This is a genomic window from Alkaliphilus sp. B6464 (assembly GCF_018141165.1).
Classification (GTDB): domain Bacteria; phylum Bacillota; class Clostridia; order Peptostreptococcales; family Natronincolaceae; genus Alkaliphilus_B.
Window position 1 is genome coordinate 173,014 of sequence record NZ_CP058557.1, and the last position, 115,343, is coordinate 288,356.

A 115,343-nucleotide genomic window follows, 5' to 3' on the forward strand; every position below is an offset into this window, starting at 1 on the left:
CTGCTATCAGAACCATCACCCACTACAATAGCATATAAATTTTCATATTGTAATGCAAGGTTATGGCAGCTAAAAATAAAATTTTCTGCAGCTATAGTTTTGTTCCATGCCAATCTACTACAATATGTTATAACGATCCCATCATCTGGAATATTTAGTCTCTTCCTTATAGTATTATCTTTTTTATCTTTCATTTGCTCCTGTATATTTATTCCATTAGGTATAACAATAACCTTATCCTTTACCCTCTTTCCTAGTTGACCACATATCATTTCCTTTACTGGTTCACTAACAGCAATTATAGAACTAGCATTAATACATGTACTATAGAGGATATCTTTAGGATAAAATAGTCCGTGCAATGTAACAATATAAGGGATATTACATTTCTTATATATTTGATTAGCAATTGACATGCTTCCGAATAAGTGACTGTGAATAAGATTAATATTTTCCCTATCAATAATTTGCTTTACTGTATTTAACAGTCCAAATAAATGTCTATTTGAGATGTAATCACCTTTAATTGGTACTTTTACAATCTTAATTCCACTATCCTCAAACATTCTAGTCAATGGCCCCCCACTAGTTCCAACAACAACATATATACCTTTATCAATTAAACTCTTAACTAAATTAAGTACATGGGTTTCAGTTCCACCTATATTTAATGAATCTATTAGCATAAGTATTCTTATATCACTTCCTTGATTTAAATTTATACTAACCTTATTTATTTTAGCATTTTGATATAATTTACTATACAGTATATAATTTTTAATATCACTATTTTCTATGGCTATTCTAGTATGTTCTTCATAGCCACGTTGATTAACAATATGATAAGCTTCATTATGTCTTCTGTATGAATAAAGTACTTTATTCACCTTTTCAACTCCACCTATTTTAATAAGTTCTAATAGTAGCTCTATTTGATCATCAAATTCTTGGTTGAGCTGACTTAATATAATCTTATCTAGAAGCTGTTTACGTATCATTAAGGTGGGAAATATTATCGGTATAAAATTTCCAATAATAGCATTTAAAATACTTTCTTTATCTATATTATGGTTTTGAATTTTGTCAATAAAAATACATTGATTTATATAGTCTGTATCGTATGTGAAACATTTTATAAGACAAGAAACCATACCAAGTTCTTTATGTGCTTGTAAATAGGCTACCTGCCTTTCAATTCTACTAGGCAAGCTTATATCATCTGGATCATGTCTGATTATAAATTCACCTTTTGCACGACTTAGTCCCTCTTTAAAGCTAGCATTTAATCCTTTATTTGATCCTAATTGTATTACTTTTATTCTATCATCTTTAATTTCCCTAACTATTTTTAGTGTATTGTCAGTGGAATTATTGTCCAGTACTATAATCTCAAAATTCTTATAGGTCTGCTTTAATATACTTTTAATACTTTCATCAATATATTTATCACAATTATACACAGGCATAATTATACTAACTAAAGGGTCCATATATATCCACCTCTATACTTCATAATGCAACACATCCTTAAGGTTTTGTACTCTGTATCCATTATTTATAATCCTATATATAAACTCGAAATCCTCATGCTTATCAATAGTTTTATTCATACCAGCTGTATGATCCACTACTACACTTCTTAACATAATAGTATTTATATTTACACATGGAGTATATTCCATTGTATAAGAATATTCAATATCATCATCGAATTTAATTACAGGAGCTTCCTCAGTTGTATTAGTTCCAATCAGGCTATACATAAAATTATCGTTTAAAAATTCTACCTGTTTACTAATCTTAGTATTGTCATTAATACTATTTACAGTATTAAAAACAATAAATTCTCCTTTAGATAAATAAGAGCCTACATTATAAACCCAGGGATACCCTATTTCTATAGGTAATCTAAAATAAATTATATCTTTAATATTAAAACTAGGATTTTCTTGTCTATACTGAGAATACCATTTTATTATTTCTTCTTCATAGCTATTTTCTAAGGCGTCATCTATAATGATTATTTCAATATCTGAATAAGTTTGGTCACTAATATCTTTTAGCGATCTTAAAATACTATCTCTATTATTTTCTATTGGCAATACTACAGATACCTTCCCAATAATTTTCTTTGATTCTTCTTTCATTTTTTTCATTGCTTCTTTGTACTCTTCCGTAGCTCGTTCTGGATGAGTACGTACGTAAAGAAGATCTTCCTTTAAGTTGCTGACAATATAATCTGCACGTATAATTTCATTAATAAAGAACACATCATTCGCTTTATTTACAAAGCGTTTGCATCCAATTATGTTTTCAAGTATATTAGCCCTAAACAGAATAGAGCCAAAGCATACACAATGTTTAAACTCATTTTTATAGTTACTTTCTATCTTTTCAGCATTATAACTTAACCAGTCTGGTATATACACAATATTATTTATATGTTTAGTAAATGCCTTAAATCCAGTTCCAACAACAGCACAATTGTAATTTTGATTTAAATATTCAACCTGTTTTTGTAATTTTTCCTTATGACTTATATCGTCGGAATCGTGTATAGCAATATACTCTCCTTTAGAAACACAAAATCCAATATTTAATGCCCATGTTTGTGAGCAATTTCGAGGTAACCTTACGTAGGTAAAATCCCTAAATATACCTTCATTTCTTTTAATCCAATTGTCTATAACTTGTTTTGTATTATCTGTAGAACAATCATCAATAATAATTATTTCTATATTTGAATATGTTTGATTTTTTAACCCATCTAAAGCTTCACATATATATTTTTCATAGTTATAAGTTGCCATTATTACGCTTACAAGACCACTCTCTCTATTCCAAAAACTTGCCATCTTTAATCCTCCTAATATATTATTCTGAGTCCCATGTAATATATTTAGTAATTAATGTTTAGTTAAGTTGTTAAACTGTCTGATATCCATGTATTGATTCCAGCATCAAAACTTAAAAGAAATTCCAATTCAAATAAATTACCATTATTAATCTTAAATTTAGGATAAGTTCAAGGCTTTAGCATCGATACTACTATGCCTTATTGTAATAATTCACATCTCTTCTTAATTGTTACAATATCATGTCTCATCATATATATGCCCTCTTCATACTTATCTATATGGGAAGTATTTATTATACCTTTTAAATTATTTAAAATATATTTAGGAAAATTTTCACCACATTCATAGGCTATTAAGTATCCTCCGCCAAATCTAGGATTAACTTCTGATATATAAAACTCTCCGTCTATTTCGAATACATCTATATCAACTGGACCTACAACTTTTAACTTTTTTATAAAATCTAAAATCATATTAAAAAGCTTGTCGTTTTTTACAGACACTGCTTTATCAGTTTCGCCACCGCGCATACTAATTTTCTTTTTAAGAAATATAGATATAACATCCTTTGATATTATGTCAACATAAATGTCTACACCATACTCTTGTCCTTGCATGTATTGTTGTACAATTAGGTCTGTATTATATTTCATTAAAATTTTCAATTCTTCTAGCGTAGAAACTTTATTGATACCTATACTAGCACTTCCTTCTCGAGGCTTTACAAACACTGGAAAATCTATTTTATTTTTATTTAATGCATTCATAAAATCATCTAAGTTTGAGTAGGTTTTAGGAGTATTAAATCCATTATTCTTTAAAAACTTAAACATACTATACTTATCAAAGCACATTTCAACAATATCATAATCCGATATTATAACCTGCACTCCTAGATTGTTAAATTCTTCTTTCTCTTTAGCTAACAAACTTAATTCAGGATCTATTGTGGCAATAATCCCTGTAATATCCTCCTTAGTGCAAATTTCTTTTATTTCATTTAAATAATTACTATTATCTATACTAGATACGATATATCCTTTATCAGCTATATATAAAGTGGGTGCTGTACTATTATAATCAGCTACTATTATCCTTCCTTCATTACCTAGCTCCTGTTTAAAATACTTGATTAACTGAGTTCTTCTACCACTACTGGTGAATAAAAGATTCACTTCCATCCCCACCTATCTCAATAAATTTTTCAGAATTGGCTAATAGTATTGGAATACCACCAGTGTGTATAAATAAAATATTCTTGCCTTTAATGTTAGTTCTTCTAATATAATCAATCATTCCATAGAAGGCTTTTCCTGTATATATTGGATCCAATAATATTCCTTCATTCTTTCCTACATACTTTATAGTTTGTAAAACTTCATAATAGCTATCTCCATATCCTTTTCCAACATAATCATCAATAAAATGAATTTTAGATTTTATGTTATTTACTTGAATATTAAACTTATGGCAATAATCAAGAATACTCTCTTCTATTACCTTGCTCCCTCTCTCTTGCTTCCGTGCAATGCTAATACCCAATATTTTAGTATTCGCTTTATAGTTTTCATTTCCAATTATTAGTCCAGCCTGTGTTGTTCCCGAACCAGAGGCATGAAATATATAATCAAAATTAACTTTCATTTGTGCTTCTTGTGCTTTTATTTCTTCATATGCTTTTACATAAGCATATGTACCTAAGTTACCATGACCCCCACCTTCAATAAAATATGGCTTATGGTCATTTTCTGTTAACTTTGTTAATATTCCATCTATGGTATCTTTAACTTGATATTCTTCACACCACATTATTTCTGCATCAAACAAATTATATAAAAAGTAATTACCTGTATATACAATTTGTTTTTGTGGTTTTGTTAGTATCAACAAGCACTTTAACCCTAATTTTGAACAGGCTGCAGCAGTTATTGCGCAGTGATTTGATTGATATGACCCATAGGTTACAATATAATCGCTTTCTTTAGAAATAGCATCATACATAAAATATTCTATTTTTCTTAGCTTATTTCCGCCTAAAACAAATCCAGCTAAATCCTCTCTTTTTATATAAATTTTATTAGATTTAATATTAATACTTTCTAACTTTATCATTGGAGTAACAGAATTAAATAGATTTATTTTATTTAGAGATTTCATTTTTTTTGGCCCAGTCTTTCTTTAATATAGAAGCAATATATCTATCAGCAACTTTCCCATGAGAATATATATCCTGTCTTAATAATCCTTCTAATTGCCATCCTATTTTTTGCATAATTTTTTGAGTACCCTGATTATATGTTAAATAATGAATATATATTTTATTTAATCCTAACTCTTCAAATCCATATTTCATCAGTACATCATATACTTCTGTTCCATATCCATTACCCCATGTATCTTTCTCTCCTATAGTTATATATAATTCAGCCTTTCCTACTGGATAGCTAATATCTATTAATCCACAAAATCCTATATATTGATTGTCTTCTATTAAAAAAACAGAAAAGTCCCGTCTATGTGAATCACTAATTACTTTGTCAAACCATTTTTCAGTTTTAGCTATAGAGGTTGGATAGTCATAATTTAAGGTTCTTTGAATATCAGTATCATTAAGCCAATCTACTCTCTTAGATAAATCTTCCCTTTCAACAAGCTTTAAATAAATACTTTTGCCTAATAAAACATTAATCATTTTATAGCCTCCTTAAAACCAATTTGGAGTTAATTCTGTAGATAGGGATAAAAAACTGCTTATTAATTTAATAAAATTCAGCACAGTACCTTGTTTTATAATCATATTATGAAAGATTAGATTACAAGTGCTATAAATATTAAAATTCAAAAAATAAAATAGGTAACTAATGGAATAGTATTTGCCATCAGTTACCTATCTGTATTTGAACAATACCTATTTTAAATTTGGAAAAGCCTTAGCAAATTCATAAAAATCTTCATAGCTTCCTTTATAATCTATATTATTATCCTCTTTAACTGTACCAATAATATGGTCCTCAATAAGATATGTCTTCATCCCAAGAGTTTTTGCTATCATATCTTCTTCTATATCATTTCCTACCATTATACAATTCAATGGCTGTTTTCTTATATTATCTAAAATCTCCTCGTAAAACTTTAGCTGAGGCTTACAATAGTGCATCTTCTCAAAGCTTGTAATAAACATAAAATCCTCTTTATTAAGGCCTGCCCACTCTATACGATGTAGGATAGCTTTTTCAGGAAAAAGTGGATTTGTTGCTACCACTAAATTATAACCCTTATCTTTAAGTAGCTTTACAGTCTCGATAATGTATTTATTTTGATTAGCTACATTTCTAATATTATTAAAATCCTTTTCATAAAAATCTTCAAAAATAGGGTTAAATATTTTTTCTTCATAATTTATCCTTCCATAAAAATCCTCAAAAAAAGCTTCTTCATTAGTTTTATTAGGATCTATATTGCCTATCATATACTTAGTTGAGGTCCAAATATTTTTTGCAACTTCTTCTGGTGTAAAATACTCTTTTAACTTAATTGCTAGTTCTGCAAAGTATCTTTTAGTAAATATTTCAGTATCCATTGGTAATAAAGTACCATCTAAATCAAATAATATTGTTGTAATCATGTTAATACACCTCTCCTTTGTATCCCTATTATACTAAAGTTTATTATACCAAAATAAATTGTGTTATTTCTACCATCTATTTTTATTTATACCTTCTATGAGTTTTTTAACTACATAATCTATCTCTTCTTCACTCAAATTATTATAGAAAGGTAATGCAATAGTAGATTCCCCTACCTTTTCAGTAATTGGGAAATCACCTTCCTTAAATCCAAACATATCCCTCATATATGGTTGAAGATGAATAGGAGTAAAATAAGGCTTGCAGGCAATATCATTTTCCGTTAAATAATCCATTACACCATTTCTATTTATATGCTTATCTAATCTTATAACATAGACAAACCAACTCATTTTTGTAACCTTTGAGTCTACATATGGTATAGTAACCCCTTTTATATCCTTTAATTTTTTATTATATAACTGTGCTACTCTATCCCTTTTAGCTATGATTTCTTCTAGTCTCCTCATTTGAGCAATACCTATAGCTGCATTAACTTCACTCATTCTATAGTTATAGCCTAATCTTTCATGATAAAGCCATAAGCCAGTAATAGCTCTTCCTTGACTTCTCATACTTCGACACAAATCAGCCACATTATCATCATTAGTTACAATCATACCACCTTCACCTGTGGTAATCTGCTTATTTGGATAGAAGGCAAATACCCCTACATCAGCCAATGTCCCAGATTTTATTCCTTCATATTCAGAACCTATTGCTTCACAAGAATCTTCAATTACCTTTAAATTATACTTTTTAGCCAATTTCATAATTTCTTCCATATTATTGGGGTGTCCAAATACATCTACAGGTATAATAGCTTTGGTTCTATTTGTAATTTTCTCTTCTATCTTATTTATATCTATATTTAGTGTTTTTTCATCTATATCAACAAATACAGGTTTTGCCTTCTCAAATAGAATGCAATTCGAAGATGCAACAAAGCTAAACGGTGTAGTAATTACTTCATCTCCTTCCTTAATATCTAATGCCTTAATTAACAGATGTAATGCACTTGTTCCACTGTTAACACCTATTGCATGTTTAACACTAAAATATTCTTTAAACTTTTTTTCAAATTCTTCTATTTTAGGCCCTATACTTAATAGTCCAGATTCCAATACCTCTTTAACTAAATTTATCTCTTCTAGCGTAATATCTGGTGCACCTAGATTAACCTTCATATTACTTCCTCCTAATATAATTTCTAATATCTATTAAGTAACTATAACTTTGTATATTTATAATATGTCTAATCTATAGTCCTTGCTCCTAAAGTAACTCCATTAAAAATATTGTTATTATCTATATAAAGTAGCAATACTTCTATTCCATTCATAATATAAACTAGCTGAAATGGATGTTACCTTCGTACTTATTAATTTAATTAAATAATAGTTGTATTCTCGTAGGAGGGAGCAAAATTGAATACTAAAAAAATAGTTCTTTTAGGTGGGGGCTCTCAAGCGAAAGTGGTTTCAGATATTATAACCAAAAGAAACGAATTAAAAAATGAACAACTTGAGGTTATAGGAATTTTAGATGATGATAGTTCTAATCTAGGTTTTTCAAATATGCCTGTACTAGGAAAAATAAATTTTATAGAAGAATTAGTTGGTCAATATGATGATATCTACTTCATAATTGCCATTGCTAATAATAAAACAAGACAAGAAATAGTAGAAGAATATAAAAAATTTAATCTTAAGTACTATACTGCAATTCATCCAAGTGCCACTATAGCAAGTAATGTTAATATAGGCGAAGGAACCGTTATAATGGCAGGTGCAGTAGTTGGTCCATTTACTGAAATAGGTAATCATGTAATTCTTAACACCTTATCCTCAGTTGATCATGATAATATTATTGAAGACTTTGTTCATATTTGTCCTGGAGCTAAGTGTGCTGGCTGTGTAACCGTAAAAAAATATAGCTTTATCTGCACAGGTTCATCTATTATTCCTGGAGTAATTATAGGTGAATCTACAATTGTTGGCGCTGGTTCAGTAGTAATTAAAGATACTAAAGGGTATTGTACTGTAGTTGGAGTTCCAGCAAAAGTTATAAAATTTCATGATTAAATACTAAGAAACAAGTAGGCTTCTACTTGTTTCTTAGTATTTATCTATTTCTCTATTATATCTCTAATAACATCCAGCTTTAATAATAGTTCTTTTATTTCATCTATATTTAACCGTCTTGTATTATAAGAATTATAATCTGTATAGTCAGATAATAGCATTTTCTCATTTTTTAATGAGACTTTGTAATTTAGATCCCTATTATCAGGTCTAATTACAAAGTTTTTTTCCATCTCCTTAGATCTTATTCGTTCCTCCTTAGTAACGAGTGTTTCATGAAGCTTTTCACCATGGCGAACTCCTATAACCTTAATATCCAAGTTAGAATTGAATATTTCTTTTATTGCTATAGCAAGATCTTTCACAGTAGATGCTGGAGATTTCTGTACAAAAATCTCTCCCTGGCTACCATCTTTAAAAGCAAGCATTACCAAATTTACTGCATCATCTAAGGTCATTAGAAATCTTGTCATATTAGGATCTGTTATTGTTAATGCGTTCCCTGTATTAATCTGCTCTATAAATAAGGGAATAACTGAACCCCTTGAAGCCATTACATTTCCATATCTTACGCAACATAGCACAGTCTTATCGTTCTCTATTGTTCTAGATTTAGCTATTACAAGTTTTTCCATCATAGCCTTGGAAATTCCCATTGCATTAATAGGATAAACTGCTTTATCGGTACTAAGTACTATTACTTTTTTTACCTTATTTTCCACCGCTGCATTTAGTACATTATCAGCTCCTAAAATATTGGTTTTAACCGCTTCTATTGGATAAAACTCACATGAAGGTACTTGTTTTAATGCAGCTGCATGGAATATATAGTCTACCCCCTTAGTAGCATAGTAGATACTTTTGTAACTTTTGACATCTCCTATAATAAACTTAATTTTTTCATTATTATAATGGAGACGCATATCTGTTTGCTTCTTTTCATCTCTACTAAAAATTCTGATTTCCTTAACATCTGACTTCAGAAATCTATTTAAAACAGCATTTCCAAAGGAACCGGTGCCTCCTGTAATTAATAAGGTCTTATTTGTAAACATTCGTTGTACCCCCTAAAGTTATATATTCAATTGGATATACTAATTATCTAAAATATCTGTTTTCCTTTATTTATGATATGTTTAGTATAATATCATTGCTACTAAGTTCTTGGACAAAAACAAATAGAGGTCGAAATTATATCACTATCAATGATATAATTTCGACCCTTAGTTAAACCCCACTAAACTAATATTATTTATATCTAATAATTAATTTCAAAATCAACTTCTCCTAATTCTTCCGTAATCTCTATTATTTCATTAATTGTATTTCCTATATGGTCTATAGTATCTAGTAATGGTTTTTCTGTAGTTATATCTACCCCTGCCATTTTAGCAAGCTCTACTGGTGTTTTAGTTCCTCCTGCCTTTAGGACAGCTCTCCAATCATCTATAGCAGGCTGGCCTTCTTTTAGTATTCTCTTGCTTACTTCTGTGGCTATAGTAAGCCCTGCACTATATGTATAAGGGTATAGTCCCATATAATAATGGGGCTGCCTCATCCAAGTGAGCTCTGCTCCCTCATTTATTTTAACTGTGTCTCCCCAAAATTTTTCAAGCACATCTTTTTTAATAGCGCTTAACTTTGAGGCCTGAACACTTCCACCTTCATCTATTATTTTATATACTTCTCTTTGATAAGCAGCTTCTAGTAGATGGGTTACAAAGTTATGATAATATGTACGGCTTATCATTGAGGATAAAACCCATCTTTTAAATCTAGGGTCATCATTAGTTTTAATAAGATAATTTGCCATTAGCATTTCATTCATAGTAGATGGAGCTTCTATAAAATATGTAGATGGTCTTGTATCGAATATATTTTGATTTTGCTGTGCTAAATAAAAATGTCCAGCATGCCCTAGTTCATGAGCTAATACAAATACCTCTCTCATCTTATCGGTCCAAGATATTAATATAAATGGATGACTTGCATAGGGACTAGAACAAAATGCTCCCGTTGATTTTCCTTTGTTCTGAACAAAATCGACCCATCTCTCATCGTAGCTTCTTTCAATCATTTGTAAATAATCTTCTCCTAGGACAGATAAGGCCCCTTTAATATATTTTTTTGATTCTTCTACAGATATATTCGGCTCATAATCCGGGTCCACAACTAGCTTTAGATCTGCAAAGGTCATTTCATCTAATTTATGGACTTTTTGAAGAAGTCTTGCGTATTTTCTCATATGTGGTGCTAGTTTTTCCATGATTATATCTATTTGTCTATTGTATAACTCCCTCTCTACCTTTTGAGGAAATAACAAGCTATCTATAATAGAGTCAAACCCTCTAAGACTTGATAAGGTTTTTTCTTTCTGAATCTGTGTTTGATAAGCTGCTGCTATGGTATGCTGATATTCCTTTAATTTTGAGGAGAAGGCTTCAAAAGCAGCTCTTCTAATTTCAGTATCATTTTCAAATTCCCATTCATTTTCAAAGAGTACAAAGCTAAGAGGGTACTCTTTATCTTCTACATTGAAATTTCCAAAATCCATATCAGCTAATTTTGCTCTATTATAAATAGCATAAGGAGAATTTAATGTTCCCGATAAAGCAGATAGTACCCTCTCCACCTCTGGATGGAGTGCATATTTTTTAAATTCTTTTATTTCTTTTAAGTAATTGGCATTTTCATTAGATCCTTTTATAGCCTCTTCTATAACTTCTTTATCAGCTTCTATAATTTCACTTCTTATGAAGCTTAACCTACTTTGAAGATTTGATAATATATTTGTAAGTTTAGCATTTCGTGCTTGGTTTTCAATATTTGTCTGATCAACAGCAACTGCAAGATAAGCGTATGTATTAGTTAGGTGCATTACTTCAGTTGCTTTTCTTAATTTATATAAACACTCATTAATAACATCTGCTGAATTTAGCCTACCTTTATACTTGCTCTCTATTTCCTCAGTATATCTCTCAGCTTCTTTTATAGCCAAATTATAATCCTCTTCTGTCTTGTATATTGCAGATAAGTCCCATGTTAGAGACTGATCTACATCCTTTCTTTCTCTTAATATTTTTCCCATATTAAGTCCCCTTTCTTATTTATTATATTTTAGACATAACCGAATATTAAAAATATTTATATTGTATATTTTCTATATTATATATCTGGATTCCTTTAATATATTAAATATATTTTGCATGTATTTTATTACCTCTATAAGTATAGCTGTAGCATTCTATTGATCTTTAGAATATATATGATTAATAGAGATAATTAGGAGGATAATTATGGAGTCAATGTTAAAAAACTCAATATTAAATAAACGTGCAAATATTGCTGTAATTGGTTTAGGGTATGTTGGTTTGCCTATAGCTATTAGATTAGCAAATGTAGACTTTAAAGTATTTGGTATAGATATTTCAGAAGAAAAAGTACACAGCTTAAATTCTGGAAAATCCTATATAGTAGATATCCATGATGAAGATATAGATGCTGTCATAAATAAAAATTTATATGTAGGAAGTGACTATTCAATTTTATCAGATATAGATGTAATTATCATTTGTGTTCCTACACCTTTAACAGAAGCAAAACAGCCAGACATTTCTTATATTAATAATGTTGTAGAAAATATAATAAAGTATTTAAACAGGGAGGTGTTAATTGTTTTAGAAAGCACTACCTATCCCGGTTCAACTGAAGAATTAATTACCGCTGCTATTGAAAAAAGAAAGGGATTGACAGTGGGAAAAGATTTCTTCGTATGTTATTCACCAGAACGAGTTGATCCAAGTAATAAAAAATATGAAGTAAAAAATACTCCAAAGGTAATTGGTGGGGCTACTGACAGGTGCTTAGAGATAGGAATTACCCTTTATAAATCTTTTGTTAACACAATAGTACCTGTTAGTTCTACTCAAGTTGCAGAACTAGCCAAACTATTTGAAAACACTTTTAGAAGTGTAAACATTGCCTTAGTTAATGAGCTGACCCAAATGGCAGATAGGATGGGTCTTAACATCTGGGAAGTAATAGATGCTGCTTCTACAAAACCCTTTGGTTTTATGCCCTTCTATCCAAGTGCTGGTGTTGGAGGACATTGTATTCCCATAGATCCAATTTATTTGTCATGGAAAGCAAAAGTATTTAACCATTACAACAGATTTATTGAATTAGCAACGGATATCAATATGAATATGCCACGATATGTTGTAAATCAAATTGCAGAAATCCTAAGCTCTGAAAATAAGTGCTTAAATCAGTCAAATATTTTAATTATTGGAATTGCATATAAAAAAGATATTGATGATTTAAGAGAATCTGCTGCACTGGAAATATTTCACTTATTGCAAGAAAAGGGTGCAGAGGTTACATACCATGATCCATATGTTTCTAATTTCAAATCTGGTGATAAAACTATTTTTTCTAAGAAACTCACTAAAACAAATTTAGTCCAAGTTGATCTTGTAGTAATTATAACAGATCACGGTAATATAGATTACCAACTTATCATAGACAATAGCAGTTTAATTTACGATACTAGAAATGTTACTAAAAATTACACCGGAAATAATATTGTGCTGTTGGGAGGATATAGAAAAGACAATAATAAAAAAGCATTTTATAAGGAGTAGTTACTTTATGAGCAAAAAATCAAAAAAAACGAGGGTGGATACAATTGTATTTGCTCCAACCAATGGCGTTGGATTAGGTCATTTAACTAGAACACTGGCAATTGCTAGAAGGGTAAAGAAGCTTGATCCAAGTAAAAAAATTGTTTTTTTTACTACTTGTCCTGCAATTCATCTTATAGAACGTGAAGGTTTTACTGCACATTATTTCCCTTCATTAGAGATATGTGACAAAAGTAAAAGAAGACAATGGGACTATACACTTAATCAAAAACTTAGCAGAGTCCTGCATATTTATAAACCTAGCATGTTTATTTTTGACGGTGCTCATCCTTATAATGGAATACTTATTTCAATTAGCCCATTTAAGAAAATAATGAAGTGTGTATGGATAAAAAAGAATCAATATACTAATATCTCACAGTTAAGAAAAACATTTATTAAAGAAAAGGAAAAGCACTTTCATTATATTATTACTCCTAATGAAGTGGGTCATTGTAATGAAATACATGAAAACAGTTACATGACTAACTTCCCCATTATTTATTTAGAACAATCAGAGGCACTAAGTAAAGATGCGGTGAGAAAACTATGGCAAGTTCCTGATAATTATAAAGTAGTTTATATTCAATTAGGTGCTGGTAAAATTAACGATATCCAGGCCATATTAAATAATATATTGTATGCCTTAAAAAAATTTGAAAATATTTTTATAGTACTTGGCGAATCAATCATTGGACAGAAATTAAATATTATAGATGAAAATATACTTATTTTACGAGATTATCCTAATTCAAGATTTTTTAATGCATTTGATCTGGCAATTTCAGCAGTCGGATATAACACCTATCATGAGTTACTCTATTTTGGAGTACCAACAATATTTATTCCCAATGAAAATACTAGCTTAGATAACCAAGTAGCAAGAGCTATGAATGCTAAAAAAGCAGGAGCTGCATTAGTTTTAAGAGATTCTAAAGAAGATGATATTATGGAATCTATTAAAATTGCTCTTGATAATGAGATAAATACACAAATGAGAAAGAGTGCTAAAAAACTTATTGAAAAAAATGGTGCTGATGAACTTGCACAATTAATATTTTATCTGCGTAATAAATAGCACTTCTTAATTTTTTTGATAGTAGCAATTATTAGCATATAAAAAAATAAAATATTAACCCCTAGCTACAGTGTTGAATATATTAATATATACGTTTTTAAAGCTATTCTATATAGAATTGGGGGTTAAAACATGATAAAAACTAAATGGATTATGATTATACTCTGCATTATGATACTTGGATTATTTTTTGTAGCGCCTAATAATACAATGAAGCAAGAAGGACATTTTGGGTGGGTATCGATAATACCTCCATTACTTGCAATCCTTCTTGCTTTCATGACAAAGCAAGTACTTCTATCCTTATTTTTTGGAGTATTTATTGGTGCCACAATCCTTAATGGTTGGAATCCTCTGATAGGTTTTTTTAGAACCATGGATCAATTTATAGTGGGTGCACTATCAGATAAATGGAACGCTGGCACTTTGATATTCACTTTCTGTATTGGAGGTATGATTGGCGTAGTTAATAAAATAGGTGGGACTAGAGCAATAGCAGAAAGCTTGGCTAAAAGAGCCACTACTGCAAGAAGTGCTCAAATTATTACATGGCTAATGGGTATGCTTATCTTCTTTGATGATTATTCAAATACATTGATAGTTGGCTCTACAATGCAGCCATTAACCGATCGTGTAAAGGTTTCTAGAGAAAAGCTTTCTTACATTGTGGACTCCACAGCTGCTCCTATAACAGGTATAGCATTATTATCAACTTGGATTGGATACGAATTAGGCCTGATTAAAAATGCTTATACATCTCTTGGGATGAATGTAAATTCCTATGAAATATTTATTCAAACAATTCCTTACAGGTTTTATTGTATATATGCATTGATCTTTGTTATTATAATAGCTGTCCTTAACAAAGACTACGGACCAATGTATAAAGCAGAGAAAAGAGCCCGATTAACCGGTAAAGTCTTTTCAGATGAAGCTAAAGTTGCGAAAAACAGTGAAATTTCTAAAATTGACCTTAATAAAAATGTAAAAGATAAAGCCTATAATGCAATTATACCAATATTAACCTTGATTGTAGTTAGTTTTTTTGCCATTTGGTATAGTGGATACAGCCTTTCTGAAGCAACCATTAGTCCCTTTAGCTGGGAGGGAATTAGAATTTCATTTGGCAATGCAGATGTGAGTATAGCACTAATGTGGTCATCCGTTGTTGCTAGTATAGTTGCTATATCAATGGGGATAAGTCAGAAGATTTTGAATCTAGCTGAATCCTTTGATGCGTGGATCGAAGGTTCAAAATCAATGCTAGCCTCCTGTATGGTGCTAGTTTTGGCCTGGTCCTTAGGCAGTATTACCTCATCTATAGGAACTGCCGATTTTCTCGTTGGAATCGTATCCGATAAACTTCCAACTGGACTAATTCCAATTATCATATTCACCATTTCATGTATAGTATCCTTTGCTACCGGTACATCTTGGGGAACTATGGCAATCCTTATACCAATGACGATTCCTATCGCTAACAGCTTTGTATCAAACGGAACAGCCAATCCTTCATTAATCTTAGTAACTCTGGGGTCAGTGTTAACAGGTTCAATCTTCGGCGATCATTGCTCTCCAATTTCAGATACTACAATTATGTCCTCATTGTCTTCAGGATCTGATCATATTGAACATGTAAAAACCCAGATGCCATATGCATTAACAGTAGCATTTGTGACCTTAATAAGCTATGTTTTAGTGGGAATATTAGGATTTAATCCAATCTTTACATTAATTATTGGAATTTGTCTACTAATTTGTATAGTGCAAGTACTCGGTAAGAATCCAGAAAAGGATGCATTAAAAATTACAAAATGAGGTGAATTTAAAATGTACATTGGGCCTGGATCCTCTATAAAATCAATAAAAAATAGTATACTTTTCATGCCTACAAATGGAGCTGGACTAGGGCACCTTACTAGAACGTTAGCTATTGCTAGAAGAATACGAAAAATAGACCCAAATAGAGAAATTATTTTTTTTACAACTAGTCCAGCAATTAATCTAATCTTACAGGAAGGTTTCTTAGCATATTATATTCCTTCAAAAATGTTCTTTCCAGATTATATTTGGAGTAACCAGTGGAATGAATTATTAGAGAAGCAACTTAAATTAATTTTACAATTACACCAACCTAAAACATTTGTATATGATGGTGCATTTGTATATTATGGCGTAATAGCTGCAACTGAAGGGATTATACCCTTAAAACGAATATGGATAAAAAGAAAGCAAAATAAACCAGGTAATGATGTTGAAACTAAAAATAAAGAAAACTTTTTTCATCATATAATTATACCTGGGGAATATAAAATCAATTTAGATTCTCAAGCTGAAATAAAATATCACTATTGTAATCCTGTTATATACTTAGATAAATCAGAATTGCTATCAAAGGACAAAGTGAAAGAAATATTTAAAATATCCAATGAATATAAATTAGTTTATATTCAATTGGGAGCAGGCAATATAAACGATATAGACTCTACCTTATCAATTTTGCTCTCTATTCTAGAAAAAAGGAAAGATCTATATTTTGTAGTTGGAGAATCCATTATTGGTGGTAAAAGACTTGAAATTTCTAGAGAAAGATTATTGATTTTAAAGGATTACCCTAATTCAAGATATTATAATGCTTTTGATCTCGCAATTTCAGCAGCAGGCTACAATACATTTTTTGAGTTAATGCATTTTGGAGTGCCATCAATTTTCATTCCAAATGAAAAAACTAAGTCCGACGATCAATTAATTAGATCTATGCTTGCAGAAAAAGCGAAGGCTGCTATAGTACTTAGAAGTCCTAATTATCAAGAACTTGAAAATGCAATAGATTATGCCATTAATATATCTAATAATATGATAATGCGTAATAATACACAAAAATTAAATATTCAAAATGGAGCTGAGGATATTGCAAAACTGATTTTAAAGCTTTAATCAACATTATATTGGAGGTACAAATATGAAAGTTGAATATAAGTGTAAAAAAGGAATACTCAAATTTTATTTTAGACTTCACGAAGATGATAGAATTACTTATCAAAATGCCACAATGACAAGGCGAACTTGTACGGTAAGACTACCGATTGATTGGACTATTGATTCTATTCATCCAGATGTATTAGCACTGGTAACTATACTCATCATTTATCCATTTACATGTTCTAAAATAATATTACCTATAGGAGTAAGTGAAGTCTTCCATGATAAATTTAAGGAATGTACCAATAAAGAAATTTTACCTGTAAATCATAGTTTACAGGCAAGAAGCATACCTCAAAATGGATTCCCCGCTCTATCCTATAGTGGCGGCGTAGACTCTATGGCCGCACTGGTACTACTTCCACCAGAAACTAAACTGTTTTATTTAGACAGAATCATACCAGCTGGTACTAGAACACTATATAAAAAAGAATCGGCACACTTTGCATGTAAGACATTAAGAGAAAGTGGGCGATCTGTTTATCAGATAGAGACTGATTTAGAGTATTTAAGATCACCTGTTGGATTTCCAGTAGATGTCGCGGCCGCAATACCTGCTCTTTTATTATCTGACTACATTGGCTTAGATAGCGTAGCTTTTGGTACTCCTATTGAAACAGCCTATAAAATATCTAATCCAGTGTTTGAAGATTATGCCCAAAGACTCCATTTTCTTAGATGGGGTAAATTGTTTGAAATTGTAGGACTTCCTTTTAATCAAGTAGTTGCAGGAATATCGGAGATTGCTACTTTGAAAATTGTAATCGACTCTCCTTATAATGATATAGCAGAGTCCTGCGTCCGGGGTGAAGTTGGAAAACCTTGTATGAATTGTTTTAAGTGTTTCAGAAAAAAACTAATAGAGCTAACGCTTAAAAATGAAAAGATAGATGACGATTCTCTATCTAAATTATTTAAAATCTATGCCGCTCAACTTTATTTATCTGAATTTCCAGCTTACTTCGAATGTTTATTTGCTTATATTACCTCAAAGTATGAAGGTGATCATAAACTAATGAACTTATTAAAAAAGAAAACTAGAGGGGATGTCCTTGATTTATCTTGGTTTGAAAAATGGTATAGTCCTTCTATAGAATTGATCCCGCCAAAATACCAAAGTTTTGTTAAAAACCAAATATCTAAGTATCTTGAGTCTATGACACCATTTGATGAAAATAACATGAAGAGTTTAAGTGCATATGATGTAATCAATTCTAAGGAATTAAAGGACTATTCAGATGAATTCGCCAAGGCTATTAAAGAATTTAATATGGTTTAAACATATAGATTTTCATAACTATACAAAATAAAACGAATAAATGATGAATTATTGCTATAGGCATCCAATATATTAAAGTAAAAGGAGGGATTGTTATGGAGATAAAAAAATATCCTTGGTTTATTAAGGAGGATATAGATGCATTTTTTGCTTTGTTTCAAAATAACTTAGCAAACTTTGTGGTAATAGCTATTACAATGATCAGTATTGGATATCCTGCTGATATAGTATATGGCAAAGTTATTCCTGGTGCAGCTATAAGTGTATTGTTTGGAAACTTTTATTATGCCCATATGGCATCGAAATTATCCGTAAAAGAAAATCGTCTAGATGTAACCGCCTTATCCTATGGTATAAGTACCCCTGTTATGTTTATTTATCTCTTTGGAGTTATGAAGCCTGCTCTTGACTTTACAGGTGATCCGCAAATTGCTTGGAAAATTGGAGTAGCTGCCTGTTTCCTAGGTGGTGTAGTAGAATCTTTAGGTAGTCTTGTTGGAACTTGGATTAAAAACAATCTTCCACGAGCTTCTATGTTAGGTGCCTTGGCAGGTGTGGCATTTTCAGTAATTGGTGGACAAATGTTTTTCCACACTTATGAAGCTCCTATAATAGGAATATTCGTACTCGCTATAATATTAGTAGGACTTGTAGCTAAAAAGCAGATGCCTTTTAAAATTCCAGCCTCACTATTTGCAATAATAATTGGTACGGTTTTAGCTTACACTTTTAGAGAGGCTAATATTGGTCAGGTTACTGAAGGACTTGCAAATGTAGGATTCTATCCGCCTTTACCTTCCCTTACCTTTATTGAAGGACTACAATATTTATTCGGTCCTATGATAGGCCTACTAGCAGTCTTATTGCCTATATCTATTTATAACTTTATAGAAACGATGAATAACGTAGAAGCTATGTCAGCTGCAGGAGATAATTATAATGTAGCTGAAGCACAACTATTTGATGGAGTTGGAACTATGATCGGAGCATTATTTGGTGGCGTATTCCCAACTACTGTTTATATTGCATCCGTTAGTGCCAAATGGACCAATGCAGGAAGAGGATATTCAATTATTAACGGTCTTGTATTTTTACTAGCATCAACCTTTGGAATTATAGCTGCTATGTCAAAGATTATACCTTTACCAGTCGTAGCCCCTATCTTGGTATTCGTAGGAATATCTATGGTATCTCAAGCTTTCTCATCGGTTGAAGAAAAGCATTATCCAGCAGTTGTATTAGCAATGATCCCATATTTAGCTAATTATCTTCAAAGTAAATTTGCCTCTTTAGCTCCCGAAGCCTTAGATAAGGTATCCCCAGCAATAATACCTCTAGGCCAAGGAGCTATGTTTACTGCCTTAATATGGGGAGCAATTTTAGTATTTATATTAGATAATGAATTTAAAAAGGCTTCTGTTGTTTCCTTTATAGGAGCTATACTTTCAGCTATAGGACTAATCCATGCACCTAAACTAAGTCTATTTTTTGACTATAAGTATGCCTTAGCCTATCTAATAATAGGCATTGCTTTTATAATACTAAATGTTACTCTAAAAGACTCTGAAGATGAATCTCAGCTACAAAAGAATTTGATGGTAGATTAGTATATATTTTACAATAAAACAGCTTTGCCACCGACTTAAAATAAGCGGTGGCAAAGCTTCATTGTATAAAGAAAAAATGCTAACAGTTAAAATGTTAGCATTTTTTATCTATATAAGAAACAGCGTTTAAAGCTGCTACCTGACCTTCACCCATTGCTTTCAAATACTGATAAGGTTTGCCAGTAGAGTCACCTGCCGCATAGCACCCTTTGAGATTAGTTTCCATATCTCTATTTACTTTAATATGTCCATCCTCTACAAGAAGTCCAGGTACTAGTTGATCAGGTGATATACTATCTCTTAAAATAAACACTCCATCGCTTTCTAACTCTGAATTTCTAAGAATTATCTTTTTCACCATACTATCACCTATTATTTCAACAGGCTTGTCATTAATTATTTCTATATTATTATTTAAACCATATTCACCTTTAAACATAGGTATAAAATAAACTTTTGAAGCCAACTCACTAACATAGTTTGCTTCTTCTATAGATTCATTATTATATCCTATAATAGTAACCACTTTATTTTTATATAAAGGTGCATCACAGGTAGCACAATACCCTACTCCTCGCCCTAGGAATTCACTTTCTCCTTTAAAAGGCTTTCCAAACTGAACCCCTGTGGCTAAGATTAAAGATGTAGCTTCATAGGTTTTATCACTAATCATTAGAGCATAATAGTCTCCCATGTCATAGATATTATCTACTCTTTCATAGGTAATATCTATATTCATTTCATCTAAGTGCTCTTTAAATTTCTTAGTCAACTCCTTACCGCTAATTCCATAAAATCCTACATAATTATCTATCTTCGGTGCTAGATATAGTTTATTACTTAAATTCTCATACCCAAAAACTATTATATTTTTGTTTCTAATCCTTGCATTGATTGCCGCTGTAATTCCTGCTGGTCCACTTCCGACGATAGCTATATCATATCTTTCACTCATTCAATCCTCACCTCTTAGGAGTAACACTTAATTAGATTAAATATTTCTATACTATTTAAACATGTTTTTCTAACTGTGCCATAATAGCATTTTTAGGCATAAAACCAATAAATTTATCTATAATTTTACCATTTTTAAATACTAAAACTGTTGGTATACTAGCAACATTATATTCTATTGCTATTGATTGATTTTCATCAACATTTAACTTAGTAACTTTCATTTTTCCTTCTAACTCATTTGCTACCTCTTCTATAACTGGGCCAAGCATTTTACAAGGTCCGCACCATGGTGCCCAAAAGTCTACTACTACAGGTATATCACTGTTTATTACTTCATTAAAATTTGTCTCGTTTATATTCATTACCATAATTCTTCCTCCTTTTATACCCCTATAGGGTATCATTATATATGATGATACTATTAAGTTTTTACTTCGTCAACACTAAATTATTTTTTCTATGATAACGAAGTTATATTTGTATATCGTAATAATATAATATACAGATTAATATAATTTGTCAAGTAGATTTCTCTATTTAAAACTTTTTTGAAGGTTATATTCTCAGTTTTAATATTAAATTCCTTAAGCAAACATTAACAAGCTTAGAGCCATAACAATCATTCCGGAGATAAGTCCATAAATAGCAATATGATGTTCTCCATATTTCTCAGCTGTTGGAAGTAACTCATCTAAAGAAATATAAACCATGATCCCTGCAACAGAAGCAAATATTACTCCAAACATTGCATCACTGAAAAATCTCATTAAAAGAAAATATCCCAATATTGCACCTACAGGTTCAGATAGACCTGAAAGAAAAGAATATAAAAATGCTTTTCTTCGATTTCCAGTGGCAAAATAAATTGGTACGGAAACTGCAATACCTTCCGGAATATTGTGAATTGCAATAGCAACTGCTATACTAATTCCTAGTGTTGGATCTTGCATTGCTCCAGTAAATGTTGCTAATCCTTCAGGGAAATTATGAATCGCTATGGCTAAAGCAGAAAATAATCCCATTCTTAGTAATTCAGGATCATTTGTATTTTCTAATTTCATATCCTTTACATCCCGTGCTTCATGTGGGTTTTCAGCACTTGGTACAAACTTATCAATTATTGCAATTAGTGCCATGCCCGCAAAAAAAGCAATTGTTGTAAACCAATATCCTTTTGTTGATCCATAAACAGCTTCCAAAGAGTCTCTTGCCTTTACAAATATTTCAATCATTGAAACATAAATCATTACACCTGCAGAGAAACCCAAGGCTGCAGATAAAAACTTTTTATTTGTCTGTTTTGTATAAAATGCCAATGCACTACCAATACCTGTAGATAATCCTGCAAATAGTGTTAGTCCAAAAGCAAATAATACGTTATTCGTAGTTATATCCATAATTACTCCTCCTCATGTTCCTATATATCATTTATTCTCATTAATTTTAGTTATTAAACTTATATTTTCTATATATATTATTCTTATATTTAAATATTAGAATAATATCAGAACTTCCTCTTTCATTTCTCATAAAAAGGTAGCACAGTGAAGTGCACTATTCTGACTACCAAATATTATTTTTTCCTTTTAACTCATACTCTTCACAATATAGGAAAATATACCATAAAAAAATTCATAGTGAATTCATATTAGCACATTACTATAAAGATAACCAAATACTCAAGTTTATATGGAGTTTTAATTTTATTCGAACATGAAGTCGTGTGGTTCCACGAACTATACAATTCTAAGACTCTATCTTACCGAAGATAGAGTCTTAGAATTGTTAGCTATCGAATACATCAAATATTGGAGGGATACAAATTGAGATCAAAGAAATCAAGTAAAAAGAAAACTATTATTATTAGTGTAGTTTGTATGCTTATAATCACCTTAATTACAACATTTGCACTAAGCCCAAGAGCAGAAAGCTATGATGAAGAGACTGCAAGAAGCCAAGACGTCACAACATACTATAATTTTAATGGTAATATTGAAGCAAAGGATAATCAAATTGTTATAGCAGATACTATGATGCAGATAAAAACAATTTATGTTGAAGAAGGCGATACTGTAAAAAAAGATGATATATTGTTTGAAACCACCCAAGGTCAAAAAATCAGAGCTAAGATAGATGGAGAAGTTGGCGAGACTTTAATTGAAGAAGGTGCTACCCTAATGACAGGAACAAAGATGACTACTCTTACAGATTACTCCAATTTGAAAATTACTGTAAAGGTTGATGAATATGACATCACTTCTATGGCACAAGATAAAGAAGTAACCGTGCTGGTAAATGCTCTTAATAAGGAGATTACGGGTAAGATTGCCAAGGTATCTAAGGAAGCAATAACAGTAAACGGCGTATCATACTTTACAGCTTCTATAGACTTAGAGAAGGACCCCGATTTATTAGTTGGTATGTCTACTGAAGTAACAATGATCAGTCAAAGTGCTCCGAATGTCACTACTATCTCTATGAAAGCACTGCAATTCGATAATAAAAATCAGCCTTTTGTATATTATAGGGATAACAGCGATAAAGTTGTCGCTAAAACAGTTACAGTAGGAATAAATGATGGCAATATCGTTCAAATAGAAGATGGAGTAAAATCAGGTGAAGTTGTACTTCTGCCAAAAGAAAAGATTAATAAAATAGCAACTCCCTTAGATGTTATGAGAGAGCAGTAGGAGGTACTAAATTATGAACAAAGAAATTCTTTCTATGAATAACATTGTTAAAACCTACCAATTGGGCGATGAAGAACAGATTATTCTAAAGGGTATTAATCTTAAGGTTGATAAAGGTGAATTTATTTCTATTTTAGGCCCATCTGGTTCAGGTAAATCTACTATGATGAATATAATTGGTTGTTTAGATACTCCTACAAGTGGAGAATACATTCTTTCTAATCGTAGAATTGCAGAACTTGATGAAGTTGAACTTGCCCATATTCGTAGTAAAGAGATTGGATTTATATTTCAGTCTTTTCAACTGCTACCAAGACTTACCGCAATTCAAAATGTAGAACTTTCTTTAATATATTCAGGAGTCAAACCATTAGAACGTAGAAAAAAAGCTCAAAAGATGCTTGAACGTGTTGGGCTTGAAGAAAAAATGTACCATTATCCAAACCAATTATCTGGTGGACAGCAACAACGTGTGGCGATTGCAAGAGCATTATCTACTGACCCAACCATTCTTCTTGCAGATGAACCAACAGGTGCACTCGACCAAAAAACAGGACATCAGGTAATGGAGCTATTTCGTGAACTACATGAAGAAGGTCGAACTATTATTATGATTACTCATGATATTAATATTGCAAAACACGCAAGCAGAATTGTAAATATTCTTGACGGAAACTTATACGAGGAGGTGGGATAAAATGATTAGAGAAAGTATAAAAATGTCATGGCAAAATATTACCCATAATAAAATGCGTTCATTTCTAACAACCCTCGGTATTGTCATAGGTGTAACATCTATTATAGCTTTGATTAGTATTGTACAAGGTGTTACAGGTGAGGTTACTAGTCAATTTTCCAGTTTAGGTGCTGGGAAAATTACTGTACAGGCATTCGGTACTCCCTTAAAACAAGGTCTAAGTGATAATGATATGAAGAAACTCTCAGAAATCGAAAATGTTTCAGGTGTATCCCCCACACTTTCTATGCAAAGCTATATAGTTAGAAATGCTTCTGTAGAAGAAAATGTGGCAATTGAAGGAAAAAACGAAGTCTATTTTCAGCATAATCCTGATTTAATTCTACGTGGGAGAGCACTCAATATTTTAGATATGGAAAGTAAAAACAAGGTGGCTATAATCAATCAATCTCTGGAAGAAATTCTGTTTTTTGGAGAAAATTCTATAGGACAAACTATGCAAATAGATGGGATTACTTACACTGTCGTAGGTGTATTTGATAGCAATGTTGCTACAGATATAAATTCTATGGCAGCCAACAGAATAGGTAAAGGCTCTGAAGGTAAAGCTATTATCCCTTATAAAACAGCAATGGGAATGGCCGGTATTAGTAATATTTCCTCCCTAGAGCTACTTATTTCCGATTCGAATAGAACAGATACAGTAATAGAATCTGCAGAATTAATATTAAACCAGGCTTTTAATTACAAGGAAAACAGCTACAACATTATTAATATGGAAGACTTACTCGACACAATGAACACCATGACTGGCATGATGACTACCATGATGGCAGGTATTGCATCCATTGCTCTGTTGGTCGGTGGCATTGGTATTATGAATATGATGTTAGTATCAGTAACAGAGCGTACAACTGAAATTGGACTGCGTAAAGCCCTTGGTGCAGAACCAAAACGTATTCAGCTACAGTTTTTAATTGAATCCATTTTTCTATCACTTCTTGGTGGTTTTATCGGGCTTTTATTAGGTGTAGGTATTTCATGGATAGTATCTATTGCAATAGGATTTACCTTTATTCCATCTAGTGGTGCTATAACACTTGGTGTCGGTTTTTCTGCCGCAGTTGGGATTATCTTTGGATGGGCACCTGCTAAAAAGGCTAGTGAATTAAGTCCAATAGATGCATTGAGAAGTGTTTAGTAGTATAATATTGGGTAGAGGTGAGCTATATGGTTAATATTCTAGTAGTTGAAGATGATAAAAACCTTAGTAAGTTGATGACCGCCGTATTAAAGCAAAATGGCTATAATGTTTTGAATGCTGCAGACGGTATGCAAGCTTTAGATATACTTGATACATCCCATGTAGACTTAATTATAAGCGATATTATGATGCCAAATATGGACGGATATGAGTTAACCGATCAACTAAGACAATCAAACTATAACTTACCAATTTTGATGGTAACTGCAAAGGAAAGTTTTGAAGATAAAAAGAAAGGATTTATTTTAGGAACAGATGATTATATGGTAAAACCTATTGATATTGATGAAATGATTTTACGAGTAGCAGCACTACTTAGGCGTTCCCGTATCATAAATGAGAATCGTCTGACAGTTGGAGAGGTTGTTCTTGATTATGATGCCTTAACTATAAACAGAGGTACAGATTCTATACAACTGCCTAAAAAAGAGTTTTATCTCTTGTTTAAACTACTCAGTTATCCAAAAAAAATATTTACAAGACAACAGCTAATGAATGAGATATGGGGCATGGATGCAGAAGCTGACGAACGTACAGTAGATGTTCATATCAAGCGCTTAAGAGAAAAACTTGCCGACTTTCCAGAATTTGATATTGTTACTGTTCGTGGGCTTGGATATAAGGCGGAAAGATTGATATGAAAAAGATTAGAGTAAAACTTGCCCTATTTTTAGTTTCTCTGATGTTTATTTCTTCCATTTTTTCATTCTTTGTATCTATTTTTTTTAATAATAGTAGTATTAGAAATGAATTAAAACTAGACGAGGAAGCAATTGCAATTTCTATATTAGAATTAGGTAATAAAACTGATTTAAGCATAGATGATATAGTTAATATTACCTCTAATTTTATGTACGATGTTAGAATAGTTGAAGATATTAATTCATTGGATATAACAACGAAAGAACTTAAGAAAATTCAAGATCATGAAATCGTTTTTTTATCTCGTGAAGCATTTCCTGTGGCAACCACAATGCTAATGTTAGATGATTCTTATGTTAAAATTAGTCTTCATCCAAATAATAATATTTTTAAAATTGTTTCTTCTCGTGTAAGTATTACTCTATTTTCTTATGTCATTATTGGAGCTTTTCTAATTGCTCTATTAGGACAAAGAGCTGTTAAACCCATATTAAAACTAACATCGGCTACTAAAGAAGTTGCAAAAGGTAATTTTGACATACAACTTGCAAGTACAAGTGATGACGAAATTGGACAACTTACAAAGAACTTTAATAAAATGACAAGAGAGCTGAAAAGTATAGAATACCTCCGTAAAGATTTCATCAATAGTGTATCCCATGAGTTTAAAACACCAATTGCCTCTATTCAAGGTTTTGCAAAACTTTTGCAAAACGGTAATCTGTCAGATGATGAAAAACAGGAATACACAAACATAATTGTTGAAGAAACAGCAAGACTATCTAAACTTTCTTCTAATATTTTAAAACTATCAAAGCTTGAAAATCAAGAATTGATAGATATAAAAGCTGCATTCTCCTTAGATGAGCAAATAAGAAAAAGTATTTTACTACTTGAGCATGAGTGGAGCAAAAAAAATATTGACTTTGATATTGAACTTGATGAAGTTAAGTATCAAGGAGATGAAGAATTGCTCCAACAAGTTTGGATTAATCTTTTAAGTAATGCCATTAAGTTTTCAAATCCAAATAGTAGTATTAGCATAAGGCTTTATCAGATAAGCTCTGCTGTAAAAATAAAAATCAGTGATACTGGTATAGGTATGGATGAGAAAACTCTGATACGAATTTTTGAAAAGTTTTATCAAGGCGATAAAGCTCATTCTTACGATGGCAATGGGTTAGGACTATCTCTTGTAAAACGCATTTTGGATTTATGTGGTGGTAGTATTAGCGTAGAAAGCAAATTGCACGAGGGTTCAACTTTTACTGTTGAATTGCCAATTATATAAACACTAAAGACTAGAAAAAATAAGTCAGGCAAATTTACCTGGCTTTATTTTTGTATTATTTATTAAGCTTTGAAAGCTCCACAGCAAGTTGAGCTACAAGCATAGCGTTATTATACACAAGCTGGATATTAGACTCTAAGCTATCTCCACCTGTAATTTCTTTGACTTTTGCAAGAAGAAATGATGTTGATTTATTCCCATTTTGCCTTAAGTGCAGCCGCAAGCTCTTCTGTTTTAAATCCAACAACAGGAACACCCTTGGTCTCTAAATGTTCAACAGTTAATCCTATATCAAGCATTGACTTCTCCCCTGCACAAACAACAGCAACAACTGCTCTTCCCTCCTTTTTAATCTACTTCATACATCACATATTTTGACACTTTAAAACATAAGCTGGTGGTACATTTAAAATGACCCTTTCATAGCTTATGTCTTTAAAATAACTTGATATATATTCCTTTTTAAGTAAAGTATATTGAAATGTTATAAACACGCCATCTTCCCTTAATATATTTCGGGTATTATCTAATATTTTATTAGATACATTTAGGGGTAGACTTGTAAATGGTAACCCTGAAACTATATAGTCTACCTTTTCAATCTTATATTCTTCTAAGTACTTATATATATTTTCAGCAGAATCATTTACTATTACAATATTATCATAATCACCATATTTTTCTCCCAACTGTTTGCAAAACTCTTTATTATATTCCGCTAATATTAATATTGTGTCTCTTTTCTTGGCCTTAATAAGTTTATCTGTAAATACCCCAGTTCCAGGCCCATATTCTATAATACATTGTGCACTTTTAAAATCTATAGAACCGACCATTTTTTCAGCAAGTTTTTTAGAGCTAGGTGCTACAGCCCCTATAGTCCTTGGTGATTTAAAATACTCTATCAAAAAATTAATCCTATTCACACTAACCCCTCCGTATATTGCATTAAAATACTAATCAATTATTGCTGCTCAATTATTTAAAATTAGCTTAAAGATTAGTATAAATGTTAAACATTAAGATTATACCCATAAAAACCTTAAATCTTCTTTAAGTTTTTATAATATATAAGAAGATTCAAATTAATGAGTTTTTTTACTTTGTATTGTTAGCAAGTATTATATAGCCTTTTATTTTATTTGAAATAATGGTATTATATCTTTATATATTAATATTACGATATATATAGATTTTGGGGATTAATTTTATAAGATTAGGAGGTTTGATTTATGAAAGAAAAACTACTTAGTATATTCTCGATTATACCAGCTATATTTGCCGCATTTTGTTGAGGTGGAGGCTTAATATTAGCATCCCTAGGTTTAGGGACATTTGGTATAGCTTATTTTTCAAACTTAACAAAATATAAACCTATATTTGTTATACTTACAGCGATAATGCTGTATCTGTCTTATACAATAATAGAAAAGAAAAATTCCAATAGAAAAACTCGAATAATATTTTGGATTTCAGCTATAGCTTCAATAATTATAATATATTATCCAACTATATTAAGATTATTTTTATAGGAATCAGATATATTCCTTTCTTATCAGTACATCTTTGATATATGTATATAGTTGGTCATAAAGCAATAGGCATAGATACTATCTCCTCAAAGGCATTAACCTCCCCCCCTTGGTTTTCTTACTTTTTTCTTGTCCTAATTCTGCTATAGGTTTTTTATTCTATAGGACAACTATTCTAATATATAGATAACAAATGTGTTTATAAATTATAGACAAACTTTATGCGAAAAAAAATAATAATTTTGTTATATTATACCGATGAAACAAACAATAAAATTATGTATTATTGAGTTAATAGTCCAGTTTTTCCATACAATGTCATGTATTAAAAGTATTTATGTAAAAATTATCATATATATCAAACTTTTTATAAGTATTCATAATCTTACATATTTACTACTTATAAATTCATACTATAAAGACCTCACTTAATTTTACTGTTAAAGCAAACCTTAAGTGAGGTTTTTTCACAAATTGGAGGTGATATTGTAGGAAAATTGATAGCTCAATTAGGTTCCTTAAATTCTTTGTTTAATTATTTTCAAGACGTATTGGGTTAAAAACTTTTTAGCAACTGGGGATTGTGTAACTGAAGGAGAATTAAATAAAAAAGGGGGAAAAGTTATGAGTAAAGTAAGAAAACTAAATGATGCTCCAATAGAAGACATAAGTACTCTTGGACCACTCAAGGGCATCACTCTTGGTATCCAACATGTATTCACACTATTCGCTTCAACTGTATTGGTTCCAATATTAACTGGTCTTGACATAGGTGTGGCGCTCGTTATGTCAGGTATAGGAACACTAATCTTTCATTTTATTACCCAAGGTAAAGTACCTGCATATTTAGGTTCGTCCTTTTCATTCATTGCGCCAGTTATCTTAGCTGGTGACTTATATGGTCTTGATTATGCCCGTGGCGGAATTGTTGTAGCTGGAATTATATATATGATTTTCGCATGGCTTATATCTATTTATGGATCTGAAAAAATATTAAAATATTTTCCACCAATCGTTAACGGCCCTATTATAATAGTAATCAGTATGACTCTCGCACCTAATGCTATTGCAATGGCATCTCAAGATTGGCTATTATCAATGGTAACATTAGCTGTTATTATTGGAATAGCAATGTTTAGCAAAGGATTTCTAAAAATTGTACCCGTTATTATTGGACTTACAGCAGGTTATTTGCTGGCAGTTATTTTAGGAAGAATAGATTTTTCTCCTATAACACAAGCTCCTTGGATTGGAGTTCCAAACTTTGCATTACCTAAGTTTAGTTTTGCTTCAACAATGATTGTGGCTCCAATAGCTCTTACTACAGTTGTAGAACATATAGGCGATGTATTGGCAATGAGTGGAGTAGTAAAAAAAGATTTTGCCAGAAACCCTGGGCTAACAAGAACTCTTATTGGAGATGGCTTAGCTACATCAGTATCAGCATGTTTTGGAGGACCTGCTAACACAACTTACTCTCAAAATACAGGAGTTTTAGCACTTACAAAAGTATGGGACCCAAAGGTTATGAGAATAGCTGCGGTTATGACAATATTAATAGGTTTAACTCCTAAATTAAATGCTTTTACAAGCACTATACCTAAGCCGGTAATTGGTGGAGCAGTAATCATTTTGTTTGGAATGATAGCTTCTATAGGAGCTAGAACACTTGTAGATAATAAAGTAGACTTTTCAAGATCTAGAAATATGATTATCATTGCTGTTATCCTAGTTTTCGGTTTAGGAGGAGCTGTGATCCCAATAAAAATTGGATATACTGAAATTAAACTTGTAGGAATGGCTCTTGCTGCTATTGTTGGAATTATACTAAATATAATACTACCTACAGATACAGATGATTCGGATGAGAAGGAAGAAATTATAGCTTAACACTTTATTAACTCTAAGCCAGAAGGATATTATTTCTACTCCTTTCTGGTTTTTATATTAATATAAAGAAACAATAAAAATAGTTCTAATATTTCTTTCAATAAATTGATCTCTGATATTTAGAACTTTAACCTACTTTACTATTCTATTTAAATCTACATAATACTTTAAATATCTATTTCCTTGTTTATCAACATATTGTCCATTTTTATCCTGTACCATAATGGTTGCCCGTTTATTTATTCTATAGATAATACCATTTAATTTATTACCTTTAAAAATAAATGATATTTTATCACCAATGTTTAAATTAAATTTTTCCATAGCTAATTCCTTATCCGTTGGAAGCTGGTGATAACTACTAGTATGGCCAAAGAGATTGTTTGCAATTGTCTCAAACCTATCCCCTCTACAACTAGATTTATAAAAATATAAATATTCTATAGCGTGACAAATTTCATGTTCTAAAACTAATTGTAGTGCTTCAAGGGCGTTGTTAGTTTCTATACCACATACTATCTTGGTTCTATCTACAAGATCATAGTGAAGAAAGAAATTCACTCCAATACGGAATTCTATAACAATATTTTCTGGATTTAATACATTTATATTTTTAGGACAAAGAGTAAGTCCTGCACTTTTAGTCATGAGCTTAGAAAGTGAAAATTTTAGAGAACCTTTAAATGTATCCTTAAACCAATTGTTTAAAAATATACTGTCATAAAGTTCAAATAGTATCTTTAAATCAGAAGCTGATACTTCTTTAATGATTCCACTTTTTATATTTACTGATACTTTAATTAATTCATTAAAAATATAAGCACGTTTCTTTTCTATTGTTTCTTTATCATATTTATATCCTATAATAATTTTCACCTCGTTTTTTAAGAGTCAATCTTTACTTATAGGCTATTTCTATAGTTTCAAGACAAGGATTTTGTTTTACATCGTCAAAAATAGCGTATTCAATATTTAAGGTTTCTAAAGCACTAATTACTTGCTCTAAAGAACCATTTTCTTTAGATGAACTTTTCCCAGTAACAATCAATGCTTTACTACCAAGCTTTATCATGGCATCTTTATTATTTTCAATGGCTCCCTTTCCAAAATAAATTTCTGTTGGCATAAAATAATTGAACTTCATAGATAAACACAGCCTCTTATTATTAATATGGGTTTGAATCTATTATACTCCACTATTACATTTTCGAAAAAAATCAACCTTTATAATACAGCAATTTACTACCCTCTCTTCAATTTTTTAGTTATTTCTTCTTTGAGTATAGTTTGAAAATTCAAGCTTTTTGAATAAAGTGGAATATATGTTAATTCGCCATTTACTCTAGTACTTTCCATTATAGAAATCTTCTTTACCGGTATTGCCATCTCATCAATATGAATTTTTTCATTAATTTTATCTAATTCCCTAGAAAGCACTACTTGTCTGCCTAAAGTTATATGAGGAACAAAGCTACTTTCTTCCCTAGGATATCCTCCCTCCTCAAGTGCTCTTTCTAAAAGAATATATAGTTGATTCAAGATTTCATTATGTTCGAGCCCAACCCAAATTACCAGCTTATTACCTTTAGTAAACTGACCTAGTTTGCTAAAACTTAACTGAAAATAACTCTGGTGCAATGATATTTTATTAATAGCTTCCTTCAATTTATCTAACTCATTAATTGTGGTTTCCCCAATGAATCTAAGGGTTAAATGAAAGTTTTTCTTATTAGTAAAATTACCCTTTACACTTTTTTGCTTAACTACCTGTTGAACCTGATCCAAATATTCTTTTATATCATCTGGAAATTCTATAGCTAGAAAAACACGCATTATAAACCCATCCCTTCAAAATTTAGGTAAATTGAAGCACCTATTTTCTTACAGTTTATCATATTATTTTTATAGTAGGAACAGGGACAAATATCTTGTCCCTGTTCCTACTATACTGCCATATCTCGTCAAAATGCTTATTCCACTTTTAATTGAATTTATCAATAATTATTCCATTAACATTAACTGATTTGACATTGGAAACATCCAATGGTAATGGAGATACATATTTAAGTTTAACTTTCCCATCTTCACTGTAACTTCTAACTGAATTAAATGTTTGAACACTGCCATCAGTCATATTAGCGCTAATACTTATTTCTTCTAAATTTTTAGTTTCACCACTACCTACCAAAGTTATTCCCATTGTTGACACTGATATACTATTTGTGACCCATGTGTCAAATTTGGTATTGCAGTCTGTTTTCTTTTCTTCGCCAACAGACTGAATTTTAAATGTAGTTTTCCAGTCTCCTTCTGTATAATTACCATTAGATACAAAATGGCCCATAAGCTTTAAGTCCTTAAGATTTATATTGTCTAGATCAAAGATGTATTCCTGATAATCATGTCCATAATTTGTATTACCTGATTCATCGACTCCAAAGGTAATACTAGACGGGTAAATATCTATCCTATTTCCTGAATTATCAACAAAATAAAAATAGCCATGGTCATCAACACCATCTCCCATCCATTTAGTTTGGATATGAAGGCGGTCATCAATATAACCAATATTAGAAATATGTACAAAATTTATTTTAGGGAGAGTAAGTTTCAACTGATCTGTCTTTAAAACTTTTATTGTCCCCTGGGATTTAAGCTCTTTATATAGATCACCGCCTCCACCTGGAATATTGTTCATATCAAGAGGGATTGTTTGTGAATCATTGATTGTTGCTACCTTTGAAAGGTTAACTCCTGTTTCAACTCCATCAAATATTAGCTTATCACTAAGAAAGGAGGTAATGCGAAAACTTACTTTTTTTCCGTTCAGTTTTTCTCCTCCGTTAGCTTCCATACGTAAGGTTGCGGTTTTCGTTTTTTCATCGTAGTTGACAATTTGACAATTAAACGTCCGAGCTCCAGTTAATGAGTAGTTATAAATATCAAGTGTTTCATCAATTCTATTACCTAGTAAGTCCTGCATTGTCACATAAATAACTACCATTTCATCATCATTCATAGCTGCTACTACTTCCATTTTAATTCTGTTGTCTTCACTGCTAATTTCCACAGGTTGAAGCATTAATGCTATATCTGGAGTAACGATAGATAAAAGATTTCTAAAACTTGGAATATTCGCTGCCATTACGCCGACAGAAAGCATAAAACACAAGCAAACTGCCAATGCAACAGAGATGGATTTTTTAAAACTCATAGGGTACTTGTGACTTTTAATTTTCTTTTCCACTTCCAAACCAATGTCATATTTAGGTGTCTGAATAGTGTTGAGTGCCTTTTTTATAATTATTTCCTCAGAATCACAATTCATTTGGTTTCCTCCAATTCTTTATAATAAGAATCAACTTCTTTCAATGCATTAGACAACTTTATCTTTGCCCGTTCATAACGTTTGCGTAATGTAGTAGCAGAAACATGATAGATAGTTTCTAAATCTGCATAGCTCTTTTCATCAATAACTCGACTAAACACCAAGGCACGCTCTGCTGGAGATAGAGTTAAAAGTGCTGCTTTTAAATCATCACTTATAAATTTTGAGTCCACATTTGTTTGATGCACAAAATGCATTGACTCCGTATTGGTTTGTGACATAAAAAATAGTAGTTTTTTCTTTCTCAGTGAATCAATACAAGTAGTATATGCAATACGATATAGCCATGCAGATAGGGATGTTCCACTTTTAAAGCTTCTTCTTTTATTGTAGGCTTTGATAAATGTTATTTGCACAACATCTTGAGCTTCAAAGTAGTCACAAAGTATATTGTGACAATATCTTAAAAGAGATTGTCCATATAAATCTATAGCACACCGTAGTTCATACTCTCCACCTGTAGCAAAAGTATAATCAAGATTACTTGCTTGCATCTCACATCTCCCTTCATTAAACTAAAAACGGGTTCTCACTTCTATAACGTAAACAAACATAATTTTGTGACATAATATTAATATTAAAATTTTTACTCCTAATGAAATAGTGTCCCAAGCTCTTCTAAAAAAATAAAACCTATGGTTGTACATAGGTTTTATTTTATAACATTTAAGCATAGCTAATATATTACCACCATTATTTACCCATCTCTTGTTTTATAAATTTCAATACTTCTTCTGCGTGCCCTTTAGATTTCACATTTCTAAATTCTTTTATCAATTCTCCATCTTTGTCAATTATAAAAGTCGATCTTTCTACTCCCATATATTCTTTGCCATACATTTTTTTTAGTTTCATCACATCAAATAGTTTGTGAACTTCTTCATCTTTATCACTAAGGAGTAAAAAAGGAAGATTCTGCTTTTCTCTAAACTTTGCATGGGACTTTAAACTATCTCTACTAATTGCAAGTATAATCGTATTTAATTTGTTAAATTCATCATATAAATCCCTAAATTCTGTTGCTTCTGTAGTACAACCTGATGTATTATCCTTAGGATAGAAGTAAATTACCACGTTTTGTCCCTTAAAATCTTCTAATGAAATATTCATTCCATCAGTTTCTTGTAAAGTAAAATTATATTTTTGCATACTGCACCTCCTGTAATTCTTAATACCCCTTTTAGATCAAAACTACTCCTTTTTTAGACAATCTATTGTGAAAAATTATTTACCTTCCGCTTTAATAAAAACCCAAATTTTATTTGCACCATTACTACTTCCGAACAATGATTTTTATCTTTCTTTTATAAAAGCTTTTAAAGTAAATTTATGCAATAATATTAGTCCTACTATAAATATTATTATAAGAATAATTGGTGTTATAGTTGAAGATTTATATCTTATCAGCTGAAAGCTCATCATTCCCCAAAGTGGTGTAAAAGCTAGATATTTTGATAATCCAATGCCACTTAAAAATCCTTCTAATATATATGGTAACCCCATAATAAGCCCACCAAATATAAAAGGTACCGCTGCTGACTTACTGATTGATGATAAAAATAATCCTATCTGTGCAAAGAAAAACGATCCAAGTATAATAGTCAATAGAGTTATTAAAATCATTTGAATAACAGTAATATTCGAACCACTATTGCCAAAGTACCACAAACTTTTTAATGGAATATTTAGTCCATCAAATTTAAATTTGGTTAAGGCAGACAAAGCTACAGTTAAAAAAACTGAAATATTTATTATAGAAGCTGAAATCCCAGCAGCTATTGATTTCGCTAAAATGATTTCTCTTTTACCATTTTTCGTTGTTTTGATTAATCCAGACATATTCGAGCTATATTCTAATGTATAAGCTGCTGAAAATATCATAAACATTACAATTCCCATTAAAGGAGCAAGTCCGTATCCTTTACTAAATATATCTGCATAAGTCTCCTCTATTGAAAAAGCTCTTATTGAAACAAAGCTTAAAAGCAATGAACCGGCCCACACAATTAATATTCTTTTTTTAAAAAACAGTTTTTTTAGTTCTAACATTATAAGTGTACCCACAAATTACACCTCCCTAGTATTTTCTAAGTCAAAATAGAACATATAAACATCCTCAAACTTCGGCTCAACAGCCTCTATTTCTTTATATGGAGGCATCTTGTCACTAATAATTCTAAGTTCTACATCATCAATTCCACGTTGAATATTTACTACTTTATAATTATTTTGTATCTCATTAACTTCATTCTCACTAGTAGATTTTATACTATACACCTTACCTTCCATAGCAGAAAGGATATCCCTATGATTTCCCTCCATAAGAATGGCTCCATCTTTTATCATAATAGTTTCCTTCGCTATAGACTCTATATCTGAAATAATATGTGTAGAAAGTATAATAATTTTATCTTTAGAAATTTGTGAAATAAGATTTCTAAATCTTGCTCTTTCTTGAGGATCAAGTCCTGCTGTAGGCTCATCTAACACTAAAATTTTAGGATCATTTAATAAAGCTTGTGCTATTCCAACTCTTCTTTTCATTCCTCCAGAAAACTTACCTACTGCTTTATTTCTAACTTCATATAGTCCTACAAGTTTTAAAAGCTCTTCTATTTTTTCTGTAGCATTTTTACCAGTTAATCCTTTTAAAGCTCCTACATACTGTAAAAATTGTTTTGCCGAAAAGTTTTTATACACTCCAAACTCTTGTGGAAGATATCCTACTAAATCTCTATACTTATCATCTAATCTTTTTATATTCTCTCCATTATAAATAATTTCTCCTTCCGATGGCTCTGTTAAAGTTGTTATCTGCTTCATTATGGTGGTTTTTCCTGCTCCATTAGGTCCTAAAAGTCCATATACACCATTTTCAAGAGTAATTGTTATATTATCATTTGCTTTTTTTCTACCATAAGTTTTAGTTAAATTTTTTATTTCAAGCTTATTCATAAAATGTACCTCCTCAATTTATCTAGTTAATAACTTTTTAAATGTAAAAACACAAAGTGCTGCTCCTACAAATATCATGGATATCAAGACTCCATTAGACAAGCTTAAAACATCTAAATTCTTTCCAAAAATATCGACTTGTCCAGCATATATTCCTATAAACTCATCCGGATAAAATATTAAATTTATATAATTTACTTTGCTTAATATTATTAATAATGAGCTAGGTAAAAACTTAATAAGTGTCAAAACTTTACCAATTCCCATAAAAATCAAAGTGGCACTTATAGATGTTAAAGAATTCGTTGAAATAAATGAGAAAAAACTTGAGAACACTGATATACTGATAAATATTACTGTAATGGTTGCAATCTTAAGTGTTAAATATTCGATGATTGTATAAGCCTTATGAAAAAAGGCACCAATATCAACAATTCTAAAGGCTTCAAGTTCTCCATTTATAGGCATTCCATACTGAACTAAGGTTATTAGAAATACTATCCCTAAATATAACCCATAAATAACAATAGGTATAATTATTGCTAATGCTAACTTTGCATATAAAGTCTTAAACTTATTTTTAGATGAAAGAATAATATTATCTACCCCTGTAATGATTTCGTCTGTATATATATTTGAAAAGATCAAAACTAAAATAATTACTATAATGATTGACATAAAAGGATGGTCTACTCTATGGTTAAAAACCTTATAAAAATCAACATCCTTATATTCCTTATATTTCATAGAACTTAAATACTCTTCGGCAGTATTTTTAAGTTTATTGGTAAAGGGGTTACCCTCAGAAATATTTACAACTTCTTCTAACTGATGAATTTTTTCATTAAATTTCTCCCCTGCAATTTCTTCTTTAGATCTAGTGTCCTTTATTAATTCATACCTATCATTCCTATATATATTTTCTGTCTCTAATGTAGGCTTTAAAAAAATCGTAATACCTAAAAGAAAAATTAATAATGCTAATACTATAGATACTGTTTTAACATTAAATATCTTTTTTAGCTCCCAAGAAATCATCAATATCATACCTCCTTATCTTTTGCTACAAATTTATTATATAGTTCCAAACTTACCCCACAATAAACTAAACCTTAACTAAACCTTAAAAAACTTTATTTTAAAAATTTCTATTATAAAAAGATTAAGAAGCCATTTTGCTTAAAAAATAGCAAAATGGCTTCTTAAAAATTATTCTATGTTTATTTTAATCAACAATATCCAACAATCTTTCCCTTTTCCATCTTATTGTCATTGACACTATCGCAATAAAAATTAAAACTAAATAAGATACAGGTAAAAAATACTTCGGATATGAAATACTTGTCATATAATTTATAAGATACCTTAACAGTACCTTAAAGGTAAATAGTGCTATTGGTAATTGAATACCTGTTACGGTTATATAGTTTTGTCCTATGCTGGAAACCAGCATAGATATTAAAGTAACAACAAAACCCAGCACATATATTGCAACTACTGTAAGAATAATATACTGAATAAATGTAAAGTCATACCAAGAAATAATGCTGTTAAATACTGAATTTATATTAGAATTAAAAAACATGGATACATTATTTGATGAATATAATACAAAGAAGCCTATAAGCTGTAAACTTATTATTATGAAAGCTGATAAAATCCCTGCAGCTATCTTCTTTTTAAATATATTTCTTCCTATTTTAGAGGTATACTGAAGATAATTTATTTTATTTTTATTATCCTTTAAATATATTGGAGTTATCATAAACATTATACCTATTAGTATAGTAATAGATACATATTTTATTAAAACATTGTAATTTGAAAAAACTACATCATTAAAAACAGAAGTCCCAATATCTTTCTCCAATATTTCTTTAATTCTTACTTCTTGATTTTCATTGGATGCGCTGCTCATAACAATCTCGTCTCTATTTTCATAAACTCTTATATACTCTTCCCTCCAAGGCAGTTCCCAAAACACATCTATCCTTTTTTTAAATATTACATCGTCGTATAATTCATCAAGCTCCTTATTACTTATGTCCATATTAACAAACTCATCATAATTTGTTATCCCTGCTTTTTTTAAGTCTTCTCTAGATTGAATATATTTATCTGCTTCTTCTTTAGCTTCATTATACCTAACCTTAAAATCTTCAAATTCTTCTTCATCCATAAATTCGCCATATTTATCTTTCATTTCTACAAACATATTATAGATATCTAAAGCTGGCCTACCATTTGGAAAATTGGTTATATGAAACTCAATAAAAAGAAAATACATTACTCCAGTTATAGCCATAAGTAAAAGTACAGATTTTATATTAAATATTTTCTTTACTTCATTTAAAATAATAGTCATATAATTCACCTCAATATATATCTTGTTTTTTAAATATTTTAATTGATAAAACACTAAGAACCAATAAAGATACTGACCATATACCTACTGTAAGTAATTCATAGTATTTAAAAGTAAAAAATGCTCCACCTTCCATAAACCAAATAAAGGGATTTATAATTAAATAAAAAGGAGTAAATCCACCTATAAAAATAGCATTACTATTAGTTGGAACCATACCTGGAATAAGTATAGCCAAACCAAATACTATTGCAAATATAAAAAATACAATGTAACTATTTTTTATAGCTCTTGCTATTATAAAGGTAATTCCAGTAAAAAGCAGTATGCATGCATAGATAAGCCCTATACCAGAAAATAAATATTGAATAAAGGACATATTCCACCAAGACATATAAGGCAAATTTTTCTCCATATTAAAATAACTACTTATAGGAACATTCCAAAGTCCTAAATAGTTAAAAGTTATAAAATACAAACCTAAACCAGTAACTAAAATAATTGTAGCTACTAAAATATTTGTAGCCATAGATACGAAAAGCTTATCTATAATTAAATTTCTCCCTCTTTTAGTTGTATAGGCTAGAGCTTCTGTATTATTATCAAATTCATAGTTTACCAAATAAGCTGTAATAAGCACCACTAATATAAGTATTTCGAAAATAAAAGTCTTAACTAAGGTTCTAAACAATAAAGAGTGCATTTTATAAGCTTTTCCCATGAAAAATAGGTTTTTATGCTCTTTATTTTCAACTAATTCTTCAAATCTTTTACTAAAATCCTTATATTGATTTCTTACAGTATCTGCAGCATTTCCACTAAGCCCATATTTTTCTATTTGACCTTCAGCTATTTTCATAGGATCAATATTTGAATAAACTTCGTCAATTTCTGCAATTGTATAATAATATGCTTCTACTATTCCTAACTCTTTTATAAACTCTACTTCTTCTTTATTGTAAATATCTTCAATATAGAGGCTTTCCCCAAAAATCTCTGCCACGCTACTATAGTTTTTTGATGTCTTTTCATATGTTATTTCATTTAGTTTTTTTAGTTCACCATCATAATGCTCTTTGAAATTATCCACCATTTCATCATCTATTTTATAGCCAAACTTACTTACAATCTTATTTAATACCTGTAAATCATCTTTAAAATATGAGTTTTGAAATATAATAACAGAATTAAATATAAGAAATATAAGTAAAAGTCCTATTATAGCTGGAGAAGTTACGGCCTTTTTAAATTCATTTTTTCTTATACCCATAGCCCTTACTCCTTTACTAAAGCTTCATCTTTATAAACATAAAGAAATACATCTTCTATACTTGGATTTACATGTATCCAAGTATCCTCTAATTTGCTTTCAGATATAAATCTGATTTTCATTTTGCCATCTTCCTGCTTCTCAGATAGTGAAAAATGCTGTTGTCTAAAGTTTAAAACTTGATCAAATTCAATTTCTGTTTCGTAGACCATTCCATCGAGAATTTTGCATATATTTTTTAAATTATCTTTATATAGAACTACCCTATCTTTTATCATAATTATTTCATTGGCTATTGACTCTATATCAGAAACAATATGGGTAGAAAGAATAACTATTCGTTCTCTAGATAAGTCTGTTAATAAATTTCTAAATCGTACTCTTTCCTTTGGATCTAATCCAGCAGTAGGCTCGTCTAATATAAGAATCTTAGGATCGTTTAGCATAGCTTGAGCTATACCAACTCTTTGAATCATTCCACCTGAAAATTTCCTCATTTTTTTATCTGCTACATTTTCAAGTCCAACCAATTTTAAAAGTTCATTTATCTTTTCATCAGAATTTTTTCTATCCATTCCTTTCAATGCAGATAAATAGTGAAGAAATTTTCTAGGGCTATAGCTTTTATAATAGCCAAAGTCTTGAGGCAAGTAACCTAATATATCTCTATAATTGTCACCCATTTTTAAAATATCTGCGCCATTATAAAGTATTTCTCCTCCATTTGGAAAAAGTAAGGTAGTCAACATTTTAATTAAGGTAGTCTTACCCGCTCCATTTGGTGCTAATAATCCATAAACACCATTTGTAAATTCAAGATTTATATCTTTAAGAACTGAAAATTTCCCATAGCTTTTACTTACGTTATTTACCATTAACATTTAAATCACCCCTTCTATATTTCTAAAACTAATAAGTGCTTTAATATTTTTTATATAAATAAATAGAGAAATAACAGTTACAGCTAACCATGTATATATAGAAATATTGCTTAATAGTTGAGCATACAAATTAATATCAAATATACATAAGGCTAAATTGGCAATTATCCAACCTAATACAATAAAATATTTTGTAAATTTTGATTGAAGTTTTGTAATTGTAAATAGAAAAACTGTAGAGAATAAAAATAGTGATGATATTGAAATTGCAAATGCTCTTAAAAAGCTTAGATTTGTATATATAGATATAATTGCATATACAAATAAAAAGTTAACTAAAATGCATATAGTACTGAATACAAGCATTCTAAAAGCAGATATTTGATACATATTATACTTACATGTCATTTCTATTTCATAAGTTCCATTCTGCCTTGCACTAATAAAGGATGAAATTGACATCACTAAATACAATATAGGTGAAACTGTAAACAAATAGGCATATATACCCCCAGTTTTAGCAATATTATATATATTGCTATTAGTAATCGTAAAAAATAAAATAGAAGATACTAATAAAATAGTAAACATAATTTCTAGGCCGTCACGAAATAAATATCTAATTCCTATATGCTTGTACATATTTTTTAAATAAGAATAGAAAGATTCTTTTTGATATAAACCTTTTGCTACAATAGTATCTATTTCGGCCTTTATTGTTCTTTCATCAGGCATATCTATTCTCATGCTATACCACCTCAAGATCCTTTCTAATTTTTCTAAGCATTGAGTAATACTTTGTTTTGACTGTGGACTCAGATATTTGCAATGTATTTGATATTTCTAAAAAAGTATAATCTGCAAAAAGCTTTAAGCGAAATATTTGTTGGTTTGCAGCATCAAATCTATTTACCATGTCAATTATCTTTTTAACCTCTTCCTTATTTTCTACTGTAACTTCTATATTTTCCTCATCATATATGCTAAAATCGTCAATAGAAACTGCTATACTAGTATATTTGTAATATTTTGAACGATAATAATCTACTATACGATAAGTTGCTATTCTATATAGCCAAGTTCGAAAAGAAGCTTTCTTTTCATCATAACTATATATTGCCTTTAACATGCTTATAAAAATTTCCTGAGTCAAATCCATAGATAACTCTTTATCAACTGTCTGTTTGTATGCATATGAATATATTTCTTCGTAATATATAGAAACAAGCTCATTAGCTGCAGCTTTACTTGATTTCTTTTTTATTTTTTTTATTAGTCTCTTATCTCTATCCATAGTTCACCACTTATCCATATGTTTTAGAAAAATTATAGATGTATTTTTTACTCTATTATTATATTCGTAATAAATTTATAAATAGTTTTAGTTTTATTTTAAATTTTATTTTAATAGAATTATAGTCCATATAACCTTATGATATAGACTATAACAAAATAATCTTTCTCAAATATAACAGTTTTAAAAGATCTGCTTTTATCTTGACAGGAATACGGAAAAAGTGAAACCTTTTCCTATAGTAGAAATTGGATAGCCCTTCAGCTACTCTATCTGCTTCTATAGCAGTTTGTTGAATCGAAAATTCCTCTTATCTACTATGTTTAAAAAAAATTTCGCTAGGTTGACAAAGTATAAATACCATGCTATTATGATAAAAATCGACAATTTCATAAAAATCCTCATCCTTACGGGTGAGGTAGAGGCGCGGTTGCTAATAGTAACTATATCGAGGTCGAAAACCTATGACATATAGCGAAAGGAGCCATCGCCGAAGCATCAGATCTCAAAATCTGGTGCTGGGTCTGTATCAAATAGGTACAGGACTGTCATCATTGTATTTGCTCAATACTTTGATGTTGTGCTATCTCACACTGAGCCAGAAAGGAGAGAGGAATGTCTTTAGCTTTGCTATACGCATATAAGCACCTGACAAACCTGTTAGGTGTTTTTTTTGTATAAAAAAGTAAAAAGCTCTTACTATTAAGGGTTTTTAAAGAAATAGAATGTTAGTAATATTTTAAGCACTTAAAATTTAAAAGCTTAGGTTTTTAAATTGAGTGCGCCATGAGTCAATGGGATAGCATTAGACGAATTTTTTATTTTTTTATATAGGAGGATATATATGACTGATAACTTAAGTGAAGTGAATAAAACAACGGATTCTGGTTTTAAAAAAGAAATTAGTTTATTTGGTGGAGTCAGCATTTTAGGGGGTATCATGGTAGGGTCAGGAATTTTTTATCTAGGATCATATGTATTAATGAGAACTGGAATGAGTCTTGGCTTAGCTTTATTGAGCTGGATTTTAGGAGGCTTAGTTTCCTTACTAGGTGGAATTTGTTATGCAGAACTAGGTGCTTCGGATCCTCGTGCTGGTGGCTTGACTGTATATTTAAGTAATGCCTATTCACCTATAGTTGGCTTTTTAGCTGGGTTTAATAATTGGTTAATCGCTGGTCCTGGGTCTATTGCTGCAATAGCAATTGCCTTGCCAAGTGCTTTAACTATTATAATGCCAATGGGAGAATGGACAATTAAAATCTTTGCTATAGTCTTAATCATAGGATTAACTATTGTTAACTATTTTGGTGTTAAAGCTGGATCTAAGCTACAAAACCTTTCTATGATTGCAAAATTAATCCCTATTGGAATCATAATGATTTTAGGCCTTTTATTTGGAAAAGTATCTCCAGATCTAAGTTTAACTCCTAAAACAGTTGATGTAAGCTTTGGCTCAATTATTAGTATGATAGCTTTTGCTGTAGTTGCAAGTTTATGGGCATATGAAGGATGGACTAATTTAAATACTGTAGCTGAAGAAGTAAAGAATCCTAAGAAAAATCTGCCTCTTGCTATTGTGATTTCTATTGTTTCAATAACAATACTATACACATTATTTAATTATTCTATATATAAGGTTATACCTTTTAATGAAATTGAAAACCTTTTAGCAAATAATGAATATTATTTAGGAACCTATGCAGCAGAGAAACTGATGGGAAAGACTGGTAGTATTCTAGTTGTAATAGGTATGGTAATAGCTATGTTTGGAGCTTTGAATGGCTGTATACTGGCCTTTCCAAGAATGTATTATGCAATGAGTGAAGAGGGCCATTTCTTTAAAAGCTTTAAAAAACTGCATCCTAAATATAAAGTACCTTATGCTCCTTTAATTGTTCAATGTATAATATCCATAATGTTGGTGCTATTAAGAAACTTAAATCAACTAACTTCTTTAGTTATATTCTCAGGAATGATGTTTAACACTTTAGGTGTATATGCAGTTATGATTTACAGAAGAAAATACCCTAAGCTAGAAAGACCTTATAAAGTAATTGGTTATCCTATTACAGTAATATTAACAACTTTTATATTCGTAGGATTAATGATTAATACATTTATTGAAGATCCACAAACCTCAATTATTGGTTTAGCTGTACCAGCTGTTGGTATATTATTTTACTTTTATTTTAATAGAAAAAATAAGGCTGCATAAAAAATATAAGGAGATGATCTTTTGAAAACAATTTTAAAAAATGGTAAGATTTATGTTGAAAAAAATAATTTTCAAGAAGCAATCTTAATTGAGGATGGAGTTATTACTAAGGTTGGTACGAATGAAGATATACTTAGAAGTGATGCCGATAATATTATAGACCTTCAGTGGAAAACTGTTTTACCAGGTTTTAATGACAGCCACCTACATATTTCATGGGTAGGCGATGCTATGAACTCATGTAATTTAACATCGGCTAAATCAATTGATGAAGTTATTCAACTGGGTAAAATATTCATTGAAAAGAACAAGGATCTAGCTGTATTATATGGTCGTGGGTGGAATCAGGATTATTTCACTTCTGGTGAGAAACGTCTAATAACTCGGTTTGACTTAGATAAAATATCTACAGAAATTCCAATTGTCTTTGATAGAGTATGTGGACATGTTTCAGTAGGAAATACCAAGGCTTTAGAAATACTAGGTGTAGATGAAAATACTGTTATAGATGGTGGCGTAATTGAGCTTGGAAATGATGGAAATCCAAATGGTATATTTAATGAAAATGCGGTGGGTTTAATTCACTCACTTATTCCAGAAAAAAGCGATAATAACATAGAGGAAGAATTTTTAAAAGCTGCAAATTATGCTTTAAGCGTCGGCATAACTTCTGTTCAATCATGTGATATTATGAATAGTGATTTTAAGAGTATGTTCAATATTATTCATAATATTTACGACAATAAAAAATTGAAATTAAGATATTCCCATCAATTCAATTTTCAAGATATAAATGATTTTAAAACTTATCTTGAAACAGAACATAAGACAGGACAATACGATGAAAAATTTTTATCAAAAGGTGCATTAAAGTTATTTAAAGATGGCTCTTTAGGTGCTAGGACTGCTTTAATGCTAAAGGATTATGAAGATGCCCCTGGCACTAAAGGTGTGGCAGCATTAAGTCATGAACAGCTACAAGATCTATGTGATTTAGCAACAAAGAATGGAATTAGAGTAATAACCCACGCAATTGGTGACGGTGCTATAGAGAGTGTTATAAATGCCTATGAAAAAACCATGAAGGATGGAAAGAACCCTCTTCGTCATGGGATTGTTCATTGCCAAATAACAAGTATGGAACAATTAAATAGAATTGCTAAATTGAATATTCCTGTTATGTACCAGCCTATTTTCTTAGATTACGATATTAAGATTGTAGAAGAGCGTGTTGGAAAAGAGTTATCAAGTACATCTTATGCGTTTAATACACTATATAAACTAGGTGCTCCAATAAGCTTAGGTACAGATGCTCCAGTAGAAGACTGTAACCCTTTTCCAAATATTTACTGTGCAGTAACAAGACTAGGAATAGATGGCAAGCCAGTAGGTGGCTTTTATCCAAATGAAAAGATGGAGCTTGAAGACGCTATTGATGCCTACACAATTGGTAGTGCTTTTAATGAATTTAAAGAAGATTTTAAAGGAAGATTAAAACCAGGCTATGTAGCTGATTTAATTGTATTGGATATGGATATATTTGCTATAGACGAATTAAAAATCAAAGATATTAAAGTTGAAAAGACAATGATAGATGGAGAATTTGTATATCAAAAATAGAATTAAAAATTAAACAAGAGTGTTGGATTCTAATAAAAATATCCTAGTAGGTAAATTACTTACTAGGATATTTTTATTAGAATTGAGGCTGAACATTCTATTATATTAACTTCGTTTTTATTTATAAGTTAAATAACATTTCTTTCCTTCTTCAGATAGCTTATATTCTTCATCTTGTATTTTTTATCATTTTTACCCTTCTTTCTTAAATGTAAACTTTAGAAGCATTGCAATAACTAAGCCTAGACAGACCAACATAGTATATATTATGCTATAATATAATCCGATATATAGAGCAATCCAGTTAAATCCACCTGACACTATACCTATTATAGTTTGCCATAAATAGGTGAGTATGAAAATTGCCATAGGAGTCAAGTACCATTTTCTCTTAAGTACAGTAAAACCTATGCCTCCAATAAGAGGCATAATTATAAAGTTATAAAACATACCCATAGAATTTGAGAGTGCAACGCCAATAATAGCACCTGCGGCAAGAATGGTAAGTTGTGTTATAAAAATACTGCGCTTTATAGCAGAAATTATTTTCTCATCTTTTATTACTGGCTGTTCTATATTAGTAGATTCAAAAATTTCAAATTCAGTTTTACAGCTCTCACAGCTTTTAATATGCTCATTAACTATTATAGTGCTGTCATCACTTGCAACACCATCTTTTACAAGCGGTATTAAATCAAGTATTACATCGCAAGATATATTCAACTTAGTCCCTCCTTTTCCAAGATAGCTTTGATCCATTTTTTTACACGAAAATCAATAACCCTTGCCGAGCTTTCTGATATATTTACCTCCTGTGCAATTTCACCAAAGCTATAACCCTCTACCCGCATATTTACTATTTTTTGAGTACGATCATCTTTTTCTAATAATAGATTTTTAATTCTTATTGCTGTTTCTTTTGTAATTAGTCTTTCTGCTATACTATCTGATACATACAATTCTAAAAGGTCATTATATTCAACCGTATGTTTTTCTTTCCTAATTTTTTGTAACCATAAATTTCTAGCTATAGAAAACAACCATGTTTTCACTGAAGATTGTCCTTTAAAACTTTCAATAGACCTAATTGCATTTACAAAGGTGTCTGACAGTAAGTCTTCGGAAAGGGTCTGATTATGAGTTAAAGAAAGCAGATAATTATAAATATCCTGTCTGTAAAGTATATATAAGTTTTCTATTTGCTTCACTAAAATCCCCCTTTCATATAATTAGTTACATTTTCCGTTAAAATGTTACATAAATTAAAAAGTAATTTAACATTTTTCATAGAATCTACTATAATATACAGATAGTCGTATATATATCATTTAACTTCAATTTGTATATACTTATATATTTAATATCTTTAATATAATACTTTTTTATTTTAAAATCTCCCCTTTTAAATAAAATATTGTACTTAAATTAACAAATATTTTAGTATAATATTCTCTCAAACCCTTTAGTCTAAACCACCAATGCCAAAGTCAAATTAACTTAAAAAATATTTGACTAACCCACCACAAACACAAAACTATATAAGTCAAACCTTTCTTCTCTAACTTCTTTAAGTTGGAGATACAAATTGCATATTCCATAGATATACCCCTAGGCACTTACACTACTTTGCGTTCAGTAGGATTAAAAACTCCGTCTGAGCTGGGTCTTAGTCTATCACATCTAATTTTATCAACATATAATATAATAAAGTGCTTAATATCAATAAACCGGAAGGAGCAATCGTAATGAAAGGATTGATTCTATGTGCAGGAGTCGGAAGTAGACTGTGGCCTATAACACATACACTGCCAAAGCATTTAATACCTTTAGCTAATAAACCAATACTATTTTTTATTATTGATATATTAGTTGATATGGGCATTGATGAAATAGGCATTGTGGTTGGAGAAAATAAAGCTAGCTTTCAGGAAGCTTTAAAAGAATATGATAATAAAAATATAGCATTCAATTATATTAAGCAAGAGAAGCCTATGGGCCTTGCAAATGCAGTTTTAAGCTCTATAGACTTTATACAAAACGAAAAATTTTTGATGATTTTAGGGGATAATCTTTATCATCCTGACATTAAAAACGCAATTAACAATATTGTTAACTCAAATTTCAATTGCCATGTTCTAATTAATGAAGTTAGTAATCCAAGCAGATATGGAATAGTCAAAATAGAGAATGACAGAGTAATAGATGTAATTGAAAAGCCTAATAATCCACCTACCAATCTAGCTCTAGCAGGTATATACACCTTTGATAGTAATATATTTACTGCTTGTGAAAATATAAAACCTTCAAATAGAAATGAATATGAGTTATCCGATGCAATAAAATGGTTAATTGATAATGGATATGCAGTATCTTATGAAAAGTTTGACTGCTTGTGGCAGGATTTAGGTAAGCCAGAGGATATTTTAGCAGCAAATCAATATTTACTATCTAATATAAAGCCTAAAAATAACGGTATCATTGACAAAGGCTCAAAACTAGATGGTATGGTTTTTATTGGCAATAATTCAATAGTTAAAAATAGTATTATTACAGGCCCAGTAACTATTGGAAACAACACTATAATTAAAGATGCTTATATAGGGCCGTACACCTCTATCTATGATAATGCTAAAATTACAGATTGTAATATTCAAAACAGTATAATCCTAGATGAATCTATTATTTCTAATATAAGTGGCACAATTGACTCGAGTATTATTGAAAGAGGTTGTATAATTGAAGGAGAAAAAGAGGAAATAAAAACTAATCAATTATTGCTAGGAAAAGATAGTAAGATAAAATTAAAAAAATCATAGAAACAGAGACTGAAGGGGAAGTGTTCCCCTTCAGTAATTAGGAAGGTGCTCATACAGCTTTGCTGTCGCTGAAGTAAATCTAGGATTTATTAGCACAAGCATCAAAGATGCTTTTTCAGAGCTATCTAGTAATATATTTCTGATAATTATTTGTTTTTCTAACTACTCTACAACCACCATACATTAAAAGCATATTATCGTTTATTTTCCATGTGTGATCATGAGAAGAAGAATGCCTAATATATACATGGTTAAATCTATTCGTGGAATATATTTTTATACCATTAGCAGTACAATCTTTACAAAACTGAACATCTATTCCACATGGAACATTACTAAACTGAACTCTATCAAATATTTTTTTATTAAAAGATAATGTGGGGCCATCAATATAATTAACATAGCTATTTTCATACCTACTACCTGAAATAGCTAATATTCCTGAGTTTTCAAAATAAACATATCTAGCTCTTTTACCGACAACATCTGCATTTGAAATTTTAAAGGCTTCAACAATGTCCTGTAGATAGTTAGGAGCATAGTAATCGTCATCATCGAATGGAGCAATATAGTCATAAGTTGATTTTTCTACACAGAAATTATAACACTCTCCCAATGGAACCTCTTCATCAATCTGAAATATACTAATATTTGCATATTGTTTTGCTTTTTCTTTCCATAGGTTTATATCCATACTATTTTTATTTAAAATAATGATAAGCTCTTTTTTCGCGTAGGTTTGTCTATTATAATTTTGGAATATACTATCCATAAATTGGGGTCTTATAGTACTTGTAATTACAGTTATTCCAGACATATCCTTTGTATGTTTCTTATTACTATTATCACTAGTATTTATATTATGATCATTACATTTAGCGTGTTGAGAATATGCCGACAATCTTTCGTAATAATTCTGCCTTATTTTTTCAGCTGATATATTCATAGAAATACCTCCTAACATCCCTGAAGATTAGTAGCTTAATTTTAATTTATTATTTAGCAACATATTCTTGGTAATTTTCTATCTTTCCTATTACTTTACACCAGCTTAAGAGTTTCTCATCGCTTACTACCCAAGTATGCTGATGGCCAGATGCATGTCTAATATACACATGGTTATACCTATTTGTTGAATATATCTTTATACCCTTAGCAATACAGTCTTTACAAAACTGACCATCAACCCCAATAGGTTTATCGGTAAATTGAACCTTATCAAATATTTTTTTGTTAAAAGATAATGTAGGACCATCAATATGATCAACATAACAATTCTCCTTTTTAAGGCCTGTAAGAGCTAGTGTTCCAGAACTTTCAAAATAAATATAGCGAGCTTTTTTACCAACAACATCTGCCTTTGAAGTCTGAAATGCCTCAACAATATCATTTAAATAATTAGGAGCATAGTAATCATCATCATCAAATGGAGCAATATAATCGTATTTTGATTTACTTACACAAAAATTGTAACATTGGCCAAAGGAAATTCTTTCATCAAGCTGAAACACCCTAATATTTTTATATTGCTTTGCTTTTTTTTCCCATTCCTTGATGTCCATGCTATTTTTGTTTAAAACAATAATGAACTCTTTTTTTTGATATGTTTGTCTATTGTAATTTTCAAATACATTTTCTATAAATTCAGGTCTTATCGTACTAGTAATTACGGTTATCCCAGGAATATCCTTAATTTCTTTATTATCACTATTTTTATCATAACTATCATTTTTTCTGTTTTGATAATATGCTGGCAATTTTACGTCATGCTTTGTCAATCTTAATCCCTCCTAAAATTAGAACCTTAAAATGAAAGGTTTTAATCTATAATCTTATTTATTTCACTAAGGTCTGTAACAATATATCTAGGCATTGGTTCAAATTTTTTATTGATAGCACTTTCATTATATAAAATAGATTTTATTTTTAATGCATTAGCGGCCATAATATCTGTTAATGAATCACCTATTAAAAAAGATTGTTCAAAGTTAATATTGTATAGTTTTTTAGCTTCTAGGAACATACCTACTTTAGGTTTTCTACAGCTACAATTCTCATGAATATCATGGGGGCAATAAAATATGCCTGTTATATATATATTATGGATATGGAGAAGTTGCCGCAAATTTTCATGTATTTTATTTAAATTATTTATAGTCATAATACCTCTTGCTATCCCTCTTTGATTTGTTACAATTATTATTTTATAGCCTTTTAATTGTACATGTTGCATCACACCAATAATTTCAGGAATCAATTTAAATTCATTCCAAATTTTAATATAATCATGCTCATTGGCTTTTTGGTTTATGACTCCATCTCTATCGAAAAAAACTGCTTTATGCATTTAATCTCCCAGCCCAAGGATTTTATTAGGTTTATTAATACTTATTTCTCCCATGTATTTCTTAAAATACTGCGTTAATACATGCTCTATAATTAAGTGGATATCTTCAACAATGCCATAATTAAAGCTTTGAACATGAATATAACCGTCAGATAAATCTTTTATTTTTCCACCGCTAAAGCCAACTAAGCCAAAAGTTTTTGCAGATTTACTTTTGGCATACTCAAATGCTTTAACTATATTCTCGGAGTTGCCAGAGGCAGAAATTCCTATTACTAAATCATCTTCTTCAAGAATGTTTTCTAATTGATACTTAAAAACTTCATCGTAGGATATATCATTTGAAATGGCTGTAATCAAAGGGATATTATCGGTTAGGCTTATAACTCTAAATCTTCTAACACCTTCAACAGATGCTCCCTTGCCTAGGTCACAAGAGAAATGAGATGCTGTTGCTGCACTGCCTCCATTACCAATAATAATTATTTTCTTATTTTTATTATATGAATCTAACATAATTTGAAAAAATTGTTCTATATCTTTTTGAGATATTTTATTGATTGACTCTATTAGTTCTTGTTTGTATTTATGAAAAAAATCTTTCATGGAATATTCCTCCCACTATAAATTAATAGTCTTTAATTTTTTCCCAAGCCCAGGCTGATTTTATAATAGTTTCCAAGTCACTATATTTTGGCTCCCAATTTAATAGGCTTTTAATCTTAGTATTTGAAGCTATTAATATGGCTGGATCTCCAAGCCTGGGGCTACTTAATTGATAATTTATTTGTATATCTAAAACTTCTTCGCATTTTTTCACTATTTCTTTTACAGAAAATCCCATGTTGCTACCTAAATTAAAGTCCTGTGATTGATTTTCTGAAATAAGATATTCTAAAGCCAAATAATGCGCCCAAGCCAGATCTGTTACATGAATAAAATCCCTTATACAACTTCCATCCTTAGTAGGATAATTATTACCATAGATATTCAACTTATCTTTAACGCCTTGACAAACCTGAAAAATAACAGGGAGTAAATGGTGTTCAGGGTAGTGAGATTCACCTATTTCACAATCTAAGTCTGCTCCAGCTGCATTAAAATATCGCATAATAGCATATTTAATTCCATATGCTTTTTCATAATCTCTAAGGAGTTTTTCTCCAATCAATTTGGTTTCACCATAGGGGTTTATTGGATCTTGAGAATGTTTTTCATCAATAGGTGTATATTTAGGATTACCAAATGTTGCAGCAGACGAAGAAAATACAATATATTTAACATTATTCTCGACCATGGAATCTAGAAGATTTATCATATTAGAAACATTATTGATATAGTATTTATTTGGTTGAATTACAGATTCAGGCACATTGGCACATGCGGCAAAATGAATAACTGCATCAATATTATAATTCTTAAATATATTACTTATAAAACATTTGTCCCCAAAATCTCCTTCAATAAACGTTCCCCATTTTACTGCTTCACTATGCCCAAAGCTTAAATTGTCCACTATAATCGTATTAATATTTTTTTGATGAAGAAACTTATTACAATGGCTACCTATATAACCTGCTCCTCCAGTAATTAGAACATTCATGTATCTTCCTCCTATATTAGATCAATTACTAACTCTCTGAATTGAAAATAATTTTGCTGCCATAAGGTTCAAATTTAAATGGCAATATTTTGGAAATTTTACTAATTTCTCTTATAAAGATTTCTCTGTTTTTTGGGGGCACATAAAAGAGAATGAACCCACCACCACCAGCGCCTAAAAGCTTTCCACCTATAGCACCATTCTCTAGCCCTTTACTATATAGAAGGTCAATTTTGGGGTTAGTAATACTGTCAACAAGCTGTTTTTTATAATTCCAAGCAGTATTTAAATAGTTTCCAAAATCATCATATTGATTTTGCTCTAGCATTTCCGCCACTTGTAAAGGCATTAGAGACATCTCTTTAAGATGCTCAAAGTTAACATCAATTTTAGTATTTTGTTCTTGTAAAATAGTTGAAGACCTTCGGGTAATACCCGTATAAACAAGATATAGACATGATTCTAAATTTGAAAGACTTACTTCATCTAGAGTAATAGGAGTAACTTCAACAGTTTCATCAGAGTTAAAGGTATATATTTTAAAACCTCCAAAAGATGTAGCATATTGATCTTGTTTACCAATTGGCTTACCTAATACATCAATCTCTAGTCTACATGCTTCTTTTGCTAAAAAATCTAAAGGCTTAGGATCATTTTTATAATGGTATAATGCATTTAATAAACCGACTATTAATGAGCTAGAAGAACCCAAACCACTTCCTTTAGTATGAATATCAGAAAGTATAGTAACCTCAACTCCTTTGTCAATGCCAACTGACTTCATAGATTCTTTGATATATTCATTTTTAATATCATTAATATTTTTGACTATCTCTTTTTTAGAATAGTTTAGTATTACTTCATTACCATAAGATTTTTTAATAATTACAAAAATATATTTATTAATTGTTGTACTAAGAACTCTTCCACTAATTTTTTTATAAAATGAAGGTAAGTCCGTTCCTCCACCTACAAAACTGATTCTAAGTGGTGTTTTAGATATTATCATTTTTTTCACTTCCTATAGCAATTTATTATTTGTCTACATTTATCAGATGACTTACAATTTCAAATCTCCTACTTCTTTAAGTGGGAGTAAGAACTTCATCTGGACTGAGTCTTAATTTATATAAACATATCTAACAATTATCTTATTATGAGTATTAAAGGACATAGTGCCTTCTTGCAGTACAATATATGCAAGAGCATATTGACATGTGAAGAGCAGATTATAATTAATAAATTCATATAAAAAAAGCGTCGGCATTCTGTTTCCAAAATACCGACGCTATTCTTTAGTTTTTCATATCGCGTTGACGCTTATTAGGATCAAAACACGAAGCCCTTCTTTTAAATAAAGGATTTGAATTCAAAAAATTTATTTTCCATTAATAATATCCAAATCCTTCGCCTCAATATCTATTTTATACGGATTTATGGTCTTATTAACAAGTTCAACAATTGCATCTTCATCAAGATATTCATAATACATTGGAAGCCCACTGGTACCGCTGGTGGGCATTGTATATGTTGAAAGTGCGTCTGTTCCCCTGATTTTATTCAGCTGATCAGCAAACCATAGCATATTTTCGGATTTAATATCGCTATATACATTCTCATTGAATATGCCTATAAATTCAGAAATCTTCAATATATTTGCAGGGCTCAATAATTTAGTAAGCATAGCCTTAATTACAGCCTGTTGATTTTCTATACGCTGATAATCACTAATAATATTGCGACCATTATTGCCTTTTCTATAACGTGCAAACTTTAGGGCATTTTTACCATCAAGAATTTGTTCGCCTTCCTTTATGTTAATATGTAAATCTTGGTATGGGTCGTCATACTTCATATCTAGTGGTACGTAAACATCTACTCCGCCAACAGCATCTACTATTTTAACAAATGCGTCAAGATCAATACAAACATAAAAATCAGGAACAAATCCTACAATAGTTTTAACCTCTCTTTTCAACTGATTGATTCCGCCATCTTTTCCATCGCCATATATAGTGCCGGCCGGATATGCGGCGTTAATTTTCTTAATCTTACGCTTAACATTTACCAAGCTATCGCGTGGAATGCTGATAATGTTTGCCTCATTATTAATCCCATCATAAGAAGCAACCATAATCGTATCCGTATTAATGCCTCCGTCCAAGCCCACAATTAGAAAAGTATAAAATTCCTCTTTTCTGTCATCGGCTGTAAAACCTTCGGGAGCACGCAAACCATTACCTATTAACATATCTTCTGATTCGCCGTCTGGAGGGAGAAATGCAATATCCTCTAAATTCGGAATACTGGGAGGTTTTACTATACTCTTGAAAATCAATACGCCAGAAAAAATCAAGACAGTAAAAACAGCCATTGATATAAACAAAGTCTTTATAAAAATCGATGCTTTGGTGTTGGATTTTTTGCTCTTTTTCCTAAGTTTATTATTATTCATTTGATTTTAGCTCCTTTATTAAACAAAAAAGAACAGGGTTCGACCCTATTCCTGAATAATTATATTATATTTCTTGAAAAGTTGCAAGAAAAATCCGAAATATATCCGTTATCAAAATAGTTTTAAAAATGCCAAAATAATTAAAAGAACGCCACTTAGCCAAGATAAATTAAAGGATAATTTTCGAGCAATTTTATTTCCTATATAGCACCCTAATATAATGGCAGCGGCATCGGTAACAAGTGAACATAAAAAGACCGCTAAAGCGTTTATATTCCCAAGTGCTGCCCCAAATCCAATCGCCATACCATCTAATGACAATGCGATTGCAAGGGAAGAGGCTTCAATTGGTGAAATTACTTTTGAAGCATCCACATCAGCTTCTTCCGGATTGGCATATAAATTTAGAATAAATTTAAAATTAAACATTGAGAATTCTATTTCTTTGTCCAAATGGTTATGCTTTCTGATAATTGATTTTGTAACACTGTCTAATAGCTTTACAACACCTAATGTAAACAAAATTATAAAACAAATTGCTAACGTAAGCCATGAAGGAATGTACTGTTTAAGCACAGTACCAACTAAAAGCGATATTCCTAAAATAGAACTACATATAATGTTAATGATTTGAACAGATAGCATGGGTATTTTAATTTTATTGCTTCCATAAGCAAAACCTGATACAAATGCATCCATAGATAATGCCGAAGCAAGCATAATTGCTTCTAAAATTGTAATGAGTGAAAATTGCAATTGAAACACGCTCCCTAATAAGTTTTATTTTATTATATTCTGAATAGGTAGACCTTGTTACAAATAGCAAACAAAAATCCTTCCTCATAGGCATCTGTTGGTATGTTAGCAACAGTTCTAACTACAGCGAATATTTTAACCTGTATCAGGTTTTCAATAAACTTTTTCCTATCTCATCATCTAGAAAGAGGATAAATACAAAATGAAATCTATTTAAATATGTCTATTAAAAATATTTGCGGCTTTTAAATAAGATAAACAATAAAAAAATCTCCCGTTTTCATAAAGAATTTAGGAGATTATAAATGACTAATCATTATATAATTTTGATTTGTTTTAATACAGCAAATATGTTTTATAATGCATGAATTAGAGCACATTCTCCAAACATATAGCATATGATAATTTTATAAGCCTATGAAAGGAATGAGCAATATGTATAATGTTTATAATCCATATCCATATCCTTATTTTATTAACAATACACCAATGTATACCTTAGATAATATGTATAGTGTTTATAACACATATTCATGTCCTTACTACCTTAATGCACCAATGTATAACACAGAATTTTCGAAACAGTTTTCTAATCAGTATCCTTATATTGTTGATGAATTTGGTTTTTTACAACCAATAAATGATGATGCTCTAATTGAATTAAGGGATTATGGGCCAGAACCATTTGTGGTTAATATTGAGAAGGCTACTAAACAAAATAATACTTTTCGTACTGCTTTATGGACCGGAAACCATTTACAAGTTACCTTGATGAGCATCAATATTGGTGAAGACATAGGTTTAGAAGTTCATCCTACAGTTGACCAATTCATACGTATTGAAGAAGGTCAAGGACTTATTAAAATGGGGGATAGTAAATGTAACTTGGATTTTCAAAGAAAAGTATGTGATGACTTTGCGATCATGATACCTGCTGGTAAATGGCACAATCTAATCAATACAGGTAATAAACCTCTTAAATTGTACTCTATCTATGCGCCACCTGCACATCCACATGGTACAGTTCATCAAACTAAAGAAGATGCCGAAAGGGAGCACGGACACTAAATATAACGAAGCTTTCCTTTGGAAGATCTAATGCTCTGTAAAAGCAGCCCTCTAAGATAAGTTGAAATGTCATAGAGGGCTATTTCAATAATATGCAATCTGTGCTAAGTTTAAAGTATAAAGACAAGGTTTAATCGCTCCCGTCAGTGTTCCTATCTATGGTAAACATTTTACTCTATATAACTACTTAAAACTTCTAATGTATTGTTATTTCTTCCTATTACCTTGCCACAAGTAATCATAGAATTTAATACTGCTTCTTCCTCGCACTCGGCAACAGCTCTAAAAACTATATCGATCTTATCTTCTTTTAAAATTTTGATATTAACTATATCTGGATCATCATCCTTTAAAATATTTCCAGTAGAAAAAGCAATCATAACTTCACCACTTCCATGTCCAATAAAGGAACCCAGCCTTGCTAAACCAACTCCTGCTCTTTTACATACTCTTTTTAACTGTCTACTGCTTAACGGTAAATCAGTTGCTATTATTGATATAATAGAACCTTTATCAACTAAACTTTCATTATTTAACCTTTCAGAAATTTTTCTGCCTATTTTATTTCCATCAATTACAAGGTCTTCCAATCGTCCATGATTAGATAAAACCAATACTCCCACTGTATATGTATTATTATCTATGGTGATTACACGTGAAGCAGATCCTATTCCCCCTTTGAGATAATGGCACCTCATACCTTTACCAGCCCCTACATCCCCCTCTAGGAAATCTGTAGACGCATCCTCAATAGCTTTATAAACATGTTTTTTACCCACTGCCCTCGTCTGTATATTATTAAGGTAACTATCATTACATTCACATACTATAGGATTTATAGATTCTAATTTAATATTATCATTTTTGCATTGTTCTATCATGTAATCTACTACCGCATCATGTACTAATCCAACATTTAGAGTATTTGTAAGGGCAATAATAGACTCTAAGGTACCTAATTCCTCTATTTGTACAAGTCCCATTGTTTTGCCAAATCCATTTAAAACATAGGATGCTGCAACAAGTTTATTTTTAAAAATATTATCTTCCATTGGAAGAATTACTGTTATACCAGTTTTATTCTCATTTGTATCTATTGTACAATGACCTACTTTAATACCCTTTACATCAGTTATTTTATTTAAATTTCCAGTTGGTAGATCTCCTATAATTATTCCATAATCTCTAATTCTTTTTTGCTTTTTCAATTAAATCTCACCCTTTCTATACTTATCTATACTACTATAGCAAGTTTTATTATAACTTGAAAGTAAAGTTATAATAAGACCTTAGCTTGTAGGAGTATATAACACACTTTACAATATAATTAGACAATAGTTCTTTCTTAGCTTGCTTTAATTCTTCTTGAGAAAACTTTTCCGATAGTTCCGGATTATCAAATATTTTATCAATCTCTGCCTGCAAATCTATTAAGTATACTTTGTGAATATAGAATTTAATCTTATTCTCTTCCTTTCCGCAAATGTTTTATTACTTCGTAAGTAGAACTACGACTTCAACATGACTCGTATGCGGAAACCTATCCATTGGTTGCACTTTTTCCACATTATATCTTCTCTTATTTAAATAGTCCAAATCTCTTACTAATGTAGCTGGGTTACAAGAAACATAAACTATTCTTTTAGGCTACATGTTAATTTAAAAATGGGTATTGCAGTACTTTTATCGAAAACATACTTCATTATAATACTCAGTATTGTATGGTAGATCCTATGGCTAGCAGACCATACTCCTACATCTTCATCAATTTTCTGAATAGAGATGGGTGCGCTAGATCAATCATTCTTCAAAAATCACGTTTTGGTCGATTAAAATACTAAAAAACCTGTGAACTTCCTCTTTCGTATATATTTCTCCATGCTGTAGCCACCATCTTCCCACAGTAATGATTGTATTGGCATAAACGGTGGCAAGAAGCTCTGTAGGTAGTTTATACTTACTTCCATCTTCCATTGATCCCTTTAGTTTTAATAAAATCTGTTCTGCAATGTATTCATGCATATTTATAAAGAATATACTATTTGCATTAGTATTATTTATTTTTCTATAAATTTCTAGTTCTTCTGAAAGATAGGTTATTAGATTTCCTAAGAACAAATTCATATACTTCTCATAATCATCGGATTTTAAATCAGGATTTGTAAACTCTGGATCTAATTCTAATTGTAATTGTTTCCAATCGTAATTAAGTAAATCATATTTATCATAAAAATAATTATAGAAAGTTCCACGAGAAATCATGGCTTTATCGCATAGTTCTTGAATAGATATATTCTCAAAGGCCTTTGTCTTTAATAAATCCTTCAATGCTTGTCTTAAATTTTTCAATGTTCGCTTAGTAGCGATTGTCGTTTCAGTACTATCAACATATTTCATATTTACCTCCAATATGACATATTTTATTTTTTGTATAATTTTAAACATAGGTCAAACTCTGTTTCTTGTAATATATTTATCCTTACTGTATCATGATTATAACATATATTTAGACAGTTGTATATTTTTATACAACTGTCTAAACTATACAATCCCTTTCTTTTTATAATAAATAAAATTTAGTAGAGGAGGAATTTGAAATGGATACAGCAGAAAATAAAAAAACATTTTGGGAAAACATGGCAACTTTTATTGTAGATAAACGCAATGGATTTTTCTTACTTTTTATTGGTTTGATAATTTTTTGCGTATTTTCTTCTCAATGGGTATTTGTAAATAATAATCTAACAGACTATTTACCTGAAAATACAGAAACTCGAAAGGGACTTACCTTAATGGAGAATGAGTTTATTACCTATGCTGCAGCAAAAATTATGGTAAGCAATATTACATATGAAGAAGCTGAAAATATTGCCGTACAATTGGAAAATATAGAAGGTGTTTCCTCCGTATTATTCGAGAACAATGATAAGCATTTCCGTTCTGCTTCTGCCTTATTTGAGATTACATTTTCGGGAGAAGTATCTGATGAAATTAGTGTAGAAGCTATGGAAAAAATAAGGGATACGCTTTCAAAATATGATTTATATATATCTACAGAAGTAGGGTCTAGTTCTGCAGATATTCTTAATAAAGAGATGGAAGTAGTTATGATAATAGCTGTAATAATTATAGTCAGCGTACTACTATTTACATCCAAGACTTATTTGGAGATTCCCGTACTTTTGATTACCTTTGGTGCAGCTGCTTTACTGAATATGGGAACCAATTTCCTTTTAGGAGAGATCTCCTTTGTAAGCGACTCTATTGCTGTAGTTCTACAGCTTGCCCTAGCTATTGACTATGCTATTATTCTATGTCATCGCTATACTGAGGAACGAGCTTTTCAAGAACCTAGAGAGGCAGTCATAGCCGCTTTAAGTAAAGCTATTCCTGAAATATCTGCCAGTAGTTTAACCACCATATCTGGCCTGTTAGCATTGATGCTTATGCAGTTTAAAATTGGATTTGATATGGGAATAGTTCTAATAAAATCAATAATATGGAGTTTGTTCTCGGTATTTACCCTTATGCCAGGATTGCTTATGATATTTAGTAAAGGAATTGATAAAACCGCCCATAGAAGTTTTATACCTGATATTACGTCCTTTAGCCGTATAGTAGTCAAAACTCGGTATATAATCCCTCCTATTTTCATAATAGTATTGATTTTAGGATTTCATTTTTCTAATAAATCTAATTATGTATATGGATATAGTACACTAACTACTAGGAAACAAAATGAGGAACAGATTGCAGAGAAGATGATTAAAGATACTTTTATAAAAAATAATTTCATGGCTTTATTAGTTCCTACTGGAGATTATGAGAAAGAGGGCAAATTGATTGCAGAGTTGGAATCATTGGAAATTACAGATTCCGCAGTAGGTCTTGCAAATATAAAAGCTGTGGAAGATTATGTTCTAACTGATACTCTCACGTCTCGTCAGTTTGCTGAGCTGGCAGATTTAGATATTAAGGTAGCACGTTTATTATATAGTGCCTATGCAGTACATGAAGAATCCTATGGGAAAATAGTAAATGGTTTAGATAGTTATGCTGTACCCCTTATAGATATGTTTCTTTTCTTACATGAGGAAAAAGTTGCAGGATATGTGACCTTAGATGAGGAGTTAGAAGAAAAACTAGATAATATGTATACTCAGCTTAAAGATGCACAACTCCAGTTACAAGGAAAAAACTATACAAGATTACTTATAAATACTAATATACCTGAGGAGGGTGAAGAAACCTTTAAATGGTTAAATGAAATTCATAAAATAGCATTTAAATACTACCCAAAAGATATTTATCTAGTTGGAGAATCTACTAATAATTATGATTTGTCTAGTTCCTTCACCCGTGATAATACCATTATTGGCATTACCTCTGCTATTTTTGTCATGATTGTACTCTTATTTACATTTCAATCAGCAGGTTTACCAGTATTATTAATGCTTATAATTCAAGGAAGTATTTGGATTAGTTTTTCTATTCCAGCTTTAAATAATGTAAATATATTTTTTATGAGTTATCTAATAGTCAGCTCTATCCAAATGGGTGCAAATATAGACTATGCTATTGTTATAACTAGTCGCTACCAAGAACTAAAACAGACTATGCCACCTTCAGATGCTATGGTAGAAGCCTTAAATCGAGCTTTTCCTACTTTGATTACATCTGGAAGTATATTGGCTTCAGCTGGTCTTTTAATTGGATATCTTTCCTCTGAACCTTCTATTTCCTCTATTGGAAGTTCTCTAGGTCGTGGAACAATTATATCTATGATTTTAGTCATGGGGGTATTACCTCAAATTTTATTATTAGGTGATACTATTATCGATAAAACTGGATTTAAACTCAAAGGCTTCTCACATACACAAAGCCATAAGGGACATCTTAAAGTTGATGGTCATGTTCGTGGATATGTATCTGGTATGATAGATGCAAAAATTCATGGTACAGTTATCGGAGATGTGAATGCCCTAGTAGAAGTTGGCGCTATAAAACAAATAGATTCTGAGACTTTATCTAGTTCACAAAGAAAGGAGGAAGACTATGATGAAGAAATCAAATAAATTATCTAACAGTATTCTATCGATTATACTCTGCACCACCTTATTGGTAACTAATTTAGACCTATCTTTTGCTGTATCCAATACTGTTTATATAGATTCTGCAGAAGATTTATTGGAATTTAGTCAGAATGCATCTCTCGACACCTATTTCCAAGGTAAGACTGTTGTATTACGCTCAGATATTGACCTTTCAAATATAGAGTTCTCGCCAATACCTACTTTTGGTGGCATCTTTGATGGTCAAGGACATACTATCTCTGGTCTTTTAATATCTCAAAGTGGGTCTATCCAAGGATTATTTCGTTATTTACAAAAAGATGGAGTTATAAAAAACCTAAATATTTCTGGTAATATAACCCCTTCTGGAAGTCAAAATATTATAGGTGGCCTTGTTGGAAATAATAAAGGTAGTATTCAAAACTGTAATTTTAACGGAATAGTTAGCGGAAAAAATAATATAGGTGGATTAGTTGGTATAAATGAGGCAACTGGTACAATATCCAATTGTACATCTGAAGGAAAAGTAACTGGAGAACATTATACTGGCGGTATAGTCGGCCAAAATCTAGGTACTATTCTTAAATCCACCAATATGTCTGAAATCAATACTTCCGCCATAGAACCTACTTTAAATCTAGATGATATAAACTGGTCACAACTCAATTCAACTGAAAATATTAAAGCACATACTGATACAGGAGGTATAGCAGGTTTCTCATCTGGATTTCTTCAAGACTGTATCAATCGTGGTACTGTAGGATACAAGCATATGGGATACAATGTTGGTGGTGTTGTAGGGCGACAATCTGGGTATTTAAGCAATTGTCATAATTATAATACTGTACTAGGTCGTAAAGATGTTGGAGGTATCGTTGGACAGGTAGAGCCATATTTAATGCTTCATTTCTCTGAGGATACTCTACAAAAACTTGACCATGAACTAGATATTTTACAAAATCTTTTGAGTAGATCCTTTACAGATACTAGGTCCTCTTCCCTATCTGTCTCTTCTCAATTAGCTGATATAGTAAAATCAGTTGATGATACTAAAAATATTATGCAGATTTTATCTAGGGGAGCTACAGATTATATTGATAATATCACAGACACGGTGAATATAACCAGTAAACGTATTGCATATACCCTAGAAGAAATTATACCTATATTAGAGGATGGAGAAAAGCTTTCAATTATATTAAATACTGCAATAAATCATATAGAATCTGGATTTGACAATCTAGAAATCACATCTGATGATATGGCTTCTACAGTAAATGAAGCCAAGAAAGCTCTAAAAAATTTAAGGAGATCAGTAAATTTAGGAAAACAGGCTATCCATAAAATTAAAGATACTTTGCATAAATTACTAAATAATTTAGGGAATGAAGAAAATATAAAAAAGGTACTTCCAGAATTTGAGGAAGGTTTAGCTGAACTAGACCAATCCTTCATAGATAGTAGCAAGGCTATATCTGATATTTTAAAGGCACTAAAAGATTTAGATATTGATAATCCTGATTGGAATAGTCTATCACAAGAGTTAGAAGAATTATCTAATGCTTTAGCATCCATGTCAACAGCTCTATCTAAACTTAAAGAAAAGGCCTCTACTATATTTAGTAAGGCACTATTGGAAATTACAACAGATGTAAAAAATCATTTAAATAATATATTTAATGATATGTGGAATTCCTCTAGAAAGTTTGAACTGGCTATTAGAAATATTTATGATGCTCTTTCCAATCTAGAAACTACTTCTAGACAATCAGGCCGTGTATTTCGTGATTTTAGTCGTGGATTTAATAGCTTTGGAGATGCTTCTGAGACCATAACCACAATTGTAGTTTCTATCCAAGACTTATTACTTTCTCTAACATCTGAGCCTAATATTGAACTTCCAAATATAAGTAGCGAGTATCGACAATCTGGAGAAAACTTATTTGATAATATAGGGCATATATCCTCGCAAATAAATACAATGAATACTAAAATAAAAGATGCAAGCAGCCTTTTAGTCTCTGATATTGAAACTATTAGTAACCAAGTCTTTGCGATATTTGATCTTCTAATAATGTCCAAAGAAGATAGGCCTTCCTCTGATTTTATAGAAGATATATCTGATGAAAATACAGAAGATACTAATCTAGGTACAGTTTATAGAAATATAAATTTTGGTTCTGTCGATGGTGATATCAGTGTTGGAGGAATAGCTGGGTCTATTGCCATCGAATATGATTTAGACCCAGAAGATGATGTATTTAAAAAGGGAAATCCTTCCCTTAACTTTAAGTATCAAACTACTGCAGTTCTTAGAGAATGTATAAATCATGGTAAAGCAACTGTAAAAGAAAGCTATGCAGGAGGTATTGTAGGTCGTATGGACTTAGGTACAATTACAGGATGTGAAAACTATGGAGATGTGGAAAGTAAAAGTGGAGATTATGTAGGCGGTATTGCTGGAGCTTCTTACTCAACAATACGTAAATCTTTTGTACTGTCTTCCATTTCAGGTGAAAACTATGTAGGTGGTATTGCTGGATATGGAAAGAATATTTTAGATTCCTATACACTAATTCAATTGAAAAATGGAACTGAATGGATTGGCTCTATAGCAGGTGAAACCGAAGGAAAAGTTTCTAACAACTATTATGTCCATGATACACTTGCTGCCATTGATGGAATCAGTTATAGTGAAAAAGCTTCCCCTATTAGTTATAAGGAACTATTGAAGGTGGAAACATTACCAAAGGCTTTCTCTGAATTCTCCATAACTTTTATAGCTGATGGCAATATCATTGAAAAAGTGCCATTCCAATATGGAGATTCCTTTGATTTAAAATTATTGCCAACTATACCTAAAAAAGATGGCTATGATAGTCATTGGGAAGATTTTGACTTTAGCCGAATGACTTTTAATACTACAGTTGAAGCTATATATACTCCATTGGTAACTGTTTTATCTAGCAAGATTGTACGAGATAACGGTACTTTACCTTTATTATTGGCAGAAGGTCGTTTCCATAAAAATGCTGGGCTGAAAGTATTTCCTTTTGATATGAATACTGCCAAGTTTACAATGAAACATAATAAAATTTTAGAAGCTTGGACAGTTGAACTAGAAGGTCAAGAAGATGGACAGAAAGATGCAACCCTTAGACTACTTCTACCTGAAACAAAGGGAAATGTAACGGTATGGGAATCCACAGATAAAGGATGGGAAAAAGTGAATTCTTCTATTAATGGAAGTTATCTTGTCTTCTCTATGGATGGAAACTCTGGTACCTTCTGTATAGTAGAAAACACTTTCTCTTGGATTGGTACTATAGTAATTATCTGTATCCTACTGATAATACTTTTATTTATTAAAAAATCTAAGAGTCTTAAAATTAATAAAGAGATAAATGAATCTAGAAAGAATATAAATCTAAAAGATAGAGTTAAATCAAAATAAAAAAAGAGTCTATGATGCGTTAAAAAATTAATAGATAAAAAAACAATTAAATGCTCTTAATTTCTTTTGTGGAGCTAGTGTTTCTCAGTTGATAAGGATACATACATATCCGTAATGTATACAATAGGTGATCTTCTGCCATTAAACTCTGGTAAAGGAATAAAAGAAAGCTAAGTGATTTAGTTCTCCTTAGTTTTCTTTTTATAAAATATAATTTAAGACTAATAATTTTTTATATAGTTCGGCTTGCTATATTACTTATATAATTACGCAATATCCATTAGTTCTGCGTAATTGTTACTCCCCTAAAGCAACGCTTATCCAACTAATTGTTAAAAATAGATTGCATATTTTTTCCTACTGCTTTTAGCAGTTCTTTTGGCAGTTTTTCTACTTGTTCACCAATCATTACTCCGTGTGGCTGTTTATATCCTTCATTCCATACAAAGTTAAAAATTTTTTCATTTGTTTCGCTATTTTTTCCTATTTGAAATGCATAGACTTCAACATTTTTAGATAATAATTCTTGTACAGCTTCTTTTGCTGATCCTGGAAAACTTGATGCACCGTCTGTAATTTCGAAAACTATCTTTACTTGTTTTCCTTTTTTAAGTTCACTTTCCTGCAGGGACGTAATTCTATCGGATATTTCTCTAAGGCAGCTTGCATCGTCAGTTGCTCCATCTGTTGCATCTAGCTTTACGATTGAGCGGATTATGTCGCTTTTCTCTTTTTCTTTCACATTTTTATCGTTAAATTCTTTAACATTATAATACTTACTGCCAAAAAACCAGGTTTCACTTAAAACTTCTACTTTTTGATTTAATTGTTCTGCATTGCTTTTTAAATATCCATTAAAATCATCTATTGATAGCAAGGTCACTGCCAAAGCTTTTCTAGCCGCCTCAATTTTTGATGCATTCATTGATCCTGAATTATCTATCACAAAAGAAATCTCTATCCTTTCAGGTAATATATCTGCTTGAGTTTCTAATAAGTATCTATTGAAAATCGGAAGGTTCTTGTAATTCCCCTTTTTCTCAGCTTCTACAAAATCCGGATAAAAGTTAATAAAGCTATCGACATCTAGTTTCCCCTTTAATTGACCATCTTTTTTTACGCTCATTTCTTTTTTTGCGTCCCCTATCAGCTTTTTCCAAAATTGACGCATTTGTTCTCTTTCCAATTTCATTTTATTTGAATAAAATTGAAACAATTGTTGATCTGATTGGCTAATGCCATAAGACTCTAAATCTACCTTACCTTGTATAGTATTTTGTACGCTCTCACTTATTTGGTCTTGTTGATCCAGCATTTCTTCTAAAATCTTTTCCACCTCTTCTTGGGTAGATTCTAGTGAATCTGGTATATCATCTGCGTTTGACTGCTCAAAAGGATTTTCACTTCCTTTGACTTGCTCTTCTTTCTGTACTTTTGACTTATATAGCATCATTTCATCAATTTCTTGTTTCCATAATTGCTCAAAAGTTGGAAAGATGAAAGACTTAATAAATGGATCTCTCTCTATAATTCCTTGACCATTGTTTATCTGTCTAACTAATTGATACTGAACAAACTCGAAAAAAGGCTGATTAAAAATTTTTCTATCAAATGGGTTTTCAACACATTCTTCGATTTTAGGCTCTATTTTATATAATTCAATAATAAAAAAGCTGTTTGTAAAAGCTCTGTGTCTAGGCATTTGAGAAATTGACTCTATGGTCTTACCTGTTTTTTTCATATATGAAACAATTTTCTCGAAATTTTCTTTATCCCTATATATAGGACACATTTGCAAAACTCTTAGAAATGATGTCTGTTTATCCAATAGATGTAACAAATCAAAAATTTCTTTTCTTACATAATTAGAAATAACTTTTGGTTGATATGCAGGGTCTTTTTCCAAGCCTTCTTTTTTTATCCTAGCTAGAATATAGCTTGTCATGTGATCAATTTCTTTCTGCCAATCTTTTTTTCTGTTTAGATATTTTTTAGTTTGTTTTTTCCAATCAGGATATAAGGCTAGCTCATAATAGATATGCCACATGATTTGATTGTCATCTAACTTTCTATCCAAAAAACTTTCCAACGGTAAGTATAAGACTCCTCTGGAAGGATCTAATAAAAATCTTTGTAGTTTTGGATCAGGGATATAGATCAAACTAGAATCTCCTGTAAATGTGGCTAATGAGCGTTGTTCTTTCTGCAAAAACTCTTCGCAATGCTTTTTAGATTCTTCAATTAGTGTTTGTTCATCAAAGTCAAACATACTCATCCCCTCCTATTAATACAGTGGCAGATCCCACAAGTCTTTTGGTGTATCAATTCGATCAATGCGTAGCAGACTTAATTTACCTTCTATATCCATAAGTAAATATTTTGAAATATCTAATTTAAAAACATTTGTAAAAAAGATATCTTTAATCGTGGCCTCTTCATTTAAATACCAATTTTCAAAATTCTCTTCAAGTAAGTATATGATTCCATCTTCACTTAAAACTATAGCTGTGCCTTTTTTAGATTGAAGGTCAAACAAATTACCTTTTAAATCATTCAATTCTATTTCTATAGTTTTTGAATCTTTATATAAAGAAAATATCTTAAGCTGCCCTTTATTGCCTGTCACTATAATGGAATTCTTATTAGCATTTTCATCCTCTAAGCATCCAATTTGTCTTATTTCATCATTTATAAAATTAATTTCTTCTGTAATAGTAAATTGTCTGTTCTCATATTTGATAAAATATAATTTCCCCATCTTTGTTCCAACTACAAAATAATCGTCATTTATTTTTTCCAGTGCAGTCCAATGTGGAATAGTGCAATATATATCCTTATGAAAAACCAAACGATATTCATCATTTTCTTTTATTATTTCAAATAAATTTAACTTTTCATCTCCATTTTCCACTACAAATAAGCCATCTCTAATTGCTAAACATCTTCCAAATCCATTAAAATTATGATCTATTTGAATCCTCTGAACTTTAACCTCTCCATTAACATTAGGCAGCTTATCAAAATTATCGCTTGAAAGTAGATAGCATCCCTCTCTAACTCCCAAAAGCAAAATTTCTTTGTCATTCAATTTATACATAAATGAAATTGTCTCTTTTATTTCTTTAATAGGAGGACTCCACTCTCCTTCTATTTGATTATTATCAGAAAAATCATCTGCAATATCTATATAGAAGAATTGAACTTTTCTATCTATACTACTTGTAATAAAAAGATTTTTATTAATCCTCAATGTAGCTTGTAAAAAACTTTCAAAACCAAAAGCTCCCAATTGTTTTATCGGATTTATTTGCATTGAAGTCTTTTTGATATTGTTTGCATAAACTCGATAATAGGGAATTAAATCAGTCAATAACTCTTCTTCTACTTTTAAAAGTTTGGTTAATTGTTCTTTAAAACCATCATCTAAAATTCCACTTGCTTGGCATTCATTCAGCTTTTCTCTTAGATCTTTAACTTGACTCTTAAAATCCTTTCCGTCTACTGACAAATTTATTTTCATTTTTCTTCTCCATTATCTTCTAAGTATTCAAGGATATCTTTTGAATGCTCTAAATGAGATAATTGTTGGTCTAATTCTTGATATTTCTTTGCATCAATTCGCGATGATTCATTAATATTATCTTCAAAGTTTTCTCTTAGCCCTTTTGGCAAAGTTTTTCTTGGGGTTCCCTTTCCAAATATAAGATGAACTACATCTAAATAACTTAAAGTTTCTGTTAATGGGCGAACATAGTGATATGGACGAGTACGAATTTCATCATATGTTGTCGTTGATTCTCCTATGCCTTTTGTCTCAACATTCCATCCTTCTCCCGTAGGAAAAAATCCGAAACGTACTGCTTGCGATAGAATATAATTTTGGTCGTCAGGATAAGTAATTGAACTAATAAAACCATCCCATAAAGCCTTGGTCAAGTCTTTTTCTTCGCCTCGATTCCAATTATCTAAAACGTGCAAAATATTACGAATTGATAATACAGACTCCCTCAGTTCTAGTTCATCCATTCCAGAATCTTTTTGGGCCTCGTCATCTTTCCATTTGCCCATAAAAACATTTTGAGTAACCCTGCACAATTGCGAAAATCTAAACAATTCTTCTAATGTCCTTTTGGAATTAGGAAGATAGATATTTCCATTTTTATCAGCTAATCGTGCTATTATTATTCTAAAAAGTTCATTTTTTTCTGGAAACTCTTGATCTTCTAAGGAACCAATTGTCTTTTGAGGTACATAATTATACTCAATGGTTACGAAACGTGATTTAAATGCTGGATTTAACTCATTGGTTCCTTCATAATTAACCATTTGACTTGATAGGTTTCCTGTACCAATAAATCCAAATCCAGGCTTAATCAAAACAGGACCAACTCCTGTAATATAAGCTGTACTTCCTGCATGACGTTGTAAAATATCATTTAAAGCAATTAAGTTTTGCATGGCAATTGTATTTAATTCGTCTACAATTACAGGGCGACCTTCTTTTACTGCAATCAAAATTTCTCTTTCTATTTTTTTGATTTCGGTACCAAAAGCACTATTACTTGCTACCAATAAATCAGAAAAGCTTTTCCATATTTGAATCTTAAGCTGTAACTGCTCTTCATCAGTCATCTTCTCTAGTCTAGTTTTGTGCTCATCCATCCACTCATAAAAATCCTCTATAATCATATTCAGATAATCCGAATAAGATCCTTTGGAGAAACTTTGCTTGAGAGACAAAGTTTTCTCTACAAACATATCTTCATAAGTTAAATTGTGGGAGCCAGATATAAACAGTGGCTGTAAAGATTCTATTTCGTCTTTACTTCCATTAGTTAAAATATTTTTATAGTGAAGTTTTCTTTCTTCATTAAATTCTCCAAATTTTTGAATAGCATCTTTTTCTGTGACATTTGGCTTTCTCGAAAACCAATCTTCCATTTTATCTTCTAACTCTCTTTGTATTCTATTTTGAATAGTAAAATCTATGGCTGCTTCAGTTGCTAATTGTGTTTTTCCACTTCCTAAATGTCCTACAATATATACAGGAACACCTAAATTCAACGAATCTATTACTTTTTGTTTTGCTTTAACTACATAAGGTACAGTTACCAAACGCTGCTGATGTTGGGTTTCTATATCACTCATCAATTGACGTTTATAATAAAATTCCCATGCTTCTGGAGAATTTTCTAGAATTGTCTCTAACTCTTTTTCTAATTTTTTTATGCAATCAACTCTATATCTTGTAGCTGAATTACTCCCATAATGACTGTAATTATTACTCTCGCTATTGACCCTTCTTTCCCAACGAAGAAAGAACTTTTCATATTCAATTGAATTTTCAATTTCCTGTATCTTTTTTCCCTTGTTTGCTGTTTCTTCTTCCACATAAGCCTTATATTTTTCGTAATAAACATTATTTTTTTCAGAAGTATGAGGAATGTCATAATCTCTTTCTTCAAATTTTCGAAAAGCTTTAAAAAACGACCCTTGTTCTTCTACTTTTTTATTGTTCTCGTATTCCGATGATTTTAGGGCTTCCTTACATAAATCATCTTCATACCAACTTTGCATTTCTTCTATAGTAGGAATATAAGCTTGCTTAAGATTTATTTGTTGTTTCACAGAAGTTTCCTCCTTTGCATGATGTTCTATTATATTATTAATATACCAAGTAGCAATATCAATAATAACTACATATAAATTGAAATCCCGATTTTTTAAAAATTCGGGATTTCAATCAAATTATCTAACTGTAAATGTCATTAAATAATTCCATATTCTTTTAATAGCTTTTCAACGTCTGTTCCTGCTACTTGTTTTAAAATTTTACGTTTAGTCATTGGTGGTAAATCAAGTTTTGGTTTTTCTCCATCTAATAGACATACACCTGCACTTAATAAATAACGGATATCATATCTTGAACCATATACCTCAGGAACTCCTCTTTCAACTCCAGTTAAAACATATACTGCTTCCATAGCTGTACGTCCTGAATATTCTATAGTAAATACGGTATCACGGCCTGGATCATCTAATGTTTCAGCAAATTGTCCAAGGAAAGCAAAGTTTACTCCATTCTTTGGTACAACATATGGACGATCTCCAGCTGCACGTGGCATAAATTGAGATGTAATAAATGGCATCATAACAGGAATTGCACTACATGATTCTGCTAATTCTTCAATTTTATCTGTAGGAACACCTATATGATATAACCATTCTTTTGTGATTTCCTTACCAGTACAATCTCTCATAGGTTTTTTAATATAATCTCCAGGAACATCAGAGAATAAACCATATACCCAAACAACAACGTCTTTTTCAGGTTGTCCATAATACTGTTCTTGACGGTTTATTGTCCAACTCATTAACCATGAAGAGTCAAGAGCTGTAACTATTCCGCCCGTTACAGTGCGTCCGCCGTATGGTGAACGTTTTGTAATCTTTTCAATGTACTCAGGAACACGTTCATCATGACAAGTTACTGTACAAGACTCCCAATTAGATTTTTCTGTATCTGTACAGAATTTATCTGGTCTTCCAAACTCATCTGATTGAGCCGCTATATTTCTCCATAATTTCCAGCATCCCTCTATCTCTCTATTAAATGGTGCAGGAGTATTGTCATCACCATATCCTGAGCTTTCAGTCATAGAACCATTAGTGATAAACACTAAGTCATTTTCTGTTAAATCAATAGAGACATCTTTTCCAGTTTTATCTGTTGCAACTATTTTCTTTGCAACCTTTTTATCATCTGAAATTAAGAATTCAACGTTATCAACAGTAACTCCATATTCAAATTTAGCACCATTGTCTTCTAAATATTTAACCATAGGTTTTACAAATGAAGTGTATTGATCATGTCTTGAAAATTGTAGTGCAGAAAGATTTGGTAATCCGTCAACATGGTGAATGAAACGATTCATATATAATTTCATCTCTAAAGCACTATGCCAGTTTTCAAAAGCGAACATTGTTCTCCAATATGTCCAGAAATCAGTGTTTAAAAGCTCTTCAGAAAAAACATCTTCCATAGTTTTATCTTCAAGTTCTTCATCTGGCATATTTACAAAAGCAGCTAATTCTTTTGCTAAATCTTGACCTAAATTGAATTTTCCATTGTCATAACGCTCACCTTGATTTTTAGTGATACGGCAATTACTAAAGTTTGGATCATCATAGTTTGTATAGAAAAAATGATCTAAAACAGTCATATTAGGATCTTCTGTAGATGGTAATGAGCTAAATAAATCCCATAAAACCTCAAAATGGTGACCCATTTCACGTCCACCACGTGCTACATAACCCATATTCTGACGAACTTGACCGTCTAAAGATCCACCTGGAATGTCTAATTGCTCTAAGAAAGTAATCTTGCTACCATCCATATGAGCATCACGAATTAAAAAACAACCAGCAGCTAAAGCACCAATTCCAGTACCGATTAAATAAGCTTTTTTATCTTCAATTCCTTTAGGCTTTCTTGCATTTACTAAAGCATGATAACTTCCATTTGTAAGGGTAAGTCTATCATCATGTGTTTTTAATTTCATTATTATCTCCCTCTTTCTTAATTTTTTAATAGTCTTCTAAAGAATACTATTATATTTAGAGTTATTTTATGTTCACTCTATTAGCATGCCAATATGGTGTAATAAATAATAAGTCCTCCTTTAACTTTGTGAATACTTATTATCTGTAAGATTTGTATAAATCTATAATATAGTTTTCTTATGTCCTTTTCATTAGATAAACAAACTGCGGTGTTCGAAATTCGAACACCGCAGTTAATTTGTCTAATTTTTAGGCATTGAGATTAAAATGCCTGATAAAAAAGAAATCTCCTATTGCTTTTTACTAGATATCATTTAAACCAGCACTTCGTTTAAGGGATAACTCAATGTTCCCATCGAAAAGATACCCGATTCGTCTAACGATAGTATCAGGATCTTCCTTCATTCCGGAAGCAATCCAGCGTAGTACCATTTCAGTGAGAGCGCACTGATAAAAGGAAGCAATTAGTTTTTTATCTCTCGAAGAAGCTGAGATACCATCGCTTACTTTTTCAACATACCGGATCATGACATTTCCTGATACATTGTATATATAGTTCACTAATTCTTCTCTTTGCATCGAATTATATACATGATAAATGGCTGTTTTGTTTTCTAAAGCAAATTTAGCAGCCACAATAAAGCTCTCTTCCCATGAGAGTGTATCATTATATTCATCAATGACTGTCTGAAGCTCTGTTTGAAACAGCTCTGACAGAAGTGCATATACATCTGTGTAGTAATAATAAAAAGTATTTCTGTTGATCTCACATGCTGTAGCAATATCCTTAACTGTGATTTTATTAAGTGGACGCTCATTCAGCATCCTTATGAATACCTCACGAATCATTTTTCTGGTATATTGCTGTGCCAAGTCGCCACCTCCTTAACCCCTTGTATGTATTTAAAATTATAACACATGGTAAGTTATTTGCAAATGATCCATCATCATATGATTTATTTTACTGGCTTTTCATAAATATAGATTCTATATAAGCTTGCTAAAACCATTGTGGGTTTTCTTCAATAAAGGTTAAACATTGCTCCAGATCATCTTCTTTCAAGTTATACCATTGTGGTTCATAAGGTGATAAAACATCTACTACTGAATTCGTTCCTATTATACAAAAATGCTCTAAATTTTCTCCCTCAACTCCACAATTATCTTTTTTAATAAAATCTACGTATTTAGAATCTTTGATTTTAAAGAATATCAATCTGTTATCATTACCATATACATAGAACATAAATCAGTATACTTAGCTGGATACCATCTCTATAAATTATAATTCTCATTGAATTTCGTATACATTTTAACAACTCCTACTAATTATATCTTATCTTTATTGCTTTATTCCTTGGTTTTACAATTTCCAATCACTATATATACTCCATTTTTTATTTCGATTATTGTATTCTAGAACAGCCTCGGTATTCGTAAAATGCTCTTTTCTTTTAAATACTTCAAATATTTTGTCGTAATTATAGTTTCTTCCAAGTTCATAAATTCTTACTCCAGTTCTATGATTCCAAAAATAAGTATTTTCAAAGTCAAATAAGATTCCATTTTCTGAATTAATAAAGATATAGTCAATTATTTCATCAGGTATAGGTTCTATGTGCCTTTTTCTTCCCTTAAGTGCTTTTAAAATTTTACCATGAACCACATTCTTATAGCTTTGAATATTTTTTATAAATATCTTAGTCCAATAATCATCGTCATGAGCCATATATAAATAATCATTGCTCATCCAGTTTATATGTGCATCATATAATGGCTCAAACTTGTGTTTTAAATATAATAATTCTGCTAATTGAAGCTTAGTTATATTATCCAATGTGTTCATATTTTTATAGTCAATCCAGCAAAAATCACCGTAGCTATAAACGTTATCATCTATCAAATCTTTCATATTTTCTTTATCTGCATAATCAAATTTAATATCACTATGATATTTCCCATCACCAAAGCATCCATTTAACAGTAGAATATTATCTGGTTTGTTCTCTATAAATTCCATAAATTCAGAAAACGTTGCGCCACACGAAAATATTTGATTGTTTTTAAAATCACTTACTACATAATAAAAATGTCTGCATCTCATCTAATTACCTCCAGTTAATTGCAATAATAAGTTTTCTTAAATCTGTTTTCAAACTTTGGTATAATGAAGCTTTTAAATTTCTCTATATCTTTAACATCCTTTTTGCGAACTAATGAGGCTTGATTAACGTTTAAGTAAAAGATAAAATAATCTTTGCTTTCTAAGAGCTGAAAAAACTGCTCGTATCTCAACTCCCCTTTTGAATTAAGTGATTCATTCCCAAAAACAACTTTATCATCATAGAATTCCAATACAGCTACACTTCCAAAGGTACCTGTTTTATCTGTAGATACTCGTTGTTTATTTTTTCTTTCTACCCTAAAGTAAATTACAATAATTATTAAAATGAACATTATAGCCCACATTATAATAATAGTTTGTTTTCATATTTAGTTCAAAAACTGGACATTAGTCAAATCTAGCATCACCAATATAGATTGCTCTAATCTTTTTCATCTAATATCATCTCCTTTTAGGACTCGCTTTTAACTTATATATATTATATAATCTCTCTATCAACCCATCAAGCTATTACTCCATCTATCTCCTTAACTTCTCTGATTTCGACCCAAATTTTACCCGCAAACAACTATATGTTATGGCCAAATCCTATTTTTTCTCCTCCGAACCACAATACGGCATCAGAATTATTTATTTGATTAGTTTTTAACTTTATCAAAAATGGAGAAACTCTAGTTCTAAATAATAAGTTGATATGTGAATCATTCTGTGCTAATATGAGAAAGTTGAAATTTAGGTAAGTTTAAAGGCAATAATCTCGAAATCAATGTTGAAGATTTTGATAAAATCATTAATGTTGCAAGGGTTATCGCCTCGGCTATCATGTTAACTTCATATTGACTCCATTAGGTTGTCTTATGGAAATTACTTTAAGGGAGGAATATTAAATTGCAAAAAGGTTGGAAGACTATCTTTAAATATACATTGAATTTAATTTTAGCAATGTGTCTGGTTTTAGGCATGCCAATTTCAAAATCGGAGGCCACTTCTGATAGAACCGAAGGCAAAAAGACCATTATATTGATATTGGATGAGGTCAGCTTAGAAGAAATACTTAATAGCGATACTCCAAATATCGACCTGTTGCTGGAAAATGGGGCTATGGGCTTTATGAATACACGGGCAAGGTCGAGTTTATCCAATAGAGGCAGCACTTATCTTAGCTTAGGCATGGGTGTAAGAACTTTGGCATCAACTCAAGGCGGATTAGCCTTTGAAAGGAACAAAATGTATCCTCTGTCAGACTATAACTTAGTACCGGAATATGTTACTGTCAGCGACCTTTATAAATTATATACAGGCAAAACCCCTCCAGATGGTGAGATAATAAATGTTGCCATTGGAGATATAGAGAGAACTGCTTTAGATATCACCCCTAATAATCAGGTTGGGCTTCTGGGCAAAATAGCTAGGGAAAAAGGTCTTGTAATTGGGGTTGCAGGAAATAGTGATTTAAATACATCGTCCAGAGAAGTCACCATGTTGGCTATGGATGAAAATGGTGTAATTCCTTTTGGTTCCGTAGACTCTGATTTATTAACTGCTGATGCTGATGTTTTTGGGGGAATCAAGATAAATCAAGAAAGGCTCTTAGAGGAGGTAGAACGCATTTTACCCCATGTCGATATGTTGTTTATAGATTATGGCGATACTGCAAGGATACAGAAAACCGACCGATTGACTACAGTTTCTGTTAGGGAAGAACAAAAAATTAAAGCTATTGAGCGGGCTGATTCATTCCTTGGTCAGGTTATCAATGAAGTCGACCTGGGAAAAACCTTATTTATGGTCATAACTCCTAATCCTTCAAGGGAAATGGTTAATCAAGGCAACTTTGCCTTAACTCCTATCATTATGTCAGGTGCTAACACCGAAAAAGGATTGCTAACCTCAAATACAACTCGCAGGGAAGGATTGGTCACCAATTTTGACTTTGGACCTACTATCCTTAATTTTTTTGGTATTGCTGAATCTAAAAGTTTTATTGGAGAACCAATGCAAGCAGTAAGCAATGAAAATCCTACACAAGTTCTGCTTAGCAATCAAGCGCAAATTTTATATTTGAGGAATTATCGAAGTGTTTTTCACCGGTCTTTTATTATTTTGGTAGGTATAACTTTAGTTGGATTTTACTTGCCACGATTTACAAAATGGAATGGATTGCCCGCTAAGATTCTTAATTATCTAAGCCTGACAGTAATAGCAATACCTTTAACGATGATGACTGTCTCACTGTTTGGCTATAAATCCATAATTTTTGATCTTCTTTATGTCTTTGGTGGTGCCTTTCTTATAGCCTATATTTTAAATAAAATCTTTAGACAAAATTTAATGACTATGGCTATTTTGGGATTGGCAACCAGCGTATTACTGTTGATAGATATTTATTTTGTGGAAAAGTTGATGATTATTTCTCCTTTAGGATCTGATGCTATTGCAGGCGGCAGGTTTTACGGCATAGGTAATGATTATATGGGTATATTGCTGGGTTCTACTTTATTAGGCGTTTTTTCATTGTTTCATCTATATAAAATTAGCAAGCCCATTATGGCTGTATCTATAACTTCTTATATGTTTTTGGTGATAGTGGCCCTTAGCCCTTTCTTCGGAGCTAATATGGGTGGAACATTGTCCGCCATGTTGATTGCTTCATTAACTTTACTGACAATCTTCGATAAAAAGTTTTCCCTTAAAAAGATAACGATTATAGTTATTGGAGTTATTGTGGGAATTATTCTGCTAGCCACATTGGATGCTTTATTTAATCCAAATCCCACTCATGCGGGAAAAGCATTGGAGTCTTTAATAACAGGTGGATTGGGTAAATTTTTTGAGATAATTAATTCCAAACTAGGGCAAGTCTTTTGGAATTTAATTCATGCTTCATGGAATGTCATTTTATTTTTACAAGCCATTTTAATGGTTTTATTATATAGATATAAAAGTGAAATTTTAATGAAAATCCGTGAAAGCTATCCGAATTTATTTAAAGGATTTGCTGTGATTCTATTAGGCGGGATAGCTATTTTCTTATTTAATGATACGGGCACAATAGCGGCTGCTTTGATACTAATCTATTTATTTATACCCTTAGGAATGTTGGTAAATAAGGACAATTTAAAAAAGAGAGTTAAGTTGCAAGAAGATGGTTCCTATATTCTATAGGAACCATCTTTTTTAGGTTTCATTGATAACGCGGACTTGTATAATGACTCCCCTGGGCAGAATAGATGAAGGCTTGTACATTTAACTTAATTCTTCAAAACCCTTGATATAAGGCTATTTATTCCCTATCAACACAACTGCCTCAACATGGGTTATGGCGAGAAGATTATACTAATACGCCGAAGTATAGAGTTTTGTATATTAATATCCCACCTTAGACCCATATTAAAGTTTTATTGTCTCTGCTCTCTCATTGTCTTTATCATCATTTTAAAATCTGTATTATTATACATAAATATAACTATATGTGCATCACTTTCCCTTATAATATCATCAATAGTCATATCTAAATCCTTGATATATCTAGGGTCTACTAATTGAACTTCTTCAAATATATCAGCAAATAACCATGATGTAGGGGCTTGATAACTATCTCTAAAGATAATAACTTTTTTATTAGTTAAAGCCTCCTCATTTCTTATCTTCAAGATAGAACAAGCATTACCAAACATATATGCACCACCATATAGTATCTCTTCTTTATTTCTATCTCTAGCAACAAAATCTTCTTCTTTTCCCTTCACATCCATAGTTCCATTAAATTTAAAATACTCATAATTTTGCTTGTTTTTCATATGAACATATGGTATTACCTCATCTTCTTTTACTAACTTATTAAGATTTTTGTTATAGCTTCCTAGAAAATATCCTTTATCAAACATAGTTGTAATATATTCATCCCAAGGTTTATTATCTAATATATTCATTTTTTCAATAATATATTTAAAACCTTCAAATGCACCTATACCATTCCAGTGATGGTCTGTTTTAAAATATAGTTTCTCTCTTTCTTGTTCAGTGAATTCTTTAAAAAAATGTTCATCTACATCTATAAATTTAGTTTTTTCTGTATCAATATATTTCTTAAACCTATTTTTATTATTTATTGAGTTTTCCAATCCTCCAGTGTACTTTGGATATAAATGAGATAACATACTCTCTTTATGAGGAGTAGATACATAATAGATCTCTTTATTTGTTTCTATTCCTATTTGAGCTAATTCATTTATATCATTAGCCAAATCTTCTAGTTCTTCATCTGATATTACCTTTGATGGAGTTGGCATAATCCAATTATCATCTAATAAATAATAATTTCTAATTTTATTATTTCCTAAAACAAGATTTGCCTCTGTATATATCATAGAAAGCTCTTCCCTAAATGGAAATTGATCAGAAAAATAAGATTCAAATTTACTAGTATATACACCTTTCTTTATATCTTCTACAGTTGGTTTTTGTTGTAATGTTCTATTTTCTGAAGCACTAACTACTCTATCTTTGCTTATTATGTTAATAATAAATGTTCCCATAATCATTATTACAAATGGTATGGTTATCCACTTAGCTTTATTATTATTCATATCATATCCCCCTAAAATCTAAAATATAAAAACGGATTATAGGTTGAACTTATCAGTATCACAACAATTGAAAACATTAATGTTACTAAAAATATAGAATGTAAACAGTATGCCAGATTGTTTTCCACTAACCTCCTATTTCTCATTTCTATTGTATTTTTTACCTTCGATACTATAGGTGTTGCAAATAGGATAGCTAAAATAACCATATAACCTGAACTATTTATATATATCAAGAATGAATTATTGTATAATAAGTTATTTCTACCTATTAAAATCTTTAAAAACTCAATTGCTTGGATTATGTTTTCAGCTCTAAATAACACCCAACCTACCATAACTATAAGTAATAGATATATATGTCTAAATATCCTAGGAAGCTTGTCCAGTATTTTTCCAAAGAATGCCTTTTCAATAGCTATTAGCATTCCATAGTATAATCCCCATACAATAAATGTCCAATTAGCTCCGTGCCATATACCTGTTAAAGACCAAACTACAAATAAATTCCTATATTGCTTTATTGGATTAACCCTGTTACCTCCCAAAGGTATATATACATAGTCTCTAAACCAGGTACCTAAAGATATATGCCATCTTCTCCAAAACTCTGATACAGACTGAGAAATATAAGGATAATTAAAGTTTTCCAGAAAATCAAATCCGAACATTTTTCCAAGTCCTATTGCCATATCACTATATCCACTAAAATCAAAATATATTTGAAGTGTATAACATATGATTCCAAGCCACGCTTCCATGGTTGATAAATCTGATATTTGAGAATTAAAAACTCCATCAGCTATAAGTCCAAGCTGATTGGAAAATATAACCTTCTTTGCTAAACCAATTATAAATCTATCTACTCCCAATGCAAATTTATTTAATGAGTGTTCCCTATTATTTATCTGCTCATCTACAGTCTGGTATCGCACTATAGGACCTGCTACCAACTGAGGAAATAAACTCAAATATAATGCTAAATCAAAAATATTTTTTTGAACTCTTCCTTCCCTTCTATAGACATCAATTACATAACTCATTATTTGGAACGTAAAAAATGATATTCCTAATGGCAAGGCTATTTGGGGAATATCTAAATTAATTTTCATTATAGAATTAATATTAGCTATAAGGAAATTTGCATATTTAAAGATAACTAAAATTCCTAGATTAAATATAATTGAAAATATTAGCCATAACCTCTTTGATTGACTATTCGTAGATACTTTAATGCCAAAAATGTAATTTATGAATATTGATATTATCATCAAAAATATATACTTTGGTTCTCCCCAAGCATAAAAAAACAAACTAGATAATAACAGTATATAATTTTTAAATTTATTATTTGAAACATAATAAATTGTTAAAACTATTGGCAAAAATAAAAATAAAAATACCAAACTACTAAATACCATTATGTGTTATTCTCCTATCTTAAACTTTTTAACGTTAAACCTATATCATGTTAACATAATACCTTTAAATTTACAATTATTAAGTTTAAACAGGATTTATTTATTTCTGCGTAATAGTTTACTTTTGCGTATACAATAGACCCCCCATAACAAAAATTCCCCCAAGCACAAGCCCAAGGGAACAAAAATACACCTATTTAAATAAATTTTAACTTTATTTGTTATGATCATTATAAAGGTATTGATGCAGTAAAAAATACTATTATTTGAGGTATGAAAATGGGGTATTCTTTCGTATTTTAAATATCTCTTGACGAGGGATACTAATAATTATAGTGGGCTATCTCGATCTCTACTGAATTCACTTGATGAGTTTCATAATCAAAAGCAAAGGAAAGCCTGTTGTTTCCTAATCGATAAGCTTTTATTCCAACACTTCCATCAGGATTTTTAAACTCCTGATGGTCAGTTGTAATATCCAGCAACTTTTCATCAACCTCAGAAACAGTTAGACCATTATAGTTCTCACCATTAATTAAGGTATTGCTGTTGTCATATTCGTACTGGTAGGGTAAAGAAATAAATGACACGGTAACTTGATTAATCAAGCATTCTTCAAAATACATGGTTTGGTTCATTAGGGGATTTAAGAACTCAAATTTGCAGTATAACTTATTATCTCCGCCCATATAGCCCTCTAAAGAATAGCTTCTTGAAGGCATAACCTTACCTTCAATCCCTTCCTCTAAACGTTTATCTAAGGCAACAACATATCCCGCATCTTGTATGTCCTTTAATCGTGTATCTCCTACAACTAATTGAAAGTCACCATAATCTATTATTACATCTATTGGGTCAGCTGCTTCTGACTCCTTTTCCAGTTCATTGCTACAACCTGAAAGTATTAAGAGAATCACAAGAAAAATTAGTATATATTTTATTCCGTTTTTACACTGCATAAAGTAACACCCCTGTTTTTCTAATATTTATTATCTATATCCATATCAAGGCTTACTCTTGAGCTGTTGAATGGTATTTCATACCTAAAAATGTATCAAAGTCTTTTTGAAAGCATTTTTCAAGCTCACGACTATATCCAATAACCATATGATTATGAATGTCATTGTATATTTGCAGTATCTGATCAGCTTCAGCATCTTTTTTAACATTTAAACTTGTATATCTCTTATTGATATCAAATAATTTAATACTTATAGATCTATTGAACCCTCCCCCTTTTTGTATTACTGTGTGTTCACTGCGGTAGGCCCATATAGTATCATTATTGTCCACTAATTGGGCTGCCGCACCGTCTAAATAAAAAGTCCATCTACTTCCTACCCATATCTTTTTGCCTACTGGTATGGCTGTAGAAAAATCAGTCTCAAGTTCTTTAAAGCTTATTGACGGATTATTATCAATGTATTTTAATATATTTTTCTGATAAGAACCACTGAAAGCTTTTATTAGTGTATAAATAGCAAATAATACTAAACCGATGGATGTAATTCCTAAAAGAACAACAGCATCCTCATTTAATTTACCAATATATCCTTGTTTTAAAACATAGGGAATAGCAAATCCATTTATTTCTTCTGTTGTATAGCCAAGATATTCCATAAATCTAACAAAATAACGGTATTCCTCATCATCCATCTTTTGAAGTGTTCCTTTGACTTCAAGGGAGGAAGTAGGATATTCAATTTTTTTGTCCAACCAATCATAGGTTTCGTCCACTATCTTATTTGCCAATTCAATGTCTGATTTGGAAATGGAAACCCCCATTAGATTCTCATCATTTGTAGGGATTACATAGTCGGATCTTATGGTGGTTGAAATATTGGTTTTCTTATCAGTAGAGGAGGTATCCATATAGGCGCCAGGTGATAGATTCATTTCTGCTGTTACATATTGATTATTATAGTCGACAACACTGATATCCTCCAACGGAGTAGGTCCCTGAATTAATTTAATAGGTGCAAAATCAGAGTAAACAAGATATACGATAATAAGAGTAAAAATAATAACTGTTCTAAGTAAAGCTATGTTTTTCCCTTTCTTATTGAATAATGATAACATTTGAGATTCATAAATTTCCATAAAAGTGCCTCCAATCCATATTATTAGATAATAAATATTATATATATCTCTCTACATTATTGTATATACTACTAAAGTCTTGTTTTTGATGGATTGAATAAAAATTAACAATATCAAGCATGTTTAAAAATATTTAAAAATCCAAAAATCAATAACATACTAACGGTGTTTTTTCAGGATATAGGTATAAAGATATTTTTTTCATATACTCTGCAAACGAAAGACGTGAAACCCTTTCAATAATAAGAGCAGGCATTACATAACCCGTATTACTATATTCCACACGCTCGTTAGGCTTGAATAACTGTTCTGGTTTATACTTAATAAGTAGTTCAAATAAGTATTGATTCACTGCTATTTTGGATTTATTCCAGTGACATGCGAATAAATCTAAATAATCGGGTAATCCAGAAGTGTGATTCAATAATTGCCTTACTGTAATTCCTTTATAAGGAATATCAGGCAACCATTTTTATATAGGGTCATCAAGTGAAAGTTTGTTAGTCTGTACTAACAACATTATACCCAAAGCAGTTATCGGTTTTGAAACTGATTCAAGATTAAATATTGAATTATCAGAAATATTAAATTGTATTCTGTTGCCTCATTACAGCCAATCGCTTTATAAAAAGCCTATGATTCTTCCGACGAATGAGTCGATATAGGCAAATCCAGCAAGTATATTGACATAAAACGCACTAAATACTACACCTCCCGTTTTAATAGTACTGTGTAAATATTTTATCAATTACTCATATTCAGTCAGGTCTCACTATTCTGTAAAGGCAATATCTTTTAATACCCACTCATTGTTTTCCTTGCGCCAACATTTTTTCATATCTTGATAACGGTTAATCAGTATAGTTGTAAAGGAAAGTTATTCTAACATTTCAACCAATATTAAAGTAACATAATCATCTCGATTCTTTGTACCAATCTCAAAAATAAGATACTCTTCATAAGCGTGTTTGCCTAGTTTAATCTGATGTTTTGTGGCATATTCAATAATCTTGGTATACATTTCACTGATATTTTGATAACTACCTTTATAATAAACTTGAAGATACCAACCTTCTCTACGTACTAAAGTGGCATCTTTGCCATGGACGTTTTCACCTTTAGTATATAAATAAGAAAAACTATTAAATCTTTTCTTAAGAATATTATCAATAGTAAGAGCTCCCCCTAGAAAATCAATCATACTGGCATTACTACTTTTACGAAAAGCAATTAGGGAAGAAATAAAATCAGGATAAGAATTATCTGTACCCCTATCAATTAATGAACTTCGTAGAGCATATACCTCTTTATGATAAGCTAATTCAATTTTATTATATTCTAAAGTTAAGGCTTCTTCCGTTAAATTTTTTAAAGCATCAATTTCATGTTTAATTTGCTCTAGCCTAACAAGCTCTTTGACAACTTCATTTGATTTTTGATCTAGTAAAGAAATTAAAGCATTTGGATTTCGCTTATCCATAAACTCTTTAATTTCTTTCAAAGGCATACCTAATCTTTTTAAAGCAGCAATGATAGAAAAGGTATCATATTGACGAAATGAGTAATATCGATAACCATTTTCTTTAATGATTTCAGGTTGAAATAATCCTATTTGGTCATAATGAAATAAAATATGTTTTGGAATACCACAAAGTTTAGCAAATTCACCAGTGGTTAAATATTCGTTTTTACTATTAGACATAATTAACCTCCCTAGAACTCTTAGTGTTTTATGAATTATTTTTCTTGACTATAAGATAATCTTATAGTTTATAATAGTTCAAGTGTCCCTTAAAGTCAAAGAATCTGGAAATATATTATTAAAGTCATATTATTCAATGGAGGTTATTTATGAAGTTAATATTAAAATATCTTAAAAGATATCCCAAATTAATTCTACTAAATACCTTGGGCATATTTAGCTTTGTTTCTGTTCAGTTAGGTATCCCTACAATCATGGCAGCAATGATTGACAAAGGTATTGGTAATAGTGATATAGGTTATGTTAAAAAAATGGGAATAATCATGCTACTTGTAAGTATTATCGGTGGTGCAGGAACGATTTTGATTACTTATGCTTCTTCAAGAATTTCAACGTATATGATTCGTGATATTCGAAATGATGTTTTTGCACAATCACAGAAGTTCTCCCATACAGAATATAATAAATTTGGTGTATCATCCATGATCACCCGTACAACTAGCGATGCATTTCAGCTAATGTTATTCTCAAACTTGCTTTTCAGAACAGCATTATTAGCACCGATTATGATTTTTATCAGTGTATTTATGACCATAAGAACAAGTTTAAGCCTATCTTTAATTATTGGAGCAAGTTTTCCATTTATTATATTAGGTGTCATTATCGTTGCTAAAGTGACCAATCCCATTTCTGATGCGCAGCAAAAAGGATTGGATCGTTTAAATAGGATTTCAAGAGAGAATTTATTGGGCATTAGAGTTATTAGGGCATTTAGAAAAAGTGATTATGAAGCAGAACGCTTTGCAGGAATCAATGAAATATATGCCGCTAATTCAAAGAAATTGTTCAAGATCATTTCTTTCTCACAACCAGCATTTTTCTTCTTGTTACATTTGTCCATGCTGGCAGTGTTTTGGGTTTCTACCATTATGATTGATAAAGGGACTTTACAAGTGGGTCAATTAGTTGCCTTCTTAGATTATCAATTCCATGCACTGTTCTCAGTTATGCTATTTTCTATGGTATTTGTAATGTACCCAAGAGCAAGGGTTTCTGCAAATCGTATCCAGGAAATATTAGGTGAAGAGCCATCTATAACAAGCCTTAAGAATGGTGTAAAAGAAACAAAAGGTAAAGCAAAAGTAGAGTTTGATCACGTTACATTTCAGTATCCTGATGGTGAGCTTCCTGTCATAAAGGATGTATCCTTTACAGCAAATCAAGGAGAAACCATTGCTTTTATTGGGAGTACGGGAAGTGGCAAAAGTACATTAATCAATTTAATTCCAAGGTTTTATGACGTTACAAAAGGCACTATAAAAGTAAATGATGTGGATATTCGAGATTATGATATGGATGTACTTCGTAAAAGGATTGGGTTTATTCCACAAAAAGCATTTTTGTTCCATGGAACCATCGAAGAGAATTTGAAGTTTGGTAATTCAGATGCAACCTTAGAAGAAATGAAACATGCAATCGAAATAGCTCAGGCAAAAGAATTTATAGAAAATAAGCCAGACAAATTACAAGAATATATCAGCGAAGGTGCTAAAAACTTTTCTGGAGGACAAAAGCAAAGAATTTCAATAGCAAGGGCACTGATTCGAAAACCAGAAATCTATATCTTTGATGATAGTTTTTCAGCTCTTGATTATAAAACAGATGCTATGTTGCGAGAAGCTTTACGAAAAGAAACAAAAGAATCTATTGTATTTATTGTAGCACAAAGAATTAGTACCATAATGAATGCAGATAAAATAATAGTTCTAAACGAGGGTGAAGTCGTAGGAATTGGAACCCACAAGGAATTATTGAAAACATGTAGTGTTTATTATGAAATTGCAGATTCACAATTAAGAAAGGAGGAATTAGAGCAATGAAAAAATTATACCCTTATATAAAGCCCTATTTGAAATTTTTTATCGCTTCAATTCTTCTTTTAATTATATATGCAGGCTTTCTAGCAGCGGCACCAATGATAGAAGGTTTAATTACAACGAGATTAAAAGATGATGTTTCTAATATTTCCAACAACGTTCCCGGTGCAGCCATTAGCTTTTCTTATATTCTAGGGATTTTAAAAATATTGCTTGTGATTTATATCGGAAATATCACTTGTAATTTTCTATCCCAATACTTTTTAACCATTGGGATACAGAATTCTATGCGTGATTTAAGAAATGAAGTTCAAAAGAAAATCACAAGACTTCCAATTCGTTATTTTGATAAGCGTACCGTGGGGGATATCTTAAGTATTATATCTAATGATATAGATACAATATCAAATGCCTTGCAGCAATCTTTATCTAGAATATTAAGTGCTATTTTATCCGTCACATTAGCCGTGATCTTAATGTTCTATATCAATCCTATTATGGCTGTAATGGCTGTTTTAATTCTTCCAGGCAGTGCTTTTATTATGAGATTTATTATGAAGCGTTCTTCTATTATGTTTAGAAATCAACAGCGTGCCTTAGGAACTTTAAATGGCTATATTCAAGAAAGATATACAGGATTAACAGAGATTAAATTATATGGCAAACAAGAAGAATCCATTGAGCAATTTAAAAGGATTAATAATAATCTTTGTGAGAATGGATTCAAAGCACAGTTTATATCAGGCCTTATGTCACCATTAATATCCTTTATCACTTATATTGCAATGGTAGCAGTTATTTTTGTAGGGACAACCTTCGTAATTTCTGGTGCCATAACCGTTGGACAGCTTCAAGCATTTGTGCGTTATATGTGGCAGTTAAATGAGCCTCTTGAGCAAGTAACGCAATTATCATCTTCCATTCAATCTGCGATTGCAGCTTCAGGAAGAGTTTTTGATTTTCTTGAAGCAGAGGATGAAATACCAGAGATAGCAAATCCTCGTAGCATTGAAGATTTAAAAGGAAATGTTACATTTGAAAATGTGTCCTTTGGCTATACAAAGGATAATACATTAATTGAGAACTTAAATCTCGATGTTAAAAGTGGACAAATGGTAGCTATTGTAGGACCCACAGGTGCTGGAAAAACAACACTGATCAACCTTTTAATGCGTTTCTATGATGTAAATAGTGGTGCAATTAAGGTGGATGGTGTAAATATCAAAGATATGAAGAGGGACGATCTTCGTTCTATTTTCGGAATGGTTCTACAGGATACTTGGCTGTTTAACGGAAGTATTGCCGATAATATCAAGTACGGCAACGATACTGCAGCTCGAGAAGATATTATCAGTGCAGCTAAAATAGCCAATGTGAATCACTTTATTAAGACACAGCCAGATGGCTATGATATGGTCCTCAATGAAGAGTCTTCTAATATATCTGCTGGAGAAAAGCAGCTATTAACCATAGCAAGAGCGTTCTTGGCAGATCCAGCTATTTTAATTCTTGATGAGGCAACAAGTTCAGTAGATACAAGGCTTGAGTCAATGTTACAAACTGCCATGAAAAATATTATGAAAGGCAGAACAAGCTTTGTTATTGCTCACCGCCTTTCTACAATTAGAAATGCAGATTTAATCCTTGTTATGAATAATGGCTCCATTGTTGAGCAAGGTACTCATGATGAGTTAATGATGAAGAAGGGTTTTTATGAGAATTTGTATATGAGTCAATTTCAGAAACTAGCATAAAATAGATATCTTATTAAATGGACCTAGATTAAAATTATTAGATACTATCGAAGCAAGACCATCTATGGATTTTCTCATATCAGTCTTGCTATAAGCAATGTATATCAATATGAAATTTAAAAATTACGCAAAAAAAATGCCAAGCTGAAAAAGGAACTGGATATGCTAAAAAAGGGTCAAAAATGGTGCTTTTTCACTGATTTTTGACCCTTAATTTACACTAGAACCACTAATTCTCGTGGTTAAACTTTACTTATTGCTCTTGTCACCACAATACGTCATCAGAATTATACTCTCAACGTGCCTTGAGGTGACAATAAAGATACCATCAAGACCTAGTTATCCCTTGGCCGCAGAGTGTTTTTCTGAAAAATTATTTGTAAACGCCATTCTTTAATTTTTTTACTGTCCAACTTTTATAAATTAATTTCAATTTATCATTGTTGTTTTCTCATTAAATATCTTCATCTTCAACAACCAATATTTTATTCATCCCATACCTCCATCTGTATTCTTACAAGCTTAATTAGAGTTAACATTGGTAAGATATAATCATAAATAGCAGTATTAAGGTTTGCTATTTCCATTTCAAGTATGCCTTACAAGTAAAATCTTTTGTATTTACACATCTAGTTTTATTATAACTGCAAAATTAATAAAGCAAAATAAATATTAATCTTTAGTCTTGCATAAAAGTTCACCCATCTTAACCAAAAAGTCCCTCAAATCTAAAGTTTGAGGGACATACAACACTCTTGAATATTTAATTAAAAATCTTCAAAATCTTTAAAATGAGACTATTTCTTTACTCAATAATTCATTTTCATAACACAACTGTCCGCAAGCAGCACCAATTTCAGAACCAAATTGTGTTCTAATAGTTACACTATTTCTACCTTTACAATTTTATTGTTTTTGTTGCAACATTTTCACAAAATGCACTATCATGCTCAACAAACAAAATTGTAGGTTCATGTTCAATTAACAATTTCTCAATCTGCATACGAGAAATGACATCAATAAAGTTCAATGGTTCATCCCAAATATACAAATGTGCCTGCTCACACAAACTTTTAGCAAGCAATACCTTTTTCTTCTGTCCTCCACTAAAATCCTCGATATTCTTTTCAAACTGTTCTCTTGAAAAATCAAGTTTTCTAAGCATCGATTTAAATAAACTCTCGTCAATACAGTGTTTATCTGCATACTCAGATAAGTTACCATATAAATCTGAAGTATCTTGTGAAACATAGGAAATGATCAACTTATCATTCTTTCTTACAATTCCACTATGGGGGATGTCTTCTCCATAAATTAATTTCAATATACTTGATTTTCCGCTGCCATTCTTTCCTTGAATAGCAATTTTTTCACCTTGCTCTATAGTGAAGCTTACTCCTTCACAGACAATTCTATCATCATATTCAATTGCAACATCTGTAAGTTCTACAAGCTTTTTATCATGGAAAGTAAGCGGTACTATTTTTAAACTTTCATTAGATTCAATATTTTTAAGAAGCTTTGATTTTTCCTCAATCATGTTTTGTTGTCTAGCTTCTATATTTTTAGCACGCTTCATCATTTTTGCAGCTTTATGTCCAACATATCCTTTATCTAATTTGCTCCCAGAATTAGTAGTTCCATACTTGCTGCTTTCAACACTATCTGACCACGTAGATGTACGTTTTGCCGAGCTGGAAAGTCTGTTAATATCCTTTTTCAATTTTTCGTTTTCTGCTAGTTCAAAACCATCTTGTAATTCTTTGTTTCTCCACCATGAAGAAAAATTTCCTTTTTGTATTTCAATATTAGTTTTATTAATAGACAAGATATGGTCAACACAATTATCCAAAAAAGACCTATCATGTGAAATCAGAATAAATCCTTTCTTTTTTTTCAAGTAATTACTTAGTTTTTGCCTAGCTTCAGCATCCAAATGATTGGTAGGCTCATCAATAAGCAAGAAGGAGTTCTCCTTCAAAAACATAGCAGCCAACAATGCTTTGGTCTGCTCTCCTTTAGATAGTGTATAAAACTCCCTATATAAAGCATCGTAGTCCATATCTAATAAAGATAATTCTTTTACTATTTCCCAATCCATTGAATTTGGACTAATCTCCCTTATGATATCTATGGTGAAATTGCTTTGCTCCTGCACCTCATAAGGAAAATATTCAAAAATCATATCAGCTGAAATGCTTCCATTATATTCGTATTTCCCAAGCAAAAGATTTAAAAAAGTAGTCTTTCCTCTTCCGTTTCTTCCAGTAAAGCCTAATTTCCAATCGGTATCAATTTGAAAACTTACATTTTCAAAAATATTATCATAGCTACTTTCATAAGCAAAGGTTAGGTCTGTAACATTTATTAAAGACATATTTTTGTCCTCCTCTGTATTTAATAGTATAAATAACAAAGTCGGAACAATAGGCGACCTTGTTATTACTCCATATAAGTGTCGCCTGCAATATCCGACTCTATATGGAGATTATCATGTGTTAGCAAAGTGTCTTTATTTATCATAATATTATTTATCCGTTGCCAAAACTTTATAAAACTCTAAAGATTGTGTTTAATTCTCTGTTCAACCTACCCTATTTTGAATAACCGAAGTTAATCTACTTTAGTTTGATACAGTAGTCCGAGAGCGTAAATTCGGATACAACGAATCCTACATATCAGCATCATCTTGTTGGTGATTTTATGCTGATTTATACCCATTAGAGCACACATAATTAGATAAGTTTATAGATGCGTTCAAATCTCTATCAATAGATAACCCACATTCACATTTATAAACTCTATCAGAAAGTTTAAGGCTTTTATTGATATTTCCACACTTACTACAAGTTTTAGAAGATGGATAAAATCTATCTGCAACAACCAACTCTATTCCGTTAAATTTACATTTGTATTCTAATATTCTTCTGAACTCATAAAAGCCTTGTTTTGCTATTGCTTTTGATAAGTGCTTATTCTTCATTATTCCTTTTACATTAATATCTTCTATAACTACTCTGAATGGCTTGGTTTTCACTATTTCAGTAGTAGTTTGATGAAGATAATTTTTTCTGATATTCGCTAATTTTCTATGCAGTAGTTGTATATTCTTTTCAAGTTTTATAATGTTGCTAGTTTTGACATACTCCTTTCCTTTTTTATTTTTATCGTATTTACGACTGACTTGACGCTGCAACCTACGCAGTCTTTTTTCTATTTTCTTTACAACTCTTGTTTTATTAATATTCTTATAAACTTTACCATCTGAACATATTGCTAAATCTTTCAATCCCAAATCTATTCCTAAACTAACATCTGTTAATTCTTGATGTTGTTCTTCTTTGTCTATTCCAATGGATATATACCAATACTTACCGTCAAATGATATTCTAGGGTTTGAGTATTTAACATTCACAGGTATCTGCTCATTCGTTCTTATCCAACCAACTTTTTCAATATTAACTAACTTGTTTTCTTTGACTTTTAGTTTCACGTTGTCATTGTAAAAAGATTTTTTACTTCTTTTTCTACTTTTAAATCTAGGTTTATCTGCTAATCCTTTAAAAAAGTTTTTATAAGCATTACAAGCATCTTTTACAGCCTGTTTTGCCACATTGTTAGATACTTCATTTAACCAATTTAATTCGGATTTTTTTAAAATAGTTATCTCTTTTCTTAAATCTATATCGCTTATAAATTTGCCACCATTTTTATAATTTTCTTCTTGTTTGGCGAGTGTCCAATTATAAATATATCTAGCAGTACCAACTGATTTCCAAAGTGATTTTTCCTGCTTCTTAGTTGGAAATAATCTAACTTTCTTCGCTAGTATCATCCTCTAACAGCTCCTTAACCATTTTCTTTGCTTTATTTGCTCTCTTGTCTTTAAGTCTATAACTAAAAACTGTAACTATCTGAATTAAATCTTCAACTAATTCTTGTTGTTCGGTCTTTTCAGTATTATCTATAATTTCAATAGTAGTACCATATTTATTACATAGATTTTCTATAATTTCAAAACCAAATCTTAATAATCTATCTTTATATAGAATTACTATCTTATCAATTTCTGAATTAGTTATCATATCTATTAATTGATTTAATCCTTTTTTATTGTAATTTATTCCACTTCCTATGTCAGTAATAATGCCAAAAGAGTAACCTTTAGCAATCATATAAGTTTTAACATTATCAACTTGTCTTTTAAAATCATCTTTTTGTTTGTGGGAACTAACTCTACAATATCTAATTACCTTTTTAGTTTTAGTTTCAATACCTTTTGTACCTAAAAATGATTGAGTTGTTCTTGTGAATAATATTTCATTTATATCACCTCTTGAATTTATTGTAATGGCAATATTCTATAAATTCAAAATAGTTTTATAAAGTTCTATAATATTTTATTAACTATTACTCGTCCTCCTTATTCGAATTATTTATAAAAAAATAAGAGCCGCAAGAATTAATTATTCTTACAGCTCATAGATATACGTAGTTAAGCTAATCATTATAGCATAACACAAATGTGTATATTAAGAGAAAAAAGAATAACTTTCTTGCATAAGTACAACAAAACAAACAGAACGTACCTGTTTACCTTTGTATTAAATGTACTTTAAAAATTAGCAAGAAAAATTAATCATTTTTTCACCTCAAATTTCAAATTTTTTATCATTATACTATTATACGTCGAAAAAGTCAATAAAGAGTGGATCAATAAAATCTATTTCTTCTCTATCTTCACAACCCACTCTACATGCCTTGAGGATACAATAAAGATGTCGTAAGTATCTAGTACCCCCTTGGTGTCAAGGTACCTTTCTACAAAATGTGATTATTCAAGATTGAATTTTCAAGATTTTTACCATCTATAGCCAAAGGTGCACCTGTATCATGACAGCATTATTTCGGTAATTCTGGCTCTTGCTTTTTTCCGATACATTTTAATACTTTTAGTATCAAATTTGTAAGCAATAAACCCTTAAATGCTTCATGCAGATTAATTTTTTAATATAATTCATCAGAACTTTGTTGTATATCTATCTTAATCACTATTGTATAATTAAGATAGATATCTTTTTCACTCCAAAACCACAATACATCTTGTGATTGGTAGAAAAAACTGGATCTTTTCAACTTCAACCAAAGGAGCAGAATCAAGCGCATTAATATATAGTATAAAAGGACTTACCTAACGATTTAAAAATTAAGACTAAATCATAAAAATATAATCCAGTAGAAAGATTAGAACTTAATCTCTACTGGATTTATCGTATCAACTATTAAGTTCGATTTCCATACGTCTATTCTTTGGCGCTTACTTCGTTTGTAATTTAATCTTATTATTATCAAATTCACTAGATTAGACAGATGAATGTTCACTAAAAGTAATTTATAAGGTTTTAACTAATTTAATTAATATTGTCATTCTAATATTGACCTAATAAACCTTTCTTTTTAGCAAACTTAACACATTTATTAAATACTACTAAACCAATGATAAAATACAAAAGAGAATTCCCTATCATAATTCCATAATCATATATTGAGAAATCTAAAAATGAATATCCTACTCTCATGGTAAGAAAAACTTTATCTGCTGCTGGTCTAAAAGGTAGTAAATTATATATAATCTTATTTTTTGGACTTACCATAATAAAGGCTAGTAAAGAGTATTGAACTATATTTAATAATGATCCAATCTTTTTAAAGATAAGTGCTAAACCTCCAAAAATCAAACCTATGCCCAATATACTAAATATACCAATAACTACAGGAAATAAAATTGAAAATATATTTACTTCAAGTTTAATGCTAGTTGTTAACATAATAACAAATAATAAAATAATAGAAACTATCAATGTTATTAACAACTCACAAATACTTCTTACAGTCACTATAGCTGAAAGCTTTATACCTGACATATTTAGCTGTTCTAATGTTCCTCTACCAGCATCATTCATTATCCCATATGCAATATCTGTATAGGCTGACACCATAATAGTCCATAAGAAATATCCTACTACAAATCCTTCTAAAGTGCCTCCCATATCTATAGGAGAAATTCCAATATCTATACCAAAATTTTTAAATCCTAGAAACATGGCCATAAATAAAACATAATAGAATAAGATTTTTGAGATTGTATTAAATTTATACCTACTCAATTCCTTTAAGGTTCTTTCAATAGATACTTTAAGTAGATAGTAATATTTAGCCAATTAATCCACCTTCCCATCTGTAAGACTTAAATATACTCTCTCAAAATTGATATTCTTTTGTTTTATCTCTTTTATAAAGATATTTATATTTTTTAATCTTTCTATAATTATGTATATATCTCCAAAATCTAGTATATCTACTTCTATTTTTGATCCATTATTTATAATATAAAACTCATAATCTAATTCCATTAATAACTTTTTATTTTCTTCAGTAATACTTTCTGTCAATACAATTTCATAAGTCATGGTTTTAAACATATTTAATAAGTTTTTCATATTATCTTTTGCAACTATCTTACCTTTATTTATAACAACTACATCATTACAAATAGCCTGAACTAAATTCATATCATGGGTACTAAGTAAAATAGTTTTATCTAAATCAGATGTTATATCCATTAATATATTCTTAATATCAGAATGACTTTGAACATCTAAACCAAGGGTAGGTTCATCCAGCAAAATAACATCGGAGTTACAGATTAACGTCGTAGCTATAGCAACTTTCTGCTGCATACCTCTTGATAAATTATTTACCATAACATTCTCTTTATCTGTTAAATTAAATCTATCCATTAAAATATTTATATCTTTTTCTACCTTTTTTCCTCCCAATCCTCTTATGCCTGCGAAGTAACGCAAATTTTCCCTTGGTGTCAGCCTCCAATAAAGATTTCTAGTACCTTCAAATACAGCTGAAATTCGATTTGTAGACTTTTTATTATCTTTTCCCCATATATTAATATTTCCTTTATCAGGAATTATTAAATTACAAATACTTTTAATAGTTGTAGTTTTACCTGAGCCATTTGGTCCAAGTATTCCACATATGCTTCCTTTTTGAACTTTAAAAGAAATATCATCTACTGCCTTTACAGTTCCATAGTGTTTTGTTAAATTCATTATCTCTACAGCATCCATATTATCGTCCCCCTTTATAAAGATATTATAGAAAATTGTAGAACTCTATAAATTGTATATTTGCTGCATTCCTATCTATTGAAGTTGCTAAGGTTTCCAATTTTGGGTATATATACAGTAACAAGTTTCGTATAACTCAAAATGTAAAAAGAAAAGAAAGTAGAATTAAAAAGTCATTTTAAACATAGCTCAGTTTCTAATAAAAGATATCTTTCTATACAATCTGATTATTCAAGATTTAATTTTCAGGATTTTTACCATCTACAACTAAATTTGCACTTGTATCGTGATAACATTATTTCGATAATTTTGCTATATACGAAAGGTTTGCCCATATAACATAGAGAACTAATTCCATTCATTTTCTAGATATTTATCATATCCAAGCACTCTTTCATCAATTCTTCTGGCATAACCATATGTATAGTTATCAAAATATTTATTCCAAAATCTCAAAGCAGTAGGGTTTAATGTCTCGCAATCAACTCCTAGATATTCCATTCCTTCCTTTTCAGAAATTTCGCAAAGATACTCTAACAATTGTTGTGCTATACCTTTATTTCGATATTCTTTATCAACATATGCTCCACAAATATTATAAATACTATCGCTCTCAGAAACAAAAGTTTCTGCCCCTGTGTCTAATGCCATATACCCAATAACCCTATCTTCTTCTTTTGCTACAAACACTCGAATCCTATCGTTTTCAAACCAATTATCATACTGAGTTATATTTGCAGGAAAAAATGTTGGTGCACTACACAAATGCTTTATTAATTCTTTTCTTAATCCTGATATTTCTCTTTTATCATCTTTCACTAGCTCTTGGAATCTAATGTCTTCATTCAACTCACTTATTTTAGTACGGGTACTCAGTTTCATAATAGCATCACTACACCTAATACCAAATCCATTCATGACAAAAGATGTGCCAACTTCTTCATCATGAGCATATCTGCTTAATGCAAAACTACATATTCCATCCGCAACCAAGTCTGCTGTAACTTCTTGTAGTAGTTTTGAAGCAAGCATATTTCTATTATCACCTGCAAATGCACTTCCTCCTAATGGCGAAAATACACCTTTTACATTCCCATGAAATCCATCCCACGGTCGTTCAAACGCTAGGTATCCAATAACTTTTCCGTTTTCGATAGCCACTTTTCCATACTTATTATTAAATAATCTTTGAATGATGATTTCCAGTTCTTTTCCAAAACTTCGCTTCATTAATTGAGGGCATTTTGTACGCTCTATACCGTATTCTTCAAGTGCTAATACAAGTGCTTCTTTTACATATTTTTGTTGCATATTTTCAAATTTCATTTTCTATTTTTTCCCCTTTTTATCTTATTTTCCAATTTCCCTTTTTTAGTATATATTGATTTATTCTTTCCCCATTCATTTTCATTTGACAGCTGACAATATGTTTTCCATCTCTCTCTAGAAGGTATGCCCTCTTCAATCGCTTGATTTACTGCACATCCTGGCTCCTTGCCATGGCTACAGTTACTATATTTACATTTAGTAAAAAGCTGAGTTACATCCGAAAACGTATCGTTTATGCCATTTTCAGCATCCCACATTCCAAGTTCCCTAATTCCTGGAGTGTCAATAACAATTACCCCTGAAGCAAGCTCAATCAGCTGTCTTTGAGTTGTCGTATGTCGCCCTTTAGAATCATTTTCACGTATCTCACTTACCACCATGATTGCTTCCCCTGCGATTGCATTTACAAGCGTCGATTTTCCTACGCCAGAAGAGCCTAAAAAGACTATAGTTTTTCCTGCCTGTATATACGCATTCAATTGTTTCATTCCATATCCGGTTTTGGCACTAATAGCTAGAACATCAGCCTTTTCTGATATACTTTTTACCTGTGCTATATAAGTATCTGGATTATCACATTCATCTGCTTTTGTCAAAATCACTAGCGGTTTTCCACCACTTTGTAAAGCCACACTAATATATCTTGTTATTCTATTCAAATTAAAATCATGATTCAAAGATGAAAGAATAAATACATAATCAAAATTAGCTGCTATGACCTGCTCCTTCACTGTCTTAACATATCCAGCAGCATGCCCTGAAAAATCGGTTCTTGAAAAAGAACTCTTTCGTTCACATATTTCCTCAATTAAAGAATTTCCATTTTCATTATATTGTAGAAGGACGTAGTCTCCTACTACAGGATACTCTTTATTTATTTTATATTTATAAAAAGTACCTTTTAATTTTGCATTTGTTTCTCCATATCGACATAGTACTTTGAATAATTCTCTCTGTACTTCGCTAACACGCGCTACAATTAAATTATCTTTTTCTCTTGTCAGAATCGTTTCGTTCTTATAAATTTCTTCAAATCTCACCGTATTACCTCCAATTTTTTGCACAAAAAAAACTTGCCCATCGACAAGTTCTGTTTATACAGTATTTTCAAAAGGGTTGTTTTTATAAAGTACACGGAAAAACCATAGTTCCAACGTATACTCAAGTATTAAATTATTGATTCATCACCGTATTTAAATTTGCCATAATTTAATCAACTCCCTTCGAAATTAAATTGAAAGCTGTATTCTCTTATATTGTACTAAAATGAAATAGAAAATACAACTGCAATTTTCAATTATATGAATATAATCTATCTCAGGGGACAATGTGCCTGCCCCCTTGATATAAAAAGAGTCGAAGACTATCGATCATAAGTTGACCCAAGATTTCGACTCTTTGAGTTTCTATATTTACTTATGGATTTATATAAAACAAAATCATCAAGATTTTCATATCTCAATGCATTCATAATATTAAATTCATTTAATTTTCAGCATAAGGAAAATACTTTCTTTAACTATAAACATACTTAATATTTAATCTGTTTTACAATGTATTAAGATGAACAAAATTATAAAAATGTGACGTAAATATAATAAGATTATGTGCTAATCACTACAATGAATACTCTTATTTAGAAAATCAATCCAGGCTTGACTATTAAAATTGGAACACATACCATAGTGTTGAAGATGAATAATATAATTTTCAAATCTTGAATAATCTATTATAATTTTTTTATGTTTCATAGTGGTCATAATATTGATGGTTTTTTCAACATCATTAGATTTTATATAACAGTAAAGACAATCCCATATCAAAGAGTCCTCGGTTTTAGAAGCGTTTTCTAAATATTCACCCCATTCATGCCATTCAGATTCAGATAAATCCTTTAAATTCTCAATTGGTGGATATGAGGAAAAAGAATAATAATCATTGTTGTATTTAAATCCAAATTTTTCGGCTATTCTACTTGAACCTTTGTTAGAATCTACACAAAGCCAATCAATTGTTTCGTACCCTTTAGCAAAACAATCTTTAATGGTTGCAGAAACAACTATTTTTCCAAACCCATTCTTTCTATATCTTTCATCTGTATGTATTCCAATTGCAATTCTATTGTCAAAACTACAATCACTCAATGACCAACTTACAATTACTTTACCATTATGTATAAAGTATCCTGTTCCATACTTTTGAAACATTGCATCATCACCCCAATTTTCAACCCATTCAAGTAGTTTCTCTGAGTTTTCATAGGAGTTTTGTCGTAATAAACCTATGTCTACTTTTTCAATTACAAAACCATCTATCAAAGTCATATTACATTCCGTAAAATCATCAATAGATAGTATATAGTGTCTTCTTTTATATTTTCTAACGAAGGGATTCTTATGAATAGTTGGTATTATATCTATCCATTCGCTTGTATCAGGCGTTAACTGGTCCCAAAAATCCAATTTCGAAGAAACTTCAGAATTAAAAACCACATCATTAGAACTACCTGCTATTAAGTTGCATTCACAGGTCTTTATCAGTGTCACTGTTGGATTATCAATGTTGTTTACAAATATCTCACCAAGAATAACACCATTTATAACAGAAAAAACAGATAATTCATTTTTGGATTTGATCAAATGTGCTATTTTACTAAATTCCTTACTCTTTAATTTAAACATTAAATTCCTCCTTGTATTGTTTTGGAAAGTCGTGATATTCTACTTATATACATAATATAATCTCTCTATCAACCTATCAAGTTACTACTCCATCTTTCCAACTCTACTTATCCCATTTCTACCTTGTCATCACTCAAATTACCCTATGTCATCAGAATTATACTCTCGACGTGCCCTGAGGTGACAATAAAAATGTCGTAAATATCTAGTACCCCCTTGGTGGAAGGATATTTTTATAAATTTATTGCTCTCAGAAGTATTTTCTGTATCAAATTTATATGATTTCCATTTTCTACTTACAAAATCATCACAATAATCACTATGATTTACCAACCCTTCTATACTACTCCTTTTTTCAGCTAAGTATTCTAACCAAAATACTGATGTCACCATCGCTTTACCGTCATTCGTATTTTCCGCTGCTGCGTATAAATTTGGCATAGATGCCCAATCCATAACATGGCCCATCTCATGGAACATTGTGTTCACAATCATAATGAAATCAACATTATCTTTAAGTTCTTCTATTCTATAAGTTGGTAACTTATCATAAGGCCTTGAAGTTACAAGTATCTTCTTACCTCCATCACAAACTCTTCCGTCAGTATCATATGAAAATTCTTTAATATCAATTAATTCTATTTCTTGCAAAGCATCAAGCGTAAGTTTCTTACCAAAGATGTCCAGTGTATATTCAACGACATCTTTTTAAAAAATTTTTTCACGTATCATTCAGACGCCACCTTACGATAGTGCCCTAGACTAGGCTTCCTGTGCTATGCTATCATCCACAGGGAAGGATTTTCACCTTCGAGAACCCCAACACTTTCAATCTTTAGACTTGTTATTACCTCTAAGGTATCATCGTCAGTGGTTTTAACATATTCGACTTAACAAGCATGATACTTGTTAATATTCAATTGCCTGTCGCACATAAAAGCCGCCACGCTATGTGACGGCTTAAGGGCTTAAAAATTCTTTAGTATTTTACCTTCTAAAATCCTTTAAGAATAGAGGGTGCTTGGCTTTCATTGGAAGATGGAGCTGTATTTTTAAGTTTTTCATTTATGATTTGCATCTCTTTTTCAATTTTTTCAATATGTTTCAGTGTATATTTATGCTTTGCATTATAACTGATACCAAGCAAAGCCTTATCATACCTGGAAACATTTATTTGGGCACGTTCTCCATTTTCTCCTGTAATCTCAAACTGTATATCTGGGTCGTTGCTTTGATAACCCTGGCTGCTGTATTCAACCGACTTAACTGAACCATGAACAACATTATAATCCTCCGCAAATCCTTTTACAAGATCGATGTATTCCTGCGGGTTTTTAGCAACAGCTAAATCAAAACCTAATGGAACTTTCTTATCCAGAGTTCTAGTGCAGCCTATGTCAAATAGCTCCCCCGTTACCGAATCTATATAAAAAGAATAACTAAGCTTATCGTTGACTTGTATATATCCAAACCAATTCGAACGTGGAAGAGATTCCACTGCCTCATTATATCCCATTTCAATTACCTGACCATCTAAACTTACATTATATACATTCCAAAGAGCTTGTGCTCCTATCTCAGCGGCATCTTCTCTTGCTATATCATTGATGGTTAACTTTTGGTTACGGTAAGAATCAAGGTCAATTGTTTCTACCTTATAATTTGCTTTATTATAGCCTTCCCGTAAATCCATCTGTGCTGCTTGGGATAGTCCTTTCTCATAATTTACGTAACTTGTGGCAATTGTATTTGTTTTGTTTAATTCCTCCGCTGCAACTACCTGTATTAATCCCTGGAACATCAGTGTACTAGCTCCAATAATCATTGTAGCGGCTAAAATGGTCTTTTTTAAATTTTTTCCTCCTGCTCTGTTTGCTTTCATATGAATCTCTCCTTTATAGTATTTTCGTGATCACAATAAACAGTATAAAGTACTCGTATTATAGAATCATCACCAAGTTATTTCGAAGTTGTAAAAGTTATCTTTGCTGTTGTCCCTTCACCAGGCTGACTAGTGAAATCTAAATCTGCCCCATGACATAAAACAATCTGTTTGCAGATAACCAGCCCTAATCCAGCTCCCCCATCACTTCTAGTTCGTGATTTTTCCCCTCGGTAAAAGGGTTCTGTAATTTGCTCAAGTACTTCTGGGGTCATACCTTTTCCCTCATCCTGAATACTAATAGTTTTCTTTCCTTCTTCTACAGTAGCCAGCACAACGATACGACTACCAGTATCACTGGCTTTTATCGCATTGTCAATTAGGTTAATCAAAAGACTTTTTAGTAAACAGCCATCTCCCCAAATAGCATCTATTTCACATATAAAATCAATTTCAATTTCTTTTTCAGTAAGATTTCTATTGAGTGTTTGTCTTACTGATTTAAAAAGATCTGATATTTTTTGCTTTTCCCAAGTAATCTGATTGTTTTTCAGGTTAGCCAATTCCAGCAATTCATATGCCAGTGTCTGCAAGCGGCGACTTTCGGACATAATATATCCTAGTGCAGACAGCCTGTCATCCTCCGTCATAACAGCTTTTTGCATATACTCAGCATAGCCATAGATAGCTGTCAGGGGTGTGCGAAGCTCATGGGCAAAGTTATCGATAAACTGCTGCTTTTTTTCTGCAGCATCAATAAGCTCTCTCATTTGATGCTGAATTTCCTCTGCCATGTGATTGAAACTTTGCGCCATTTTGGAAAGCTCATCATCTCCAGATACCGGAAGTCTTGTTTCATATGCACCGGCTGCAATATTGCGAGAGGTTTGAGAAATCTGTGCTAATGGTTTGAATATTTGATTAAGTAATAATAGAAGAGCTAAAGCAAGCAGACAGGAAAGAATAAATCCGGCAAGAAACAGCATGTTCTTCATCTTGTTCCATGAATTTATGTCATCTGTCGTATCATAAAGATAAACCATTGTATAAGAGTCGTATGGAGAGGGAAGCTTTCCCGAAACAATTGCATAAGTATGGCTGTCCGATTTTCGTACCGAAACTTGGCGATTTTCACCCTCCGGCGGATTCAAAGGATTGATCTGCAGTACTTTCTCAAATCGATTAGAATAAACAAGCTGATTGTTTCTGTAAAACGCTAGCCCTGTCTTTTTATCACCAGATAGATAGCTATAAGGCTGGAGCAGAGAGCTTAGAGATTCATCAATGTCAATTCCGCGACTTTCTACCGCATAGAAATCCTTAATAAGTGCAGACACGATAAAATAATGCTCTTCTAAGCTTCTATCCTTTGCTCGATTAACAGTATCCTTGAATGTAGTAACAGAAATTATGAATATTCCTAAATTAAAGAAGAACAAAAAGAGCACAAGTGTTGTCAAAAATGTTCGACGTTTCATATATTCACCTCCAAGCGATAACCCAGCTTGTATACGGTCTTTATCACTTCTTCCCACCCTAATTTTTTCCTCAACTTCTGAATATGAACATCAATGGTGCGAGTATCTCCTTCATAATCATAGCCCCATACAAGTTCCAGCAGTCTTTCCCTAGATAGGGCAATATTACGATTGCTTACTAATACTTCCAATAGTTCATATTCTTTAGGAGTACATTCCACAAGCTGTCCTTTACGAAATACCTGACGGCTTTCAAAATCAATTTTTACATCTTCTGCTTCAAAACTACTTTTATTTTTTAAAGTCCGTCGTAATACTGCTTCTACACGAGCTAATAATTCTAGCATTTCAAAAGGCTTTGTCAAATAGTCATCTGCCCCCATGGAAAAACCCTTTATTCGATCCGGCAAGCTATTTCGAGCAGTCAAAAAGATTGTTGGAGTTTCATTTACTTTTTTAAAAATCTCAAAGCCATCAAGTTCTGGAAGCATAATATCTAAAATTATAAGATCATATATATGGTTTTGTATTTCACCAACTGCAGTTTTCCCATCAAAAACTGAGGTACACTGATGCCCTACAAGCTGCAAATTTCTTTTAACCAGCTCATTAATTGCTATTTCATCCTCAACAATTAAAATCTTTGCCAATATTATTCACCTTCTTTTTATTAATATTACCATAATAATATTATAGAGTTGTAAAATAGTAAGTTTTTTTATTATGTATCGGACCTTTATTAAATATAAAAATAGCCAAGTCTATGGGTCATTGAAGTCCACTTAAAACTTAGCTTTTTAATTTCATATTAAGTTTTTATCCAAAGGTTGTGCTAATCCCATCAACAATCATAGAATTTCCCACTTACAAAATTATTTAATTTCTCTCCATTCATCCTCAAGAATTGCCATCAATAAGTGAGTAGACCTAAGGAACCTCCCCTTAAGTCCCTCTCAGAACCGTACGTGAACCTCTCAGCTCATACGGCTCCCATTATCCAGCCGATGGTAATATTCCAAACCTCCAGTGTGCAAACAGATTCTTATCACGCCTTGCTATTATACCAAGCCAATACTCAGCACGTCGCCTTGACCCTCGCTTCTTATATTTTCTACGAACCCAGTTAACAAGACATCCATTGATATACCTTAATACATCGTATATCTCTGATTTGTAGAAATGCGTGTAATAATTAATCCAACCCTGTATCTTACTATTGAACATATTTGCTATATCCCATAAATCTTTGTCAGGTTTCAGTTGCAATTTCCAACTTCGGACTTCTTTCCGTATAGATTTCTTTGCTTTCTCGCCAATAGCTGGAAGAAAGTTTGTAAAGAATTTTCCATACTTATTCTTTGCATGTCTTGGTCTGAATGTATACCCTAAAAAGTCAAAAGATGTATATTCATGATTCCCCTTTCGGTCTTCATCTTTACAATACACGGTTCTTGTCTTTTCTAAGTTCAATCCAAGTCCAAACATCAGAAATCGCTCTTCTAATCTTCGTTGAAGATACTTCGCCTGCTTTAAAGATACGCAATGTGCTATTCCATCATCTGCGTATCTTGCCCAAGGTATTGTTGGAAACTGTTTTGTCATAAAGTCATCAAATACATAGTGTAGAAACAAGTTTGAGAGTACTGGACTGATTACCCCACCTTGTGGTGTACCAGAAGTTCTTTCGATGACTGTTCCATCCTCCATTTGAAATGGTACAACCAGCCAGCGTTTAATATACATAATTATCCATGCTTCTTCTGTATGCCGACTTACCATTTCTATTAGGTAATCATGCCGTATATTATCGAAAAGACCTTTAATATCAAATTCTAACACCCAATCTTTTCTCCAACATCTTTCTCTTGTGATCTCCAATGCTTGTATCGCTGATTTATTCGGTCTATATCCATAGGAATCCTCATAGAATATTGGTTCTACACAGGGTTCAAAGTACATTTTAGCCACCATTTGTGCAACCCTATCTTCTACTGTTGGTATTCCTAAGATACGAGTCCCTCCATTTTTCTTAGGTATTGCTACTGCCCTTACAGGTTTGGGGAAGTAACTCCCTGATGACATCCTATTCCAGATTTTGTATAGATTATTATTTAGATTCTTCTCAAAATCTTCAATTGATTGTTCATCGACTCCGTATGTTCCCTTGTTTGCTTTCACCTTTTCGTAGGCTTCTTTCACTTTCCATTTTGAAATATTATATGGCTTTGTTTCTTGCATAAGCTCCTCCTCCTTTCAAAGTTGACTTATTCTTGAAACTGAATAACTCGGGTTCTTCACTCCATTCCCATTACAGAAACTTCCTCACTACTACAACCCAATCTGCCCCCATGACTGCATTGGTACTCTTATCTTGCGGTTCTTCCGCTTGATATACTCCCTTGACATCAGTCCGTGGGTTCCCACGTTCCGTACAGACGCCTGTATTAAGTTCATGCCACCTTTATGCCGCCCACCATCTAGGCAGTAAACAGGTTTCCCCTAGACTTATCCCAGATTAACGACAACCCCCTGGTTTTGATGGAATCTCTACGCTTTCGACATTTTCGTAAGTGGTTCACTTGCTCGTTCATCTCCTTAATACGCACTTGACAGTTTAGATACTGCCTTTTCCTTAACGCTCAATACCATGGCTTTTGACCACAGCACCTTAAGGTAGTTTGAAACCTCCACCTGTATGGCGATTTCGGCGGGCCTACCGCCATCATCTGCACAGCATAGCTGTCTTCAAGTAGCTACGCTACTTGGACACGCCTTCGTGGCGCACTATCATCTGCATATTCTTTTCCATCCCATACTGCATCACGTAGTACACCCTCTTTTTTAAACCCAGCAGCAATATAAGTTTTTTCAGCATGAGTATTGAATGAAAATACGTCTAGTTCTAAGCGGTGTAATTTTAGCTTTTCAAATGCAAAATCTCTTGTCATTTTTACTGCCCAGGAGCCAATACCTTTTCCACGTTCAGTAGACTGAAAAATTCCTATACGATAATTAGCACTTCTGGTCTCTGTATCAATATCATTTATTACGCTCTCGCCAATAATACGCCCATCTGGTGCAATAATCAAAAAATCATATCGGTCACCTGCTTCTATACATTTCAAAAGGAAATTCACTACCTCATCTTTAACATATTCAGTTTTACAACCAGTTAATCTGGCCACTTCTGGATCTAATGGATTAAAATTTTGGTTGTAGTATTCTTCTGCATCTTCTGGCTTCGCAAGACGCAATGTATACCCATCTTTTGTCCATATCTGCCATTCTTTTTTCATTGTTAATATCCTCCTAACTCTTTTTGCAATAACTTTATATTGTAGACTTTCTGCATGAAACGACGATTTTTGATAATAAAAAAATCATTCCCAGCAAACAGTAAGTGTTGCAAAGTAAAAGCTACAATATCACAGGAAAAGTTTCACCAAATTCTAACTACAAGCTATAGTACCAAATAAGAACGGCACAATAATATTGGGAAATCCCATATATGTCATTAAGTAAAGCAAGTCCTATTTAGTAAAAAATAACCAAACTAAGAGCAAAATTCATCACAACTCCATCGATGACACCTATGCATATCCTTAGTGTAGTAATCATAAAGTTTTAGTCCACAAAGCACATTTTTATGATCAACACTCCTTTCCTTTCTGACCATATTATTATAACATTTGCTTTAATCTAAAAACAGAGTCTGCATATGGGAAATATTCACTTAATTATACCCACTTAACTATACTTTTTCTTCATTTTTAAGAAAGATGCATTTCTTCTTTTATACGAAGTGCTTCTTTATATTTTCGTTGATATTTATATAGCTGAACTAAGAAGGTTCCATAAAACTGCTGGAAACCAAATCCCAATGGCTTATCAACCTGTTCGTAGAGCATCTTTAATACAGTTTCATACTTATTAGAGTCAAGATAATCTTTTTTCTGCAAAAGTTCTGCAAAGTAGATCATCTGTTCATATAGCAAATATTCTTCTGGCTTCTCTGGGGAAGCAACTAGGCATTCCTTTGCCAGTTTCAGGTATTCAGTAGCTTTTTCTACATTTCCCGTTTGCGCATAAAGTATTGACAGTTTTTGATATAGCATTACATTATGATATGGCTCATCTTTCAAATCCCCTACATGCAGTAAGTAATAAAGTGCTTCTTCATAGTACTGACAGCTAAAGTAAGCCGTTCCTAAATTATAATATGCGTAACTTTTTACTTGGGTTTTATATCCCCTAGTTAAAGCAATAGCCCGTTCATAATATTTCTTAGAAATAGCTATATCACGATGATTGCAGTAGCAACAACCAAGCAGAAAACTTGCACCAATCAAAATAGCAGGATTACCCTCCTCCGAAGCTAAGCGATAGGCTTTTTCAGCATTTTCAATACTTTTGCTATATTGACCAATATGATAAAATACAGTAGCCATCTGGTGATATATTACACTGTTATCTTGATATCGAGCAGCTTCTCGAAGTAATTGTACTGCCTCTCCTGTATAGCCAACATTTTGGGCAGCACCCAGATAGTATCTGAACTTTTGATTTGCATCCATATAAGGAATAAATTTTTGTAGATAGGCCTGCTCCACTGTTGCTTTGTCTCTATTATTTTTATGAAAGTTGAAAAACAGCAAATAAAGATGATAATACAAATGTAATTCACTGTTTTCTAATTGCTGTCCATGTCGTAAGAAATACTCGCTTTCCACATTAAAATCTTCATCGGCATCCAGCAGATAGAAAAATTTGCGAAAATGTTCTTTAGCTTCAATTAAAAATGTCTCATCCCGATAATATGAAATACCTAGGCTCTCAAATAAGCTATCAATAATATCTGTACTTGCGTCTGCCTGTCCCTGTTCAATTTTAGAAAGGTAGGAGGGTGCGCAAATACCTTTACAAAGCCCTTCCTGCGAAATATTTTGCTTTAACCGAGATTGACGGATTAAAAACCCGATATAATTATTCAAGAAAGCTACCTCCTATTCTATATTTTTTCTTTATTATTTTCTAAGTTGTGCCAATACCCTTTCAGATATAGGCCTAAATACTAAATATAATATATATCCAACGATCCCACCAAAAGTATTTGTAATTAAGTCTGTAATATCAAATGTCCTACTTGCATGACTGCCTGCCCAAGCATAGAATAATTGCATGGTTTCAATCGACAAACTGAATGCAAATGTCCATATGGAGATGTGAAAAATATTTCCTTTTTTAACAAGTGGGACGAGAAAGCCAAGAGGCATCACCATAATAACATTGAGCACAATCTCACGCACAGCATTTCCGTAATTTTGAAATAAATCACGAAAGGGAACCCAATTGATTGTTTGCAAAAATAAATTGTTTGTACCCATAATACCAGGTATAGGAAGTCTGAATGGCATAAGTGTTACAAATAATACCAAGCATATATATAAGTAAAGTAAATTTAGAACCCAAAATTTATCTTTACTTTTTATTCTCCATCGCTTGAAAAAGAAAGCTGAATAAATTACTCCTAAAATTAAAAAATCCACAATATATTCCATCACTTACCCCCGTAATTCCAATTTATCTATATGTCATAGAACTTATCCCCCATCATTTCTATGAAATTAATTCTATCATGTTATTTTGTAATTTTAAAATATATAGAAATTCATTAGCATCTGTATTTTCTACATTCCCATATTTTTCTCTTATATCACCCTATAATACAAAATTGCTAATCCTCCCCATATAATATAGATACTCCTTATTATTTCTAATTTTACTGATATTTTATATAAATCCCTGACCAATACATTTAATTACTATTCTATCTTTCTAACCCCTCTTTTTCCTTTTCTACCCTATCATCACTCAAATTATCCTATTTTATATTTTTTACCACTACCGCAAGGGCGTGGGTCGTTTCTTCCTATTTTCATATAATTTCCCCTTATAAATATCAAATTTGATTTTTAAACTGCTCTAATCATATTAAAAACCACTATTTTAGCAATATATACTGTATTTTATTTTACAATGTACCTTGTCAACCTACCACTACCAACTTTTACAATAAGCTCTTTATCAAGCATTTCTTTAAGCATGTTAATAGCATGAGTAGTTCCACTCCCCCAGAGCTTGTTCCACATCAGAACGAGTGATTTCTTTTTTACTTTCAAACAATCTGAGTATTGGTAAATACTTTTCATCTTCTGCCCTTAGTGCTTGAGCGTGAATGTTGGGAAGAACTACCTGAAAAGCACCTTCTACATTTTCAAACTTTGGTTGTATCGGCAATCCCTTGTAACAGCTAATTATTTTGCTAATACCAGTCCCATATGCCTCAATCAGCTTCATTCTATAAAATAAGTTAGCTAGCTTTTCATTTCTAGGTTGTGATGCTCCCAGCATTGCTGCCTCTAGTGACAAGCCAGAAACCAATCCACCTCAGGAGATAATCTCTAAGCGATCGGAGTAAAGATTTATAAATGTACTGCCACTAAAAGAGTAATCCCTGTGCACGATGGCATTTAACAGTGCCTCACGAATAGCATCTTCTGGGTAATCTCTTTCGTCCGTACGAAGTAGATCCTGAAATGTAGCTTTTGTTCCATTATAGAAATCAATCGTCTTATATGCATCTGTTAATTGTTCAAACCATAATCCAATAGATTTTTCTGAGAATATCAAATAATCGTATCAATCTCTTTTTTACTATAAAGGTCAAAGATTTTCTTCACTCTATTACTTCCTCTTTGATAGCCTTTTTCGTTTGTATACCAACCGACAATATTCAGAAACCTTAATCCTCCTAATGTTGATTCTATCGAATATAAGCTTGGGTAATTAGATTTTTTGGTGATAAAAACTGCTGCTTTAATTTTTCTATTGAACTGCATATAAAAAGGCTAAGTGTTAGATCATTTATTGACCTAACACTTAGCCTTTTTATTATTGATTTTTCTTTAAAACAGCTATGTCATCTATATTTTCACCTATTTTTAACCCTTAAAAAGATGACATTTTGGCCTTGTCACCACAATACGTCATCAGAATTATCGCTTCTACGTGCCTTGAGAGCACAATAATGATGTCATAAGTATCTAGTACCCCCTTGGTGGCAGATGATGTCCTACTATTTTTTAAAAGCTTCTTTTACTATGAAAACTTTCTTTAATACTTAATCAATTCCATTGACCTGGAAATCTTAATTTTTGTAGTTTTGGGAATCTTTTATTATATTTTTCCACTTCTTCCTTTGGAAGATTTTCAAAAACTTCTGATCCATAGAATTTTCCTTCTATGCCTTTCATACTATCTTCTGCTAATTCAATTCCCATAAATGCATCAAAGTTTTTATCATCAGCAGTTGTAATATTAAAGCTGTCACATGTTTTAAATCCTATTCTAGGATAATAATCTGGTTCTCCAAAAATTACAATCCCTCTATACCCTTTATTTGCAGCTAATTCCATTGTTTCCCTTAGTAGAAATTCACCAACTCCATATCCCTGCCATTTAGGATCTACACAAAGAGGTCCAAAAGTTATAATTTCATGTGTATTTTCTCCATCAACAATTTGTGCCTTTGAGTACATTATGCATCCTATTACCTTTCCATCCTTTACTGCTATCCTACTTAGCTCCGGAAGATGGTCTTTATTTTGACGTAATTTATGCACAAGATAATGTTCGTCACATCCAAGATGATGTTTATTCCAAAATGCATGCTGTGTCATTAACTCTACATTGTACCAATCAGACTTTGTTTCCATTCTAATTTCTATTTCTTCTCTATTTAATCTTTTCTTTTCTTCTAGGAACCATCCAAATTCTAACCTTACTTCTTTTCTTTGTAAATCATTATTCTTGTAACAACAAGTATCCATACCAATCAAACTAAAGCCTTCGTGCTGATAAAAATCTATTGCAGTAACATTGCAAGATTGTGTTTCTAATATAATAGCACGACGACGTTCTCTTCTTGCTTGTTCTTTTGCTATTTCAATTAATCTATGACCTATTCCTTGCTTTTGATATTTTTCTGCCACCCAGAGTTCTGTAATTCTTAGACGATTAGACCATATTTCTTGATCAGTTTCCATTGCAGCAACTAATTCATCATCAACTAACACTCCCCAAGCATAAGCATTCTCCCTATGATCTTCATATAACTTATCTGGAAAATCATATTCTTCTGGTGTATGAGTTACTGGCTCTATAAAATCTTTCTTTTCTATCTCAATAGCAAATCCTCTATCTGTTTTATTTACATGGACATCATAATACTTGTCTGTTGTGTACTTTATTGGAATCATAGTTCCTTTCCATTTCTCTTTTGGTAAATGTATAATTTCATATTCCATAGATTTTATCCCTTCTTCTTATTTATTATAACTATATCCTCTATTATTATATATTCTACCATGTGATTTTTTCATTTACTACTTAAGAATGGTACAAGAAAATGCCAACTGAACATAGTGCTTAGTTGACACCTCTATTATTTTTTTCACCTTTTTTACATTCTATCTCTATTCCTAGTAGCTAAACCTACATTCTAAAAAATAATGGGTGCAACGCACCCATTATTTTGATTAACTTATTGCATAACTGACTAGTACAAAATTAAAAAATCTGACTATTCACTTAAGCAAAAATCACCTCTATTTTAATTTTAACCATCTCCTTTCCTATATACTAACCGGTCAATTTCATTTTCTCACTTATAGCAGCGAAATCATAGGTAGAGAATAATTATAATTGTTTTTTACCATATACGATCTTTTTAATTGTTTCTTCACTTAGATAATATATATGAGCTATCTCATCTAAAGATATACCATTTTTATATAACTCAAAAATCTTGTCGTTTCTTTTTTCCAGTAGCTTCTTCGAACCGTTTAAATGACCCCATCCAACCCTCTCGCTCTTCTTAGGTATGTATATTAGACCTCCATCAATATACTTTTGTACCTCTTTTAGAAGGTGAGCTGGCAATACTTCTACACCTTTTTTGTAACTCAAATAATAGTACCTCCTGCAACATAGTATTAGATTTATAGATACTTGATGTATCTTTTATCATAATACTCACCTCCCTCAAATTATTTATTTAGATATACTTATATTCTATATTATTTACCATCTTTTACAAGATCTTTAAGAAAAAAGATAAAAGTATTTAATCTTATGTTTTTAATTTCTAACTTATTTCAATTATTTTTACAATATGAAACATTTCTTTGATGATGCTCGATACACCAGCAACCAATCACTCCAGAGCAACGGAAACTACCGTTTTAAAAAAACACATATACTTGATGCTATTATAGAATCTCTCTTTATGTTCAGAATTTAAGAATGTTTTTTCCTTAAACTTATTAGTTAGAAACTTTAGTCTATCTTTTATTTAACTTTGAATTTATATAAAATAAAAGCACCAAGATTTTTTATATCTAAGTGCCTTATACCTTATGTTGATATTCTCATATTTTTATTATGGTAAATTAAAATTAATCATAACTCGGAATTGATATTTATTTGGCTCTCGATGAATGTTTTTGAAATGAGCATAGCTTGAATTATGTGTTGAAAGCGATTGAATTGTGAATTTCCTTTTTCATATTTACTTTGAGCTTTTGTGGTTTTATTTATGATTGAAACTATAGGATGTAGTGCCTCTCTCAAATCTTTGCTTGTATAATTTGTTGTTTTATCCCCTGACAGAAGAGCCTTTGAAATATAAAGTGATTTAATTCTGTTTTTTAAGAGCGAATGTTGAGATGTTCCCTCTGAAAACTTCAGTTGCATTTTTTCGCAATTAGTAATGGTAGAAGATAGTAAGGATATTGCTTTTTCTAATTCTTCTTTGCTGAATTCCATCATGATCCCTCCTATTCAGTCGAGTAGACTAAAACCTCACGATGCTAGCCCCTCACAGAATCCGTACGTGCGACTTTCCCGCATACGGCTCCTCATAATAACATTCACAATTAAAACAGACTACAATAAATCTTGGGTTTCGCTAATGGATAATATTTCAGCATTTCAATATATCCATCCCAACTGTAACTTTTCTTATCACTTCTGCGGTTTCATAATGTTTTTTAGCTGTTCATCTATCAACTCCTAGCTGCCTTGCTAGCTCACTGGAGTTTGGTTTTTCCAAATTATTAACCTCCACTATTATTTTTAATCTATTTAAATCTTTTACAGAATTTATCTCTATTTTTGTATTAATGTTCATATTAAGAATCAATTTCATCACCCATTAATACTATAAAGATTTTTGTAAGTGTTGTACATTAAAATATTGGCAACTTTCTACAATGTAATTTTAGCATTCATAATTGAGCTATACCGGGCAGCACAGGCCACATTCCGGCGTGTACTCACCGGGACAAAACTCCCGAAGATGGACGAGCTTAGAGCGGAGGCCCAAAAGCTGGCGGCAGAGAAAAAAGAGACTTACCGGGAATACAAAGTGGCTAAAAAAGATATGCAGGATATAGTTGTAGCAAAGTGTAATATAGACCATCTTCTCGGTCTGACGGGCGGGAGAAATAACAAGGAAATGGAGTGGTAGCGAACATGACGCAACACAAGGCGCAGCGCGCCGACTTCGGGCCAACTTGGCCCGAAGTTACTGGGTTTGGGGCGGCGGCTCCAACAAGCATAGCAATGGTTTTGCCGCAAGGCAAAATCATTGCGTGCAAGCGTCTGTCAAGACACTTGCCCCGCTTGTTGTTTAGCGGAACCCGGTTTTTAAATCTAAAAATAGCGAAAAACAAACAAAACAAAAACCTTGACAAGTAGGGCACAGAGCAGTAGTATATAATAAATACTAAAATTTTAGTATTAAAATGCAAGGTGGTGATTAGATGGTAAGAACTATGGTGCTTGGATTGTTAAAAACGCACGGAACAATGTCAGGCTATGAGATACAGCAACAAATGGAGTCTGCTGAAACGGAT

General features: G+C 31.2%; 101 protein-coding genes, 2 pseudogenes and 1 riboswitch (2 of these 104 only partly in view). Of the genes and pseudogenes, 24 read left to right on the forward strand and 79 right to left on the reverse strand.

Annotated features, from left to right (window positions below; genetic code table 11):
- The 7 genes from HYG84_RS00815 to HYG84_RS00845 all read right to left on the reverse strand — a co-directional run.
- On the reverse strand, window positions 1-1,490 hold the 5' portion of the coding sequence (locus HYG84_RS00815; RefSeq protein ID WP_212379836.1) for a glycosyltransferase. It extends 421 nt beyond the left edge of the window; 1,490 of the gene's 1,911 nt are visible here — the first part of the coding sequence; the start codon lies at window positions 1,488-1,490; its stop codon lies off the left edge, out of view.
- A 12-nt stretch (window positions 1,491-1,502) separates the two neighbouring features.
- Complete coding sequence (locus HYG84_RS00820; protein WP_212379838.1) at window positions 1,503-2,855, reverse strand: glycosyltransferase family 2 protein; 1,353 nt, start codon at window positions 2,853-2,855, stop codon at window positions 1,503-1,505.
- Window positions 2,856-3,055: 200 nt separating this feature from the next.
- Window positions 3,056-4,033, reverse strand: coding sequence for an ATP-grasp domain-containing protein (locus tag HYG84_RS00825; RefSeq protein ID WP_212379840.1), 978 nt, complete (start codon window positions 4,031-4,033; stop codon window positions 3,056-3,058).
- Window positions 4,011-5,015, reverse strand: coding sequence for a 1-aminocyclopropane-1-carboxylate deaminase/D-cysteine desulfhydrase (locus HYG84_RS00830; RefSeq protein ID WP_212379842.1), 1,005 nt, complete (start codon window positions 5,013-5,015; stop codon window positions 4,011-4,013). Before HYG84_RS00830 ends, HYG84_RS00825 begins: the two co-directional genes overlap by 23 nt.
- On the reverse strand, window positions 4,999-5,550 hold the full coding sequence (locus HYG84_RS00835) for a GNAT family N-acetyltransferase (protein WP_212379844.1): 552 nt from the start codon (window positions 5,548-5,550) through the stop codon (window positions 4,999-5,001). The genes HYG84_RS00830 and HYG84_RS00835 overlap by 17 nt, the downstream gene beginning before the upstream one ends.
- 216 nt (window positions 5,551-5,766) lie before the next feature.
- The gene (locus tag HYG84_RS00840; protein WP_212379846.1) at window positions 5,767-6,483 is read right to left on the reverse strand and encodes an HAD family hydrolase; all 717 of its coding nucleotides are present in this window, start codon (window positions 6,481-6,483) and stop codon (window positions 5,767-5,769) included.
- Window positions 6,484-6,552: 69 nt separating this feature from the next.
- Window positions 6,553-7,671 (reverse strand): DegT/DnrJ/EryC1/StrS family aminotransferase, encoded by a 1,119-nt coding sequence (locus HYG84_RS00845; RefSeq protein WP_212379848.1) that lies wholly within the window; start codon window positions 7,669-7,671, stop codon window positions 6,553-6,555.
- Between the two features lie 240 nt (window positions 7,672-7,911).
- Between HYG84_RS00845 and HYG84_RS00850 the strand changes: the two genes are divergently transcribed.
- Complete coding sequence (locus HYG84_RS00850) at window positions 7,912-8,568, forward strand: acetyltransferase (RefSeq protein ID WP_212379850.1); 657 nt, start codon at window positions 7,912-7,914, stop codon at window positions 8,566-8,568.
- 44 nt (window positions 8,569-8,612) lie between these two features.
- Here the strand turns inward: HYG84_RS00850 and HYG84_RS00855 are convergent, their stop codons facing one another.
- Both HYG84_RS00855 and pepF read right to left on the reverse strand, forming a co-directional pair.
- Window positions 8,613-9,623, reverse strand: a complete 1,011-nt coding sequence (locus tag HYG84_RS00855; RefSeq protein ID WP_212379852.1) for a polysaccharide biosynthesis protein — start codon at window positions 9,621-9,623, stop codon at window positions 8,613-8,615.
- Between the two features lie 203 nt (window positions 9,624-9,826).
- Complete coding sequence (pepF, locus tag HYG84_RS00860; protein WP_212379854.1) at window positions 9,827-11,656, reverse strand: oligoendopeptidase F; 1,830 nt, start codon at window positions 11,654-11,656, stop codon at window positions 9,827-9,829.
- 208 nt (window positions 11,657-11,864) lie between these two features.
- Here pepF and HYG84_RS00865 point away from each other — a divergent pair, with 208 nt between their 5' ends.
- The 6 genes from HYG84_RS00865 to HYG84_RS00890 all read left to right on the forward strand — a co-directional run bounded on the left by HYG84_RS00865 (window position 11,865) and on the right by HYG84_RS00890 (window position 20,196).
- Window positions 11,865-13,211: a nucleotide sugar dehydrogenase gene (locus HYG84_RS00865; RefSeq protein WP_212379856.1), complete on the forward strand. Its 1,347-nt coding sequence runs from the start codon at window positions 11,865-11,867 to the stop codon at window positions 13,209-13,211.
- Between the two features lie 7 nt (window positions 13,212-13,218).
- Window positions 13,219-14,328, forward strand: coding sequence for a glycosyltransferase (locus HYG84_RS00870; RefSeq protein WP_212379858.1), 1,110 nt, complete (start codon window positions 13,219-13,221; stop codon window positions 14,326-14,328).
- Window positions 14,329-14,460: 132 nt separating this feature from the next.
- Entirely contained in the window at window positions 14,461-16,146 is a 1,686-nt protein-coding gene (locus tag HYG84_RS00875) for a Na+/H+ antiporter NhaC family protein (RefSeq protein ID WP_249168685.1), read from the forward strand.
- A 12-nt stretch (window positions 16,147-16,158) separates the two neighbouring features.
- A complete protein-coding gene (locus HYG84_RS00880) occupies window positions 16,159-17,265 on the forward strand; it encodes a glycosyltransferase (protein ID WP_212379860.1) in 1,107 nt (368 codons plus the stop codon).
- A gap of 25 nt (window positions 17,266-17,290) precedes the next feature.
- Window positions 17,291-18,589 carry a DUF6395 domain-containing protein gene (locus tag HYG84_RS00885; protein WP_212379862.1) on the forward strand — a complete coding sequence of 433 codons (1,299 nt, stop codon included), beginning with the start codon at window positions 17,291-17,293 and terminating at the stop codon, window positions 18,587-18,589.
- A gap of 95 nt (window positions 18,590-18,684) precedes the next feature.
- Window positions 18,685-20,196 carry an NCS2 family permease gene (locus HYG84_RS00890; RefSeq protein ID WP_212379864.1) on the forward strand — a complete coding sequence of 504 codons (1,512 nt, stop codon included), beginning with the start codon at window positions 18,685-18,687 and terminating at the stop codon, window positions 20,194-20,196.
- Between the two features lie 94 nt (window positions 20,197-20,290).
- Here HYG84_RS00890 and HYG84_RS00895 read toward each other — a convergent pair whose 3' ends face one another.
- The 3 genes from HYG84_RS00895 to zupT all read right to left on the reverse strand — a co-directional run bounded on the left by HYG84_RS00895 (window position 20,291) and on the right by zupT (window position 22,550).
- Window positions 20,291-21,151 carry an NAD(P)/FAD-dependent oxidoreductase gene (locus HYG84_RS00895; protein WP_212379866.1) on the reverse strand — a complete coding sequence of 287 codons (861 nt, stop codon included), beginning with the start codon at window positions 21,149-21,151 and terminating at the stop codon, window positions 20,291-20,293.
- 55 nt (window positions 21,152-21,206) lie between these two features.
- Window positions 21,207-21,521 carry a thioredoxin gene (gene trxA, locus HYG84_RS00900; protein WP_212379868.1) on the reverse strand — a complete coding sequence of 105 codons (315 nt, stop codon included), beginning with the start codon at window positions 21,519-21,521 and terminating at the stop codon, window positions 21,207-21,209.
- A gap of 216 nt (window positions 21,522-21,737) precedes the next feature.
- Window positions 21,738-22,550 (reverse strand): zinc transporter ZupT, encoded by an 813-nt coding sequence (zupT, locus tag HYG84_RS00905; protein WP_212379870.1) that lies wholly within the window; start codon window positions 22,548-22,550, stop codon window positions 21,738-21,740.
- Between the two features lie 426 nt (window positions 22,551-22,976).
- On the opposite strand from zupT, the gene HYG84_RS00910 reads away from it, so the two are divergent.
- Genes HYG84_RS00910 through HYG84_RS00930 form a run of 5 tightly spaced genes read left to right on the forward strand, consistent with a single transcriptional unit; the run spans window position 22,977 to window position 27,737 of the window.
- The gene (locus HYG84_RS00910) at window positions 22,977-23,843 is read left to right on the forward strand and encodes an efflux RND transporter periplasmic adaptor subunit (protein WP_212379873.1); all 867 of its coding nucleotides are present in this window, start codon (window positions 22,977-22,979) and stop codon (window positions 23,841-23,843) included.
- A 13-nt stretch (window positions 23,844-23,856) separates the two neighbouring features.
- Window positions 23,857-24,540, forward strand: a complete 684-nt coding sequence (locus tag HYG84_RS00915) for an ABC transporter ATP-binding protein (protein WP_305829056.1) — start codon at window positions 23,857-23,859, stop codon at window positions 24,538-24,540.
- 1 nt (window position 24,541) lies between these two features.
- Window positions 24,542-25,741: an ABC transporter permease gene (locus HYG84_RS00920; RefSeq protein ID WP_212379874.1), complete on the forward strand. Its 1,200-nt coding sequence runs from the start codon at window positions 24,542-24,544 to the stop codon at window positions 25,739-25,741.
- Between the two features lie 29 nt (window positions 25,742-25,770).
- A complete protein-coding gene (locus tag HYG84_RS00925; RefSeq protein WP_212379876.1) occupies window positions 25,771-26,445 on the forward strand; it encodes a response regulator transcription factor in 675 nt (224 codons plus the stop codon).
- Window positions 26,442-27,737, forward strand: a complete 1,296-nt coding sequence (locus HYG84_RS00930) for a sensor histidine kinase (protein WP_212379878.1) — start codon at window positions 26,442-26,444, stop codon at window positions 27,735-27,737. Before HYG84_RS00925 ends, HYG84_RS00930 begins: the two co-directional genes overlap by 4 nt.
- Window positions 27,738-27,792: 55 nt before the next feature.
- Here the strand turns inward: HYG84_RS00930 and HYG84_RS20710 are convergent, their stop codons facing one another.
- From HYG84_RS20710 to HYG84_RS00940, 3 genes are all read right to left on the reverse strand, one after another.
- On the reverse strand, window positions 27,793-27,960 hold the full coding sequence (locus tag HYG84_RS20710) for a pseudouridine-5'-phosphate glycosidase (protein ID WP_334301083.1): 168 nt from the start codon (window positions 27,958-27,960) through the stop codon (window positions 27,793-27,795).
- Window positions 27,929-28,036: a pseudouridine-5'-phosphate glycosidase gene (locus HYG84_RS20590; RefSeq protein ID WP_334301084.1), complete on the reverse strand. Its 108-nt coding sequence runs from the start codon at window positions 28,034-28,036 to the stop codon at window positions 27,929-27,931. Before HYG84_RS20590 ends, HYG84_RS20710 begins: the two co-directional genes overlap by 32 nt.
- Window positions 28,037-28,102: 66 nt before the next feature.
- Complete coding sequence (locus HYG84_RS00940; RefSeq protein WP_212379880.1) at window positions 28,103-28,663, reverse strand: class I SAM-dependent methyltransferase; 561 nt, start codon at window positions 28,661-28,663, stop codon at window positions 28,103-28,105.
- Between the two features lie 1,230 nt (window positions 28,664-29,893).
- Here HYG84_RS00940 and HYG84_RS00945 point away from each other — a divergent pair.
- Window positions 29,894-31,159, forward strand: a complete 1,266-nt coding sequence (locus HYG84_RS00945; RefSeq protein ID WP_212379882.1) for a uracil-xanthine permease family protein — start codon at window positions 29,894-29,896, stop codon at window positions 31,157-31,159.
- 132 nt (window positions 31,160-31,291) lie between these two features.
- Here HYG84_RS00945 and HYG84_RS00950 read toward each other — a convergent pair whose 3' ends face one another.
- From HYG84_RS00950 to HYG84_RS01015, 14 genes are all read right to left on the reverse strand, one after another.
- Window positions 31,292-32,035 (reverse strand): hypothetical protein, encoded by a 744-nt coding sequence (locus HYG84_RS00950; protein ID WP_212379884.1) that lies wholly within the window; start codon window positions 32,033-32,035, stop codon window positions 31,292-31,294.
- A gap of 22 nt (window positions 32,036-32,057) precedes the next feature.
- Window positions 32,058-32,303: an iron-containing alcohol dehydrogenase gene (locus tag HYG84_RS00955; RefSeq protein WP_212379886.1), complete on the reverse strand. Its 246-nt coding sequence runs from the start codon at window positions 32,301-32,303 to the stop codon at window positions 32,058-32,060.
- Between the two features lie 98 nt (window positions 32,304-32,401).
- Complete coding sequence (gene thpR / locus HYG84_RS00960) at window positions 32,402-32,992, reverse strand: RNA 2',3'-cyclic phosphodiesterase (protein ID WP_212379888.1); 591 nt, start codon at window positions 32,990-32,992, stop codon at window positions 32,402-32,404.
- A gap of 148 nt (window positions 32,993-33,140) precedes the next feature.
- The gene (locus tag HYG84_RS00965) at window positions 33,141-34,487 is read right to left on the reverse strand and encodes a DUF4179 domain-containing protein (RefSeq protein WP_212379890.1); all 1,347 of its coding nucleotides are present in this window, start codon (window positions 34,485-34,487) and stop codon (window positions 33,141-33,143) included.
- On the reverse strand, window positions 34,484-35,041 hold the full coding sequence (locus tag HYG84_RS00970; protein WP_212379892.1) for an RNA polymerase sigma factor: 558 nt from the start codon (window positions 35,039-35,041) through the stop codon (window positions 34,484-34,486). The genes HYG84_RS00965 and HYG84_RS00970 overlap by 4 nt, the downstream gene beginning before the upstream one ends.
- 199 nt (window positions 35,042-35,240) lie before the next feature.
- Window positions 35,241-35,696: a thioredoxin-dependent thiol peroxidase gene (gene bcp, locus HYG84_RS00975; RefSeq protein ID WP_212379894.1), complete on the reverse strand. Its 456-nt coding sequence runs from the start codon at window positions 35,694-35,696 to the stop codon at window positions 35,241-35,243.
- Between the two features lie 144 nt (window positions 35,697-35,840).
- Entirely contained in the window at window positions 35,841-36,611 is a 771-nt protein-coding gene (locus HYG84_RS00980; protein WP_212379896.1) for a hypothetical protein, read from the reverse strand.
- A 3-nt stretch (window positions 36,612-36,614) separates the two neighbouring features.
- Window positions 36,615-37,502, reverse strand: coding sequence for an ABC transporter ATP-binding protein (locus tag HYG84_RS00985; protein ID WP_212379898.1), 888 nt, complete (start codon window positions 37,500-37,502; stop codon window positions 36,615-36,617).
- 18 nt (window positions 37,503-37,520) lie between these two features.
- Entirely contained in the window at window positions 37,521-38,543 is a 1,023-nt protein-coding gene (locus tag HYG84_RS00990) for a hypothetical protein (RefSeq protein WP_212379900.1), read from the reverse strand.
- Between the two features lie 184 nt (window positions 38,544-38,727).
- Window positions 38,728-39,867: a hypothetical protein gene (locus HYG84_RS00995; RefSeq protein ID WP_212379902.1), complete on the reverse strand. Its 1,140-nt coding sequence runs from the start codon at window positions 39,865-39,867 to the stop codon at window positions 38,728-38,730.
- A gap of 10 nt (window positions 39,868-39,877) precedes the next feature.
- A complete protein-coding gene (locus HYG84_RS01000) occupies window positions 39,878-41,137 on the reverse strand; it encodes an ABC transporter permease subunit (RefSeq protein WP_212379904.1) in 1,260 nt (419 codons plus the stop codon).
- A gap of 5 nt (window positions 41,138-41,142) precedes the next feature.
- Window positions 41,143-42,018, reverse strand: coding sequence for an ABC transporter ATP-binding protein (locus tag HYG84_RS01005; protein WP_212379906.1), 876 nt, complete (start codon window positions 42,016-42,018; stop codon window positions 41,143-41,145).
- Complete coding sequence (locus HYG84_RS01010; protein ID WP_212379908.1) at window positions 42,019-42,765, reverse strand: hypothetical protein; 747 nt, start codon at window positions 42,763-42,765, stop codon at window positions 42,019-42,021.
- 1 nt (window position 42,766) lies between these two features.
- Window positions 42,767-43,312: an RNA polymerase sigma factor gene (locus HYG84_RS01015; RefSeq protein WP_212379910.1), complete on the reverse strand. Its 546-nt coding sequence runs from the start codon at window positions 43,310-43,312 to the stop codon at window positions 42,767-42,769.
- Between the two features lie 411 nt (window positions 43,313-43,723).
- Window positions 43,724-43,906: riboswitch (Lysine riboswitch) on the forward strand.
- Between the two features lie 250 nt (window positions 43,907-44,156).
- Between HYG84_RS01015 and HYG84_RS01020 the strand changes: the two genes are divergently transcribed.
- The gene (locus HYG84_RS01020) at window positions 44,157-45,530 is read left to right on the forward strand and encodes an APC family permease (RefSeq protein ID WP_212379912.1); all 1,374 of its coding nucleotides are present in this window, start codon (window positions 44,157-44,159) and stop codon (window positions 45,528-45,530) included.
- A 21-nt stretch (window positions 45,531-45,551) separates the two neighbouring features.
- The gene (locus tag HYG84_RS01025) at window positions 45,552-47,150 is read left to right on the forward strand and encodes an amidohydrolase (RefSeq protein WP_212379914.1); all 1,599 of its coding nucleotides are present in this window, start codon (window positions 45,552-45,554) and stop codon (window positions 47,148-47,150) included.
- Between the two features lie 192 nt (window positions 47,151-47,342).
- Here the strand turns inward: HYG84_RS01025 and HYG84_RS01030 are convergent, their stop codons facing one another.
- The gene (locus HYG84_RS01030) at window positions 47,343-47,873 is read right to left on the reverse strand and encodes a zf-HC2 domain-containing protein (protein ID WP_249168686.1); all 531 of its coding nucleotides are present in this window, start codon (window positions 47,871-47,873) and stop codon (window positions 47,343-47,345) included.
- Window positions 47,870-48,358, reverse strand: coding sequence for an RNA polymerase sigma factor (locus tag HYG84_RS01035; protein ID WP_212379919.1), 489 nt, complete (start codon window positions 48,356-48,358; stop codon window positions 47,870-47,872). The genes HYG84_RS01030 and HYG84_RS01035 overlap by 4 nt, the downstream gene beginning before the upstream one ends.
- 537 nt (window positions 48,359-48,895) lie before the next feature.
- On the opposite strand from HYG84_RS01035, the gene HYG84_RS01040 reads away from it, so the two are divergent.
- Window positions 48,896-49,966, forward strand: a complete 1,071-nt coding sequence (locus tag HYG84_RS01040) for a glucose-1-phosphate thymidylyltransferase (RefSeq protein ID WP_212379921.1) — start codon at window positions 48,896-48,898, stop codon at window positions 49,964-49,966.
- A gap of 121 nt (window positions 49,967-50,087) precedes the next feature.
- Here HYG84_RS01040 and HYG84_RS01045 read toward each other — a convergent pair whose 3' ends face one another.
- The 8 genes from HYG84_RS01045 to ytaF all read right to left on the reverse strand — a co-directional run bounded on the left by HYG84_RS01045 (window position 50,088) and on the right by ytaF (window position 57,127).
- Window positions 50,088-50,912 (reverse strand): glycosyltransferase family 2 protein, encoded by an 825-nt coding sequence (locus HYG84_RS01045; protein ID WP_212379923.1) that lies wholly within the window; start codon window positions 50,910-50,912, stop codon window positions 50,088-50,090.
- Between the two features lie 49 nt (window positions 50,913-50,961).
- The gene (locus tag HYG84_RS01050) at window positions 50,962-51,744 is read right to left on the reverse strand and encodes a glycosyltransferase family 2 protein (RefSeq protein WP_212379925.1); all 783 of its coding nucleotides are present in this window, start codon (window positions 51,742-51,744) and stop codon (window positions 50,962-50,964) included.
- Between the two features lie 41 nt (window positions 51,745-51,785).
- Entirely contained in the window at window positions 51,786-52,313 is a 528-nt protein-coding gene (locus HYG84_RS01055; RefSeq protein WP_212379927.1) for a D-glycero-alpha-D-manno-heptose-1,7-bisphosphate 7-phosphatase, read from the reverse strand.
- Window positions 52,314-52,919 carry a D-sedoheptulose-7-phosphate isomerase gene (locus HYG84_RS01060; protein WP_212379929.1) on the reverse strand — a complete coding sequence of 202 codons (606 nt, stop codon included), beginning with the start codon at window positions 52,917-52,919 and terminating at the stop codon, window positions 52,314-52,316. It lies immediately after the preceding gene.
- A 22-nt stretch (window positions 52,920-52,941) separates the two neighbouring features.
- The gene (gene galE, locus HYG84_RS01065; protein WP_212379931.1) at window positions 52,942-53,916 is read right to left on the reverse strand and encodes a UDP-glucose 4-epimerase GalE; all 975 of its coding nucleotides are present in this window, start codon (window positions 53,914-53,916) and stop codon (window positions 52,942-52,944) included.
- A gap of 28 nt (window positions 53,917-53,944) precedes the next feature.
- Window positions 53,945-54,925, reverse strand: a complete 981-nt coding sequence (locus HYG84_RS01070; protein ID WP_212379933.1) for a GHMP family kinase ATP-binding protein — start codon at window positions 54,923-54,925, stop codon at window positions 53,945-53,947.
- 369 nt (window positions 54,926-55,294) lie between these two features.
- Window positions 55,295-56,371, reverse strand: a complete 1,077-nt coding sequence (locus tag HYG84_RS01075; protein WP_212379935.1) for an LCP family protein — start codon at window positions 56,369-56,371, stop codon at window positions 55,295-55,297.
- 111 nt (window positions 56,372-56,482) lie between these two features.
- Window positions 56,483-57,127 carry a sporulation membrane protein YtaF gene (ytaF, locus tag HYG84_RS01080; protein WP_249168687.1) on the reverse strand — a complete coding sequence of 215 codons (645 nt, stop codon included), beginning with the start codon at window positions 57,125-57,127 and terminating at the stop codon, window positions 56,483-56,485.
- A gap of 435 nt (window positions 57,128-57,562) precedes the next feature.
- Here ytaF and HYG84_RS01085 point away from each other — a divergent pair, with 435 nt between their 5' ends.
- Window positions 57,563-58,195 (forward strand): cupin domain-containing protein, encoded by a 633-nt coding sequence (locus HYG84_RS01085; protein ID WP_212379937.1) that lies wholly within the window; start codon window positions 57,563-57,565, stop codon window positions 58,193-58,195.
- Between the two features lie 170 nt (window positions 58,196-58,365).
- On the opposite strand, the gene HYG84_RS01090 is transcribed toward HYG84_RS01085, so the two are convergent.
- The 3 genes from HYG84_RS01090 to HYG84_RS01100 all read right to left on the reverse strand — a co-directional run bounded on the left by HYG84_RS01090 (window position 58,366) and on the right by HYG84_RS01100 (window position 60,592).
- The gene (locus HYG84_RS01090) at window positions 58,366-59,403 is read right to left on the reverse strand and encodes a DmpA family aminopeptidase (protein WP_212379939.1); all 1,038 of its coding nucleotides are present in this window, start codon (window positions 59,401-59,403) and stop codon (window positions 58,366-58,368) included.
- A 283-nt stretch (window positions 59,404-59,686) separates the two neighbouring features.
- Window positions 59,687-59,791 carry a hypothetical protein gene (locus HYG84_RS20715; protein ID WP_334301085.1) on the reverse strand — a complete coding sequence of 35 codons (105 nt, stop codon included), beginning with the start codon at window positions 59,789-59,791 and terminating at the stop codon, window positions 59,687-59,689.
- 204 nt (window positions 59,792-59,995) lie between these two features.
- Window positions 59,996-60,592, reverse strand: a complete 597-nt coding sequence (locus tag HYG84_RS01100) for a TetR/AcrR family transcriptional regulator C-terminal domain-containing protein (protein ID WP_212379941.1) — start codon at window positions 60,590-60,592, stop codon at window positions 59,996-59,998.
- Window positions 60,593-60,792: 200 nt separating this feature from the next.
- Here HYG84_RS01100 and HYG84_RS01105 point away from each other — a divergent pair, with 200 nt between their 5' ends.
- The gene (locus HYG84_RS01105) at window positions 60,793-63,270 is read left to right on the forward strand and encodes an efflux RND transporter permease subunit (protein ID WP_212379943.1); all 2,478 of its coding nucleotides are present in this window, start codon (window positions 60,793-60,795) and stop codon (window positions 63,268-63,270) included.
- Window positions 63,251-66,721: a GLUG motif-containing protein gene (locus tag HYG84_RS01110; protein WP_212379945.1), complete on the forward strand. Its 3,471-nt coding sequence runs from the start codon at window positions 63,251-63,253 to the stop codon at window positions 66,719-66,721. Before HYG84_RS01105 ends, HYG84_RS01110 begins: the two co-directional genes overlap by 20 nt.
- Before the next feature lie 325 nt (window positions 66,722-67,046).
- On the opposite strand, the gene HYG84_RS01115 is transcribed toward HYG84_RS01110, so the two are convergent.
- The 8 genes from HYG84_RS01115 to HYG84_RS01150 all read right to left on the reverse strand — a co-directional run bounded on the left by HYG84_RS01115 (window position 67,047) and on the right by HYG84_RS01150 (window position 76,741).
- Window positions 67,047-68,990, reverse strand: a complete 1,944-nt coding sequence (locus HYG84_RS01115) for a vWA domain-containing protein (protein WP_212379947.1) — start codon at window positions 68,988-68,990, stop codon at window positions 67,047-67,049.
- 15 nt (window positions 68,991-69,005) lie between these two features.
- Window positions 69,006-70,241, reverse strand: a complete 1,236-nt coding sequence (locus HYG84_RS01120; RefSeq protein WP_212379949.1) for a hypothetical protein — start codon at window positions 70,239-70,241, stop codon at window positions 69,006-69,008.
- Window positions 70,238-72,349 (reverse strand): hypothetical protein, encoded by a 2,112-nt coding sequence (locus tag HYG84_RS01125; protein WP_212379951.1) that lies wholly within the window; start codon window positions 72,347-72,349, stop codon window positions 70,238-70,240. Before HYG84_RS01125 ends, HYG84_RS01120 begins: the two co-directional genes overlap by 4 nt.
- A gap of 140 nt (window positions 72,350-72,489) precedes the next feature.
- Complete coding sequence (locus HYG84_RS01130) at window positions 72,490-74,283, reverse strand: oleate hydratase (RefSeq protein ID WP_212379973.1); 1,794 nt, start codon at window positions 74,281-74,283, stop codon at window positions 72,490-72,492.
- A 304-nt stretch (window positions 74,284-74,587) separates the two neighbouring features.
- Window positions 74,588-75,157, reverse strand: a complete 570-nt coding sequence (locus HYG84_RS01135; RefSeq protein WP_212379975.1) for a TetR/AcrR family transcriptional regulator — start codon at window positions 75,155-75,157, stop codon at window positions 74,588-74,590.
- A gap of 127 nt (window positions 75,158-75,284) precedes the next feature.
- Entirely contained in the window at window positions 75,285-75,530 is a 246-nt protein-coding gene (locus tag HYG84_RS01140) for a hypothetical protein (RefSeq protein WP_212379976.1), read from the reverse strand.
- Window positions 75,531-75,647: 117 nt separating this feature from the next.
- Window positions 75,648-76,388, reverse strand: coding sequence for a hypothetical protein (locus HYG84_RS01145; RefSeq protein ID WP_212379978.1), 741 nt, complete (start codon window positions 76,386-76,388; stop codon window positions 75,648-75,650).
- A gap of 14 nt (window positions 76,389-76,402) precedes the next feature.
- Window positions 76,403-76,741 carry a YcxB family protein gene (locus HYG84_RS01150; protein ID WP_249168688.1) on the reverse strand — a complete coding sequence of 113 codons (339 nt, stop codon included), beginning with the start codon at window positions 76,739-76,741 and terminating at the stop codon, window positions 76,403-76,405.
- A gap of 556 nt (window positions 76,742-77,297) precedes the next feature.
- Between HYG84_RS01150 and HYG84_RS01155 the strand changes: the two genes are divergently transcribed.
- The gene (locus tag HYG84_RS01155; protein ID WP_212379982.1) at window positions 77,298-79,574 is read left to right on the forward strand and encodes a hypothetical protein; all 2,277 of its coding nucleotides are present in this window, start codon (window positions 77,298-77,300) and stop codon (window positions 79,572-79,574) included.
- Window positions 79,575-79,807: 233 nt separating this feature from the next.
- Here the strand turns inward: HYG84_RS01155 and HYG84_RS01160 are convergent, their stop codons facing one another.
- From HYG84_RS01160 to HYG84_RS01190, 6 genes and pseudogenes are all read right to left on the reverse strand, one after another.
- Window positions 79,808-80,998 (reverse strand): hypothetical protein, encoded by a 1,191-nt coding sequence (locus tag HYG84_RS01160; protein ID WP_212379984.1) that lies wholly within the window; start codon window positions 80,996-80,998, stop codon window positions 79,808-79,810.
- Window positions 80,999-81,009: 11 nt separating this feature from the next.
- Window positions 81,010-82,419, reverse strand: a complete 1,410-nt coding sequence (locus tag HYG84_RS01165; RefSeq protein WP_212379985.1) for an MBOAT family O-acyltransferase — start codon at window positions 82,417-82,419, stop codon at window positions 81,010-81,012.
- A 323-nt stretch (window positions 82,420-82,742) separates the two neighbouring features.
- Window positions 82,743-83,378 carry a hypothetical protein gene (locus tag HYG84_RS01170; RefSeq protein WP_212379987.1) on the reverse strand — a complete coding sequence of 212 codons (636 nt, stop codon included), beginning with the start codon at window positions 83,376-83,378 and terminating at the stop codon, window positions 82,743-82,745.
- A 52-nt stretch (window positions 83,379-83,430) separates the two neighbouring features.
- On the reverse strand, window positions 83,431-84,519 hold the full coding sequence (locus HYG84_RS01175; protein ID WP_212379989.1) for a DUF6709 family protein: 1,089 nt from the start codon (window positions 84,517-84,519) through the stop codon (window positions 83,431-83,433).
- 148 nt (window positions 84,520-84,667) lie between these two features.
- A pseudogene (locus tag HYG84_RS20780) lies at window positions 84,668-85,039 on the reverse strand (serine hydrolase domain-containing protein).
- A gap of 357 nt (window positions 85,040-85,396) precedes the next feature.
- Window positions 85,397-86,221: a MerR family transcriptional regulator gene (locus HYG84_RS01190; RefSeq protein WP_212379992.1), complete on the reverse strand. Its 825-nt coding sequence runs from the start codon at window positions 86,219-86,221 to the stop codon at window positions 85,397-85,399.
- Window positions 86,222-86,370: 149 nt separating this feature from the next.
- Here HYG84_RS01190 and HYG84_RS01195 point away from each other — a divergent pair, with 149 nt between their 5' ends.
- Window positions 86,371-88,101, forward strand: a complete 1,731-nt coding sequence (locus HYG84_RS01195; protein WP_212379994.1) for an ABC transporter ATP-binding protein — start codon at window positions 86,371-86,373, stop codon at window positions 88,099-88,101.
- Entirely contained in the window at window positions 88,098-89,852 is a 1,755-nt protein-coding gene (locus HYG84_RS01200) for an ABC transporter ATP-binding protein (protein WP_212379996.1), read from the forward strand. Before HYG84_RS01195 ends, HYG84_RS01200 begins: the two co-directional genes overlap by 4 nt.
- Here HYG84_RS01200 and HYG84_RS20785 read toward each other — a convergent pair.
- From HYG84_RS20785 to HYG84_RS20485, 23 genes and pseudogenes are all read right to left on the reverse strand, one after another.
- Window positions 89,844-89,930: a hypothetical protein gene (locus HYG84_RS20785; RefSeq protein WP_442860801.1), complete on the reverse strand. Its 87-nt coding sequence runs from the start codon at window positions 89,928-89,930 to the stop codon at window positions 89,844-89,846. The genes HYG84_RS01200 and HYG84_RS20785 overlap by 9 nt on opposite strands.
- An 820-nt stretch (window positions 89,931-90,750) precedes the next feature.
- Window positions 90,751-92,229 carry an Lsa family ABC-F type ribosomal protection protein gene (locus HYG84_RS01210; protein WP_212380000.1) on the reverse strand — a complete coding sequence of 493 codons (1,479 nt, stop codon included), beginning with the start codon at window positions 92,227-92,229 and terminating at the stop codon, window positions 90,751-90,753.
- Between the two features lie 324 nt (window positions 92,230-92,553).
- On the reverse strand, window positions 92,554-93,687 hold the full coding sequence (locus HYG84_RS01215) for an RNA-guided endonuclease InsQ/TnpB family protein (protein WP_212380002.1): 1,134 nt from the start codon (window positions 93,685-93,687) through the stop codon (window positions 92,554-92,556).
- Window positions 93,665-94,173, reverse strand: a pseudogene (locus HYG84_RS01220) (IS607 family transposase); the annotation flags it as partial. The pseudogene HYG84_RS01220 and the gene HYG84_RS01215, both read right to left, overlap by 23 nt.
- A 1,108-nt stretch (window positions 94,174-95,281) precedes the next feature.
- Window positions 95,282-96,073 (reverse strand): hypothetical protein, encoded by a 792-nt coding sequence (locus HYG84_RS01225; protein WP_212380004.1) that lies wholly within the window; start codon window positions 96,071-96,073, stop codon window positions 95,282-95,284.
- Entirely contained in the window at window positions 96,074-96,997 is a 924-nt protein-coding gene (locus HYG84_RS01230; RefSeq protein ID WP_212380005.1) for an ABC transporter ATP-binding protein, read from the reverse strand.
- Between the two features lie 348 nt (window positions 96,998-97,345).
- The gene (locus HYG84_RS01235; protein ID WP_249168689.1) at window positions 97,346-98,323 is read right to left on the reverse strand and encodes a GNAT family N-acetyltransferase; all 978 of its coding nucleotides are present in this window, start codon (window positions 98,321-98,323) and stop codon (window positions 97,346-97,348) included.
- Entirely contained in the window at window positions 98,320-99,366 is a 1,047-nt protein-coding gene (gene rsgA, locus HYG84_RS01240; RefSeq protein WP_212380007.1) for a ribosome small subunit-dependent GTPase A, read from the reverse strand. Before rsgA ends, HYG84_RS01235 begins: the two co-directional genes overlap by 4 nt.
- 570 nt (window positions 99,367-99,936) lie before the next feature.
- Window positions 99,937-101,007, reverse strand: a complete 1,071-nt coding sequence (locus HYG84_RS01245) for a GNAT family N-acetyltransferase (protein ID WP_212380009.1) — start codon at window positions 101,005-101,007, stop codon at window positions 99,937-99,939.
- 138 nt (window positions 101,008-101,145) lie between these two features.
- On the reverse strand, window positions 101,146-101,658 hold the full coding sequence (locus HYG84_RS01250; RefSeq protein ID WP_212380011.1) for a hypothetical protein: 513 nt from the start codon (window positions 101,656-101,658) through the stop codon (window positions 101,146-101,148).
- A gap of 343 nt (window positions 101,659-102,001) precedes the next feature.
- Window positions 102,002-102,889 carry a hypothetical protein gene (locus HYG84_RS01255; RefSeq protein ID WP_212380013.1) on the reverse strand — a complete coding sequence of 296 codons (888 nt, stop codon included), beginning with the start codon at window positions 102,887-102,889 and terminating at the stop codon, window positions 102,002-102,004.
- A gap of 77 nt (window positions 102,890-102,966) precedes the next feature.
- A complete protein-coding gene (locus HYG84_RS01260; protein WP_212380015.1) occupies window positions 102,967-104,367 on the reverse strand; it encodes a HAMP domain-containing sensor histidine kinase in 1,401 nt (466 codons plus the stop codon).
- Window positions 104,364-105,017 (reverse strand): response regulator transcription factor, encoded by a 654-nt coding sequence (locus HYG84_RS01265; RefSeq protein WP_212380017.1) that lies wholly within the window; start codon window positions 105,015-105,017, stop codon window positions 104,364-104,366. Before HYG84_RS01265 ends, HYG84_RS01260 begins: the two co-directional genes overlap by 4 nt.
- A gap of 343 nt (window positions 105,018-105,360) precedes the next feature.
- Window positions 105,361-106,605 carry a group II intron reverse transcriptase/maturase gene (gene ltrA / locus HYG84_RS01270; protein ID WP_212376060.1) on the reverse strand — a complete coding sequence of 415 codons (1,245 nt, stop codon included), beginning with the start codon at window positions 106,603-106,605 and terminating at the stop codon, window positions 105,361-105,363.
- 515 nt (window positions 106,606-107,120) lie between these two features.
- Window positions 107,121-107,663 carry a GNAT family N-acetyltransferase gene (locus tag HYG84_RS01275; RefSeq protein ID WP_212380018.1) on the reverse strand — a complete coding sequence of 181 codons (543 nt, stop codon included), beginning with the start codon at window positions 107,661-107,663 and terminating at the stop codon, window positions 107,121-107,123.
- 474 nt (window positions 107,664-108,137) lie between these two features.
- A complete protein-coding gene (locus tag HYG84_RS01280; RefSeq protein WP_212380021.1) occupies window positions 108,138-109,358 on the reverse strand; it encodes a helix-turn-helix domain-containing protein in 1,221 nt (406 codons plus the stop codon).
- A 33-nt stretch (window positions 109,359-109,391) separates the two neighbouring features.
- Entirely contained in the window at window positions 109,392-109,925 is a 534-nt protein-coding gene (locus tag HYG84_RS01285) for a VanZ family protein (RefSeq protein ID WP_212380022.1), read from the reverse strand.
- 318 nt (window positions 109,926-110,243) lie between these two features.
- Window positions 110,244-110,306: an SEC-C metal-binding domain-containing protein gene (locus HYG84_RS20790; protein WP_212382017.1), complete on the reverse strand. Its 63-nt coding sequence runs from the start codon at window positions 110,304-110,306 to the stop codon at window positions 110,244-110,246.
- A 166-nt stretch (window positions 110,307-110,472) separates the two neighbouring features.
- The gene (locus HYG84_RS01295) at window positions 110,473-110,796 is read right to left on the reverse strand and encodes an ATP-binding protein (protein ID WP_212380024.1); all 324 of its coding nucleotides are present in this window, start codon (window positions 110,794-110,796) and stop codon (window positions 110,473-110,475) included.
- Window positions 110,797-111,551: 755 nt separating this feature from the next.
- Window positions 111,552-112,733: a GNAT family N-acetyltransferase gene (locus HYG84_RS20215; RefSeq protein ID WP_249168690.1), complete on the reverse strand. Its 1,182-nt coding sequence runs from the start codon at window positions 112,731-112,733 to the stop codon at window positions 111,552-111,554.
- Window positions 112,734-113,124: 391 nt separating this feature from the next.
- Window positions 113,125-113,394 (reverse strand): CD3324 family protein, encoded by a 270-nt coding sequence (locus tag HYG84_RS01310; RefSeq protein ID WP_212380025.1) that lies wholly within the window; start codon window positions 113,392-113,394, stop codon window positions 113,125-113,127.
- A 492-nt stretch (window positions 113,395-113,886) separates the two neighbouring features.
- Window positions 113,887-114,252, reverse strand: coding sequence for a hypothetical protein (locus tag HYG84_RS01315; RefSeq protein WP_330655535.1), 366 nt, complete (start codon window positions 114,250-114,252; stop codon window positions 113,887-113,889).
- A 232-nt stretch (window positions 114,253-114,484) separates the two neighbouring features.
- A complete protein-coding gene (locus HYG84_RS20485) occupies window positions 114,485-114,616 on the reverse strand; it encodes a hypothetical protein (protein WP_256442562.1) in 132 nt (43 codons plus the stop codon).
- A gap of 66 nt (window positions 114,617-114,682) precedes the next feature.
- On the opposite strand from HYG84_RS20485, the gene HYG84_RS01320 reads away from it, so the two are divergent.
- Complete coding sequence (locus tag HYG84_RS01320; protein ID WP_212380029.1) at window positions 114,683-114,955, forward strand: hypothetical protein; 273 nt, start codon at window positions 114,683-114,685, stop codon at window positions 114,953-114,955.
- Between the two features lie 295 nt (window positions 114,956-115,250).
- Window positions 115,251-115,343 carry the 5' portion of a PadR family transcriptional regulator gene (locus tag HYG84_RS01325; RefSeq protein WP_212380031.1) on the forward strand. Its footprint extends 444 nt past the window's final position, so only the first 93 of its 537 coding nucleotides appear in the window; it begins with the start codon at window positions 115,251-115,253; its stop codon lies off the right edge, out of view.

What these genes read in the sequence shown, in the direction of transcription:
- HYG84_RS00820 (WP_212379838.1), bottom strand. Translation starts at nt 2,855, where the DNA reads ATGGCAAGTTTTTGGAATAGAGAGAGTGGTCTTGTAAGCGTAATAATG.
- HYG84_RS00830 (WP_212379842.1), bottom strand. Translation starts at nt 5,015, where the DNA reads ATGAAATCTCTAAATAAAATAAATCTATTTAATTCTGTTACTCCAATG.
- HYG84_RS00835 (WP_212379844.1), bottom strand. Translation starts at nt 5,550, where the DNA reads ATGATTAATGTTTTATTAGGCAAAAGTATTTATTTAAAGCTTGTTGAA.
- HYG84_RS00840 (WP_212379846.1), bottom strand. Translation starts at nt 6,483, where the DNA reads ATGATTACAACAATATTATTTGATTTAGATGGTACTTTATTACCAATG.
- HYG84_RS00845 (WP_212379848.1), bottom strand. Translation starts at nt 7,671, where the DNA reads ATGAAGGTTAATCTAGGTGCACCAGATATTACGCTAGAAGAGATAAAT.
- HYG84_RS00855 (WP_212379852.1), bottom strand. Translation starts at nt 9,623, where the DNA reads ATGTTTACAAATAAGACCTTATTAATTACAGGAGGCACCGGTTCCTTT.
- pepF (WP_212379854.1), bottom strand. Translation starts at nt 11,656, where the DNA reads ATGGGAAAAATATTAAGAGAAAGAAAGGATGTAGATCAGTCTCTAACA.
- HYG84_RS00865 (WP_212379856.1), top strand. Translation starts at nt 11,865, where the DNA reads ATGGAGTCAATGTTAAAAAACTCAATATTAAATAAACGTGCAAATATT.
- HYG84_RS00870 (WP_212379858.1), top strand. Translation starts at nt 13,219, where the DNA reads ATGAGCAAAAAATCAAAAAAAACGAGGGTGGATACAATTGTATTTGCT.
- HYG84_RS00875 (WP_249168685.1), top strand. Translation starts at nt 14,461, where the DNA reads ATGATAAAAACTAAATGGATTATGATTATACTCTGCATTATGATACTT.
- HYG84_RS00880 (WP_212379860.1), top strand. Translation starts at nt 16,159, where the DNA reads ATGTACATTGGGCCTGGATCCTCTATAAAATCAATAAAAAATAGTATA.
- HYG84_RS00885 (WP_212379862.1), top strand. Translation starts at nt 17,291, where the DNA reads ATGAAAGTTGAATATAAGTGTAAAAAAGGAATACTCAAATTTTATTTT.
- HYG84_RS00890 (WP_212379864.1), top strand. Translation starts at nt 18,685, where the DNA reads ATGGAGATAAAAAAATATCCTTGGTTTATTAAGGAGGATATAGATGCA.
- HYG84_RS00895 (WP_212379866.1), bottom strand. Translation starts at nt 21,151, where the DNA reads ATGAGTGAAAGATATGATATAGCTATCGTCGGAAGTGGACCAGCAGGA.
- trxA (WP_212379868.1), bottom strand. Translation starts at nt 21,521, where the DNA reads ATGGTAATGAATATAAACGAGACAAATTTTAATGAAGTAATAAACAGT.
- zupT (WP_212379870.1), bottom strand. Translation starts at nt 22,550, where the DNA reads ATGGATATAACTACGAATAACGTATTATTTGCTTTTGGACTAACACTA.
- HYG84_RS00915 (WP_305829056.1), top strand. Translation starts at nt 23,857, where the DNA reads ATGAACAAAGAAATTCTTTCTATGAATAACATTGTTAAAACCTACCAA.
- HYG84_RS00920 (WP_212379874.1), top strand. Translation starts at nt 24,542, where the DNA reads ATGATTAGAGAAAGTATAAAAATGTCATGGCAAAATATTACCCATAAT.
- HYG84_RS00925 (WP_212379876.1), top strand. Translation starts at nt 25,771, where the DNA reads ATGGTTAATATTCTAGTAGTTGAAGATGATAAAAACCTTAGTAAGTTG.
- HYG84_RS00930 (WP_212379878.1), top strand. Translation starts at nt 26,442, where the DNA reads ATGAAAAAGATTAGAGTAAAACTTGCCCTATTTTTAGTTTCTCTGATG.
- HYG84_RS20590 (WP_334301084.1), bottom strand. Translation starts at nt 28,036, where the DNA reads ATGCTTGATATAGGATTAACTGTTGAACATTTAGAGACCAAGGGTGTT.
- HYG84_RS00945 (WP_212379882.1), top strand. Translation starts at nt 29,894, where the DNA reads ATGAGTAAAGTAAGAAAACTAAATGATGCTCCAATAGAAGACATAAGT.
- HYG84_RS00955 (WP_212379886.1), bottom strand. Translation starts at nt 32,303, where the DNA reads ATGAAGTTCAATTATTTTATGCCAACAGAAATTTATTTTGGAAAGGGA.
- thpR (WP_212379888.1), bottom strand. Translation starts at nt 32,992, where the DNA reads ATGCGTGTTTTTCTAGCTATAGAATTTCCAGATGATATAAAAGAATAT.
- HYG84_RS00965 (WP_212379890.1), bottom strand. Translation starts at nt 34,487, where the DNA reads ATGAATTGTGATTCTGAGGAAATAATTATAAAAAAGGCACTCAACACT.
- HYG84_RS00970 (WP_212379892.1), bottom strand. Translation starts at nt 35,041, where the DNA reads ATGCAAGCAAGTAATCTTGATTATACTTTTGCTACAGGTGGAGAGTAT.
- bcp (WP_212379894.1), bottom strand. Translation starts at nt 35,696, where the DNA reads ATGCAAAAATATAATTTTACTTTACAAGAAACTGATGGAATGAATATT.
- HYG84_RS00985 (WP_212379898.1), bottom strand. Translation starts at nt 37,502, where the DNA reads ATGAATAAGCTTGAAATAAAAAATTTAACTAAAACTTATGGTAGAAAA.
- HYG84_RS00995 (WP_212379902.1), bottom strand. Translation starts at nt 39,867, where the DNA reads ATGACTATTATTTTAAATGAAGTAAAGAAAATATTTAATATAAAATCT.
- HYG84_RS01000 (WP_212379904.1), bottom strand. Translation starts at nt 41,137, where the DNA reads ATGGGTATAAGAAAAAATGAATTTAAAAAGGCCGTAACTTCTCCAGCT.
- HYG84_RS01005 (WP_212379906.1), bottom strand. Translation starts at nt 42,018, where the DNA reads ATGTTAATGGTAAATAACGTAAGTAAAAGCTATGGGAAATTTTCAGTT.
- HYG84_RS01010 (WP_212379908.1), bottom strand. Translation starts at nt 42,765, where the DNA reads ATGAGAATAGATATGCCTGATGAAAGAACAATAAAGGCCGAAATAGAT.
- HYG84_RS01015 (WP_212379910.1), bottom strand. Translation starts at nt 43,312, where the DNA reads ATGGATAGAGATAAGAGACTAATAAAAAAAATAAAAAAGAAATCAAGT.
- HYG84_RS01020 (WP_212379912.1), top strand. Translation starts at nt 44,157, where the DNA reads ATGACTGATAACTTAAGTGAAGTGAATAAAACAACGGATTCTGGTTTT.
- HYG84_RS01040 (WP_212379921.1), top strand. Translation starts at nt 48,896, where the DNA reads ATGAAAGGATTGATTCTATGTGCAGGAGTCGGAAGTAGACTGTGGCCT.
- HYG84_RS01045 (WP_212379923.1), bottom strand. Translation starts at nt 50,912, where the DNA reads ATGAATATATCAGCTGAAAAAATAAGGCAGAATTATTACGAAAGATTG.
- HYG84_RS01055 (WP_212379927.1), bottom strand. Translation starts at nt 52,313, where the DNA reads ATGCATAAAGCAGTTTTTTTCGATAGAGATGGAGTCATAAACCAAAAA.
- HYG84_RS01060 (WP_212379929.1), bottom strand. Translation starts at nt 52,919, where the DNA reads ATGAAAGATTTTTTTCATAAATACAAACAAGAACTAATAGAGTCAATC.
- galE (WP_212379931.1), bottom strand. Translation starts at nt 53,916, where the DNA reads ATGAATGTTCTAATTACTGGAGGAGCAGGTTATATAGGTAGCCATTGT.
- HYG84_RS01070 (WP_212379933.1), bottom strand. Translation starts at nt 54,925, where the DNA reads ATGATAATATCTAAAACACCACTTAGAATCAGTTTTGTAGGTGGAGGA.
- HYG84_RS01075 (WP_212379935.1), bottom strand. Translation starts at nt 56,371, where the DNA reads ATGAATAATAATAAACTTAGGAAAAAGAGCAAAAAATCCAACACCAAA.
- HYG84_RS01085 (WP_212379937.1), top strand. Translation starts at nt 57,563, where the DNA reads ATGTATAATGTTTATAATCCATATCCATATCCTTATTTTATTAACAAT.
- HYG84_RS01100 (WP_212379941.1), bottom strand. Translation starts at nt 60,592, where the DNA reads ATGAAATATGTTGATAGTACTGAAACGACAATCGCTACTAAGCGAACA.
- HYG84_RS01105 (WP_212379943.1), top strand. Translation starts at nt 60,793, where the DNA reads ATGGATACAGCAGAAAATAAAAAAACATTTTGGGAAAACATGGCAACT.
- HYG84_RS01110 (WP_212379945.1), top strand. Translation starts at nt 63,251, where the DNA reads ATGATGAAGAAATCAAATAAATTATCTAACAGTATTCTATCGATTATA.
- HYG84_RS01115 (WP_212379947.1), bottom strand. Translation starts at nt 68,990, where the DNA reads ATGTTTGACTTTGATGAACAAACACTAATTGAAGAATCTAAAAAGCAT.
- HYG84_RS01120 (WP_212379949.1), bottom strand. Translation starts at nt 70,241, where the DNA reads ATGAAAATAAATTTGTCAGTAGACGGAAAGGATTTTAAGAGTCAAGTT.
- HYG84_RS01130 (WP_212379973.1), bottom strand. Translation starts at nt 74,283, where the DNA reads ATGAAATTAAAAACACATGATGATAGACTTACCCTTACAAATGGAAGT.
- HYG84_RS01140 (WP_212379976.1), bottom strand. Translation starts at nt 75,530, where the DNA reads ATGTTCTATGTATATGGTAATGATAACAGATTGATATTCTTTAAAATC.
- HYG84_RS01145 (WP_212379978.1), bottom strand. Translation starts at nt 76,388, where the DNA reads ATGAGATGCAGACATTTTTATTATGTAGTAAGTGATTTTAAAAACAAT.
- HYG84_RS01150 (WP_249168688.1), bottom strand. Translation starts at nt 76,741, where the DNA reads ATGTTCATTTTAATAATTATTGTAATTTACTTTAGGGTAGAAAGAAAA.
- HYG84_RS01160 (WP_212379984.1), bottom strand. Translation starts at nt 80,998, where the DNA reads ATGAATAATAATAAAGCTAAGTGGATAACCATACCATTTGTAATAATG.
- HYG84_RS01165 (WP_212379985.1), bottom strand. Translation starts at nt 82,419, where the DNA reads ATGGTATTTAGTAGTTTGGTATTTTTATTTTTATTTTTGCCAATAGTT.
- HYG84_RS01170 (WP_212379987.1), bottom strand. Translation starts at nt 83,378, where the DNA reads ATGCAGTGTAAAAACGGAATAAAATATATACTAATTTTTCTTGTGATT.
- HYG84_RS01175 (WP_212379989.1), bottom strand. Translation starts at nt 84,519, where the DNA reads ATGGAAATTTATGAATCTCAAATGTTATCATTATTCAATAAGAAAGGG.
- HYG84_RS01190 (WP_212379992.1), bottom strand. Translation starts at nt 86,221, where the DNA reads ATGTCTAATAGTAAAAACGAATATTTAACCACTGGTGAATTTGCTAAA.
- HYG84_RS01195 (WP_212379994.1), top strand. Translation starts at nt 86,371, where the DNA reads ATGAAGTTAATATTAAAATATCTTAAAAGATATCCCAAATTAATTCTA.
- HYG84_RS01200 (WP_212379996.1), top strand. Translation starts at nt 88,098, where the DNA reads ATGAAAAAATTATACCCTTATATAAAGCCCTATTTGAAATTTTTTATC.
- HYG84_RS20785 (WP_442860801.1), bottom strand. Translation starts at nt 89,930, where the DNA reads ATGAGAAAATCCATAGATGGTCTTGCTTCGATAGTATCTAATAATTTT.
- HYG84_RS01210 (WP_212380000.1), bottom strand. Translation starts at nt 92,229, where the DNA reads ATGTCTTTAATAAATGTTACAGACCTAACCTTTGCTTATGAAAGTAGC.
- HYG84_RS01215 (WP_212380002.1), bottom strand. Translation starts at nt 93,687, where the DNA reads ATGATACTAGCGAAGAAAGTTAGATTATTTCCAACTAAGAAGCAGGAA.
- HYG84_RS01230 (WP_212380005.1), bottom strand. Translation starts at nt 96,997, where the DNA reads ATGGATGCTGTAGAGATAATGAATTTAACAAAACACTATGGAACTGTA.
- HYG84_RS01235 (WP_249168689.1), bottom strand. Translation starts at nt 98,323, where the DNA reads ATGAAATTTGAAAATATGCAACAAAAATATGTAAAAGAAGCACTTGTA.
- HYG84_RS01245 (WP_212380009.1), bottom strand. Translation starts at nt 101,007, where the DNA reads ATGTTTAAATTAAAGAGTAAGGAATTTAGTAAAATAGCACATTTGATC.
- HYG84_RS01255 (WP_212380013.1), bottom strand. Translation starts at nt 102,889, where the DNA reads ATGAAAGCAAACAGAGCAGGAGGAAAAAATTTAAAAAAGACCATTTTA.
- HYG84_RS01260 (WP_212380015.1), bottom strand. Translation starts at nt 104,367, where the DNA reads ATGAAACGTCGAACATTTTTGACAACACTTGTGCTCTTTTTGTTCTTC.
- ltrA (WP_212376060.1), bottom strand. Translation starts at nt 106,605, where the DNA reads ATGCAAGAAACAAAGCCATATAATATTTCAAAATGGAAAGTGAAAGAA.
- HYG84_RS01275 (WP_212380018.1), bottom strand. Translation starts at nt 107,663, where the DNA reads ATGAAAAAAGAATGGCAGATATGGACAAAAGATGGGTATACATTGCGT.
- HYG84_RS01285 (WP_212380022.1), bottom strand. Translation starts at nt 109,925, where the DNA reads ATGGAATATATTGTGGATTTTTTAATTTTAGGAGTAATTTATTCAGCT.
- HYG84_RS20215 (WP_249168690.1), bottom strand. Translation starts at nt 112,733, where the DNA reads ATGGAATATGAAATTATACATTTACCAAAAGAGAAATGGAAAGGAACT.
- HYG84_RS01315 (WP_330655535.1), bottom strand. Translation starts at nt 114,252, where the DNA reads ATGGAATTCAGCAAAGAAGAATTAGAAAAAGCAATATCCTTACTATCT.
- HYG84_RS20485 (WP_256442562.1), bottom strand. Translation starts at nt 114,616, where the DNA reads ATGAACATTAATACAAAAATAGAGATAAATTCTGTAAAAGATTTAAAT.